98 protein-coding genes, 3 tRNA genes, 3 rRNA genes and 2 riboswitches (2 of these 106 cut by a window edge) are annotated in these 115,343 nt (G+C 56.7%); of the genes, 31 read left to right on the forward strand and 73 right to left on the reverse strand.

The features are described from left to right. Both MTP40_RS12595 and rlmB read right to left on the reverse strand, forming a co-directional pair. A protein-coding gene (locus MTP40_RS12595; protein WP_249259483.1) for a cell envelope biogenesis protein OmpA crosses the window boundary here: on the reverse strand, positions 1-1,944 show its 5' portion. It extends 672 nt beyond the left edge of the window; 1,944 of the gene's 2,616 nt are visible here — the first part of the coding sequence; the start codon lies at positions 1,942-1,944; its stop codon lies beyond the left edge, outside the window. Between the two features lie 45 nt (positions 1,945-1,989). Further along, positions 1,990-2,793 carry a 23S rRNA (guanosine(2251)-2'-O)-methyltransferase RlmB gene (gene rlmB / locus MTP40_RS12600; RefSeq protein WP_005935208.1) on the reverse strand — a complete coding sequence of 268 codons (804 nt, stop codon included), beginning with the start codon at positions 2,791-2,793 and terminating at the stop codon, positions 1,990-1,992. Between the two features lie 565 nt (positions 2,794-3,358). On the opposite strand from rlmB, the gene fba reads away from it, so the two are divergent. Beyond that, positions 3,359-4,222 (forward strand): class II fructose-1,6-bisphosphate aldolase, encoded by an 864-nt coding sequence (fba, locus tag MTP40_RS12605; RefSeq protein ID WP_097771599.1) that lies wholly within the window; start codon positions 3,359-3,361, stop codon positions 4,220-4,222. 154 nt (positions 4,223-4,376) lie between these two features. Here the strand turns inward: fba and MTP40_RS12610 are convergent, their stop codons facing one another. The 3 genes from MTP40_RS12610 to MTP40_RS12620 all read right to left on the reverse strand — a co-directional run bounded on the left by MTP40_RS12610 (position 4,377) and on the right by MTP40_RS12620 (position 8,113). Further along, positions 4,377-5,648: a bifunctional folylpolyglutamate synthase/dihydrofolate synthase gene (locus MTP40_RS12610; protein WP_249259484.1), complete on the reverse strand. Its 1,272-nt coding sequence runs from the start codon at positions 5,646-5,648 to the stop codon at positions 4,377-4,379. Then, a complete protein-coding gene (locus MTP40_RS12615) occupies positions 5,645-6,154 on the reverse strand; it encodes a folate family ECF transporter S component (RefSeq protein ID WP_005935200.1) in 510 nt (169 codons plus the stop codon). Before MTP40_RS12615 ends, MTP40_RS12610 begins: the two co-directional genes overlap by 4 nt. A gap of 147 nt (positions 6,155-6,301) precedes the next feature. Continuing rightward, positions 6,302-6,398: riboswitch (THF riboswitch) on the reverse strand. A gap of 167 nt (positions 6,399-6,565) precedes the next feature. After that, positions 6,566-8,113: an alkaline phosphatase gene (locus MTP40_RS12620; protein ID WP_156060176.1), complete on the reverse strand. Its 1,548-nt coding sequence runs from the start codon at positions 8,111-8,113 to the stop codon at positions 6,566-6,568. 294 nt (positions 8,114-8,407) lie between these two features. Between MTP40_RS12620 and MTP40_RS12625 the strand changes: the two genes are divergently transcribed. Beyond that, positions 8,408-9,226: a PfkB family carbohydrate kinase gene (locus MTP40_RS12625; RefSeq protein ID WP_249259485.1), complete on the forward strand. Its 819-nt coding sequence runs from the start codon at positions 8,408-8,410 to the stop codon at positions 9,224-9,226. A 393-nt stretch (positions 9,227-9,619) separates the two neighbouring features. Here the strand turns inward: MTP40_RS12625 and MTP40_RS12630 are convergent, their stop codons facing one another. The 3 genes from MTP40_RS12630 to MTP40_RS12640 are packed head-to-tail and all read right to left on the reverse strand — an operon-like array spanning position 9,620 to position 13,804. Further along, positions 9,620-11,542 (reverse strand): ABC transporter ATP-binding protein, encoded by a 1,923-nt coding sequence (locus MTP40_RS12630; protein WP_249259486.1) that lies wholly within the window; start codon positions 11,540-11,542, stop codon positions 9,620-9,622. Continuing rightward, positions 11,542-13,293, reverse strand: coding sequence for an ABC transporter ATP-binding protein (locus MTP40_RS12635; protein ID WP_249259487.1), 1,752 nt, complete (start codon positions 13,291-13,293; stop codon positions 11,542-11,544). The genes MTP40_RS12630 and MTP40_RS12635 overlap by 1 nt, the downstream gene beginning before the upstream one ends. Before the next feature lie 34 nt (positions 13,294-13,327). Beyond that, on the reverse strand, positions 13,328-13,804 hold the full coding sequence (locus tag MTP40_RS12640) for a MarR family winged helix-turn-helix transcriptional regulator (RefSeq protein ID WP_156076360.1): 477 nt from the start codon (positions 13,802-13,804) through the stop codon (positions 13,328-13,330). A gap of 264 nt (positions 13,805-14,068) precedes the next feature. On the opposite strand from MTP40_RS12640, the gene MTP40_RS12645 reads away from it, so the two are divergent. After that, a complete protein-coding gene (locus MTP40_RS12645; RefSeq protein WP_097771590.1) occupies positions 14,069-15,199 on the forward strand; it encodes an MFS transporter in 1,131 nt (376 codons plus the stop codon). A gap of 70 nt (positions 15,200-15,269) precedes the next feature. Here MTP40_RS12645 and MTP40_RS12650 read toward each other — a convergent pair whose 3' ends face one another. Next, positions 15,270-15,890 carry an epoxyqueuosine reductase QueH gene (locus MTP40_RS12650; RefSeq protein ID WP_097773305.1) on the reverse strand — a complete coding sequence of 207 codons (621 nt, stop codon included), beginning with the start codon at positions 15,888-15,890 and terminating at the stop codon, positions 15,270-15,272. A gap of 122 nt (positions 15,891-16,012) precedes the next feature. On the opposite strand from MTP40_RS12650, the gene MTP40_RS12655 reads away from it, so the two are divergent. The 3 genes from MTP40_RS12655 to MTP40_RS12665 all read left to right on the forward strand — a co-directional run bounded on the left by MTP40_RS12655 (position 16,013) and on the right by MTP40_RS12665 (position 18,659). After that, positions 16,013-16,216, forward strand: a complete 204-nt coding sequence (locus MTP40_RS12655) for a DUF896 domain-containing protein (RefSeq protein WP_005935179.1) — start codon at positions 16,013-16,015, stop codon at positions 16,214-16,216. 205 nt (positions 16,217-16,421) lie between these two features. Continuing rightward, positions 16,422-17,717, forward strand: coding sequence for an adenylosuccinate synthase (locus MTP40_RS12660; RefSeq protein WP_249259488.1), 1,296 nt, complete (start codon positions 16,422-16,424; stop codon positions 17,715-17,717). 42 nt (positions 17,718-17,759) lie between these two features. Continuing rightward, complete coding sequence (locus tag MTP40_RS12665; protein WP_097771586.1) at positions 17,760-18,659, forward strand: DegV family protein; 900 nt, start codon at positions 17,760-17,762, stop codon at positions 18,657-18,659. 175 nt (positions 18,660-18,834) lie between these two features. Here MTP40_RS12665 and MTP40_RS12670 read toward each other — a convergent pair whose 3' ends face one another. The 7 genes from MTP40_RS12670 to rsxC all read right to left on the reverse strand — a co-directional run bounded on the left by MTP40_RS12670 (position 18,835) and on the right by rsxC (position 25,139). Beyond that, positions 18,835-19,422, reverse strand: a complete 588-nt coding sequence (locus tag MTP40_RS12670; RefSeq protein ID WP_097771585.1) for a sortase — start codon at positions 19,420-19,422, stop codon at positions 18,835-18,837. A 641-nt stretch (positions 19,423-20,063) separates the two neighbouring features. Next, on the reverse strand, positions 20,064-20,981 hold the full coding sequence (locus MTP40_RS12675; RefSeq protein ID WP_005935155.1) for an RnfABCDGE type electron transport complex subunit B: 918 nt from the start codon (positions 20,979-20,981) through the stop codon (positions 20,064-20,066). Between the two features lie 15 nt (positions 20,982-20,996). Next, positions 20,997-21,629 (reverse strand): electron transport complex protein RnfA, encoded by a 633-nt coding sequence (locus tag MTP40_RS12680; protein ID WP_005935153.1) that lies wholly within the window; start codon positions 21,627-21,629, stop codon positions 20,997-20,999. A 1-nt stretch (position 21,630) separates the two neighbouring features. Then, the gene (rsxE, locus tag MTP40_RS12685; RefSeq protein WP_005935151.1) at positions 21,631-22,296 is read right to left on the reverse strand and encodes an electron transport complex subunit RsxE; all 666 of its coding nucleotides are present in this window, start codon (positions 22,294-22,296) and stop codon (positions 21,631-21,633) included. A gap of 16 nt (positions 22,297-22,312) precedes the next feature. After that, positions 22,313-22,861, reverse strand: a complete 549-nt coding sequence (locus tag MTP40_RS12690; protein WP_005935149.1) for an FMN-binding protein — start codon at positions 22,859-22,861, stop codon at positions 22,313-22,315. Further along, positions 22,858-23,817, reverse strand: coding sequence for an RnfABCDGE type electron transport complex subunit D (locus tag MTP40_RS12695; RefSeq protein ID WP_249257462.1), 960 nt, complete (start codon positions 23,815-23,817; stop codon positions 22,858-22,860). Before MTP40_RS12695 ends, MTP40_RS12690 begins: the two co-directional genes overlap by 4 nt. Continuing rightward, positions 23,817-25,139 (reverse strand): electron transport complex subunit RsxC, encoded by a 1,323-nt coding sequence (gene rsxC / locus MTP40_RS12700; protein WP_242699417.1) that lies wholly within the window; start codon positions 25,137-25,139, stop codon positions 23,817-23,819. The genes MTP40_RS12695 and rsxC overlap by 1 nt, the downstream gene beginning before the upstream one ends. Before the next feature lie 345 nt (positions 25,140-25,484). On the opposite strand from rsxC, the gene MTP40_RS14445 reads away from it, so the two are divergent. Then, a complete protein-coding gene (locus MTP40_RS14445) occupies positions 25,485-25,610 on the forward strand; it encodes a hypothetical protein (protein ID WP_005935143.1) in 126 nt (41 codons plus the stop codon). 92 nt (positions 25,611-25,702) lie between these two features. Here the strand turns inward: MTP40_RS14445 and MTP40_RS12705 are convergent, their stop codons facing one another. The 21 genes from MTP40_RS12705 to MTP40_RS12805 all read right to left on the reverse strand — a co-directional run bounded on the left by MTP40_RS12705 (position 25,703) and on the right by MTP40_RS12805 (position 45,835). Continuing rightward, positions 25,703-26,209 carry a hypothetical protein gene (locus MTP40_RS12705; RefSeq protein WP_249259489.1) on the reverse strand — a complete coding sequence of 169 codons (507 nt, stop codon included), beginning with the start codon at positions 26,207-26,209 and terminating at the stop codon, positions 25,703-25,705. Between the two features lie 22 nt (positions 26,210-26,231). Then, on the reverse strand, positions 26,232-26,768 hold the full coding sequence (locus tag MTP40_RS12710) for a DUF5662 family protein (protein ID WP_097773294.1): 537 nt from the start codon (positions 26,766-26,768) through the stop codon (positions 26,232-26,234). After that, positions 26,765-28,654, reverse strand: a complete 1,890-nt coding sequence (locus MTP40_RS12715) for a glycosyltransferase family 2 protein (RefSeq protein WP_249259490.1) — start codon at positions 28,652-28,654, stop codon at positions 26,765-26,767. Before MTP40_RS12715 ends, MTP40_RS12710 begins: the two co-directional genes overlap by 4 nt. Before the next feature lie 3 nt (positions 28,655-28,657). Next, complete coding sequence (locus MTP40_RS12720; protein WP_005935135.1) at positions 28,658-29,401, reverse strand: ABC transporter ATP-binding protein; 744 nt, start codon at positions 29,399-29,401, stop codon at positions 28,658-28,660. Positions 29,402-29,414: 13 nt separating this feature from the next. Then, positions 29,415-30,224, reverse strand: a complete 810-nt coding sequence (locus MTP40_RS12725) for an ABC transporter permease (protein ID WP_223384331.1) — start codon at positions 30,222-30,224, stop codon at positions 29,415-29,417. A gap of 6 nt (positions 30,225-30,230) precedes the next feature. Continuing rightward, the gene (rfbC, locus tag MTP40_RS12730) at positions 30,231-30,797 is read right to left on the reverse strand and encodes a dTDP-4-dehydrorhamnose 3,5-epimerase (protein ID WP_005935131.1); all 567 of its coding nucleotides are present in this window, start codon (positions 30,795-30,797) and stop codon (positions 30,231-30,233) included. A gap of 256 nt (positions 30,798-31,053) precedes the next feature. Next, complete coding sequence (locus tag MTP40_RS12735) at positions 31,054-32,370, reverse strand: D-alanyl-D-alanine carboxypeptidase family protein (protein ID WP_249259491.1); 1,317 nt, start codon at positions 32,368-32,370, stop codon at positions 31,054-31,056. A 70-nt stretch (positions 32,371-32,440) separates the two neighbouring features. Beyond that, entirely contained in the window at positions 32,441-33,031 is a 591-nt protein-coding gene (locus MTP40_RS12740; protein WP_098924298.1) for a dipicolinate synthase subunit B, read from the reverse strand. After that, on the reverse strand, positions 33,028-33,822 hold the full coding sequence (locus MTP40_RS12745) for an NAD(P)-binding domain-containing protein (RefSeq protein ID WP_249259492.1): 795 nt from the start codon (positions 33,820-33,822) through the stop codon (positions 33,028-33,030). Before MTP40_RS12745 ends, MTP40_RS12740 begins: the two co-directional genes overlap by 4 nt. 104 nt (positions 33,823-33,926) lie before the next feature. Further along, a complete protein-coding gene (locus MTP40_RS12750) occupies positions 33,927-34,838 on the reverse strand; it encodes a hypothetical protein (RefSeq protein WP_249259493.1) in 912 nt (303 codons plus the stop codon). A gap of 185 nt (positions 34,839-35,023) precedes the next feature. Next, positions 35,024-35,965, reverse strand: coding sequence for a histidine kinase dimerization/phospho-acceptor domain-containing protein (locus MTP40_RS12755; protein ID WP_249259494.1), 942 nt, complete (start codon positions 35,963-35,965; stop codon positions 35,024-35,026). Next, on the reverse strand, positions 35,947-36,627 hold the full coding sequence (locus tag MTP40_RS12760; RefSeq protein WP_173016470.1) for a response regulator transcription factor: 681 nt from the start codon (positions 36,625-36,627) through the stop codon (positions 35,947-35,949). Before MTP40_RS12760 ends, MTP40_RS12755 begins: the two co-directional genes overlap by 19 nt. Before the next feature lie 4 nt (positions 36,628-36,631). Beyond that, on the reverse strand, positions 36,632-37,495 hold the full coding sequence (locus tag MTP40_RS12765; protein WP_249259495.1) for a TraX family protein: 864 nt from the start codon (positions 37,493-37,495) through the stop codon (positions 36,632-36,634). 66 nt (positions 37,496-37,561) lie between these two features. After that, positions 37,562-38,080: a GNAT family N-acetyltransferase gene (locus MTP40_RS12770; RefSeq protein WP_215696637.1), complete on the reverse strand. Its 519-nt coding sequence runs from the start codon at positions 38,078-38,080 to the stop codon at positions 37,562-37,564. Positions 38,081-38,199: 119 nt separating this feature from the next. Further along, on the reverse strand, positions 38,200-38,670 hold the full coding sequence (locus MTP40_RS12775; protein WP_005935115.1) for an LURP-one-related/scramblase family protein: 471 nt from the start codon (positions 38,668-38,670) through the stop codon (positions 38,200-38,202). Positions 38,671-38,875: 205 nt separating this feature from the next. Then, entirely contained in the window at positions 38,876-40,657 is a 1,782-nt protein-coding gene (locus tag MTP40_RS12780) for a GmrSD restriction endonuclease domain-containing protein (protein WP_156069742.1), read from the reverse strand. 95 nt (positions 40,658-40,752) lie between these two features. Continuing rightward, positions 40,753-40,869, reverse strand: a 5S ribosomal RNA gene (rrf, locus tag MTP40_RS12785). Positions 40,870-40,994: 125 nt separating this feature from the next. Then, positions 40,995-43,829: ribosomal RNA gene (locus tag MTP40_RS12790) — 23S ribosomal RNA — on the reverse strand. 212 nt (positions 43,830-44,041) lie between these two features. Continuing rightward, positions 44,042-44,118, reverse strand: a tRNA-Ile gene (locus MTP40_RS12795). Positions 44,119-44,121: 3 nt separating this feature from the next. Continuing rightward, positions 44,122-44,197 (reverse strand) — tRNA-Ala (locus MTP40_RS12800). A 127-nt stretch (positions 44,198-44,324) separates the two neighbouring features. Then, a 16S ribosomal RNA gene (locus tag MTP40_RS12805) occupies positions 44,325-45,835 on the reverse strand. The 16S, 23S and 5S rRNA genes sit together here with 2 tRNA genes alongside, the layout of an rRNA operon. A gap of 818 nt (positions 45,836-46,653) precedes the next feature. Here MTP40_RS12805 and nrdD point away from each other — a divergent pair. Then, positions 46,654-48,825, forward strand: a complete 2,172-nt coding sequence (nrdD, locus tag MTP40_RS12810; RefSeq protein WP_005934848.1) for an anaerobic ribonucleoside-triphosphate reductase — start codon at positions 46,654-46,656, stop codon at positions 48,823-48,825. A gap of 69 nt (positions 48,826-48,894) precedes the next feature. Continuing rightward, a complete protein-coding gene (nrdG, locus tag MTP40_RS12815) occupies positions 48,895-49,446 on the forward strand; it encodes an anaerobic ribonucleoside-triphosphate reductase activating protein (RefSeq protein WP_207685047.1) in 552 nt (183 codons plus the stop codon). Between the two features lie 311 nt (positions 49,447-49,757). Here nrdG and MTP40_RS12820 read toward each other — a convergent pair whose 3' ends face one another. Next, positions 49,758-51,956 carry an InlB B-repeat-containing protein gene (locus MTP40_RS12820; RefSeq protein WP_249259496.1) on the reverse strand — a complete coding sequence of 733 codons (2,199 nt, stop codon included), beginning with the start codon at positions 51,954-51,956 and terminating at the stop codon, positions 49,758-49,760. A 114-nt stretch (positions 51,957-52,070) separates the two neighbouring features. Beyond that, a riboswitch (cyclic di-GMP riboswitch) is annotated at positions 52,071-52,145 on the reverse strand. 297 nt (positions 52,146-52,442) lie between these two features. Then, positions 52,443-54,023 carry a RecQ family ATP-dependent DNA helicase gene (locus MTP40_RS12825; protein ID WP_249259497.1) on the reverse strand — a complete coding sequence of 527 codons (1,581 nt, stop codon included), beginning with the start codon at positions 54,021-54,023 and terminating at the stop codon, positions 52,443-52,445. A gap of 288 nt (positions 54,024-54,311) precedes the next feature. On the opposite strand from MTP40_RS12825, the gene MTP40_RS12830 reads away from it, so the two are divergent. After that, the gene (locus tag MTP40_RS12830) at positions 54,312-55,340 is read left to right on the forward strand and encodes a glycosyltransferase family 2 protein (protein ID WP_249259498.1); all 1,029 of its coding nucleotides are present in this window, start codon (positions 54,312-54,314) and stop codon (positions 55,338-55,340) included. Positions 55,341-55,413: 73 nt separating this feature from the next. Further along, on the forward strand, positions 55,414-56,709 hold the full coding sequence (locus MTP40_RS12835) for a cation:proton antiporter (RefSeq protein WP_249259499.1): 1,296 nt from the start codon (positions 55,414-55,416) through the stop codon (positions 56,707-56,709). 123 nt (positions 56,710-56,832) lie between these two features. Here MTP40_RS12835 and MTP40_RS12840 read toward each other — a convergent pair whose 3' ends face one another. From MTP40_RS12840 to ruvC, 11 genes are all read right to left on the reverse strand, one after another. Next, a complete protein-coding gene (locus MTP40_RS12840) occupies positions 56,833-59,136 on the reverse strand; it encodes an ATP-dependent Clp protease ATP-binding subunit (RefSeq protein WP_005934858.1) in 2,304 nt (767 codons plus the stop codon). Positions 59,137-59,159: 23 nt separating this feature from the next. Continuing rightward, positions 59,160-59,855 carry a hypothetical protein gene (locus tag MTP40_RS12845; RefSeq protein WP_249259500.1) on the reverse strand — a complete coding sequence of 232 codons (696 nt, stop codon included), beginning with the start codon at positions 59,853-59,855 and terminating at the stop codon, positions 59,160-59,162. A gap of 187 nt (positions 59,856-60,042) precedes the next feature. Next, on the reverse strand, positions 60,043-61,245 hold the full coding sequence (locus tag MTP40_RS12850) for a DUF5711 family protein (RefSeq protein WP_249259501.1): 1,203 nt from the start codon (positions 61,243-61,245) through the stop codon (positions 60,043-60,045). Continuing rightward, positions 61,242-61,991, reverse strand: a complete 750-nt coding sequence (gene truA, locus MTP40_RS12855; protein WP_005934861.1) for a tRNA pseudouridine(38-40) synthase TruA — start codon at positions 61,989-61,991, stop codon at positions 61,242-61,244. The genes MTP40_RS12850 and truA overlap by 4 nt, the downstream gene beginning before the upstream one ends. A gap of 104 nt (positions 61,992-62,095) precedes the next feature. After that, entirely contained in the window at positions 62,096-62,911 is an 816-nt protein-coding gene (locus MTP40_RS12860; RefSeq protein WP_005934862.1) for an energy-coupling factor transporter transmembrane component T family protein, read from the reverse strand. Next, positions 62,905-63,825: an energy-coupling factor transporter ATPase gene (locus MTP40_RS12865; protein ID WP_005934863.1), complete on the reverse strand. Its 921-nt coding sequence runs from the start codon at positions 63,823-63,825 to the stop codon at positions 62,905-62,907. Before MTP40_RS12865 ends, MTP40_RS12860 begins: the two co-directional genes overlap by 7 nt. Before the next feature lie 15 nt (positions 63,826-63,840). Beyond that, on the reverse strand, positions 63,841-64,680 hold the full coding sequence (locus MTP40_RS12870; RefSeq protein WP_005934864.1) for an energy-coupling factor transporter ATPase: 840 nt from the start codon (positions 64,678-64,680) through the stop codon (positions 63,841-63,843). A 220-nt stretch (positions 64,681-64,900) separates the two neighbouring features. After that, entirely contained in the window at positions 64,901-65,776 is an 876-nt protein-coding gene (locus MTP40_RS12875; protein ID WP_249259502.1) for a class I SAM-dependent methyltransferase, read from the reverse strand. A 29-nt stretch (positions 65,777-65,805) separates the two neighbouring features. After that, the gene (gene ruvB / locus MTP40_RS12880; protein ID WP_249259503.1) at positions 65,806-66,861 is read right to left on the reverse strand and encodes a Holliday junction branch migration DNA helicase RuvB; all 1,056 of its coding nucleotides are present in this window, start codon (positions 66,859-66,861) and stop codon (positions 65,806-65,808) included. A 3-nt stretch (positions 66,862-66,864) separates the two neighbouring features. Beyond that, entirely contained in the window at positions 66,865-67,473 is a 609-nt protein-coding gene (ruvA, locus tag MTP40_RS12885) for a Holliday junction branch migration protein RuvA (RefSeq protein WP_156067035.1), read from the reverse strand. A gap of 176 nt (positions 67,474-67,649) precedes the next feature. After that, positions 67,650-68,162 carry a crossover junction endodeoxyribonuclease RuvC gene (gene ruvC, locus MTP40_RS12890; protein WP_005934868.1) on the reverse strand — a complete coding sequence of 171 codons (513 nt, stop codon included), beginning with the start codon at positions 68,160-68,162 and terminating at the stop codon, positions 67,650-67,652. A 223-nt stretch (positions 68,163-68,385) separates the two neighbouring features. Here ruvC and MTP40_RS12895 point away from each other — a divergent pair. From MTP40_RS12895 to MTP40_RS12910, 4 genes are all read left to right on the forward strand, one after another. After that, positions 68,386-68,461, forward strand: a tRNA-Val gene (locus MTP40_RS12895). Between the two features lie 442 nt (positions 68,462-68,903). After that, positions 68,904-69,521, forward strand: coding sequence for a Type 1 glutamine amidotransferase-like domain-containing protein (locus MTP40_RS12900; RefSeq protein WP_005930833.1), 618 nt, complete (start codon positions 68,904-68,906; stop codon positions 69,519-69,521). Positions 69,522-69,880: 359 nt separating this feature from the next. Beyond that, positions 69,881-71,470 carry a recombinase family protein gene (locus MTP40_RS12905; RefSeq protein WP_249259504.1) on the forward strand — a complete coding sequence of 530 codons (1,590 nt, stop codon included), beginning with the start codon at positions 69,881-69,883 and terminating at the stop codon, positions 71,468-71,470. Positions 71,471-71,499: 29 nt separating this feature from the next. Beyond that, positions 71,500-71,751 (forward strand): DUF6061 family protein, encoded by a 252-nt coding sequence (locus MTP40_RS12910; protein WP_223474502.1) that lies wholly within the window; start codon positions 71,500-71,502, stop codon positions 71,749-71,751. Between the two features lie 404 nt (positions 71,752-72,155). Here the strand turns inward: MTP40_RS12910 and MTP40_RS12915 are convergent, their stop codons facing one another. The 14 genes from MTP40_RS12915 to MTP40_RS12980 form a co-directional block, all read right to left on the reverse strand. Further along, positions 72,156-73,118, reverse strand: a complete 963-nt coding sequence (locus MTP40_RS12915) for a hypothetical protein (RefSeq protein WP_207685043.1) — start codon at positions 73,116-73,118, stop codon at positions 72,156-72,158. A 12-nt stretch (positions 73,119-73,130) separates the two neighbouring features. Then, positions 73,131-74,678 (reverse strand): relaxase/mobilization nuclease domain-containing protein, encoded by a 1,548-nt coding sequence (locus MTP40_RS12920; protein ID WP_207685044.1) that lies wholly within the window; start codon positions 74,676-74,678, stop codon positions 73,131-73,133. Then, positions 74,650-75,084, reverse strand: coding sequence for a plasmid mobilization protein (locus MTP40_RS12925; protein ID WP_207685045.1), 435 nt, complete (start codon positions 75,082-75,084; stop codon positions 74,650-74,652). Before MTP40_RS12925 ends, MTP40_RS12920 begins: the two co-directional genes overlap by 29 nt. Before the next feature lie 837 nt (positions 75,085-75,921). Further along, on the reverse strand, positions 75,922-76,593 hold the full coding sequence (locus MTP40_RS12930; RefSeq protein WP_097777006.1) for a hypothetical protein: 672 nt from the start codon (positions 76,591-76,593) through the stop codon (positions 75,922-75,924). Positions 76,594-76,677: 84 nt separating this feature from the next. Next, positions 76,678-77,592, reverse strand: a complete 915-nt coding sequence (locus tag MTP40_RS12935; protein ID WP_179859622.1) for a type I phosphomannose isomerase catalytic subunit — start codon at positions 77,590-77,592, stop codon at positions 76,678-76,680. 130 nt (positions 77,593-77,722) lie between these two features. Continuing rightward, the gene (locus MTP40_RS12940; protein ID WP_097777008.1) at positions 77,723-79,408 is read right to left on the reverse strand and encodes a phospho-sugar mutase; all 1,686 of its coding nucleotides are present in this window, start codon (positions 79,406-79,408) and stop codon (positions 77,723-77,725) included. A 71-nt stretch (positions 79,409-79,479) separates the two neighbouring features. Continuing rightward, on the reverse strand, positions 79,480-81,645 hold the full coding sequence (locus MTP40_RS12945; RefSeq protein WP_249259505.1) for an alpha-galactosidase: 2,166 nt from the start codon (positions 81,643-81,645) through the stop codon (positions 79,480-79,482). Beyond that, positions 81,642-82,322, reverse strand: a complete 681-nt coding sequence (locus MTP40_RS12950) for a YesL family protein (protein ID WP_249259506.1) — start codon at positions 82,320-82,322, stop codon at positions 81,642-81,644. Before MTP40_RS12950 ends, MTP40_RS12945 begins: the two co-directional genes overlap by 4 nt. Before the next feature lie 31 nt (positions 82,323-82,353). Then, positions 82,354-83,544 (reverse strand): glycoside hydrolase family 130 protein, encoded by a 1,191-nt coding sequence (locus MTP40_RS12955; RefSeq protein ID WP_249259507.1) that lies wholly within the window; start codon positions 83,542-83,544, stop codon positions 82,354-82,356. Next, positions 83,531-84,712, reverse strand: coding sequence for an AGE family epimerase/isomerase (locus MTP40_RS12960; protein ID WP_005922715.1), 1,182 nt, complete (start codon positions 84,710-84,712; stop codon positions 83,531-83,533). The genes MTP40_RS12955 and MTP40_RS12960 overlap by 14 nt, the downstream gene beginning before the upstream one ends. A 140-nt stretch (positions 84,713-84,852) precedes the next feature. Beyond that, the gene (locus MTP40_RS12965; RefSeq protein ID WP_005922713.1) at positions 84,853-85,872 is read right to left on the reverse strand and encodes a glycoside hydrolase family 130 protein; all 1,020 of its coding nucleotides are present in this window, start codon (positions 85,870-85,872) and stop codon (positions 84,853-84,855) included. Positions 85,873-86,124: 252 nt separating this feature from the next. Continuing rightward, positions 86,125-86,970 carry a carbohydrate ABC transporter permease gene (locus tag MTP40_RS12970; RefSeq protein WP_005922709.1) on the reverse strand — a complete coding sequence of 282 codons (846 nt, stop codon included), beginning with the start codon at positions 86,968-86,970 and terminating at the stop codon, positions 86,125-86,127. A gap of 16 nt (positions 86,971-86,986) precedes the next feature. Further along, positions 86,987-87,934, reverse strand: coding sequence for a carbohydrate ABC transporter permease (locus tag MTP40_RS12975; RefSeq protein WP_005922707.1), 948 nt, complete (start codon positions 87,932-87,934; stop codon positions 86,987-86,989). Positions 87,935-88,005: 71 nt separating this feature from the next. Beyond that, positions 88,006-89,418, reverse strand: coding sequence for an ABC transporter substrate-binding protein (locus tag MTP40_RS12980; RefSeq protein WP_249259508.1), 1,413 nt, complete (start codon positions 89,416-89,418; stop codon positions 88,006-88,008). A 410-nt stretch (positions 89,419-89,828) separates the two neighbouring features. On the opposite strand from MTP40_RS12980, the gene MTP40_RS12985 reads away from it, so the two are divergent. Then, positions 89,829-90,815, forward strand: a complete 987-nt coding sequence (locus MTP40_RS12985; RefSeq protein WP_097777015.1) for a LacI family DNA-binding transcriptional regulator — start codon at positions 89,829-89,831, stop codon at positions 90,813-90,815. Between the two features lie 161 nt (positions 90,816-90,976). Here the strand turns inward: MTP40_RS12985 and MTP40_RS12990 are convergent, their stop codons facing one another. Further along, positions 90,977-92,089 (reverse strand): SGNH/GDSL hydrolase family protein, encoded by a 1,113-nt coding sequence (locus tag MTP40_RS12990; RefSeq protein ID WP_097777016.1) that lies wholly within the window; start codon positions 92,087-92,089, stop codon positions 90,977-90,979. Between the two features lie 273 nt (positions 92,090-92,362). Here MTP40_RS12990 and MTP40_RS12995 point away from each other — a divergent pair, with 273 nt between their 5' ends. The 13 genes from MTP40_RS12995 (at position 92,363) to MTP40_RS13055 (ending at position 103,074) form a co-directional block, all read left to right on the forward strand. After that, complete coding sequence (locus tag MTP40_RS12995) at positions 92,363-93,292, forward strand: glycoside hydrolase family 113 (protein WP_249259509.1); 930 nt, start codon at positions 92,363-92,365, stop codon at positions 93,290-93,292. Next, on the forward strand, positions 93,289-94,371 hold the full coding sequence (locus MTP40_RS13000; RefSeq protein ID WP_249259510.1) for an SGNH/GDSL hydrolase family protein: 1,083 nt from the start codon (positions 93,289-93,291) through the stop codon (positions 94,369-94,371). The genes MTP40_RS12995 and MTP40_RS13000 overlap by 4 nt, the downstream gene beginning before the upstream one ends. A 193-nt stretch (positions 94,372-94,564) precedes the next feature. After that, positions 94,565-96,139, forward strand: coding sequence for a recombinase family protein (locus tag MTP40_RS13005; protein WP_249259511.1), 1,575 nt, complete (start codon positions 94,565-94,567; stop codon positions 96,137-96,139). Positions 96,140-96,480: 341 nt separating this feature from the next. Continuing rightward, the gene (locus tag MTP40_RS13010) at positions 96,481-97,062 is read left to right on the forward strand and encodes a helix-turn-helix domain-containing protein (protein WP_117505945.1); all 582 of its coding nucleotides are present in this window, start codon (positions 96,481-96,483) and stop codon (positions 97,060-97,062) included. Positions 97,063-97,105: 43 nt separating this feature from the next. Next, positions 97,106-97,315 (forward strand): AtpZ/AtpI family protein, encoded by a 210-nt coding sequence (locus tag MTP40_RS13015; RefSeq protein ID WP_117477165.1) that lies wholly within the window; start codon positions 97,106-97,108, stop codon positions 97,313-97,315. Between the two features lie 193 nt (positions 97,316-97,508). Then, positions 97,509-97,754, forward strand: a complete 246-nt coding sequence (locus MTP40_RS13020; RefSeq protein WP_154277454.1) for a hypothetical protein — start codon at positions 97,509-97,511, stop codon at positions 97,752-97,754. 148 nt (positions 97,755-97,902) lie between these two features. Further along, entirely contained in the window at positions 97,903-98,385 is a 483-nt protein-coding gene (locus MTP40_RS13025; RefSeq protein ID WP_005935263.1) for a GNAT family N-acetyltransferase, read from the forward strand. A gap of 242 nt (positions 98,386-98,627) precedes the next feature. Further along, positions 98,628-99,230, forward strand: a complete 603-nt coding sequence (locus MTP40_RS13030; RefSeq protein ID WP_055271744.1) for a Type 1 glutamine amidotransferase-like domain-containing protein — start codon at positions 98,628-98,630, stop codon at positions 99,228-99,230. A 332-nt stretch (positions 99,231-99,562) separates the two neighbouring features. Further along, on the forward strand, positions 99,563-99,733 hold the full coding sequence (locus MTP40_RS13035) for a hypothetical protein (RefSeq protein ID WP_181966877.1): 171 nt from the start codon (positions 99,563-99,565) through the stop codon (positions 99,731-99,733). A 25-nt stretch (positions 99,734-99,758) separates the two neighbouring features. Then, positions 99,759-100,202 (forward strand): GNAT family N-acetyltransferase, encoded by a 444-nt coding sequence (locus MTP40_RS13040; protein WP_207684669.1) that lies wholly within the window; start codon positions 99,759-99,761, stop codon positions 100,200-100,202. Between the two features lie 283 nt (positions 100,203-100,485). After that, entirely contained in the window at positions 100,486-100,731 is a 246-nt protein-coding gene (locus MTP40_RS13045; RefSeq protein WP_097771280.1) for a hypothetical protein, read from the forward strand. Positions 100,732-100,875: 144 nt separating this feature from the next. Continuing rightward, positions 100,876-102,198 carry an MATE family efflux transporter gene (locus MTP40_RS13050; RefSeq protein WP_097771281.1) on the forward strand — a complete coding sequence of 441 codons (1,323 nt, stop codon included), beginning with the start codon at positions 100,876-100,878 and terminating at the stop codon, positions 102,196-102,198. A gap of 384 nt (positions 102,199-102,582) precedes the next feature. Beyond that, complete coding sequence (locus tag MTP40_RS13055) at positions 102,583-103,074, forward strand: GNAT family N-acetyltransferase (protein WP_117533665.1); 492 nt, start codon at positions 102,583-102,585, stop codon at positions 103,072-103,074. An 81-nt stretch (positions 103,075-103,155) separates the two neighbouring features. On the opposite strand, the gene MTP40_RS13060 is transcribed toward MTP40_RS13055, so the two are convergent. The 7 genes from MTP40_RS13060 to MTP40_RS13090 form a co-directional block, all read right to left on the reverse strand. Then, positions 103,156-104,088 carry an ABC transporter ATP-binding protein gene (locus tag MTP40_RS13060; protein WP_156076335.1) on the reverse strand — a complete coding sequence of 311 codons (933 nt, stop codon included), beginning with the start codon at positions 104,086-104,088 and terminating at the stop codon, positions 103,156-103,158. After that, positions 104,089-105,186: an ABC transporter ATP-binding protein gene (locus MTP40_RS13065; RefSeq protein ID WP_097771285.1), complete on the reverse strand. Its 1,098-nt coding sequence runs from the start codon at positions 105,184-105,186 to the stop codon at positions 104,089-104,091. A gap of 13 nt (positions 105,187-105,199) precedes the next feature. Beyond that, on the reverse strand, positions 105,200-106,303 hold the full coding sequence (locus MTP40_RS13070) for an ABC transporter permease (protein WP_097771286.1): 1,104 nt from the start codon (positions 106,301-106,303) through the stop codon (positions 105,200-105,202). 1 nt (position 106,304) lies between these two features. Then, positions 106,305-107,240: an ABC transporter permease gene (locus MTP40_RS13075; protein WP_097771287.1), complete on the reverse strand. Its 936-nt coding sequence runs from the start codon at positions 107,238-107,240 to the stop codon at positions 106,305-106,307. A 133-nt stretch (positions 107,241-107,373) separates the two neighbouring features. Beyond that, complete coding sequence (locus tag MTP40_RS13080; RefSeq protein ID WP_249259512.1) at positions 107,374-109,080, reverse strand: ABC transporter substrate-binding protein; 1,707 nt, start codon at positions 109,078-109,080, stop codon at positions 107,374-107,376. Positions 109,081-109,612: 532 nt separating this feature from the next. Beyond that, positions 109,613-111,184 (reverse strand): ribonuclease Y, encoded by a 1,572-nt coding sequence (rny, locus tag MTP40_RS13085; protein WP_156076332.1) that lies wholly within the window; start codon positions 111,182-111,184, stop codon positions 109,613-109,615. Between the two features lie 330 nt (positions 111,185-111,514). Beyond that, positions 111,515-113,275 (reverse strand): tyrosine-protein phosphatase, encoded by a 1,761-nt coding sequence (locus MTP40_RS13090; RefSeq protein ID WP_249259513.1) that lies wholly within the window; start codon positions 113,273-113,275, stop codon positions 111,515-111,517. Positions 113,276-113,465: 190 nt separating this feature from the next. On the opposite strand from MTP40_RS13090, the gene MTP40_RS13095 reads away from it, so the two are divergent. Together MTP40_RS13095 and asnA are read left to right on the forward strand one after the other, a co-directional pair. Continuing rightward, complete coding sequence (locus MTP40_RS13095) at positions 113,466-113,834, forward strand: RidA family protein (protein ID WP_097773256.1); 369 nt, start codon at positions 113,466-113,468, stop codon at positions 113,832-113,834. A gap of 137 nt (positions 113,835-113,971) precedes the next feature. Further along, positions 113,972-114,985, forward strand: a complete 1,014-nt coding sequence (gene asnA / locus MTP40_RS13100) for an aspartate--ammonia ligase (RefSeq protein WP_207684666.1) — start codon at positions 113,972-113,974, stop codon at positions 114,983-114,985. A gap of 55 nt (positions 114,986-115,040) precedes the next feature. On the opposite strand, the gene MTP40_RS13105 is transcribed toward asnA, so the two are convergent. After that, on the reverse strand, positions 115,041-115,343 hold the final stretch of the coding sequence (locus MTP40_RS13105) for a hypothetical protein (protein WP_207684665.1). The gene runs 360 nt beyond the window's last position; 303 of the gene's 663 nt are visible here — the last part of the coding sequence; the start codon falls outside the window, past its right edge; the stop codon is at positions 115,041-115,043.

The following is a 115,343-nucleotide window of genomic DNA, read 5'->3' on the forward strand; positions in this document are numbered from 1 at the left end:
GGTGCGGTCCTCGATGATCTGGCGGAACAGGCCCCGCAGGGTCTCGCAGCTGTGGTTGAGGATGCTGGCCGCATAGAGGATGGCACGGTCGATGCGGCCGCCCTTGAAGATGCGGATGTCCTCCAGATTCACGCTGTCGGCGGTAAAGAGCTCGTCGGCATCCACCTGCACGGTGTCCACGCCGCCCAGCTCCTCAATGGCGGCCCAGCCGGGCACCACGGCACCGGCGGCGGCAGCGGTCTTTTGCAGGCGCAGAGACGCGATGCCCGCAACCAGGGTGGAGGACAGCGGTGCACCCATGCAGAGCATGGAGGTCAGGGCTGCGGCCATGCCGTTGGGCCCGCCGCCAAACAGCAGGAACACCAGCCCGCTGAGCACGGCAGCACCCAGCAGGATCAGGGCTGTCTTGCGGGCGCGGCGCTCACTGGCGCGCTCCCCGAAGCTCTGCTCCACCAGCGCCTCGTCCCACTGGACAGGGCGGCTGAGCAGCACCCAGGGGTCTTTCTGATCCAGGCTCCGGGCCAGCACCCGGATCAGGTCCTTATCCCGGACACGGAACGCGCCCTGCAGCCCCTCAGGGGATCGGGCGGCAAGGTCATAGCCGTTTCTGACGGCAGTCAGCAGGACACGGCTGCCCAGCAGGGCCAGGAACAGGCCCAGTGCGGCCACGCCGGAAAGCAGCGTCCAGCTGGAGTTCTGATAGCTCTGGGCGTTGAGCAGGGCGACCGCAGCCTGCGCCAGCGCACCGCAGGCGGCCAGCGCCGGCATGGTGTCTGCACTGGGGCGGCCCTTGAGGCCCTGCAGGCCATCCCGCAGGACAGGCCAGCCCACAGCCAGCGCACCGGCCAGAAAGAGCAGGTTGGCGGCATAGAACGCCGCCGGGGCGATCACGGGGTCAAGGGAGGCCACGGGGGCCAGCAGCCCCTCGGCAACAAGGCCAAAGTGGAGCAGTACCACGGCAAGGATGCCCTCCAGCACACACCGCAGCGTCAGCTCCGCGCCCATCCGGCGGAGCTTCTCCCCCACCTGCTCGGGCGTTTCCGGCTCGGCTTCTTCTTCAGGCTTCTCCTCAGCCTCCGGGGCGGCAGGGGCCGCTTTCTCAGCAGGCTGGGCCGGGGCCTCCTCTGCCGGGGCGGCAGGCCGGGCGGGTGCTTCGTCCTCTTCCAGTCCCATCAGCGGCAGGCTCATGCTGTCGTCCTTGCTGGGGGCCTCGGTGCGGGTAGGGGCCTGCGGCTCGTTCTCGTCCGCGCCCTTGCCAAAGAACTGGAAAGCCGTTTCCGGTTCCGGCTCAACCTCTGGCGCGGCTTCCGGGGCAGACTTTGCCTGCTTTACCGACTGATCCTCGGCAAACACCATGGGGATTGCCGGGCCCTCAGGCGCTGCGGGAGCTTCCGGCTCCACGGCCAGCACCTCTTCGGGGGCATCCTGCATTTCCTCCACCGGGGCGGGCTTGGGGGTGCCATAGAGCATGGCCTTGAGTTCGGCCATCTCTGCATCCTCCTGCTGCTCCTGCGGGGTCAGGGGTTCCTGGCGGCGGGGCGGCTCCGGCTTTTTCTCGGGCTGGGGTGCGGGCCGGGGTTCCGGCTTCGGCGCTGCGGGGGCTTCCGGCGCGGTGGGCAGAGCCACAGGCTCTGCTTCCTCCAGCTCTCCGGGCTCCAATGCCAGCTCCAAGTCGGCCTCGGCTTCTTCCTCATGGCCCAGCACGATCTCACCCGTGGGCGGCAGCTCATTCTGCACGGCCGGGGCGGCGGCTGGCTCCTCTTTGTCCTTTTCGCGGTGGAAGAGTTTGCCCAGCAGGCTGCCGGTATTCTCCTTTTCCTCATCGCGGCGCTTCATCTCTTCGGGCACCTGTGCCACGCTGGTGCTGAAAAACGTGCGGAACTTCTCGTTCTGCGCATCGATCTCTTCCTGTGTCAGCTCTTTGCGCTTATCATCCTTTGGCATCCTAGTCCCTCCCTGTTCTGGTCACGGCGGTCTGTCCGCTGTTTCTTACTCTGCGGCGCGCTGGCTCTGGATCTCGTACAGGATGATGCCAGCTGCCACCGAAACATTGAAGCTGTCCACACCGGTGCCCTGAGCGGCCATATCCAGCCGCACCACACCATCGCAGAGCTTTTTCACCAGCTGGGATACACCACTGCCCTCGCTGCCCAGCACCAGTGCGATAGGGCCGGTCAGGTTGTTCTTGCGCAGGGGCACACCGTCCATATCGGCACAGTAGACGAACACCCCCTGATCCTTCAGGCGGCGGATGGTCTCGCCGATGTTGGCCACGCGGGCCACAGGCAGGCGCTCGGCCGCACCGGCGCTGGACTTGATAACGGTGGGGGTCACGGACGCGCCGCCCCGCTTGGGGATGACGATGCCGTGGGCTCCGCACAGCAGAGCAGAGCGCATCACCGCGCCCAGATTATGGGGGTCCTCGATGCCGTCACTCAGCACCAGGAAAGGGGGCTCTCCCTTCTCTCTGGCAACGTTCAGCAGGTCCTCCACGGTCACATATTCGATCTCGCTGGCAAAGGCGGCCACGCCCTGGTGGCTCTCGGTGCCGGTCATCAGGCGCAGCTTGTTGGGATGCACCCGCTTGACCGTGGCCCCGGCCTCCTTGGCCATGGCGGTATAGTAAGCTGCCACGGCGGGGGCCATGCCCTCCGCGATCAGCACGGTATCCACGCCGGAACCGCTCTTGAGCAGCTCGGTCACGGGGTTTTTGCCGTAGACCAGGCTCTCATTCTTGGGCTGCTCCTCCGTGCTGCTGCGGCGGGGGCGGCGCGGCATTTTCTGTTCGTCCATTGATGTGTTCTCCTTCCATTCTATGGCAAGGCGGGCCGTTTGAGCCGCGCCATGGTTTCGTTCTGTTTCAGTTTTACTATATTTTGACACTGATACATTCTAAAGTATAGCATACCCCGGCATTCTTCGCAATGTTTGCCGAAGGCAAAAGTTTTCCACATTCAGCAGGCTATACAATCGGTAATTCGGCTCAAATTTTTCCACATGTTGAAAACCCGGTGGAAAATGTTCAAAAATCAAGTTTGTACGCCCACTTTCCGGGTGGAATTCCACAGTTTCCACCGAGTTTTCAACCTCTCAGGTTCGACACGCAAACTTCTCGCCGTACTTTTTGTAAAATTCAAGTCGGAATTATGACAATTTTTTGAAGGGAGATCCAGTGGTTTTTGCCAGAATCTCCAACATCAAAATGCCCAATGTGAATTTGTGTTGAAAACGCCGCGGGAACCGCCTTGATTTTATCCTGTAATTGGGGTATACTACCCTTAGGTTCGTTAAAGGATGCGCAATCTTGTATCCAAAACGGCTTTTTCACCCCAAAATGATTTTGCGGAGGTAATGAATAATGTTGGTAAATGCAACCGAAATGCTGATCAAGGCACGCGATGGCCACTACGGTGTGCCTCAGTTCAACATCAACAATCTGGAGTGGACCAAGGCAGTCCTGACCGCCTGCGAGGAAATGAAGAGCCCCGTTATCCTGGGTGTCTCTGAGGGCGCAGGCAAATACATGACCGGTTTCAAGACCGTTGCCGCCATGGTCAGCTCCATGGTGGAGACCATGGGCATCACCGTTCCCGTTGCCCTGCACCTGGACCACGGCACCTACGAGGGCTGCAAGGCCTGCGTTGAGGCCGGCTTCTCCTCCATCATGTTCGACGGCAGCCACTACTCCATCGAGGAGAACGTGGAAAAGACCAAGGAGCTGGTCGCTCTGGCACACTCCAAGGGCCTGAGCATCGAGGCCGAGGTCGGCTCCATCGGCGGCGTTGAGGACGGCGTTGTGGGCGCTGGCGAGATCGCAGACCCCGCTGAGTGCGCAAAGATCACCGATCTGGGCATCGACTTCCTGGCTGCCGGCATCGGCAACATCCACGGCGTTTACCCCGCCAACTGGAAGGGCCTGGACTTTGAGGCTCTGGACCGCATCCACAAGGCTACCAACAACATTCCTCTGGTCCTGCACGGCGGCACCGGCATCCCCGACGAGATGATCCAGAAGGCCATCAGCCTGGGCGTTTCCAAGATCAACATCAACACCGAGTGCCAGCTGGTCTTTGCTGAGGCCACCCGCAAGTACATCGAGGCTGGCAAGGATCAGCAGGGCAAGGGCTTCGACCCCCGCAAGCTGCTGGCTCCCGGCGCTCAGGCCATCGTTGACAAGTGCAAGGAAAAGATCGAGCTGTTCGGCTGCGCAGGCAAGGCCTGAGCAGAAGCGCATCTCCTGAGCACATTCCTGCCCCATAAATGATATTGCCCCGCTGTTCTGTGCATCACAAAACAGCGGGGCATTTTTTTGTAAGCCAGTCCGCAAAAAGGGGGCTGCTGCACCGGTTTTTCCCGTGTGCCGCAGCCCCTCTTCTTTACTGGTTCAATTTTGCAAACGCTTCCCGCACATCGCCGGAAAAGTAGAGCGTGCCCAGTGCGCACACGGGGCCGGTGCCCCCAAGGGCGACCGCCCGGGCCACACCGGCTTCAATGGTGGGAGCAGGCTCGGCCCTGCCGCCCCGGGCGCGGATCTGTTCGGCCAGCGTCTCAGCGGGCATGGCGCGGGGGGTATGGGCCGCTACGGTGACGAACTGCCCGGCCAGCGGCAGGAGCAGTGCCAGCATCTCGTCCACATCCTTGTCCGCCATGATGCTGAGCAGGAACACGAACTTCTGCCCCGGAAAGCGGTCCCGCAGGCTCTGCACAGTGGCCCGCATTCCGTGGGCGTTGTGGCTGCCATCCAGCAAAAAGGCGGGCGAATGCCGCAGCAGCTCGAACCGACCCGGCCAGCGCACCTGTTCCAGACCGGCGCGGATGGCGCTGTCCGGGATGTTCCAGCCCCGGCTGCGCAGCACCCGCAGGGCCGTAATGGCCGTGGCGGCGTTCCGGGGCTGATAGCTGCCGATCAGGGGCAGGCGGATGCCATTCAGGCCGTCAAAATCAAAGGTGACAGCATCCAGATCCCCGTCCTCAATGGTCAGCCTGCTGAGGTCCACCACGGTCAGCGGCGCGTGCCGCTCTGCCGCCGTACGGGCGATGACGGCATCGGCCTCGGGCACACCGCCATAGCTCACCACCGGACTGCCCGGCTTGATGATGCCCGCCTTGGCCGATGCGATATCGGCCAGGGTGGGGCCCAGCTCCTTTACATGATCCATGCCCAGCGCCGTGATGACCGCGCACTCCGGCGGGTCGATGACGTTGGTGGAATCCAGCGTGCCGCCCAGGCCCACCTCCAGCACCACGATGTCGCATTTCGTCTCAGCGAACCAGAGCATCCCCAATGCCGTGATGATCTCGAATTCGGTGGGGATATCGGTCATGGCATCGGCAGCGGGCTTCACACGCTCCACCAGCCGCACCAGCGCCTCGTCCGGGATCTGTTGGCCGTTTACCTGAATGCGCTCGTTGAACCGGTTGATAAAGGGCGAGGTATACAGGCCCACCCGGTAACCCGCCGCCTGCAGGCAGGAGGCCAGCATGGCCGCCGTGCTGCCCTTGCCGTTGGTGCCCGCCACATGGATGAATTTCAGCTGCTTGTGCGGATCTTCCAGTGCGGCCAGCAGGGTCCGGGTGCGGGTCAGGCCCGGCTTGTGCCCCGCCCACTGGACGGCGTGGATATAGTTCAGCGCTTCTTCATAGTTCATTGTGCAATGCCTCGGATCGTTTTGTTTTCCAGCAGCAGGCGCACCAGCACGGTGTTCACCGCCGCCAGGACCAGCGCGTTGGGAATGCGGGTCACCAGCACGCTCCACGGATAGTTATAGAAGAGATGGAGTGCCAGCGAGTTGATGACAATGGAGCCCACCGCATGGCCGGCAAACACGCTGATCTGGGTGCGTAGGCCCAGCCGCAGGTTGGGCAGGGCGCGCCAGAGAAGGCCCGCCGTCAGGCCGATGGAGCCTGCTCCCAGCGTGATCAGCGGATTGATGGCGTAGCCGGAAAGGGTGCCGCCGATCATATCGGCCACTGCACCCACGGCAAAGCCCTCCACCGGCCCGAACAGCACAGCGGCCAGCAGGGTGGGCAGACTGCCCAGGTTGAACCGGACAAAGCCGGTGGAAATGCTCAGCACCCGGGCAAACACGATGCTCATGGCAGTGAGCAAGGCCAGCATGGTGAGCTTGCGGACGGAATTTCTGGAATGGTTCATATCAATTGTCCTCCCCTGTTTCGGGAACTGCGGGGCGGGCAATGCAAAACGCCCTCCCCTGTGACAAACCGCACAAAGGAGGGCGTGATTCAACGGTTCACATCCAGACGGGGCCGCAGACGGCCCCATCTGCACCCAAGTCCATGCAGCAGCGGGATGCAGGCCATGCACCGCGGGTCTTACCTTCGTCCGCAGCACAACTCCCCGTTGATGCGGCACTTAACGCGCATAACCTTACTCTGTTGATGGTCTTATTATATGCCTTTTTCCGGCCCATTGCAACCACAACTCCCATCATCTTTCCCAATTCGCGGGGCAGATTTTTGGCGGGGTGCACAATTCCGGCCTACACAAAAAGCCCTCCGGTGCGTCTCGTCCCGGAGGGCTTTGGGGTACAAATGGGCTGGTTATTTACTGCACATCGGTCAGCTCAGCCAGCTTGTGGAAGATCTCGGTGTTGTCATACACGCCGCGGAACTTGTCTGCACCCTGACCACGGGCGTAGAGGTTCACCATGGCACCGGTGTGGGCGTAGGTGGTGTGATCCACACCGGACTTGTGGTTGATGGTGTGGCAGATGGCCATGCTGAAGGGGATGTAGGTGCCATACAGCTCGTAATCCTGCTGGCTCATCTTGCTCTGGCTGGAAGAGCCGACCTTGAGGGTGCGCTCGTAAGCGGTGCGCAGGTTCTCCACCTCGTAGTCGGTCAGCAGCAGCTTGCCTGCGTTGGCGGCATCGGGGTCGGTGGGCAGGGTCAGGCCGAAGTTTGCCTTCACATCCTGCATGGCAGTCTCAAAAGGAGTCTGATTCTTCACGTAGTTGTTCACATAGGTGGAATCGAACTTTGCGTAGGACATCTTCTGGTGGGCCAGGTTGGTCAGGAAGGTGTCGTAGTTAGTGGTCTTGTAGCCAATGCCCAGGCCGCCGGTCTCGTGGTCAGCGGTCACCAGGATCAGGGTATCATCGGGATGCTGGGCGTAGAACTCCACAGCGGCCTGCACGGCGTTGTGCATCTCGATCACATCATGGATGGAGGCAGCGGCATCGTTGGCGTGGCAGGCCCAGTCGATCTTGCCGGACTCCACCATCATAAAGAAGCCGTTGCTGTTGTCCAGCAGCTCAATGCCCTTGCGGACATAGTCGGTCAGCTGCCACTCTCCCGGAGCGGCATCCATGGCGTAGTTCATGGCCTTGCCGTCGGCCAGGTTCTCGGCAATGATCAGGGTCTTGCCTGCCCCGGCCTTCAGGGCAGCAGCACCGGCCTGGGTGGTGACAACATTGTAACCAGCCTGTGCAGCCACCTCGTGGTTGTTGGGGCCGGTGCCATCGCCGTTCACCTTCTGGAACTCGCCGCCTGCGAAATACTCAAAGCCGGAGTTTGCCAGCTCCACGCCGATCTGATAGTAGTTCTTGCGGGTCTTCTGGTGTGCATAGAAGGCAGCAGGGGTGGCGTGGTCAATATTCACCGTGGAAACAATGCCAACCTTGTAGCCCTTCTGCTTATGGAGCTTCTCCGCAATGGTCTCATAGGGCACATCACGGGTCCAGGGGCACATATTGATGACACCGCTCTCGGTCTTTTTGCCGGAGGCGATGGAGGTGGCGGTGGAAGCGGAGTCCGGGCAGAAGGAGGTGCTGTCGTAGGTGGTCACGCTGCCCACCTCCGGGAACTGGGTAAAGCTCAGCTCTGCCTCGGTGATGGCACCGTTGTTGGTGACAGTGCCCTGATAGAACCGGGCAGACTGGATCTGGGCGGTGCCCATGCCATCGCCGATGAACAGGAAGATGTACTTGGGCTTCTTCTGGAACAGGCCAAAGCAATTCTCCTCGTCAGCTGCGGTGGAAGCAGCCGGAGCGGCAGCGTTTGCAGCCACAGGGGCAGCAGTCATCAGACCGGCGGCAGATGCCACAGCACCCACTTTCAGGAAGTTGCGGCGGGACATTTTATGTTCTTTCATACGATAATTCCTCTCTTATCCTGAGCCCTCCCGGGCCCTGTTGCAATGTATCCTGGGAACGGTTCTATTGTACCCATTCAGAGAAAGAGGGGAAACCATGGTAAGGCAAATCTTAGGTAAACCTTGGGCAATGAAAAACAGGCATTGGTAAAAAACAGGTGGTCTTTGTAAAATCGAGCCTTTCCCGCCCGCGGGCACTTTTATTCCGTCTGGATTCGCCCCGGATCGGTTGCATCCGGTGGGCAAATCGTGTATACTGTAACCCGATTTTTATTTGCGGAGGGAGGGGTGCACATGTCCGTTTTGTGTCTGGGCGAAGTCTGGCTGGAGCTGAACGCCGCCACGGCTCCGGAGCTGACGGAGACATTCCGGGCGCAGACCGGCGGCTGGGGCGCAGGCTTCTGCCGCCAGTACGCCGCATTGGGCGGGCAGGCGGCTCTGCTGGCCCAGCTGGGAGCCGACCCCTTTGGCCGTAAGCTGGCGGCCCGGCTTGCCGGGGATGGTGTGGATTGCTCCCTGCTCTGCTTCACGGATGCCTTCCCCACACCGGTGGTGTTCACCGGAGAGGACACCGCTCTGCCCTACCGTGCCCACACCGCCGGGCTGGCCCTTGGGCCGGAACAGCTGGAGGCCGCCCCGTTCCGGGGCTCCTCTGCCTTCTGCTTTTCCTCCGCCGGGCTGGTGGACAGCCCCCTGCGGCTGGCTCACCTCGAGGCCCTTGCCGCCGCCCGGGATGCCGGGGCGCTCTGCTGCTATCTTCCCCGGCTGGCGCAGGCCGCGCCCTACTGGCCGCAGCGGGAGGCCCTGTGCCAGACCGCCCTGCAGTTTCTTGACCGGGCAGACGTTCTCTTTTTAGAGGAGAGTGACCTGCTCCTCCTCTTCGGCTCCCGGGAACTGCGCACAGCCCTGTTTGCTCTGTTCACCGGCCATGTGCAGCTGATCTTTTTCTACAAAAAGGACAGGATTCTCGCCTTTACACGCAGTGTTATGGCTTCTGCCGCAAAAAAAGACCAGAGCCCCGCTCTGGTCTTGTATCGGATGGAGAAAATGATGCTCCCTGTCTCCTCTCTGCCCAGATTAAAGGAATCTGAGCTGAACGTGCTGATCGGATAGCCCCCTGCCGCTGAGATGGCGGCGGGAACCAAACAAAAACAGCCAGCGCCGTAGAAAGGAGGAGAAAGCGGCGCTGGCTGTGTATGAGAACTCCCAAACATTTGCGGCTGTCAGGAGATGGTTGGTAGTCTGTCCGCTGCCTTGGCTATTGCCTCGCATCAGCAGGGGACAGTGTTTTTTAAAGGGGCCGCGCCGCCCGGCTTCTGCCGGAGATGCGCGGTTTTCATTGCCTGCATGGCATCTTGGGAGGATGTTTTTTTGTTCCTCCCTGACTGCACCCTTATTGTACAGGATAAAAATGGAGTTTCTTTGTGAGGAATTTGAACAAATTGAAAATAAACGGAGCCGCTGCACATCATTTTGTACAGCGGCTCCGTTTTTTACGATTTTTCTTTAATTTTCAGCCAGATTACCGGTGTAGAGCTGGTAATACTTGCCCTTCTTGGCGATCAGCTCGTCGTGGCTGCCGCGCTCGATGATGCGGCCCTGCTCCAGAACCACGATGCAGTCTGCATTGCGGACGGTAGACAGACGGTGGGCAATGACAAAGCTGGTGCGGCCATACATCAGGCCGTCCATGCCCCGCTGGACCAGCGCCTCGGTGCGGGTATCAATGGAGGAGGTCGCCTCGTCCAGGATCAGCACCGGGGGATCGGCAACCGCGGCGCGGGCAATGGCCAGCAGCTGGCGCTGCCCCTGCGACAGGTTTGCGCCGTCGTTGGTCAGCATGGTGTTGTAGCCATCGGGCAGACGCTTGACAAAGCCATCGGCATTGGCCAGCTTTGCGGCGGCAATGCACTCCTCATCGGTGGCATCCAGGCGGCCGTAGCGAATGTTCTCCATGACCGTGCCGGTGAACAGGTGGGTATCCTGCAGAACGATGCCCAGAGAGCGGCGCAGATCGTCCTTTTTGATCTTGCGGATATTGATGCCATCATACCGGATCTTGCCGTCTGCGATATCGTAGAAGCGGTTGATCAGGTTGGTGATGGTCGTTTTGCCGGCACCGGTGGAGCCGACAAAGGCGATTTTCTGGCCCGGGCGGCCATAGAGGTTGATCCCGTGCAGAACGGTCTTTTCAGGCACATAGCCAAAATCGACATCGGTAAAGGTGATGTCGCCCGCCAGCTTGTGGTAGGTGGTGGTGCCGTCGTGGTGGGGATGCTTCCAGGCCCAGATGCCGGTGCGCTCGGTGGTCTCCACCAGCTCGTCATCCTTGCCATACTTGACGTTGACCAGGGTGACATAACCCTCGTCGGTCTCGCTGGTCTCGTCCATCATCTTGAAGATACGCTCCGCACCGGCCAGTGCCATGATCACGCTGTTGGCCTGCATGGACACCTGGCTGATGGGCATATTGAAGCCCTTGTTCAGGCTCAGGAAGGCCATCACGGTACCCAGGGTCATGCCGCCGACATTGCCAACGGCCATGGCTGCGCCTGCCAGAGCACAGACTGCATAGCTGATATTGCCCAGCTGTGCGGTAACGGGCATGATGATGTTGGCGTAGTTGTTGGCCTGCTTGGCGCTTTCCTTCAGCTTATCGTTCAGCTGCCGGAAGCCATCCAGAGCCTTCTGCTCGTGGGTGAACACCTTGACGACCTTCTGGCCCTCCATCATCTCTTCGATGTAGCCGTTCACCTTGCCCAGATCCTTCTGCTGGGCCACAAAGTACTTGCCGCTCATGGAAGTGATCTTCTTGGAGCAGAACAGCATCAGGGCCACCATCAGCATGGTGACAACGGTGAGCTGCCAGCTCATCAGGCACATGCTGATGAACACGGACACGATGGTGATGGCGCTGGACACCAGCTGGGGGATGCTCTGGCTGATCATCTGGCGCAGGGTGTCCACATCGTTGGTGTACACCGACATGATGTCGCCGTGGGGGTGGGAGTCAAAATACCGGATGGGCAGGCTTTCCATGTGGGTGAAAAGCTGGACGCGCAGGTTGCGCAGGGTACCCTGGGTCACGTTGACCATGATACGGGCGTTGAGCCATGCGGCCAGCACGCCGATGGCGTAGATGCAGCCGATGCGCACCAGTGCGCCTGCCAGCGGGCCGAAGTCCGGCGTGGCCTGCTTGGTCATGGGGACGATGTAATCATCGATCAGGGTCTTGAGGAAGAGGCTTGCCTGCACGTTTGCCAGCGCGCTGACGATGATGCAGACCAGCACAAGGATGCAGTGGGGCAGATAGTGCTTGAACACCTCATCCATGATCCGCTTGAGCAGCTTGCCCGGGTTCTCGACCTTCGGCTTGGGGCCGCCCATCCTACGGGGGCCGGGGCCCTTTACTTCTTTCACCTGTGCCATTACTGCTCACCTCCCTGCTTGTCAAAATCGCCGCCGCCCTGGGTCTGGCTGTTGTAAACTTCCTGATAGATCTTGTTTGTCTTGAGCAGCTCCTCGTGGGTGCCCAGGCCGTTGATCTGGCCGTTGTCCAGCACCAGGATGCGGTCTGCATCCTGCACGGAGGAGATGCGCTGTGCAATGATGATCTTGGTGGTACCGGGGATCTCCTCCCGGAAGGCCTTGCGGATCTTGGCATCGGTGGCGGTATCCACGGCGCTGGTGCTGTCGTCCAGGATCAGCACCTTGGGCTTGCGCAGCAGCGCGCGGGCAATGGTCAGGCGCTGCTTCTGGCCGCCGGACACGTTGGAGCCGCCCTGCTCGATCCAGGTATTGTACTTGTCGGGGAAGCGCTCGATGAACTCATCGGCGCAGGCCAGCTTGGCCACCCGGATGCACTCTTCCTCGCTGGCGTTCTCATCGCCCCAGCGCAGGTTGTCGAGGATGGTGCCGCTGAACAGAACGTTCTTCTGCAGCACCATGGAGACCTCCCGGCGGAGGACATCCAGGCTGTAATCCTTAACGTCCACGCCGCCCACCTTGACAGAGCCGGTCTCGGCATCATACAGGCGGGGGATCAGCTGCACCAGGCTGGATTTTGCACTGCCGGTGCCGCCGATGATGCCCAGCGTCTCGCCCGGCCGGATGCTGAAGGTGACATCGTTCAGGACAGGCTGGCCGGAGCCGTGCTTATACTTAAAGGTAACGTGCTCGAACTCGATGCCGCCATCCCTGACCTGCTGCACCGGTGCCTTGGGGGCGGGCAGGTCGGTGGTCTCGTCCAGCACTTCCACGATACGGCGGGCAGAAGCGGCGGACATGGCGATCATCACAAAGGCCATGCTCAGCATCATCAGGGCCATCAGGATGTTCATAATGTAACCGAACAGGGCGTTCAGCTGGCCGGTGGTGATCGCACCGTTCAGGATGTAATGTGCGCCGAACCAGCTCAGGGCGATGTTGCAGCCGTACACAGAGACCAGCATGGCGGGATTGTTGAAGCTCAGGCGGCTCTCGGCGTGGACGAACTGCTTGTACAGGCTCTCGCAGGCCTTGGTGTACTTCTCGTTCTCAAAGTGCTCCCGGACAAAGCTCTTGACCACGCGGATGGCCGAGACATTCTCCTGCACGGAGGCGTTCAGGTTATCGTAGTTCTTGAACACCTTATCAAAGATGCCGAAGGTGGGGACCATAATGCCTGCCAGCACTGCCACCAGGAACACGATCGCCACCAGAAACACCATGGTCAGCGAGCGGCTGATCATGGAGGCCATGATCAGCGCGAAAACCAGATGGACGGGGGCACGCACGCACATCCGCTCGATCATCTGGAACGCGTTCTGCAGGTTGGTCACGTCGGTGGTCATACGGGTGACCAGACCGGCCGTGGAATACTTGTCGATGTTGGAGAACGAGAAATGCTGGATGTTCTCATACATCGCATCGCGCAGGTTGCCTGCAAAGCCGGTGGATGCCGTGGCAGCAAACCTGCCGGCCAGCACGCCCAGCAGCAGGGCAATGGCCGCCACCAGAAAGGTGAGCAGGCCGTACTTGACAACGGCGTTCATATCGCCCTTTTCAATGCCCTGGTCAATGATAAAGGCCATGATGGTGGGCAGCAGCACATCCATGATGGCTTCCAGAGCAGATAGGATCGGTGTCAGGATCGCGGCGCGCTTGTACTCGCCCAGATGTGACACAAGTTTTTTGATCATCTGTTGTAATCCTCCTGAAGTTTATTTGCAGGGGTCATTCCAGCCCCTTGCGCAGCTTGTTCAATAACCGCAGAAGCTCTGCGTTTTCCTCTTCCGTCAGCAATCCGGCCACAAACTCATCGGTCTGGTGCAGGGAGAGTATCGTCTTTTCATGGACGCGGCCCCCCTCTTCCGTCAGGATCAGCCGTTTGAGCCGGGCATCCTGCGGCACGCTCTGGCGCTCGATGTAGCCCTTGCGCTCCATCAGCTGCAGGATGTTCGTCACGGTCGAGCGTGTGATGGAGAACTCCCGTTCGATATCGCGCTGGTACACGGGCTCGTTCTTGTGCCAGTAGAGGTAGCTCATGATCCAGTCGTGCATGGGGGTCACGTTGTCCACGTTGTTCTCCCGGTGGAACTGGTTGATCTTGCGGAAGATCAGGTTGTTCACCCGGCGCACCTGTGCCGGGATGACCTGCGGCGGCTCCCATGGGGGGTTGCAGCAGGGTTGTTTGTTGCTTTCATCGTGCATAATGGTTTCCCTTTTGAATTGTTTGTGGCAGGATTGTTTTCTTTAGAACTGTTTGATGCCGTACAATATCATAACGCACGATTCGATCATTGTCAATAGGAGACGCAAAATAAAATCCAGAAGCGCCCCACCGAACGGCAGGGCGCTTCCACTGGGCGCTGATTTTGCTTCTGCTGGCTCAACAGCCCTTGCTTTCTGACCAGAATATGCTTTAATAAAAGCAACTATGGGCGCTGCGCCCCCGAATACTGCAAGGAGAATCCTATGGAACAACGGAACACCCGCCTGCGGAACGCGGGCTTCGTTACCTTCTTTTTCAGCGGCATCTGCACCATTTCCAGCGGTGTGGTGGTCAGCCTGCTACAGGAGGAATACGGCTTTGCCTACGGCATGACCGGCACCCTGCTCAGCCTGCTGAGCATCGGCAACCTGCTGGCGGGCCTGCTGGCCGGTGCGCTGGTGGGAAAAATGGGCATGAAGCCCAGCGTCCTGCTTCTGACCATCGGCTATGCGGTGGGCTACGGCCTGATGAGCCTGACCGGCCTGCCCATTCTGCTGGCGCTGGCCTTCTTCATTGTGGGCATTGCCAAGGGCAGTGTCCTGAACACCTGCACCATTCTTGTCAGCGGCAACTCTGCAGACCGCACCCGGGGCATGAACACCATGCACGCCTGCTACGCCTGCGGTGCCCTGCTCTGCCCCTTTCTGATCTCTGCCGCTGCCAGGGTCAGCACCACGCTGGCCGTGCTGGCGCTGGCAGCGCTGGGTCTGGTGCTCTGGCTGGTATACCTGTTCACCCCCATGGCAGGCCGCGCCAAGGCCAAAGAAACTGTCACCGATTGGAGCTTTTTGCGCTCCTCCCGCTTCTGGCTGCTCACCGGCCTGCTGTTCTGCCAGAACGCCGCCGAGCAGAGCGTTGTGGGCTGGATGGTCACCTACTTCAAGGACAGCGGCATCATTGCAGGCACGCTGGCGGCCTATACCGTCACCGTGATGTGGGGTGCCACCCTGATCGGCCGCCTGCTCATCGCCTTTGTGTTCCCACTCAAACAGCCCCGCAAGGCCATGGTGTTTATGGCGGTTTTCTGCACTGCCTTCTACTTTGCCATGATGCAGACCCACAGCCAGCTGCCTGCCATCCTGCTGCTGTTCGCCTTTGCCTTTTCCATGGCCGGTATGAACCCCACCGCCGTGGCCAGCGCCGGTAAAATGACCACCGTGACCAGCATGGGCATCATGCTGCCGGTGGCATCCAGCGGCGCGATCCTGATGCCCTGGGTCATCGGCAAGGTAGCTGAAAGCGCCGGTCTTGCTGTTGGTATGGCAACCAACATCGTGCCCTGCGTGGGGCTGATCGTCTTTGCAATTCTGGTGTCCAGAATGCGTGAGGAGTAAATCTCACCGTCATTGCTTTGCAATGCCGCCGCTCCTGGCAGAAGAGGCAGGCAGCAGGCGACTGAGCGGTTCATCCCCTCGCCTTTGCGCTGAACTCACACCCACAGTAATCCTGACGGTAAAGCCCGTACTCCTCCGAGAGCTGGAGAGAGCGCAGGTAGCCGTTCTGCTTTTTGAAATCCGAGGGCAGGTGCCTGATGCCGAATTCGGCTTCAAGCTCCTGCCCGATTTGATTGATGCGGGCAGCATCTTTGTGGGGGCTGATGGAGAGCGTGGTGGTGAACCAATCAAAGCCGTGCTCCTTTGCGTACTGTGCCGCCCGGCGCATCCGCAAACGGTAGCAGACGGTGCACCGCCCGCCCCGCTCCGGCTCGTTTTCCAGCCCCTGCACAGCCGTGTAGAACTCCTGCGGATCGTAGTGGTCCTCGATGACCGTGACCCCCAGCGGGTGCGCCTGCGCCACAAACTTTTTCAGCTCCTCGCCCCGGCGGTAGTATTCTTCGGCAGGCCAGGTGTTGGGGTTATAGTAAAGCACCGTGATCTCAAAATACCGGCACAGCTTTTCCAGCACGGCGCTGGAACAGGGCCCGCAGCAGGCGTGGAGCAGCAGCTTTGGCCGCTGCGGCCCCAGCGTTTTCAACACTTCGTCCATCTGCTGTGCAAAATTCAACTGTTTTGACATCGGTTTCATCCTTTGTTATACTTGCTTTGATTCAAATAGCTCCCTCCTGCTGCCTCGCCAAAAGAGCCGCAGCTGCCGGAAGGGGCATCCCGGTCATATTATATCACATTTTATCTAATAGGAGAACTGCGATGACAAACGAGAAGATTGCCCGTATCAACGAGCTGGCAAAAAAGAGCAAGACCACCGGCCTGACCGATGCCGAAAAGGCAGAGCAGCAGGCCCTGCGGCAGGAGTATGTTGCGGACGTAAAGGCCAGCCTGCGCGCCCAGCTGAACAACACCTCGATCAAAGAGCCGGATGGCACTGTGCACAAGCTGGGGAAGAAGAACTAAAGCAGCATCACGAAGAGGAGCGCCCTGTGGATAATTGAGAGAAAAGTATTTCTTCCCTCTTTTTTTGTTCTGCGTTTCGTGCTATACTATAATTGTATTGTTGCGGACATTTCCGCGGGCGGTACAGATTCCCAAGGTGGCGTATCCCGGGCAAGGTGCACGGAAAAGGCTGTCTTTTGAAAAAATGATAAAGAGGTCATTTATTATGCTTACTGCAATTACGGGTATCAACTGGGGCGATGAGGGCAAGGGCCGCATGGTCGATCTGATCAGCCAGGAGTATGACATCGTTGCACGGTATCAGGGCGGCAACAACGCAGGCCACACCGTGAAGAACGAGCGCGGCAAGTTCGTGCTGAACCTGCTGCCCTCCGGCATCCTGCGCCCCAACGTTGTCTGCGTGATGGGCAACGGTATGGTCATCGACCCGCACCATCTGGACGGCGAGATCAACAAGCTGCGGGAGCAGGGCATCACCATCACCCCCGATAACCTGAAGATCTCCGACCGGGCCACCATCACCATGCCCTACCATGTGGATCAGGACGGCCTGGAAGAGGCCCGCCTGGCCAAGACCGGCGCACAGTTCGGCTCCACCAAGCGCGGCATCGCCTACACTTACGGTGACAAGTACATGAAGAAGACCCTGCGCATGGGCGACCTGCTCCACCTGGACGACAGCGTGAAGAAGCGCCTGGTGACCATGGTGGATTCCAAGAACCTGGTGATGGAGGGCAGCTACCACTCCGCCCCCATCAGCGTGGACGAGATGTGGGCATGGCTGGAGAAGTATGCCGCCATCTTCAAGGATTACATCTGCGACGTGGGCCAGTATCTGGCTGACGCAGATGCCGCCGGCAAGAAGGTGCTGTTCGAGGCCCAGCTGGGCGCTCTGCGCGACATCGACTTCGGCATCTACCCCTACACCACCTCCTCCAACGTCATCGGCGCTTACGCCCCCATCGGCGCAGGCATCCCGGGCCATAAGCTGACCAACAGCATCGGCGTGATGAAGGCTTACTCCTCCTGCGTGGGCGACGGCCCCTTTGTCACTGAGCTGGCCATGACCGAGGAAGAGAAGCACGCCCTGCGTGAGGCTGGCCACGAGTACGGTGCAGCCACCGGCCGTCCCCGCCGCGTTGGCCCCATCGACCTGGTGGCAAGCCACTACGGCGTGTTCTGCCAGGGCTGCGATGAGGTTGCCCTGACCCTGCTGGACGTGCTGGACTACATGGAGAAGATCCCCGTGGTCACCGGCTACAAGCTGACCGACGGCACCATCACCAAGCGCTTCCCCATGGGCATGGCTCTGGACACCGCACAGCCCGTGGTGGAGTATCTGCCCGGCTGGCACTGCGATATCACCGCTGCCCGCAAGTGGGAGGATCTGCCCCAGGAAGCCCGCGATTACGTTGAGTATCTGGAAAAGGCTATTGGCTGCAAGATCACCTACATCTCCGTTGGTGCCGAGCGTGAGGCCTACATCCATCACAACGTCTGATCCGCGCCACAGAACCCGCCGCATTGAAAAGGAAGCGTGACTATGTTTGATATCATCACGGACAGCGCCTGTGACCTGACCCCTGAGACGGCCGCAACACTGAATATTGAGATCATCCCCTTCTATGTCTCGCTGGACGGTGAGCACTACCGCAAGGAAGGCAAGGAGATCGCCGTGCGCGATTTCTACCAGTTCATGGTAGATAACCCCGCGGCCTACCCCAAGACCAGCCTGCCTTCGCTGGAGGATTTTGAGACCGCCTTCCGGGCCCATGCCGAGGCGGGCCGCCCGGTGCTCTGTATCTGCTTCACCAGCAAGATGAGCGGCTGCGTAGGCAGTGCCCGCAACGCCCGGGAGCTGGTGCTGGAGGATTTCCCCGACGCAAAGATCGAGGTCATTGACAGCACCGCCGCCACCGTGACCGAATCCATCGTGGTGGAAAACGCGGTGGCCATGCGGGATGCAGGCTGTACGCTGGACGAAGCCGTGACCTGGCTGGAAGCGGAAAAGATCACCAACCAGATCTTCTTCACGGTGGGTAATCTGGACTATCTCATCAAGGGCGGGCGCATCGGCAAAGTCACAGGCCGTGCCGCCAACATTCTGGGCATCAAGCCCATGATCCTGTTCAAGGAGGGCGAGATTTTCTCCGCCGGCGTGGCCCGCGGCCGCCAGAAGAGCTTTGAGAAGGCCCTCGACCTGCTGATGACCTATCTGGCCGAACACAACGGCACACCCGATGACTACTGCATCACGGTGGGCTACGGCTACGATGCCGACGAGGGCAAGCGGCTCTGGATGCAGACCCGCGCCGCCCTGCGCGCCAAGTACCCCACCTGCGAGTGCAATGTGGTCCTGCTGCAGATCGGCTGCACCATTGCCGTGCACACCGGCCCCTATGCGCTGGGTATGGGCGTGATGCGGCGGTGGAAAAAACAGTAACTCCCTCAGTCGCCTCCGGCGACAGCTCCCTCTAGGAGGGAGCCTTACGGCAGCGAAAAGCCTCTCTCTGAGAGGGAGGTGGCATTGCGTCAGCAATGACGGAGGGAGTTCCCACATAGTAAAAAAGAAGCCCCGACGAATGTCGGGGCTTCTTTTTGTTTTTCAGCCTTGATTTTTACGATGCACGATCACAGAAGACGGTGACACGGGTCTTGCCGCCGTAGGTGCAGGTGTACAGCACCAGGGCGTAGCCGCTGTGTTCCACTTCCTCCACACTGTGGGGGTCAAGCACTTCGACCTTGTTCACGACGTACTCATTCACGATGCCGTCCATATCGGTGAAGGTGACGCTGTCCCCCGCTGTGAGGGAGGTCAGCTTGCCGAAATGGCTCTCGTAGTTGTGCGCCGCAATGACCAGATCATCGGTGCGGGAAGAGCCGAACTGGCGGCAGGGGGCGATCTTCAGGCGGGGGTAGCTCCACTCGCTCATCACCGGCAGGTCAATGCCGATGGCGGGGATGGAGATCTCGCCCACATATTCGTTGCCATCGACCTCCACCACCGGGAGCTCGGGGTCCAGGGGGCCGCTCTCTGCCTCCGGTTCCGGGGTCTCCACCTTCTGCTGAAGGTCGGCCACCACGGTCTGGGCCTCGGCACCGGCGTGGGCATCCTCGTAGCGGTTGTAGGCGTACAGGCCGCCCGCCGCCAGCAGGAGCACCACACCCAGCACGATGCAGACAAGCCCGGGGGATACTTTACGCATTCTTTTCACGTTAGCCTATCTTTTTTTCCGTGATGATTTTTCCGCACAGTGGAGCCCTCCCTGCATCATAGTATTTTTGGCAAAGCCGAGGAAAAAGATATCCAACCTTTGTCGGCTTTCTTTCTCTCGGCAGGTTATTTTTACCAGACAAACCCATTATCGTAATTATAGCATGTATATCCAGTATTTTCAATAGTGAAATTTTATTTTTCCTTCCCCTTTTCAGACAAAATATTCTGCGATATACAGCACGTTATGAACCGCCGTAATATATTGCGGGGAGTAGCGCAGTCTAACTTATCCGCACCGCCCGCCGCATTGATATCTCACGCAGTTTTGTGTTATACATTCGCAGTTTCACTCTCTATAATACATGAAACGCAGATTCCTTTCACTTTTTTTCAAGATTTTTTGAAAAAAGTTTTCGGGGGAGAGGAAGAACCCCACCGTCATTGCTTCGCAATGCCACCGCCCCTAATAAGGGCGGCCTTGGCAAAGAGGTCGGGCTTTACGAAATGCCAAGGGCCCCCCTACTAGCGGGGGCTGTCGCCGCAGGCGACTGGGGGGTTGAGCCACCAAAAAGCGCCCCCATCACTCAAAGGAGCAATGGGGGCGCTTTACCATATTACAATGGGTTCCGCTTATTCAGCCTTGGGGGCTTCGGGAGCCTTTGCCTCCTCAGCCTTTGCGGCGGGCTCTGCCGGAGCGGCAGGAGCGGCAGCGGGCTTCGGAGCCTGCTTCACCACGGGCTTGGGGGGATTCGGATCGTCCTTCAGCGGGAAGAGGATGATGTGCTTGGGGCACTTCTGGGCGCACATGCCGCAGCCCTTGCACTTGTCGTAGTCCACACGGGCCACACCGTCCACAACGTGGATGGCATCAAACTTACAGGTGCGCTCGCACATGCCGCAGGCAATGCAGGAGGTGGTGCACAGCTTGTTTGCCACAGCACCCTTATCCTGATTGGAACACATGACCACGGGCTTGCGGGGGCCGCCTGCGTCGATCATAATGACGTGCTTGGGGCAGATGTTGGCGCAGGCACCACAGCCGGTGCACTTGTCCTTGTCCACCTTGGCCACGCCGTCCACAATGTGGATGGCATCGAACTTACACACCTTGGTGCAGTCGCCCAGGCCGATGCAGGCAAAGGTACAGGTCTTGGGGCCGCCGTACAGGGTGGCAGCAGCGGCACAGGTCTGGATGCCCTTGTACTCGTAGCTGGGCTTGCAGTGCTCAGAGTTGCCCTGGCACTGGACCACAGCCTTCTTCTCCACAGCGCTTGCCTCGCCGCCCATGATCTTGGCAATGGCGGCAGCAGCCTTGGGGCCGCCGGGGGCGCACTTGTCGCAGGGAACGCCGTCCATAACAACGGCCTTTGCGTAGTCGGCACAGCCGGCGTAGCCGCAGCCGCCGCAGTTTGCACCGGCCAGGCAGGCAGAAACTTCTTCAATACGGGGATCTTCCTCAACCGCCATGAACTTTGCGGCCAGCACCAGAACAACGGCACCGATCGCGCCCACGATGGTACAGAGGATCACAGCAGATACAATATTCATAATCCTGTTCCTCCCTTACAGCGTCACGTTGAACAGGTTTTCGACGAGACCGCCGAAGCCCATAAAGGACAGGCTGGTGATGGCTGCTGCGATCAGGGTGATGGGCAGGCCCTTGAAGGGTGCCGGGGGATCGCAGGCTTCCACACGCTTGCGCACGCCGCTGAACATGACCATGGCCAGCATAAAGCCGACACCTGCACCCACGGCACAGACCAGAGCCTCAATGTAGGCAGCGGCAAAGCCAAGGGTAGCAACGTCTGCGCCGTAGTCGTCCACGACCAGAATGGTCACGGCCAGCACGCAGCAGTTGGTGGTGATCAGGGGCAGGTAAACGCCCAGAGAATTGTACAGTGCAACAACATACTTCTTCAGGAAGATCTCGATGAACTGCACCAGCACTGCAATGACCAGGATGAACACGATGGTCTGCAGGTAGCCCAGGTCAGCGGGGTTCAAAATGAAGATCTGGATGGGGAAGGTGACTGCCGTTGCCACCAGCATAACAAAGATAACAGCGCCGGACATACCAATGGAGGAATCCAGCTTCTTGGAAACGCCCAGGAACGGGCAGATACCGTAGAACTTCACCAGCACGTAGTTGTTCACCAGGATCATGCTGAAGAAGATCGCAGCAAGTTTGACTAACATCTTATTCTGCCTCCTTCTTCAGGTTGTCGAGGTCGCAGCAGCTCTTGCGCTCGATGCGGGCATCCAGCTTGCCTTCCAGCCAGACACAGCCGGCCATCAGCACGCCGTAGCAGAAGAATGCGCCGGGAGCCTGGGTCATAATGCTCATCTTGGCCATGCTCTCGGGCAGGACCTGGAAGCCCAGCCAGGTGCCGCTGCCCAGGATCTCACGGATGGAGGCCATCAGCACCACGGTGAGGGTGTAGCCGATGCCCATGCCGATGCCGTCCAGTGCGGAATCCACCACATTGTTCTTGCAGGCAAACATCTCGGCACGGCCCAGAATGATGCAGTTGACAACGATCAGGGGCAGGAACACGCCCAGTGCAGTGTACAGGCTGTCCATGTAGGCGTGCATCACCATCTGAACGATGGTCACGAAGCCTGCAATGATGACGATGTAGCAGGGCAGATGGACTTTAGCGGGGATCACGTTGCGCAGCAGCGAGATCAGGATGTTGGAGCACACCAGCACGAAGGTGAAGGCTGCGCCCATGCCCAGCGCGCTGGAAACTGCCGTGGTAACAGCCAGGCAGGAGCAGGTGCCCAGAACCAGACGCAGAACGGGGTTTTCTTTGATGATGCCGTTGGTAAGGATGCTTACCTTGGACTTGTTTTCGCTTGCCATTTCTTACCAACCTCCTTTATGCCAACTCGTTGTAGCAGTTGATGCAATCGTTGATGGCGGCAAACAGAGCCTTAGAGGAAATGGTTGCGCCGCTGTATGCGTCGTAGCCCTGGCCCAGGGTGATGTTCTGGGTGCCATCCATGCCATCGAACTGAGCAAGGAAGCTGTCGGTGGCAACGTTGCTGCCGATGCCCTTGGTCTGGGTAGAAGCGTCCACCCAGATGCCGGTGACAGTGCCGTTGGTGTCGAAGCCGATGATGACGGACAGGATGCCGCCGTCAAAGCCCTTTTCCTCAGCCTTGATGGCCAGGGAGCCGTCGGTGGCCTTTACAGCACCGGTGATGTTCTCGGTGGTGTAGTCGGTCACTTCCTCCAGATCGGAGGCGCTGGAAACGGTGGGCATCACGTCCACATAGGCAGCCAGCGTTGCGGCCTTCTGGTTATCCTCAATAATGGGAGCCGTAAAGGAGTTGACCATGGCCAGCAGCAGGCTGACGATCAGTGCGATCACGCTCAGCACAACAACAGGCTTTACACTGGTCTCCCAGGAAGAATTCTTATTCATTTGCCAGCACCCTCCTTTGCTTTCTTTGCAGGCTTAACATAGCCGTAAGGAGTCTGACGGGTCCAATCGTTGATAAAGGGGACCCACAGGTTCATAAACAGCAGCGCGAAGGAAACGCCCTCGGCGTAGCTGCCCCACTGACGGATGGCGAAGGTGACGATGCCCAGGCACAGGCCGTAGATCAGCTTGCCCTTCAGGGTAAAGGGGCTGGTAACGTAGTCCGTTGCCATGAACACAGCACCGAACATCAGGCCGCCGGACAGGATGCCGACCAGTGCGCCGTGCAGGCTGCCGGTGGAGATCAGGTAGAAGATAAACATGCTGCCGATGTAAGAAGCGGGGATGGCGATGCTGATGGTCTTGGTGGCCACCAGATAAATCAGGCCCAGCAGGATGGCCAGAGCGCAGGTCTCGCCCAGAACACCGCCGTGCACGCCCATGAACAGATCCAGCAGGCTCAGCTTGCTGGTGTCAGCCACAGCCAGCGGGGTAGCGCTGGACAGCTGGTCAACCGCTGCATCGGGGAACACCCAATTGTTCATGGAACCGGCAAAGCTGATGAACAGCACGATACGGCCGACCAGTGCAGGGTTTGCAAAGTTCATGCCGATGCCGCCGAACAGCTGCTTGACCACGATGATGGCAACCAGGTCGCCGATGATGAGCTGGCCGATGGGCATACCCACGGGCACATTCATGGCCAGAATGATGCCGGTGACCACAGCGGACAGGTCGCTGATGGGGTTTGCCTTCTTCAGCAGCTTGCAGTACAGCCACTCAAAGGCCACGCATGCCACAACGGACACTGCAGTGACCAGCAGGGCACGCGCACCAAAGATGATTGCAGAGGCCACCACACAGGGGCACAGGGCAACGATCACGTTGGCCATCAGGCTCTGGGTCGTTTCCTCACTGCGCAGGTGCGGGGAGGCCGAAACAATAAGCTTCGTATCCATTACTTATTGCCTCCTTTTTTGATTTCACCAAGGTAGAACGCCTTTGCCAGGCCCATCATCTGGGTGCAGGGGCGCTTTGCCGGGCAGACAAAGGTGCAGGAGCCGCAGTTGAAGCAGTAATCAACATGCAGCTTGCCCAGCTCCTGAACGTCGCGGGCTGCATAAGCCTGGTTGACCTCCACGGGCTCCAGACCCATGGGGCAGTACTCCACGCAGCGGCCGCAGCGGATGCAGGGGTTGACCTGCGGGGGCTCTGCAGCAGCGGCGCTGAGCATGATCAGGCCGGAAGTGGTCTTGGTGGTGGGGTAGCTCAGGTTCTCCACAGCGGGGCCCATCATGGCACCGCCGGCAACCACCTTGCCCAGCTCCACGCCGCCCTTGAGGCCGGCAGCGTTCAGAACATCCTCGTAGGCAGTGCCCACGGGAACGATCAGGTTCTGGGGCTTTGCGCAGGCATCGCCGTCCACGGTGATGGTGCGCTCGACCACCGGCATACCGGTAGCCAGGTACTTGCCCAGGGTAGAAACAGAGGTCACGTTCATCACGATGGCACCTGCATCTGCGGGCAGACCGCCATGCGGCACCTCGCGGCCCAGGCACTTCTCGATCAGGATCAGCTCTGCGCCGGTGCCGTAAACACTGGGCAGTGCCTTGACCTCGATGGCGGGCTTGTCTTTGGTCTTCTGGTTCAACAGCTCGATGCACTCGGGCTTGTTGTTCTCAATGCCAATGATGCACTTCGGGATGCCGGTGTACTTCAGCACGGCCTCGATGCCGCGGACGATATCATCGCTGCAGTTCAGCATCTCCTGCGTGTCGCTGGTCAGCCAGACTTCACACTCGGAAGCGTTGATGAGCAGGGTGTCCACGGTCTGCTTGGGCTGCAGCTTGACATCGGTCGGGAAGCCTGCGCCGCCCAGACCCACCAGGCCGCACTCACGCACGGCTGCCAGGAAGCTGGCCTTGTCGGTGACCTCAGGTGCCTTCACGGCAGGATCCACGGTCTGCTTGCCATCGGTCTTGATGACAACAGAGTCGCACATCCGGCCATTGGAGAGACGGAAGGGTTCCACAGCGGCCACAGTACCAGAAACACTGGAGTGGATATTTGCAGAGACAAAACCGCCTGCTTCACCGATCTTAGTGCCAACAAACACTTCGTCGCCCTTTTTGACCAGGGCTTTCGCCGGAGCGCCGATGTGCTGGCTCATCAGGATGCGTACCTGCGCGGGCAGAGGCATCGGAACTGGTTTGCTTGCAGCGGTTGCCTTGTCATGCGGCGTATGCGCGCCAAGCGCCGCACGTTTCAGCTTGTTCAACATGGAATAAATCCCCCATTCTGCTTGAATTGCCACCCCTGCCCTCATGCGGGCGCACTACGGCAGGGACAGCAGCTGCTTAACACAGTTATTGTATCATTTTACAGCCGGAAGTTCAACGACAACAGCACCAAAATGATGCAATTTCCTCATTTTTCTTTGCCATTTTTAACGATTAGTCGCATCTAACTAATTGTTTTTTTATTAACAACCACCAACTTCACGCAACTTTACTGCCGTTTGCCTTTCTGCCGGGATTATGGTATACTGTTGCTAATAACCCTGCGGAACGTCCCCTGCTCCGCATTTGAACGACCGGGCCATGCCCGCCAAGGAGGATCGGATACCATGAAAGTTCTCAAAGCTCTGCTTGCCATCTTCACGTTCTTAGCCGCCGCACTCACCTGCACGCTTCTCTTTGTGCAGGACAGAAACGCCCCCCACTATATTAAGATCTACGAGAACGAGCAGTAAGCAGTTTCTCTGACACAAAAGCCCCCGGAAAGCGGTTCGCGCCGCTTCCGGGGGCTTTTTATGCGTTATGCTGTTTTGGCGTTGTGTGATGCTCAGTTCACGTCGAACAGGCAGACCGCCTGATAGACAGTGCCGTTAGAAGTGGGAACGTATGCAACGCCGATCTTTTCAGCCAGATTGAATGCGCTCTCGTCCTTGAACAGAGAATCATATTTGAAGCTGGTTCTGGTAGCCGGATTATAGTTGGCCTGCGCTGCAAGCGGAGTTGTATCCTTGGTCAGACCAACCACGATCTTGACATTGCCCAGCTCTGCCGTGATCTTATCATAATTCTCACGATACTTTGTATTGCTGCCGTCATTACGCCATTCCAGCCAGTTTTCCAGCAATGCCTTGGTCACAGCACTGTATTTTGCACTGTATTCGACCTGACCCAGGCCCTTATTAGCTGCGGTATTATTGATCGTCATAACCACTTCGACCGTGCCATCGTCCGGCATGATCTTATCCGAGTCGGTGGTGCCGTCGCAGGCGGTCAGCATTGCCAGTGCCAGAACACCGGCCAGAACAAGTGCCAGAACTTTTTTGAAACGTTTCATTGCAATGCCTCCTTGATGTTATTTAATCGTTATCTTCACACCCGAGCAGAAATCTTATGTAGGCAAAGGTGCGCTCCTGCCCCAGATCCCGGACCATCAGCAGCAGCTTTTCCAGCAGCGCCCTTGTTTCGGGATGGAGCAGATAGTGATCCTTGCTCTTTTCATAATACTGCCACGGGGATGCGTCGGTGTACTTGTCGCCCAGATAGATCTGGCTGGCCGCCACGCGGTCGCAGACCATCTCGCAGACATAGCGCAGGGGCATTTTCATGCCGCCCAGGCCGGATTTGTTGGTTGTGTAGTCGATCCAGTATTCCAGATGGTGCTTGTTGCGGCCCTTATGGTGGAGCCATGCCGAGGAATAGCCCCGGGCGGCCCGCTCTGCCTCGTTGGGGCTGTGGTCGCCCTGATAGTAGATGCAGCCCGGGATGAACTCGGTGGGGCTGTACTTGCTCAGGTCATGGGTCAGGCCCTGCTGATAAAGGCCGCATTCAAAGCAATACTTCATCACCAGCAGTTTATGCCGGGTGATGGTCTCAAAGTGTCCCTTGATGTTCATTGGAGGGTACCTCCCCGGAATCTTACCGTTACCCTGCCCTCTTTCAACCTGCGCAGATCGTCGCTCTCCGAAAAATCCTCCCGGTCGCGGGTCAGGTTGGGGTTGTAGTAGGGGTCATCCAGAATGTTTTCCTTGCCGTGGATGGTGTAGAGCCGCTGCTGCTCCGCCGCAAAGCGGGCCGCCTTGACGGGGTCTTTTTCATCCCCGCCCCGGCTCTTGCTCTCATAGTGGATGAGCTCAGCGTAGGGGGTCCAGGCAATGCGGTAGCCCGCATCCCGCACCCGCAGGCAGAAGTCCACATCGTTGAAGGCCACGGCGAACTGCTCGTCCAGCCCGTGCATCTCGTCATAGACGGCGGTCTTTACCAGCAGGCAGGCACCGGTCACACCGGAGAAGTCCTGCACGGTAGAGGTGCGGAACAGATAGCCGCTGCCGCCCTTCTTCTTATACTTGTGGCTGTGGCCCGCGTAGCCGCCCAGACCCGTCACGATCCCTGCGTGCTGGATGGTCTCATCCGGGTACCAGAGCATGGCACCGCAGATCGCCGCACCGCCGGGGTGGGCGCACTGCCGGAGCAGCTCCGTGAGCCAGTCGCCGTTTGCCACTTCCACATCGTTGTTGAGCAGCAGCAGGTAGTCGCCCTCTGCCGCTTTCCGGCCAAAGTTGTTGATGGCCGAGAAGTTGAAGCCCTTGTCCGGGTAGGTGACCACCTTCAGGCCATCGTACCGCTGCCGGGCCTTCTCGTAATAGGCAAAGGTGGCCGTGTCTGTGGAGTTGTTCTCGATGACGATGACCTCGAACCGGTCCCAGGTGGTCTTTTTCCAGATGCTCTGCAGGCACTTTTCCAGATCCTCGGTGTGATCCTTGTTGGGGATGAGGATGCTCACCTTCGGCTTCCCCACAATGTCCCACCTGACCCGATAGGTACTGGGGTACAGGCCATCCTCTATGGTACCGGTGCGGCCGGTGCGCTCCAGATGGTCGGCCAGCGCCTTTTTTGCCGCTTTGGCAACGTAAGGCTTGGCATCGGTGCCGCCGGAGGTCGAGCCTTCGTGCACCCGCCAGTAGTAGAGCACCTGCGGCACATGGGCCGCGCCGCCCACCTGCTCAATGAGCCGGAGGAAAAGGTCGTGGTCCTGACTGCCATCACATTCGGGGCGTTCCCCGCCTACCTGCTCGAACAGCTCCCGCCGGAACACGGCCAGATGGCAGATGTAGTTGCAGCAGAGCAGGTAATCCGGGGCGTAATCGGGCTTAAAGTGGGCCACCAGCGGCTTTTCGATCTTTTTGGTGAAGAGGGCCTCGTCGCTGTACAGGAAGCCGTCCGGCTCCCCTGCCTCACGCAGCTGCCGGATCGCCTGACCCATGGTATACATGGCGTGGGGCGCAAGGATGTCATCGTGGTCGGCCAGCGCCAGATATTCCCCCGATGCCAGTTCAGCGGCGGCGTTGGTGTTGGCCGCAATGCCCTTGTTTTCGATCTTTTTGTATACGATGTGTTGATATTTTGCCTGATAGTCCCTTACAATATCTTTCACACTGCTGTGGGCGGCATCGGAGGCATCCGCCAGGCAGAGCTCACCATTGGGGGCGGTCTGGTTCACGAAGGAATCCAGAAACTGCCGCAGAAACACCTCAGGAGTATTATACAACGGTGTCAACACGGAAATCGTCGAAAGTTGGCAGTTTTCAAAATTTTTTCCTGCCATTTCGGCTCTCTGGGCTTCCAGCACCTTTTTGGCGGGCAGGTAGCGGGCCTTTTTGCCAAAGCACCGCCGCCTGACAAAGCCCGCGCCCCGGGCCAGCATAGTGCCCAGACCCTCGTCCTTTGTCAGCTGCACCGCATAGCCTGCCAGCTCTCTGGCACGTTTCAATCGCACATTCATGGCTCAGGCCTCGCCGCGCTGGGTGGCCTTGTAGGCCGCGCAGACTGTCTCGGTATCGCCGTTCATTTTCAGGTGGCCGTGGCTCAGCCATGCCACCTTGCTGCACATCCGCTCGATCTGCTCGATGGAGTGGGATACCAGAATGACGGTGGTGCCGCCTGCCATCAGCTCCTTCATCCGCTTTTCGCATTTCTGCTGGAACAGGAAGTCGCCCACCGAGAGCACCTCGTCCGCGATCAGGATATCGGGCTTGGTGATGGTGGCAATGGCAAAGCCGATGCGGGCCACCATGCCGGAGGAGTAGTTTTTCAGCGGCACATCCAGAAAGTTCTGCAGCTCGCTGAACTCCACGATCTCGTCGAACTTCTCGTCCAGATACTTGGGCGAGAACCCCAGCACCGTGCCGTTGAGGTAGATGTTCTCCCGGGCGGTCAGGTCCATATCAAAGCCCGCACCCAGCTCGATGAGCGGGGCGATGGTGCCGTTGACGGTGACCTTGCCCTTGGTGGGCTTGTACACGCCCGCAATGGTCTTGAGCAGGGTGGATTTGCCCGAGCCGTTCAGGCCCACCAGACCGTAAAAATCGCCGGGCATGATGTCCAGGCTCACGTCCTTCAGGGCGTAAAACTCGTCGTACTGCAGGCGGCCCTGCACCATGGCCAGCAGATATTCCTTCAGGCTCTCGTGCTTTTCGGTGGAGAGGTTGAAGCACATGGACACGTTGTCCACTTTGATGATCGGTTCCATTCTTCTCCCCTCCTTAAATATGCAGCACAAAACGATCCTGCGTTTTGCGGAACATGTGCACGCCCACCCACATGGAGACCACTGCGCAGATGCCGCAGACCGCAAACATGTTGAGATCCAGCGGGATGCCCCACATCAGGGTGCGGCGGAAGCCGGTGATATACCAGTACATGGGGTTCAGCTTGATGATCTGCTGCATGTTGAACCCGCCGATGGAAAAGGTCATCTGGGTGGGGTCATAGAAGATGGCGGAGAAGTAGAGCAGCGCCGTGATGAACACGCTCCAGATGTGCATGATGTCCCGGAAGAACACCGTTGCCGCCGCCAGGAACAGACCCACCCCCAGGCTGAAGAAGAAGAGGGTGATGAGCGGGTAGAGCGCTTCCAGAAGGGTCAGGTGGAAAGGCGCACCGGTAAAGATCATCACCAGCAGCAGGGCCACAAAGCTGAACACGCAGTTCACCATGGCAAAGCAGCACTTTTCCAGCGGGAAGATATACTTGGGGATATACACCTTTTTCAGCAGGGGGGCGGCGCTGAGCACGCTGCTCATGCTGGAGGAGGTGGCCTCGTTGAAGAAGTTGAAGAGCAGCTGACCGCACATCAGGAACACCGGGAAGTTGTCGATGCCGCTGCCCCGCATATCCATCAGGCTGCTGAACACAGCCCAGTAGACCAGGCACATCAGCAGGGGGTTCAGCACGCTCCACAGCACACCCAGCACGCTGCGGCGGTATTTCAGCTTGAAATCACGGCTGACCAGATTCCACAGCAGATAGCGGTAGCGCCAGAAGCCGTTGAACATTCCTTTCAGTTTCGCCACGGGCTATCACCACTTTTCAAAGAATTCAAACTTCTGGGCTGCAAAGGGCTCATGCAGCTTGTCCTTTGCGCTGGTCTTGTGCTCACAGCCGCAGTCGGGCCACTGCACGTTCACGGTGGGGTCATCGTAGGGGATGCCGCCCTCGCTGGTGGGGTCATAGACATCGGTGCACTTGTAGCAGAACTCGGCCACATCGCTCAGCACCAGGAAGCCGTGGGCAAAGCCCTCGGGGATATAGAACATCTTCTTGTTCTCCTCGCTCAGGGTCACGCCCACCCACTTGCCAAAGGTGGCGCTGTGGGGGCGGCAGTCCACGGCAACATCATAGACCTCGCCCTTGGTCACACGCACCAGCTTGCCCTGGGTGTGGTTCTTCTGGAAATGCAGGCCGCGCAGCACGCCGCGGGTGGAGCGGCTCTGGTTGTCCTGCACGAACTCCTTGTCGATGCCGGCAGCAGCAAACTGATCCTTCTGGTAGGTCTCCATAAAATAACCGCGGTCATCACCGAACACCTGCGGCTCAATGACCACAACACCAGGGATCTCGGTCTCAGTAAACGTAAACTTGCCCATATTTCTTTTTCCTCTCTGTTTTCTTTCAGAAAATTTTGTCTGTTTGTAGTATATGGAAAAGTCCTTGCGGGCTTTTGCGCGATTTTCAGACGGCTCGTTGCCTGTCAAGCCCACCCTCTCCGTCAGCGCTGCGCGCTGCCACCTCTCCCAAAGGGAGAGGCAACGCATCTCCTGGATCCAGCTGCTGCTGACCATGAGCTGCTATCGGCTCTCCCTTCGGGAGAGCTGGCGCAAAGCGCCTGAGAGGGCGAGGCCGTCAATGTCTCGCCTTCCGTTTCCTGCGGAGCTTCGCCCTCAGCCGCACCACGCCGAACGCCGCAAGGGCGGCCAGCACGGTGGCACCGACCGAGATGGCCAGCAGGCCGCCTGCGATCCTCTTCGGCCCCACATCCCGGGAGGCGGGCAGGGTGGCGTTGGCGCTCTTGGCCAGCAGCTCCTCCAGCCCGGTCACAGCGGCAGGCACCCGGACGCTGGCCGTTTCCTGTACGTCCCGCCCATGAATGGTATACACCGCATACACCGCCGGGTCAACCCCCAAGAGGTATCGTTCAGGCAGTTCCAGCGTGACCGACACATCCGCAGCGGTCAGGCCGTCGGCCAGCAGCAGCTTCACGCCCGGGTCAGAAACCGTCACCGTGCCCAGCGTGCTGCCGCCGCCCGCCACTTCCAGCTCCCCGGTCACGCCCTGGGCAGGGATCTCGGTGTAGCCGGTATAGCGGGCAAAGGCATCGTCCAGCAGGGTGCGGACATCGTTGTATTTGTCGGTCTTGATCTGGCTCTGCATGGTCACGCAGATCAGCCGCACGCCGTTCTGCTCCGCCAGGCAGACGTAGCTGTACCGGGCAATGTTGGTGTAGCCGATCTTGGAGCCCAGGATGGCCGGGATATAGTACCGGCTGGAGCCCACCCGCATTTTATCCTGCTGGTGGAAGTACCGGGTCACGGGCTGGACATTGGTCGGGCCCATGGTGTACATCTCGTTCCGGGTAAACAGGGTCTCGAACCCGGGCTGGGTCAGCGCCCAGCGCAGGATCTGCGCCATGTCATAGCAGCTGGTGTAGTGGTCCTCATCGCTGATGCCGTGGGGGTTGGCAAAGTGGGTGTGTTCCAGCCCCATCTCCTTTGCCTGCGCGTTCATGGCGGCCACACCGCCCTCAATGGAGCCGCCGCCGAAGTATTCGGCCAGCAGGTTGGCCCCATCGTTGGCACTGGCCATCATGGTGGCATACAGGGCATCGGTCAGGGGCACTTCCTCCCCTTCCTGCAGGGCGATATGGCTGGAATCGGTGCCCGCCAGCGAGTAGACATCCTCGTGGCTGACCGTCAGCTTGACATTGTCCCACTTGCCCTGGGCCTTTTCACAGGCAAGGCCCAGCGTCATCACCTTGGTGATGGATGCCGGGTGCAGTTCCTCGTTCATGTTCTGCTGGGCCAGCACCAGACCGGTGTCGGCATCGATGATGCAGTACGCTTCCGTAGCCGTCAGTGCAGGCCCGGCAGCTGCCGCGCCCGGCGCAAACGCCGCCAGTGCGGTCAAAAGCACCGCACACAGCATGGCGATGTGTTTTTTCATTCCAGTTCCTCTATCTCAAGATATTATAATATAGTATACCACATTTTTATCCCTCTGAAAAGAGAAACCCTCAGTTCCACTCCCGGAGCACCGGCTGCAGCTGCTGACCGTGCAGGGCAGCCTCCAGTGCAGCGGGCAGCAGGGTGAGATCCGCCTTCAGGCTCTGGGGTTTCTGCGCTGCATCGTCCTGTCCGTAGGGCACAAAGTAATAGTGCTTGCGCTGCATCAGCCGGGCGATGTTCTCCCCGGAAGCCCCCAGCCCATCGTTGGTGGAGACGGCCAGCAGCACCGGGCACCCGACCCGCAGCAGGCTTTTTGCTGCCAGCGTGACCGGCGTGTCGGAAAGGCCCGCCGCCAGCCGGGCCAGTGTGGTGCCGGTGCAGGGGGCCACCACCAGTGCCCGGGCCAGCTGCCGCGGCCCCAGCGGCTCCACATCCTGCAGGGTATCCAGCACCCTGTGGCCGGTCAGGGTCTCCAGCCGCGCCTTCCACTCATCCGCCCGGCCAAAGCGGGTGTTCAGGCCGGAGGCCGCATAGCTCATCACCGGCAACAGCTCCCAGCCCTGCCGCACCAGCTGTTCAGCCTGAGCCACCGCCGCGCCCAGCGTGCAGAAGCTCCCGCAGACCGCAAACGCCACTGTCCCGCGCAATTGCCTTTTCATGGTGTTCCCTCCCTTTCCGCCAGGATCTCACAGACCGTCCAGGCCAGAGCCTCGCCCGCCGTTTCGGGGGCGCAGGCCGTGGGCAGGCTCAGGGCATGGATGGCCCGGTGCCCCAGCCGCCGGGCTGCGGCAAAGTCAGTGCCGCCCGGCTTGGATGCCAGATCCACGATCAGGCTCCCGGGCCGCAGGGCTGCCAGCACGGCTTCTGTCAGAACAGGGGCCGGGATGGTATTCACCACCGTGTCAAAGGCCGGAGCGGCCTGTTCCAGCCGGGCCAGATCTACGGCCCGCAGGCTGAAACTCTCCGCCAGTGCCCGCTGGGCCGGCCGCCGCGCGGCCACCGTCACCTGTGCGCCCAGTGCCGCCAGCCGTACCCCAAGCGCCTGCCCCACCGGCCCAAAACCGGCCAGCAGAATGGCGCTGTTCCAGAGCGTCCGCGTCCGCTCCGCCATCAGGATGCCGATGCAGCCCTCTGCTGTCGGGATGGCGTTGCAGAGGATCAGTTCCTCCCGGGCAAAGTAGTCCATCAGCTCCACGCCCGCCTCCGCCGCGATCTGCCTTGCCTGCGCCGAGAGCTTTCCACCCAGCGCCAGCGCCCCCGGTTTTGCGGCCCGCAGCAGCTCCGCCAGCGGGGTGCGGCTCTCGTCCAGCGGCAGCGGCAGTAAGATGTAATCGGCCAGCGCCGTCTGCTCCGGCCCGCCCACTGCAAACCCGGCACGGGCTAGCGCCCGGCCTGCCGCCGCCAGCCGCGGGTCCGTTCCGATCACCGCAAATCGTCTTTGTCCGTCCATTCCCGGCCCCTCCTCCCCATGGTCTGCGTCATCCTATGCCCATGGAGCGCCGGGTGTGAAAAAGCCGCCGCTCTCCGTCAGGAAAGCAGCGGCGATCTGTTTTTTTATGATATCGGCTTTTCGGTCAGAGCGGCGGCAGAAATTGCCTCCGGCTCCTCCATGTTTCGCGTCCGCTCCACGGCCTCACGCATCCGCGGCAGCTGGACGGCTTCATCAAAATCCGCATATCCCTTTGCGTAGGCAGGCACCATCTCCAACCGGTATTCTGCACTTGCAACGCTCCATTCCCGGATAGAAAAGTGCTCCGGCGGAAAATTCAGCCAGTTTCCACTCTCTCCAAACTGCGAGACCGTGTCCACCTGAATGCGGAACAGATTCTTCGCATAGTAAGCGGTCGTTGCGATATTTTTCCGGTAGAGCTTCTGCAGATCCTTTTCCCGGCTCGTCGCCTTGCAATACGTCACAAATCGGGTGTCTGCCATCCGCTCTCTGGCTTCCAGCAGGCTCAGGATCGTGCCCTGCTCATCTACCAGATACCCGTTGGTCGTTGGGTCCAGCATATACCACTTTTCCTGCGACCGGTCGTAGATCTCCGTGACAACGTGACAATCAAAATCGAAGGGAGAATAGGGCAGGAAGCGCACACGCCGTGCGTAGATTCCCAGTGCCAGACAGACCTCCTCCAGAATTTTAGCCTTATTCAGGCAGTTGATGCCCTGTTCCGGTTTATCCAGACTGTAATCCAAAAGCGCCAGGGCGTTGCAGTCCACATGGCCGTCGTACCACGGGCTGTGCGTCAGCTTAGGCGAGAGGTATTTCAGCACCCGAATTGCCCGCTGCAGGTCCGTGCCTTTTCCTGCAATTTTCTCAATGGGATACTTTTTCAGGAGGTCGGCATACTCCGGGCAGTCCATGCGATATTCCACCGCCGTGCTCTTTCCCGGTTGAAAGCTCCGATTGTTCCGCAGGATTCCACGGTAAACATTGTAAAGGACTTCTGTCTCTTCAAAATTCATTGTTTTTCCCCTCTCTTTTTTGGATAGACGAACGAATGGCCGTAAGTGTTCATTTTTCCCTCTATTTTCAGACCCTATCGTTTTTTATGATACCACGGTTTCCCTGCTCATGCAATGCAAAATGCCCGGCCATGCGGGCGTTCCCACACAGCCGGGCGGCTTCCTTTTTCATCATTCAGGTCTGCTCAGGGCCGCTTATACTTCAGCGGTGTCTGCACCTGAGCGCGGATCTTGAGCAGATAGGTCCGGGTCTGCTCGGTGCCCCGCAGGATGGCCTCCACCTGTTCCCGCTGCTCCGGGGTCAGGGCCTCGTCCTCGGCCAGCAGGTCGGCGTTGCCCTCAATGACGGCCAGCGGCGTTTTGAGCTCATGGGAAAGCTGGATGATCTGCTCCCGCTGCTGCTGCTCCATTTTCCATTGGGCCTGCAGGCTGGCCGTCAGCTCCTGCCCCATGGTCTGCAGGGCAGCCAGTGTCTCGGCGTATTCCCGCACCTGCGCCCCGGAAAAATCGATCTCTTCCACGCCCTTTTTCTCAGCCACCTGCCGGGAGACCTCGGTCAGGCGGGCCGTCTCCCGGGCCAGAAACCTTCTGGAGCGGTGGGTGCTCCATACCACCGCTCCCACCAGCAGCAGAATGCCCAGAATGCAGTGCACCGTCTGCACATCTGGCAGCTTTCCCCGCAGCGCAGGGGCGGCGTAGGGCACGGCATAGTCAAATTGCAGCAGACAGACCGTTCCGTCCTGCAATTTTGATGTCATATAATACTGTGTGTATCCAAAATGCCAGCGGGTTTTCCCCTGCCGGTTCTCCATTGCCCGCTGCAAGTGCCCGGCATCCATGTTGGTGGCCAGCACCTCGCTGCTGTCCGGCGCGGCAAACAGGGCGTAACGGCACAAGGAGTCCAGCTGGGTCTCATCAAAGGTGGCGGCAGTCATGCCCGGCAAAACGTCCTGTGCAGCCTTCTGGCAGGCCTGCGCGGCCTGATTGGCCGGGAGCGCCAGCCCGCTGTTGATGACGCACATCAGCGCCGCAAACCACAACAGCAGCACCAGCACACAGCAAAAGACGGTCTGCACCAGATATCGCAGCAGTACGCCTCGCAGGGAAATCAGCCCTCGTTTTTCCATTGATATCCCACTCCCCAGATGGTTTTCAGCAGTGTTTCCGGCTCTGCTACCCCCGCCGCCCGGAGCTTTGCCCGGATATTTTTGATGTGCTGTGTCACGGCGGTGTCGTCCGCAGTGCCGTCAATACCAAAAACCGCTTCGTAAATTTGCTCCTTGGTAAAGGTCTGCCCGGCGTGCAGCGCCAGATACTCGCAGATGGCATACTCCGAGCGGGTCAGCGGCAGAGGAGTTTCTCCCACCGCCGCCTCCCGCGCGGACAGGTCAAAACTGACCCCGCCGCGCACCAGCCGATGCACCGGGGTGCGGTTCTGCCGCCGCAGATGCGCCGCCACCCGGGCGCGCAGCTCTGCCACCCGGAAGGGCTTGGACAAAAAGTCGTCTGCCCCAATGCCCAGCCCCTCCAGAACAGACGCTTCGTCTGTCCGGGCCGTCAGAAACAGAATGGGGGCATCGGTCAGGCCCCGGATGCGGCGGCAGACGGCAAAGCCATCCTCCCCGGGCATCATCACATCCAGCAGGATGCAGTCCGCCCAATGACAGAGTTGTTCGGTAAGCTCCGCGCCGGAGAGCCGCGTTTCCACCCGGTGGCCGTCCCGCTCCAAGGCAGTGCGGATCAGCTTGCAGAGTTCTATATTGTCATCCACTGCCAGAATATTTGCCACAAGATCACCTCAAAGCGTTATAAACAAGGCAGGATGCCCCATACAGCAAATACACATGGGCCGGGTAGAACCAGTAGAACAGCTGCTTGTGTCCGCTGCCACGCTGCCCGTTGTACAGCAGCATCAGCAGCACCGCCGCCACCCCGAACCACTCATAATTGTTGGTGAACATCTGGGTCCAGACAAAGCCCTCCTGCCGGCAAGCCATCCCGAAGGTCAGCACAAAATCACACAGGAAGATCACCAGTGCCCATACCGTCAGCTGCACTTTGCGCCGTCCACGCAATGCATACAGCAGCGCACCGCCCAGCAGAAAGCTCCAGCTGCCGTCTGTGATGCTGGTCCACAGGGGCAGCGGGCTGGTGATGACAAACGCCACCACCGTGGAAGCCCACGGCATCTGCTGGATCTGGGGGAAAGCGCTCAGGAACGCCACCATCACAAACGGCCAGCCAGCCACCGCCGCGATGGCCGCCACGCCCCTGACCCATTTCTTTTCCCGGAGCCAGTCGATGCCCTGCCAGACGATGCACAGCAGCATCAGATCCTGAAAAATAGCGTTCAGCGGGTAGAAGCCATCCCCGCGCCGGAAGGCTTTGGCGTAGATCATAAAAAATTCCAGCGCTGCCATGGCCGTTCCGATACCCCAGATGCGGATAAAATACCGCCTGCGGTCATGGGTGTGGGCAAAGCCCTCCACCGTGCAGAACAAAAACAGCGGCGCACTGAGCCGCCCCAGCATACTGAACACCGTTGGGATGCAGCCGGTGAACTCGAAGAAATAATGAATGTGATCCAGCACCATCAGCGCCAGTGCAATGGTCTTGAGCTGGGTACCGTCCAGCCCGTTTTTCAATTTTGTCAGCATACAAATTCCCCTTTCGATGATGCTATCATTGTAACAGGGAAATCTGTAGGAATTCTAAGGGAGAACTTATTTTTCCAGATAATAGCACACCAGATCCGTGGGGCCGCGCTCTGCATGGCGCATGGCCTTGTGTTCGATGCCCTCATAGGTGAAGCCCAGCATTTTCAGCAGCTCCCCGGAGATGGTGTTATAGGCATAATGCCCACCCGTGAAAAGCACCGTATCCGTTTTCTCGAAGAACGCCTGAATCACAGCCGCCAGCGCTTCCCGGGCATAGCCCTGCCGCCGGACATCCGGGGCCATCTCAATGCCCAGCTCCCAGCCGGGCACGGCACGCTCGGCATCCATCAGCGAGATCACGCCGATCACACGCCCATCTGCCTTGCGGACAACGCTGTAACGGGTCTGTCCCGCAAATTTCTGCATCAGACGGTCATATTCCTCATCCATTGCATCAAAGGCATGATAACCGCCGCAATCCAGCGTGGTCTGCTCATCCGAGAAAATCGCAAATACGTCCTGCGCGTCCTCCACCCGGAACTGCCGCAGCTGCAGACGCTCTGTCTCGATTTCAAACACTTCCATTTGTACCTCGTTATTTTCAGGTTCTATCGTACTTTTTAATGATACCACTGTTTTCCGACCTGCGCAATGTAAAAAGCCCGGCCATGCGGGCACTCCCACACAGCCGGGCCAATTCAATTTCATTTTGCAGAACACTTTTCAGCATCGATGGCCAGCACGAACATCAGCACATGGAGCGCGTCTGCCGGGTCAACGATATCCAGCACATAGGTGTCTGTCCATTGCAGCAGCTCTTTGGAAACCGTTGCGACTGTCTCTCCCACCGGCTTTGTAATGGTGTAATCCCACCCAGGGAAATCTCCCTCCACATGCCAGCCGTTGAAATCGATGTTATACTTGGGCTTGAACCAGCCCAGTTCCTTTTCGAGGCAGCCGATATAATTTTCACCCTCATAGAGTTCAAACTTGGGCAGCCAAGTCAGCACCTCCTGCTTGACAGTACCAAGCTCGTTCTCTTCCGTGTCGAAGATTTTCAGGCAGTGCCCCCACGAGAGCTGCCCCTTTACCACATAGACCGTGTTCTCGTTTTCATCATAGATATCGTAGCTGTCGAACCACGAAAACATCCGTTGTTTGAATAAAAGCTTCATCCTGCCCCTCCTCTTTTGCGATTTCACCGCAGACGGAATACATACTTATCCCATATACGATTCAGGGACGGGTTTTAAGGCGCCCTCCCGACAGAAAATTCGATTTTCTCCTAACAGAAGGACTTATCTCAGATTCTAGTTCGTCGAAATCACACAGCCCGCCACGTGAAATGCTCGTGCAGCAGGGTCGCTTTTTGTTCTTTGGTCATTCGCAGAGTTTCTTGTACGCTTTCTGCACGATTTGTGCCATCCGCAGTCTGCGCTCTTTCAAAAACTCTATATATTCCATCTTTTCAAAATCCGGTGGAAGGGCATGATCCTCGCAGGTTTTGTGGTATTCTGTTTCCCCCATCCGGTTCCGATAACGTTCCACATACTCCACCGGCGGGTCATCAGAGATATCAATGTTGGTCACATAATCCAAATAAGTAAAATTTGCAATCTGATTGCGTTCTCGGTCGGTCATATAGCCAATCTGTGTCAGGTAATTTTTAGGGAAAATGTGATGCTTGTCGACCGCATTCTTGGTTCCGCTTGCTCCAAGAATGAAATACTTTGACACCGGCGTCGCACTGAACAGCATCGGTGTATTTAATACGACCTGCGCTGCAATATAGCCGTTCCAGGCCGGAGAGATTGCCGCAGCGCTGTTCAGTTCGTTCGGCAGCGTCAGTCGGAAGTAATCTTCCGTAAACCGCGTTGTAATCGTCCGCTCAATGTACGCGATAAACTGCTCCGCATCATGAACATTTCTCAGGTCAGCAAACTGCTTTTCTACTTCGCTTTCGGTCGATCCGGTGTAAAAGTAGGTAATAGCACCCATAAAAAACCATTTGGCAATCGTCTTTTTGAGCCTGACCGCATCCAGTTTATAGTCATATTTTGCAATCAGGTAAAGTACATAGCTAAAAACCACCGCATTGGATGATGCAATCTGTGTTTTGCTGATGTATCCTGCCTCTCCAATGCAGTTCAAAAATGCATGCCAGTTGTTCAGATCCATCACCTTGAGCAGGGCTTCTTTGAACTTCGCAAGATTCTCCTGTCGCTCCTCGGCAGAATACTTTCCGGTTTCCAGATTTTTCCCTCGTAGCAGCATATATGCATAGCGCAGTCTTGCCCTGCGGAAACCAACACCGACAGCCATTCGGATCAGATGGGATGGCTCGATTGCAATGATGTTATTATAGGACGTTCCACTTGCCGGGATGCGGGATTGCTCGCAGAACAGGTTCATCTGGTCACTGGTCTCATTTTCATAAACCGAGATCAGGGTCTGGATAAAATTATTCTCTGTCAGGCTTTGTCCACCAGAGTTGACCCGCACAAAAATATCTGCTACATCTTCCTCTCTGGCATTGTAGCTGATTTCCAATGTCGGAAGTGAATACTCTGAAAGGTTAAGCAAATCATTTATATTATTTTCGATCAGATCTTCTTCCGCATCTGTCAGCGCTTTCTCTTCACGCTTGTTCCTTGCTTCGTTTACTGCCCGGATATACTTACGTCGAAAAGCACTAATCGTATTATTTTCTTTTGCCAAAAAGACATCCGACACCTTGGGAATCCATTCCGGCGTCCGCTCAAACGCAGACGTCCACACCGCAAATTCTCGCGTCAACGGATTGAAAGAGATTTTAATTTCACGCTCCACAAAGTTTTTATCTTTTACTTTCACGCCATACATCGACGCTACAAGCGCCGTCAGGCGTTGCTGCCCATCAATAACCAGTTCTTTTGGCTCTGTATAGATTTTACCGTTAATGCCTATGCCGCTTTTCTTCTCATCATAATCCGCTGGTGACTCCCACAGCATAATGTATCCGATTGGATAGCCTTTCAGCATCGAATCGTAGAGCTCACGTATCTTATTATCTTTCCAGACAAACGGCCTTTGCAAATCAGGCAGTCCGATTTTTCCGATTCGGACATCTCGTACCAGATCGCCGACTTTGCTTGGAATATTTTTAAACAGTTCCGTTGCCATTTTTTCTGCCTCCTTTTCTTTATTATAATAAACCGATGTACAAAACACAACAACAAAAACCGCCCTGAGAAATCCCTCAGAGCGGTTTTACATTAAGTCGGCGACTACCTATTTTCACGCGCCGTTTCCAGCGAACTATCTTGGGCACGAGTGAGCTTAACTTCTGTGTTCGGAATGGGAACAGGTGGAACCTCACCGTCATCGTCACCGACCAATATGACTGGTTCAGTATAACATTTCTGTTCTACTTTGTCCAGTGTTTCTTAGAAGGACGTGCCTTCAAAACTGAATAATCACTGCTCACATTTTGTCATTGACTTGAGAATTCAAGCGAATTGTGGTCAAGCCCTCGATCTATTAGTACACACTTGCTGAATGGATCGCTCCACTTACACATCGTGCCTATCAACCTCGTAGTCTACAAGGGATCTTACCTGATTCAATCAGTGGGATATCTTATCTTTGGGTCGGCTTCACGCTTAGATGCTTTCAGCGTTTATCCGATCCGTACGTAGTTGCCCAGCTATGCTCCTGGCGGAACAACTGGTGCGCCAGAGGTACGTCCGTCCCGGTCCTCTCGTACTAGGGACAGCTCCCATCAAATATCCTGCGCCCACGACAGATAGGGACCGAACTGTCTCACGACGTTCTGAACCCAGCTCGCGTACCGCTTTAATTGGCGAACAGCCAAACCCTTGGGACCGAATACAGCCCCAGGATGCGATGAGCCGACATCGAGGTGCCAAACCTCCCCGTCGATGTGGACTCTTGGGGGAGATCAGCCTGTTATCCCCAGGGTAACTTTTATCCGTTGAGCGATGGCATTTCCACTCACATACCACCGGATCACTAACTCCAACTTTCGTTACTGCTCGACCCGTCAGTCTCGCAGTTAGGCTCGCTTCTGCGTTTGCACTCTTTTGCTTGATTTCCGTTCAAGCTGAGCGAACCTTTGAACGCCTCCGTTACTCTTTAGGAGGCGACCGCCCCAGTCAAACTGCCCACCTAACAATGTCCCCCGACTCGATTCAGAGCCGCAGGTTAGAATTCCAATATCGCAAGGATGGTATCCCAACGGCCTCTCCGCCAAAGCCAAAGCCTTGGTTTCCAAGAGTCCCATCTATCCTGTGCATGCAACATCGAAACCCAATATTAGGCTACAGTAAAGCTCCATGGGGTCTTTCCGTCTTGTCGCGGGTAACCGGCATCTTCACCGGTACTACAATTTCGCCGGGCGGGCTGTTGAGACAGTGCCCAAATCATTACGCCTTTCATGCGGGTCAGAACTTACCTGACAAGGAATTTCGCTACCTTAGGACCGTTATAGTTACGGCCGCCGTTCACTGGGGCTTCGATTCAATGCTTGCACATCTCCTCTTAACCTTCCAGCACCGGGCAGGCGTCAGCTCGTATACGTCATCTTTCGATTTAGCACAAACCTGTGTTTTTGGTAAACAGTTGCTTGGGCCGATTCTCTGCGGCTCCATCTCTGGAGCACCCCTTCTCCCGAAGTTACGGGGTCAATTTGCCGAGTTCCTTAACAACCCTTCTCCCGTTGGCCTTAGAATCTTCTTCCTACCTACCTGTGTCGGTTTGCGGTACGGGCACCTCAGAAATACACACAGCTTTTCTCGCCATCTTCCATCTCAGACTTCGGTACTAATTTCCCTCGATCTCTACCGGAACCAACACCCGGCTCTGAGACTTCATATGTGTCCCTGTGCTTAACTCTTTTGGTGGTGACGGAATCTCTACCGTCTGTGCATCGGCTACGCCTTCCGGCCTCACCTTAGCTCCCGACTAACCTGGAGCGGACGAACCTTCCTCCAGAAACCTGAGGCTTTCGGCCATGCAGATTCTCACTGCATTCGCGCTACTCATTCCGGCATTCTCACTTCTATACACTCCACAGCCGCTTGCGCTACTGTTTCTCCGCGTATACAACGCTCCCCTACCCAATACATTTCTGTATTGCCTAAGCTTCGGTGTCAGGTTTAGCCCCGTTAAATTCTCCGCGCAAAGACGCTCGACCAGTGAGCTATTACGCACTCTTTGAATGAGTGGCTGCTTCTGAGCCAACATCCTGGTTGTCTGCGTATCTTCACATCGTTTTCCACTTAACCTGACTTTGGGACCTTAGCTGTAGATCTGGGCTGTTTCCCTTTTGACAATGACATTTATCTGACACTGTCTGACTCCCAAGCATCAATACTCTGGCATTCTGAGTTTGATAAGCTTCGCTAACCTCTCGGCCGCTAGGCTATTCAGTGCTTTACCTCCAGGTATCTAACTTGAGGCTAGTCCTAAAACTATTTCGGGGAGAACCAGCTATCTCCGGGTTCGATTGGAATTTCTCCGCTACCCACAGTTCATCCGCCGCCTTTTCAACGGAGGTCGGTTCGGTCCTCCATGGAATTTTACTTCCACTTCAACCTGACCATGGGTAGGTCACCCGGTTTCGGGCCCATTATATGCAACTTAACGCCCTTTTCAAACTCGCTTTCGCTTCGGCTCCAGACCTTAAGTCCTTAACCTTGCTGCATACAATCGCTCGCCGGACCGTTCTACAAAAAGTACCCTATCACGCTTTGACGCGCTCTAGGTGCTTGTAGGCACAGGGTTTCAGGTTCTTTTTCACTCCCCTCCCGGGGTGCTTTTCACCTTTCCTTCACAGTACTATACGCTATCGGTCACTGGGTAGTATTTAGGGTTGGAGGGTGGTCCCCCCGTATTCCGACCAGGTTTCACGTGTCTGGCCGTACTCTGGATCCTGCGCAGCTCTCTCCGTTTTCACCTACGTGGTTCTCACACTCTCTGACCGGCCTTCCCATGCCGTTCGGTTAACAGATTAAGTCTTAAAAGCAGTCCGTACCCCGAAAGTATTTCTACTCTCGGTTTGCCCTCTTCCGCGTTCGCTCGCCACTACTTACGGAATCTCGTTTGATGTCTCTTCCTCGCCCTACTTAGATGTTTCAGTTCAGGCGGTTCCCTCAATGCACCTATTTTGAATTTCAGTGTATTGTACCTGAGTATGAACCCAGGTGAGTTTCCTCATTCAGAGATCTCCGGATCAATGCTTATTTGCAGCTCCCCGAAGCTTATCGCAGCTTATCACGTCTTTCATCGGCTCCCAGTGCCAAGGCATTCGCCCTGCGCCCTTGTTCGCTTGACCATTCAAACTATTCTCTTTCGAGAATGGCTTGTATTTCCTCTTGATTCTCTCTTTTGCCAACGAAGATTATTGTTACCCTTCCTTTTGAAATTGCAATATTTCTTAAAAGAACTTACTATAATCTTTGTTTCGCAGTTATTATTCAGTTTTCAAGGTACGTCTTGGTGATGTTCTTCAAAGCCCGGTCTCCCGAAACTCTGATTTTCATCACATGGTGGGCCAAAATGGACTCGAACCATCGACCTCACGATTATCAGTCGTGTGCTCTAGCCAGCTGAGCTATTGGCCCATGTGGTGGAGATTAAGGGAATCGAACCCTTGACCCCCTGCTTGCAAAGCAGGTGCTCTCCCAGCTGAGCTAAACCCCCACATAAGGTTTTGAGTAACCCCTTTTCAGGGCCCTCAAAATCGAACAATATCTACTCTGCTTGTATCTTTCACCTGTTCCAGATGGCCGACCATCTTCGATGTTCTTCCATCTGCCTGACTCCTTAGAAAGGAGGTGATCCAGCCGCAGGTTCTCCTACGGCTACCTTGTTACGACTTCACCCCAATCACCAGTTTTACCTTCGGCGGCGTCCTCCTTGCGGTTAGACTACCGACTTCGGGTCCCCCCGGCTCTCATGGTGTGACGGGCGGTGTGTACAAGGCCCGGGAACGTATTCACCGTGGCATGCTGATCCACGATTACTAGCAATTCCGACTTCGTGCAGGCGAGTTGCAGCCTGCAGTCCGAACTGGGACGTTGTTTCTGAGTTTTGCTCCACCTCGCGGTCTTGCTTCTCTTTGTTTAACGCCATTGTAGTACGTGTGTAGCCCAAGTCATAAAGGGCATGATGATTTGACGTCATCCCCACCTTCCTCCGTTTTGTCAACGGCAGTCCTGCCAGAGTCCTCTTGCGTAGTAACTGACAGTAAGGGTTGCGCTCGTTGCGGGACTTAACCCAACATCTCACGACACGAGCTGACGACAACCATGCACCACCTGTCTCTGCGTCCCGAAGGAAACACATATTTCTATGTGCGTCGCAGGATGTCAAGACTTGGTAAGGTTCTTCGCGTTGCGTCGAATTAAACCACATACTCCACTGCTTGTGCGGGCCCCCGTCAATTCCTTTGAGTTTCAACCTTGCGGTCGTACTCCCCAGGTGGATTACTTATTGTGTTAACTGCGGCACTGAAGGGGTCAATCCTCCAACACCTAGTAATCATCGTTTACGGTGTGGACTACCAGGGTATCTAATCCTGTTTGCTACCCACACTTTCGAGCCTCAGCGTCAGTTGGTGCCCAGTAGGCCGCCTTCGCCACTGGTGTTCCTCCCGATATCTACGCATTCCACCGCTACACCGGGAATTCCGCCTACCTCTGCACTACTCAAGAAAAACAGTTTTGAAAGCAGTTTATGGGTTGAGCCCATAGATTTCACTTCCAACTTGTCTTCCCGCCTGCGCTCCCTTTACACCCAGTAATTCCGGACAACGCTTGTGACCTACGTTTTACCGCGGCTGCTGGCACGTAGTTAGCCGTCACTTCCTTGTTGAGTACCGTCATTATCTTCCTCAACAACAGGAGTTTACAATCCGAAGACCTTCTTCCTCCACGCGGCGTCGCTGCATCAGGGTTTCCCCCATTGTGCAATATTCCCCACTGCTGCCTCCCGTAGGAGTCTGGGCCGTGTCTCAGTCCCAATGTGGCCGTTCAACCTCTCAGTCCGGCTACCGATCGTTGCCTTGGTGGGCCGTTACCTCACCAACTAGCTAATCGGACGCGAGGCCATCTCAAAGCGGATTGCTCCTTTTCCCTCCGGTCGATGCCGACCTGTGGGCTTATGCGGTATTAGCAGTCGTTTCCAACTGTTGTCCCCCTCTTTGAGGCAGGTTCCTCACGCGTTACTCACCCGTTCGCCACTCGCTTGAGAAAGCAAGCTCTCTCTCGCTCGTTCGACTTGCATGTGTTAGGCGCGCCGCCAGCGTTCGTCCTGAGCCAGGATCAAACTCTTTATAAATGATATTTATCACTTAAAAAGTGTTAAATCTCTTTTCGCTCAGCACGCAATCGCTTGCGTCCTGTGTGAATTACTTTGTTTGGAATTGTTTAACGTGTTTTTCCAACACGAAAATAGGTTCCGTTACAAGTTTTTCGATATTGTTCAATTTTCAAGGTCCTGTGCGCCTCAGCCTTAGCGGCTGACGACTTGATTATTTTACCACAGATGTGATTTTTTGTCAAGCACTTTTTTCAGAAGCTTTTCGATCTTTTCGAACTTGTGGCTCGTTTTTCAACGTATCCATATTGGTTCTTTCGCTTTGCTTCTGCCGTCTTCAGAAGTCATTCTTTCCGGCGGCCCTTGGCGCTCAAGTATAATACCATATCCCGACACGTTTGGCAACCCCTTTTTTCACTTTTTTCGTTTCTTTTTGCGTCTTTGACTTTTTGACTAGTTTTTCAACTGCAATTTACACGTTCCTTGACGTGGAAGCTGCGGCGACCTCAGAGACCATTTTCTCTATATAATATGGTATTGTTCCATCCAAACTTCCAGAGAAGTATACACCGCCGTGGATATTACGCCCCGGAATGCAAACACTTTCCTTGCACAGTTTGTCAAGAGCTTTGGCCCCAAATTTTGCTCCAAGATTCTCGGCTCAATTTTGGCGAAACCGCCAAAACACAAAATGTAGTGGTTTCTCCATTGACATATCACTAAATAGTGATATCATAGAATCACATCAATTGAACGCATCCCAAGACTGCTTTGCGGGTGCCTCTTGCGAAAGAGGCACCCGTTTGAACTGCACACAGATAGAACGACGGAGGAACACTATGAAGATCATCAAGCGCAACGGTTCGGAAGTTCCATTTGATATCACCAAGATCATCACTGCGGTCACCAAGGCCAGCGATTCGGTCAGCCGCAAGAGCAGCCTGACCCAGGAGCAGATCCTGTCCATCGCCAACGATGTCACGGAGCAGTGCCAGGCGCTGAACCGTGCCGTGAGCGTGGAAGAGATCCAGGACATGGTGGAAAACAAGTTGATGGACATTCAGGCCCACGATGTAGCCCGCCATTATATCACCTATCGTTATGTGCAGAGCCTGAAGCGCCAGACCAACACCACCGACGAGCGCATCCTCAGCCTGATCGAGTGCCAGAACGAGGAAGTCAAGCAGGAGAACGCCAACAAGAATCCCACCGTGAACAGCGTCCAGCGTGACTATATGGCTGGTGAGATCTCCAAAGACCTGACCGCCCGCCTGCTGCTGGACCCGGAGATCGTCAAGGCACACAATGAGGGCCTGATCCACTTCCACGATTCCGACTACTTTGCGCAGCACATGCACAACTGCGATCTGGTCAACCTGGAGGATATGCTGCAGAACGGCACCGTGATCTCCGGCACCTATATTGAAAAGCCCCACAGCTTTTCCACCGCCTGCAACATTGCCACCCAGATCATTGCGCAGGTGGCATCCAACCAGTACGGCGGCCAGAGCATCAGCCTGACCCATCTGGCTCCCTTTGTGGATGTCTCCCGCAAGAAGATCGCCGCTGAAGTCGAAGCGGAGATGGAAGGGCTGGACGTTACCCCGGAGCGCAAGAAGGAGATCGTGGAGCGCCGCCTGCGCAACGAGATCAACCGCGGTGTCCAGACCATCCAGTATCAGGTCGTGACCCTGATGACCACCAACGGTCAGGCCCCCTTCATCACCGTGTTCATGTATCTGGGAGAAGCCCGCAACGCACAGGAAAAGGCCGACCTTGCCATCATCATCGAGGAGACCATCCGTCAGCGCTATCAGGGCGTGAAGAACGAGGCCGGTGTCTGGATCACCCCCGCCTTCCCCAAGCTGATCTATGTGCTGGAAGAGGACAACATCCGCCCCGGCACTCCTTATTATTACCTGACCGAATTGGCTGCCAAGTGCACTGCCAAGCGGATGGTGCCCGACTACATCTCTGAGAAGAAGATGCTCGAGCTCAAGGTGGACAAAAATGGCGAAGGCCACTGCTACACCTGCATGGGCTGCCGCAGCTTCCTGACTCCCTATGTGGACCCCGAGACCGGCAAGCCCAAATACTACGGCCGCTTCAATCAAGGTGTTGTCACCATCAATCTGGTGGATGTAGCCCTTTCTTCCGGCGGCAACTTCGAGAAGTTCTGGAAGATCTTTGACGAACGTCTGGCTCTCTGCCACAAGGCACTGCAGGCCCGCCATCAGCGCCTGATGGGCACCCCCAGCGATGCCGCCCCCATTCTGTGGCAGTACGGCGCACTGGCCCGCCTGAAGAAGGGCGAGAAGATCGACAAGCTGCTCTTTGGCGGCTATTCCACCATCAGCCTGGGCTACGCTGGTCTGTATGAGTGCGTGAAGTATATGACCGGCAAGAGCCACACCGATGCCGGTGCCAAGCCTTTTGCCCTGAGCGTGATGCAGCACATGAACGACAAGTGCACCGAGTGGAAGAAGGCCGAGAATATGGATTACTCTCTCTACGGCACCCCGCTGGAATCCACCACCTACAAGTTTGCCAAGTGCCTGCAGAAGCGGTTCGGCATCGTGCCCGGCATCACCGATAAGAACTATATCACCAACAGCTACCACGTCCATGTTTCGGAGCCCATTGATGCCTTCACCAAGCTCAAGTTTGAGAGCGAGTTCCAGAAGCTGTCCCCGGGCGGTGCCATCAGCTATGTGGAAGTGCCCAACATGCAGGACAATCTGGAGGCCGTGATAAGCGTGCTGCAGTTCATCTACGACAACATCATGTATGCCGAGTTGAACACCAAGTCCGATTACTGCCAGTGCTGCGGCTACGATGGAGAGATCAAGATCGTTGAGGATGACGGCAAGTTGGTGTGGGAGTGCCCCAAGTGCGGCAACCGTGACCAGAACAAGCTGAACGTTGCCCGCCGCACCTGCGGTTATATCGGCACCCAGTTCTGGAACCAGGGCCGGACACAGGAGATCAAGGATCGGGTGCTGCATCTGTAACCCTCTCAGTCAACGCTTCGCATTGACAGCTCCCCCGAGAGGGGGAGCTTTTTATATGGAGTTTTATCTATGAATTACGCAACAATTAAGTATTACGACATTGCCAACGGGCCGGGGGTGCGCACCAGCATCTTTGTTTCGGGCTGCAGGCACCACTGCCCGGGCTGCTTCAACGAGGTGGCATGGGATTTCGGGTACGGTCAGCCTTTCGACAAGGCTGTGCGCAACGAGATCTTTGCATCCTGCCAGCCCGACTATATTGCAGGCATCTCCCTGCTGGGTGGTGAGCCTTTTGAGCCGGAGAATCAGCGGGAGCTGCTGCCCTTTGTCCGCAGCTTCAGGGCGCTGTACCCGGATAAGAGCGTCTGGTGCTATTCCGGTTACACCTGGGAGCAGCTGACCGGCAGTGTTCCCTGCCCGGCCCGCTGTGAGGTCACCGATGAGCTGCTGAGTCTGCTGGATGTTCTGGTGGATGGCCGCTTTGTGGAAGCCCTGCACGATATCTCCCTGCGCTTCCGGGGCAGCTCCAACCAGCGGCTTCTGGATGTGCCCAAAAGCCTTGCCGCAAAGGCCCCCGTCTGGTGGGAGGACGAAAAAGTCTTTGCGACACACACCATGTAAAGAAAACCGCAAATAACCAGAAATGCCGCCCTGAGCTTTTTACGGCTCAGGGCGGCATTTCCGGTTTTGGGAATATAATCAGTGAATGGCTTGATTGGTTAGCATCCTCACCCTCTCCGTCATTGCTTGCGCAATGCCACCTCCCCTAGTAAGGCAACGACGACGACCGCCGCCAGTGGCGGAAGCAGGGAGGAGTTGTTGGGGCAGCGGCCAGCAGGACGCAAGTGCAAAACCTTGCACGATGCGGACGCTGGGAGCCGCAACCCGTACGCTGTCGCCGCAGGCGACTGAGAGGTTGTACGAAGGATATCTTACCCCTTCATCTCCTGCGCCTTATTCCAAGTCTGGATAACTTCCCAGCGGCTCACAGAAGCGTCTGCGGCCTTATCGGCGGAGATGAGCTGGTTCTCGATGGCCCAAGTCAGAGCCTTCTGTTCATCGGTGGCATCGGGAGCCATCACAGCGGCAGGGGCAGGCTTTCCGGCTTCAGTCCAGACCAGCTTTGCCAGTTCGGCGGTGTTCTGCGGGATGGCCACACCATCGGGCAGGACAGTGTTCAGATACAGCTCGGTGCCGATCATGTAGCCGGTATAACCAACCACAGCAGCGCCCACACCGGCGGTTGCCACCATGGCAACGGTGCCCAGAACGTTGGGTTCCTCGGGCTGGTCGGCCATCCGGTACATCGCACGGATGCTCAAAGTCTGTGCAGGCATCTTGAAGCTTGCAGTGGCGGCATGGGAATCAAAACCGCCCTCTTCCAGCGTCAGAGCCACATCCGCAGGGGAAATCTCCCAGCGGTCGAACACCATGCCCTCCGGGGCATCGGCAGCGGTCAGCTTGACGGTATCGCCTGCCTTGGCAGAGGTGATCTCTGTGCCGTCGGCATTGGTGGCGGTGCCATCGGTCAGGCTCATCCGGTAGTAGCCTTCCTTGACCTGTGCGGTCAGGGTAACGCTCCACTCGTCGTCGCCGTTCAAGGTCAGGTCAAATGCAGTGGTATTGCCCACCTGCTTGGTGATTGCTTCTTCATAGCTCGGGTCGGCAGTGACTTCCCAGCCGGTCCAGGAGGTTGCATCTGCTTCCACGTTCAGGGTCTGGTTGCCCACAACGCCCACCAAGCCGGAGATGCCGTTGGCGGTGCAGTTGTTCAGAGTGACCCAGCTGAGTTTAATGTCGGGCTGATTGTCGAAGCTTGCATATCGTGAAAAAATACCGCCATTAGTAAATCCGTAATTTTTAGTAACAGTATTATCTGGATTTGTTTTGGATACAGAGGCATTTGAATAGCGATCGGTAAATGTACCATTATTTACTGTGCCATAATTGCTTACGCTGAAATTAAATATACCGTCATCGATAGTTCCGAAGTTTCTTACAGAAGTATTAAATTTCCCACCCTCAATCTTGCCGGTTTCTTCGTTTCTAAGAGTGCCCTCAGACGGATTTTCAGAGATAAAAATACCCCCATTGATGATGCCGAAATTTTTGATATTCCAATCGACCTCTGTATTTCCTAAATCAACGATACTATCAGTACCATCATCACACTTCTCTTTAATGGTTAAAGTGTTTGTATTAGAATCATAAATCCACCCATCATGTTCGCTACCAGAGTAAAGTTCGCCGTCTTTATCCACGGGAACTATTTTGCCATCAACAAGACCAATCGTATTCTCCGAAAGCGGAACCTTATCAACAGCGGCCTCAATATAGATATTTCCTGTATCAGGCACTGTAACCTGAAGCGTCTTATCATCAATTTTAATAATATAAGGAGAAAGGCTTTCGTCATAATTCCAATTACGGAATGTCTTGGAAGTAGCGATAACTTTGAAAGTATGGGGCTGATTCTTACCTACCATATAAACACTTTCATTAAAGACAACATCCTCCGGAAGGTTAGGAATCACCGGAATAATCGAGCATCCGGGTGCTTTCAGATACTGATATGTCGTCGATGTAAAATTATCCGGAAGCTGGCAAATCAGACCACCGGTAAGCGTTCCCTTTGTCATTTCAAAGCTTCCGTAGACAATTCCATTCTCGAACTCTGTGTTATCAGATACAGTAGAAGTGTAATTCTTGATATATCCACCTTTCACTATTCCAGATGAACGTGCATCGATCGATTCGAATTGTCCATTCTCAATCGTTGAAAAGTTATAAACACATTTCTGAAAGATGCCATCTTTGATTATTCCAGCTTGGTTGCGAACCTCACATGGGATAGTATTTGGCACTTCAGCATTGACTTCATTAGGATCAAAAGTAGCAGTGAAATTTAATTTATATGATGACGCATCACTACCTGACCATGACCAATTATAGGCATGATCAACAATGATCATACCATTAACCGCATTTTTCCCTTTGGTATCCGGCTGGTCACCAATAAAACTAAGATGATTCACATACGTAGGTTTATCTGCCGCAAACGCCGCCGTGGGCAGCATTGTCAAAGCCATGCCAACGGCCAGAATGGCGCTGACAAGTCGTTTGAGTTTCATTGTGATTCCTCCTTTAGAGTCTACCCCAAATGTGTATTGCACCCACCGCAAACGTAAAAAAGCGCCGCACCTGCCCCGAAAGGCTGGTGTGGCGCTGTGGATGTACTTCTTGGGAAGTGCAGCTGGTTGCCCGGTCTGGGCCCTTTAGCTTTGCGTCGCAGCCTTCCGGCTGGTTTGCCAATTCTTCTGTTTTGCGGGGGTGCTCTTGCACATCCTATTATACCCCCCCCCCCCTACATATAAATCAAGTGTTTTTGTCATGTTCGGAATATGTTACAAATATAGTCTATTTTTTAGTGTAGTTTGACTGGGATGGGGGGTGGCCCTCTCCGTCATTGCTGCGCAATGCCACCTCTCCCTTCGGGAGAGCTGTCGAGCGATAGCGAGACTGAGAGGGTGAGGCCGTCAAAGAGTGACGAAACCAGAAATGCCGCCCGAGCTTTTCAGCCCAGAGCGGCATTTCCGGTTTTTCCTTTCTGTTTTATGTTACCTTGAACTTACCATATCCTCAATGACACTCAGGAACTCCTGCCCATAGCGGGCGGCCTTTTTCTCGCCCACACCCGGGATATTGAGCAGTTCCTCCACGCTCAGGGGCTTTTTCAGCGCCATCTGGCGGAGGGTGGAATCATTGAACACCATATAGGCAGGGAGCTTCTGCTTTGCGGCCAGCCGCTTACGCAGGGCATAGAGGGCAGCCAGCAGCTTCTCGTCTGCTTCGCTGAGGGCATCTTCGTCGGCACGGCGGCGGGAGGCCGAGGCCAACCGCTTTGCACTGGCCGCGGCGCGCTGGCGGGCTTGTGCCGCCTGCTCCTCCACCTGTTCGGCAGCCTGTGCTGCCAGCAGACAGTTGGAACAGTTCTCGCACTTCTGGGGCGCGGCCTCGCCGAAGTAGCTCAGCAGATACCCCCGCAGGCAGCGCGGTGTGGTGGAGTAGAAGGTCATGTACTTGAGCCGTTCCTCTGCCTTGCGTGCCGCTTCGGCCTTGACATCCGCAGGCAGGCCGTTGTCAGCCTCCATCTCCTTGTCGATGAAGAACCGGATGGTGCGCACATCGGTGCCGGAATAGAGCAGGGTGCAGCGGGCTGGCTCCCCGTCACGGCCCGCGCGGCCCGCCTCCTGATAATAGCTCTCCAGATCCTTGGGCATATTATAATGGATGACGAACCGGACGTTTGGCTTATCGATGCCCATGCCGAAGGCATTGGTCGCCACCATGATCTGCACCCGGTCATAGAGGAAATCGTCCTGATTCTGCCGCCGGGTATCCGCATCCAGTTTGGCGTGGTAGGCTGCCGCACGGATTCCCCGGCTCTGCAGCAGGCGGGTGGTCTCGTCCACCTGCCGGGTGGTGCTGCAATAGATGATGCCCGCATTGTCCCGCTCCCTGAGCACAAGGTCGAGCAGAACTTTGGGCTTCTCGCTGGGCAGAGCCCTGCGGGTGGCAAAATAGAGGTTGGGCCGGTCGAAGCTGGTGGTCACCTCGTAGGGGGTGTGGAGTTCCAGATGGGTGCGGATGTCCTCCCGCACATGGGCCGTGGCGGTGGCCGTAAAGGCTCCCACCACCGGGCGCTTGGGCAGGCTGTCCACAAACGCCTTGATGCGCAGGTAGCTGGGGCGGAAGTCCTGCCCCCACTGACTGATGCAGTGGGCCTCGTCCACCGTGACCATGCTGATCTCCCGCTCCTGCGCAAACCGCTGGAAACCCGGCATCTCCAGCCGCTCCGGAGCCACATAGATGATCTTATACCACCCCTCCCGGGCGCGGCGGAGCATCAGGGCCTTCTGGTTGTCCGTCAGGCTGTTGTTCAGGAAAGCTGCCGCCACACCTGCCTGTACCAGCGCCCCCACCTGATCCTTCATCAGGCTCACCAGCGGCGAGACCACGATGGTGACGCCCGGCAGCAGCAGGGCCGGCACCTGATAGCAGATGGACTTGCCCGCACCTGTGGGCATCACGGCCAGCACATCCTGCCCGGCCAGCAGGCGGGAGACGATCTCCTCCTGACCCGGGCGGAAGCTGTCGTAGCCAAAGACTTTTTTCAGAATACTATGCGGACTTTCCATGGTTCCTCCTATCCATACAAAACCGCTCCGTCATTGCTTCGCAATGCCACCTCTCCTAGTAGGAGAGGCAAGTCTTGGCTCCCCTACCAGGGGAGCTGGACACAAAGCGGCCTGAGAGGTTTATAACCCAATCAGTATACCACAACTTCCCGGATAATTGTAAAACATCTCTGACATTTCCCACGTTCGATAGCATTTCCTGCACAAAAATGCTATAATATGGGTACATATCTCCATCCCGGCCCCTGCCTTGCGCATCTGCCGGAAAAGAGCAAAGGAGTATTTTGTATGGCTCAGAAATTGATCACTTTCGCCGTCCCGTGCTACAACTCGGCGGCATATATGCGCCACTGCATCGAGACCCTGCTCTCCGCCGGGGAGCAGGCCGAGATCATCCTGGTGGACGATGGTTCCACCAGGGATGACACCCCCGCCATCTGCGATGAGTACGCTGCCAAATGTCCCACCATCGTCAAGGCCATCCATCAGGAGAACGGCGGCCACGGCGAGGGCGTGAATCAGGGCATCCGCAACGCCACCGGCCTGTATTACAAGGTAGTGGACAGCGACGACTGGCTGGACGAAGCAGCCCTCAGGACCGTGCTGGCCAAGCTGAACACGCTGACTGCCCGGGGCACCGCGCCTGACCTGATGATCTGCAACTATGTCTACGAGCATGTGGAGGACAACACCAGCCACACCGTGCGCTACACCAACGTGTTCCCCCAGAACCGACTGTTCAACTGGACGCATGTCGGCCACTTCCGGCCCGACCAGAACCTGCTGATGCACTCGGTGATGTACCGCACACAGGTGCTGCGGGACTGCGGCATGGTGCTGCCCAAGCACACCTTCTATGTGGACAACATCTTTGTCTACCAGCCCCTGCCCTTTGTCAAGAGCATGTACTATATGGATCTGGACCTGTACCGCTACTTCATCGGCCGGGCCGACCAGAGCGTGAACGAGAGTGTGATGGTCAAGCGGGTGGACCAGCAGCTGCGGGTGACCCGCCACATGATCGACTGCCAGGACCTGGATGCCCTCAAGGGCCAGAAGAAGCTGCGCAGCTATATGCTGCACTACCTCTCCATGATGATGGCCATCAGCGACATCTTCCTGTTGCTGGACGGCAGTGCCGCCGCAAAGCAGAAGGAGAACGAACTGTGGGCCTACCTCAAGGCACACACCAGTGCCGGAGTCTACCGCTCCATCCGCTACGGCTTTGGCGGCGTGACCAACCTGAAGATCCCCAAGGGCGACAAGCTCGTGCTGGGCGGTTACCGCCTTGCACAGAAGATTTTTAAATTCAATTAACAAATGTTGCTTTTCCTCCTCAGATAAGATATACTTTTTAACGTATCTTAATTTCTCAGGAGGATCTTATTTTATGGAGCAATTGCTCATCTGCATGTCTCTTTCACTCATTGCAGGCCTGTTGGCATCCCGTGCAGCGAAAGCGGTCCGTCTGCCGGCTGTCACCTCTTATCTGGTGGCGGGGCTTCTGCTGGGCCCCTTCTTTCTGGGTCGGCTGGGCCTGAGCGGCTGGGGCTTCGGCTTCGGGAGCCTTGCACAGGTCGAGAGCTACGGCATCATCACACAGGTGGCACTGGGCTTCATCGCCTTTGTCATCGGCAACGAGTTCCGGCTCAGCGTGTTGGAGAACATGGGCAGGCAGGCGGTTACTGTGGGCATCCTGCAGGCCGTTATCACCACCGTGCTGGTGGATATCGCTCTGGTGGCCCTGCACTTTGCCCGGCCGGATGTCATCTCAATGGCATCGGCCATCACGCTGGGTGCCATCGCCTCTGCCACAGCCCCTGCCGCCACCCTGATGGTGGTCAAGCAGTACAAGGCAAGCGGTCCCCTGACCCGCCTGCTGCTGATGGTGGTCGCCATTGACGATGCCGTGGGTCTGGTGCTCTTCTCAGCCTCTTTCGGCATCGCAACCGCGCTGGAACAGGGCCGCATCGACCCCATCAGCATCCTTCTGGAGCCTCTGGTGGAGATCGTACTCAGCCTGGGCCTGGGCGCGCTGGCCGGTCTGCTGCTCAACCAGCTGGAGATCTACTTCCACTCCCGCTCCAAGCGCATGAGCCTTTCGGTGGCCTTTGTGCTGCTGACGGTGGGCCTTTCCATGGTCAGCTTTGAGGTCGGCCCCATCCACTGCAGCTTCTCGCTGCTGCTGGTCTGCATGATGACCGGCACCGTGTTCTGCAACATCTGCCCCACTTCCGATGAGCTGATGGACCGCCTGGACCGCTGGGTAAGCCCGGTGAACATCCTGTTCTTCGTGCTGTCCGGCGCGGAGCTGGATCTGAACATCCTTGCAAACCCCATGGTCCTGCTCATTGGTGCCGTCTATATTGCTTCCCGCTCTCTGGGCAAGATCTCCGGCTCCTATGTCAGCTGCAAGGCCACCTGCTGCAGTGAGAAGATCCAGAAGTATCTGGGCATCACCCTGCTGCCGCAGGCCGGTGTGGCGCTGGGCATGGCCGCCGAGGCTGCCGAGCTTTCCGACGGCCACATGGTGCGCAACGTGGTGCTCTTCTCGGTGCTGGTGTACGAGCTGGTGGGCCCGACCCTGGCCAAGCTCAGCCTGACCGCCGCAGGCGAGATCATTCCCGAGGGCCGCACGAGCGCCCGTACCGCCAACAAGCCGGAGGTGCCGGTCAGCGTGGAGTAACCTCTCCCACAGGGCTTGGCTCCCCTATCAGGGGAGCTGCCGCCGCAGACGGCTGAGAGGTTTTATACACTACAAAAGCCGCTGCACAGTTGTTACGCTGTGCAGCGGCTTTCTGTTTGCTCTTTATTTCAGCACGATCTCATCGTTCTCAGCATCCACGGTCAGGGTGGAGCCGGAAACAAGGGTGCCGTCGATGATCTTTTCAGCGGCGGGGTCCTCCACAGCCTTGCGGATGGTCCGGCGCAGGTCGCGGGCACCAAACTTGCCGCCCTGGCTCTTGTGCACCAGCGCTGCCAGTGCTGCCGGGGTATAGCTGTAGGCAATGCCCTTGGCCTCCATACTGGGCTTGTACTCGTCCAGCATCAGGGCGGCAATGCCCTGCAGGGTCTCCTCGCTCAGCGGCTTGAAGGTGATGACCTCATCCACGCGGCCCAAAAACTCAGGGCGGAGGAACTGGCTCAGTGCCTTGCGGCTCTTCTCCTCGTTCCGTTCCTCCTCGCTACGGTTGAAGCCCAGACTTGCGGTGGTCTGGTCGCTGCTGCCCGCATTGGAGGTCATGCAGATGACGGTGTTGGAGAAATCCACGGTGCGGCCCTGGGCATCGTTGATCTTGCCCTCGTCCAGGATCTGCAACAGGATATTCATCACATCGGGGTGGGCCTTTTCGATCTCATCGAACAGCACCACGCTGTACGGGCGGCGGCGGACCTTTTCAGTCAGCTGACCCGCCTCCTCGTAGCCCACATAGCCCGGAGGGGAACCGATCATGCGGGACACCGCGTACTTCTCCATATACTCGCTCATATCCAGCCGGATCAGGGGGTCTGGGCCGTCAAAGAGCTGGTTTGCCAGCTGCTTCACCAGCTCCGTCTTGCCCACGCCGGTGGGGCCCACAAAGATGAAGCTGGCCGGACGGCGGCGGCCCGACAGGTCGGCGCGGCTGCGCTTGACCGCCTGCGCCACCAGATGCACGGCATCGTCCTGACCGATGATTTTCTTTTTCAGCTCGGTCTCAAGGCTGGCGAGCTTTGCATACTCGGTCTCCCGGATCTTCACCGCCGGGATGCCCGTCCACAGCTCAATGACCTTGGCCACATCGTCCATGGTCACCTGGATCTCCCCGGCTGCAGCCTGCTTGGCGGGCAATTCCCGCTCCAGCTGTGCCATCCGGGTCTTGCGCTCTGCCACACGCTCGTAATCGATGGGTTCGTTCACATCGGCGTTTTCCATGTCGGCCTCTTCCTGCTTGAGGGCCTCCAGTTCCTTCTGCATGGTCAGGTACTCGGAGATGACCGGGTGGGCCAGATTGCAGCAGGCACATGCCTCGTCCAGCAGGTCGATGGCCTTATCGGGCAGGTAGCGGTCGGTGATATACCGCTCGCTCAGGGTCACGGTGGCGTTCAGCACATCGGCGGGCACCTGCACATGGTGGTGCTCCTCGTAGTAGTGCTTGATGCCGCCCATCACGGCCAGCGTATCAGCGACGCTGGGCTCCTCCACCCGCACGGGCTGGAACCGGCGCTCCAGCGCCTGGTCCTTCTCGATATACTTGCGGTACTCGTTGAAGGTGGTGGCACCGATGACCTGGATCTCGCCGCGGGAGAGGGCGGGCTTCAGGATGTTGCCCGCATTCATGGCACCCTCGCTCTCACCGGCAGAGGTAATGGTGTGGATCTCGTCAATGAACAGGATGACATTGCCCGCCGCCTTGACCTCGCTCAGCAGGCCCTTGACCCGCTGCTCGAACTGGCCGCGGAACTGGGTGCCTGCCACAAGGCTGGTCAGGTCGAGCAGGAAGATCTCCTTATCCTGCAGCCCTGCCGGCACCTGCCCCTTGGCAATGCGCTCAGCAATGCCCTCGGCAATGGCGGTCTTGCCAACGCCCGCTTCACCAATGAGGCAGGGGTTGTTCTTCTGGCGGCGGCTCAGGATCTGGATGGTGCGGTAGATCTCCCGATCGCGGCCGATGATATCATCCAGCTTCCCCTCCCGGGCTTTGCGGGTCAGGTTCTCGCAGTAGGTATCCAGAAACTTGCGGCGGGGCGGCTTTTTGTCGTTTTTGCCCGCCTTCTTTTCGTTTTTACCGTTCTGGGCACCGCCGTTCACCCCCAGCGGGAAGGTGGCGCTGGAGCCGGGCACAAGGTCGCCGTCCTCTTCGCTCTGGTCCGGCTGGCCCATGCCCATCATCATGGAGAAGGGATTCATGTTGCTCATGTCCCCCATCTCCTGCATCATGTTTTCCATCCGGTCTTCCATGGCATCCATGTCCTCATCAGACATGCCAAACTGCTTCATCAGATCATCGACCGGTTTGATGTGCATCTCCCGGGCACAGTGCAGGCAGTACCCCTCGTTTTTCATCTGGCCATTTTCCATCCGCTGGACAAAAATAATGGCAGGCCGCTTCTGGCATCGAATGCAGACCATTGTTCCTCCTTTTCCCTCCCCGCTCAGACAAACGGGTTGAACACATTGAATACTTTATAGTAAAGGCTGCCGCTCATCACCGTGTCGTTGAGCATGGTGAGGTTGCCGCCGGTGATCACAATGAGCGCCCAGACCACGCAGAGCACCAGATAGATGTCCACAAGGCTGGCAATGCCGCCCACGCCCCAGCCCAGCCAGTGGTTCACTGCACCGATCACGGGCAGCTTGTTCACCAGCCCCAGCACTGTGGCCAGCAGGCTGACCAGCATCCGCAGCAGGGCGAACGCCACAAAGAACAGCACCAGCGAGATCACCGGAGTCAGCAGCGGAGCCAGCACCTTCTGGACGATGGTATCCGCCAGCACAACGGCGTTGTCATTGAGGACGGCAGAGATGGAGCGCTCGCAGGCATCCACGATGGATGCCCGGAACGCCTCGGGCAGAAAGCCCGCGTACCGCTGGGCAATGCCATCCAAACTGACGGCTCCCCCGGCGGCGATATTGGCAGCGATCTGGTCCCGGAAGCTTCCGGCGAGGAAGCGCTCGAACACCTGCCCGGCTGCCCAGCCTGAAAAGGCTCTGGCACCGAACAGGCTGATGAGGCTGCCCATCAGCTGCACCACCGAGGCCAGAAAGCCTTTGCGGGCATACCGGACGGCCAGCACCAGCCAGACCACCGTACATAGGATATCAAAAATAAATGACGGATTCTTGAACATACGTTTAACCTTATTCCGAACTGGCTTACCCTCTCAGTCACGACTGCTGTCGTGCCAGCTCCCCCAAAGGGGGAGCCAACGCTTCTGACAGGGGAAGCCACAAAATAAATTGCACTCTTTTTCCTCAAAGCCGCAATTGCCTCTCCCTTTGGGAGAGGTGGCAATGCGCAAGCATTGACGGAGAGGGCTATTCAGCGGGTGTTTCCAACTTCTGCACCGTGTTGCCGCTGAACAGCAGCAGATCCTTGCTGTTGGCCAGCAATGCCTGCGGGCTGGTGTCAAGGTTCTGGCTCCACTGCTGGGTGCCAGATGCATCAAAGCACTCCACGGCGTTATCGGCCAGCAGATAGAACAGGTTCCCCGCCCGGACAATGGAATTTGCCGCCGAGACAGCGGCGCTGAACTGGACGTTCAGGTTTTTGTCCAGCGTCACAGCCTGAGAGACCTGCCCCGATGCCAGCAGCAGGGCCACATTGCCTGCCGCGTCCACCGAAACATCTTTCAGCTCCGTGCCCGCAAAATCATAGACCGCACGCTCGCCGCCGCCCGCATTGTAGAGCACAGCCCTGGTATCGTAGACAGCCAGGATCGTGGAAGCGGAGGTCCACCCCAGCCACTGGGGCACACCGCCCTGATTCACCAGACTGACGGGATCGCCCGATGCCAGATTGATGAGGTAGAGGTTGGTCATCACCTGTCCCCCGCTGACGGTGACGGCTGCCGCCGCCAGCTTCCGGCTGTCGGGGGAAAAGGCCATCCGCAGGGGGGTGCCGTCGTTGGAGGTCATGCTCCAGCTGAGCTGCTGCTCCATGGAGGGGCTGTATACCAGCAGCTTTGCCATGCTGGTCTGGTCCTCCGTGACCACGGCCAGCGTGCCGTTGTCCGACATGGCGCAGAGGAAAATGCTGTTTTCCAGCTGCTTGGTGTAAAGGTTCTGGGTGCGGCTCTCCACCCGCAGCTCGTTTCCGGAGCGGTTGTAGAGGACAAAGCGGGTCTTGCCCGCGGCCAGCGCCGGGCGGGCATAGCCGCTCTGGATGCTGTTCAGCTTTTTGCCGGTGCGCGACCAGACCACACAGCCCTCGTCCCCCAGCTCCACAAAGCTGCCGGTCAGGGGGGCCATCTGTTCCAGCTCGGCCACACCGGTCTGCTGGGGCCAGCCGGAGCCGGGCAGCAGGGCAATGCGGGCCGTATCGGTCAGGTCCTTCAGGGCCGCCACCGAGCTGCCCGCGATGCCGGTGGCAAACAGCACCACCGCCGTCAGCAGCACCAGCAGCACCGCCGTGCGGCGGATGCGCCGGTTCCGCACACGCTGGCGGGCAGCTTCCAGATATTCGACCCGCCCTTCCGAAAGCGGCTCGTCACTCTCCGGACGGTTGCGATTTTTTCTCATAGGTCGTAGTCCACCTTCTCCAAAAATAGCCCTTTCGCGGGCAGCGTCGGCCCGGCCTGGCTGCGGTCCCGGCTGGCAAGGATGCCGGGGATGGCATCGGGCTGCATCCGGCCCGCGCCCACCTCACACAGGGTGCCTGCCAGAATGCGCACCATGTTATAGAGGTAGCCGTCCGCTGTCACCTCAATGTCCACCTCGTCGCCCTTCCGGGTCACATGGCAGTCAGTGATGGTGCGCACGGTATCTCCGTGGGCAGCAGCAGAGGAGCCCGCCGCGCACAGGGCCAGAAAATCGTGCTTTCCCACAAACTGTTCCGCCGCCCTCTGCATGGCATCCACATCCAGCCGCCGGGGCACCCGGGTGTAATATTTTTCATCAAAAGGCGAATCGATGGGGTGGTTGTGGATGCGGTACAGGTAGGTCTTGGTATGGGCGGCATAGCGGGCGTGGAACTCCTCCGGCACCACCCGGGCGCACAGCACCCGGATATCCGGGGGCAGGTGCTGGTTGATGGCCAGCGGCAGCTTTTCGGGGGGGATGCGGGTCTCCGCGTGGAAGTTCAGCGCAAAGCCCAGCGCGTGGACCCCGGCATCGGTGCGGCTGCACCCCTTGATATCGGGGCGGCTGTGGAGCACCGCTTCCAGCCCATCCTGAAAGGTCTGGGCCACGCTCCGCCCGTTGGGCTGCACCTGAAAGCCGCAGTAATTGGTGCCGTCGTAGGCAAGGGTCAGTAAATAGTTCTGCATGGAACTCCTTCCGTCACGGCTTTGCCGTGCCACCTCCCTCAAAGAGGGAGGCTATAAGGCCCCCTCCTCGAGGGGGCTGTCGCCGCAGGCAACTGGGGGAGTTTTTAAAAATTCGGGAACACCAGTCTCGAGCTCAGGATCACCATAAAGCAGACGATGCACACCGCCAGGTCGATATAATCCTGCCGGGTGCAGCGCAGCACCTTCAGGCGGGTGCGGCCATCACCGCCGCGGTAGCAGCGGCACTCCATGGCCATGGCCAGCTCATCGGCGCGGCGGAAGGCCGAGATGAACAGCGGGATGAGCACCGGCACCAGCGCCTTGACGCGCTCCATCATGGAGCCGTTGTCCAGCATGGCACCACGGGCTTTCTGGGCGTTCATGATCTTGTCGGTCTCTTCGATCAGGGTCGGGATAAAGCGCAGGGCAATGCTCATCATCATAGCCAGCTCATGCACCGGGAAGTGCAGCCTGCCCAAAGGCTTGAGCAGCTGCTCGATGGCATCCGTCAGCACAATGGGGCTGGTGGTATAGGTCAGCAGGCTGGTGCCCGCAATCAGTGCCATCACGCGCACCGCCATCAGGATGGCATAGCGCAGGCCCTCGGCGTAGATGTTCAGCACCCAGAAGTGCACCAGCGGCTCGCCCTCGCCCGAAACAAAGAAGAGGTTGAGCACCGCGGTAAAGAGGATGATGGGCAAAATGGGCTTCAGGCTCTTGGTGATCAGCTTGAAGGGGATCTTTGCCACGCCGTACATGGCCACAAGGAATACAAGGGACAGCGTCAGGCCCAGCGGGTTGGACGCTGCAAACAGCAGGATGATGTAGACGATGGTCAGCACCAGCTTCATGCGGGGGTCGAACTTATGCACAAGGCTGTCGCCCGGGAAGTGCTGACCGATGGTGATATCTCTCAGCATGTGGCAGCGCCCCCCTTCTTTGCATCCACACGGGGCAGCACAAGGCTTTCGCCTGCGTCCCGGCGCTTCTTGGCTTCCAAAATCATCTTGACGGCATAGGGCACAGTGTAAACATCCGCCGGGACATCCACCCCCATCTCCCGCAGCTTGAGGAAGATCTTTGTGACCTGCGGCACGCTCAGGCCCAGCGCCAGCAGCTCGGGCGCACGGGCAAACACGTTCTCCACGGTGTCATACATGGCGATCTTCTTGTTGCTCATCACCAGCACACGGTCCGCGTACTTGGCAATATCCTCCATGCTGTGGGAGACCAGCAGCACGGTGGTGCCGGTCTTTTTGTGGTATTCCTTGACCTCAGACAGGATCTCGTCCCGGCCCTCGGGGTCCAGACCGGCGGCAGGCTCATCCAGCACCAGAATGCGGGGCTTCATGGCCATCACACCCGCCACGGCCACCCGGCGCTTCTGGCCGCCGGACAGCTCAAAGGGGCTGCGCTGCAGCAACGCCTCATCCAGGCCGACAAAATCCGCTGCTTCATGCACCCGTCTGTCGATCTCGGCCTCGTCCAGCCCCATGTTTCTGGGGCCAAAGGCGATATCCTTATAGCATGTTTCCTCAAACAGCTGGTACTCCGGGTACTGGAACACCAGACCGGTGAGGAAACGGAATTCCCGGATCTTTTCCGGCTCGGCCCACAGGTCGCGGCCATCGATGATGATGTGGCCGCTGGTGGGCTTGTTCAGGCCGTTCATGTGGGTGATCAGGGTACTCTTTCCGGAGCCGGTGGCACCGATGATGCCCACAAAGTCTCCCTCTTCCACCTCAAAGCTCACGTCATCCAGTGCGGTGACGGCATTGGGCATTCCCGGGTTATAGACATAACTCAGGTGATCTACTTTGATAATGCTTCCCATCTTCCGTCCCCTCCCTTACTTCAAAAGCTCATACAGAGCCTGTGCGCACGCGCCGGTGTCGATGATGCCCTCGGGCATGGGGATGCCGGCCTTGACCAGCTCATCCCGCAGCTCGGCAGCCTGCGGCACATCCAGCCGCAGGGCGCGCACCTTTTCGGTCTGGCTGAATACCTCTTTCGGGGTGCCCTCCATGACCACATTGCCCTTGCTCATCACCAGCACGCGGTCGGCCTGAGCAGCTTCTTCCATATAGTGGGTGATGGACACCACCGTGATGCCCATGTTCTTGTTCAGATGGTGGATGGTCTGCATCACCTGCTCCCGGCCCCGGGGATCAAGCATGGCGGTGGCCTCGTCCAGGATCAGGCAGTCGGGCCGCATGGCGACCACGCCCGCAATGGCAACGCGCTGCTTCTGGCCGCCGGACAGGTTGTGGGGCGCACGCTCCCGGTACTCGTAGATGCCCGCCATCTTCATCGCTTCATCCACACGGCGGCGCATCTCCTCCGGCGGCACGCCCAGATTTTCCAGCGCAAAGGCAACATCTTCCTCCACCACGGTGGCAACGATCTGGTTGTCCGGGCTCTGGAACACCATGCCCACGGTCTGGCGGATATCGTAGATCTTGTCCTCGTCTTTGGTGTCCATCCCTTCCACCAGCACAGTGCCGCTCTCCGGCAGAAGGATGGCATTGAAGTGCTTGGCCAGCGTGGATTTTCCACAGCCGTTGGCCCCCAGCACTGCCACAAATTCGCCCCGCTTCACCTCAGCCGACACGCCGTTCAGGGCGTAGTCCGGCTGTTCCGGGTCATAGCGGAACTTCAGATCTTTCGCAGTTAAAATCGTTTCTTCCATAGGTTTTCTCTTTCCGGTGGTGCGCCCTTCTCAAAAGGGCTGTACCCCATTCTAAATGACCAACCCTCTCAGACTCGCTTCGCTCGCCAGCTCCCCCAAGGGGGGAGCCATCGCATCTAAAAGGGCAGCATCTTCTGAATTCTATTTTCCCTTCCCTGAAGCCGCAATTGCCTCTCCCTCTGGGAGAGGTGGCAATGCGTCAGCATTGACGGAGAGGGCTTCATTCTTCCCAAATGGCCGTTGCGCCGCAGGGCACAACGCCGCCGGTGGCGGAAACGGGCAGGCCGATCTCATCACAGCTGGTCTTGCCGCCAAAGCGGGGCACCAGCGTGGTCTTGAGCATATACTCCATGACCGCGGGGGACAGGCCGGTGGTGTAGCTGTTGACCGCAAAGAAGAGGGGCGTATCGCTCAGCACTTCCTCGCACTGGCTGATGAGCTCGTAGATGCAGTCCTCCAGCTTCCAGATCTCGCCGCCGGGGCCGCGGCCGTAGCTGGGCGGGTCCATGATGATGCCATCGTAGGTGTTGCCCCGGCGCTTTTCCCGGGCCACGAACTTGGCGCAGTCGTCCACCAGCCAGCGGATGGGCCGGTCCGCCAGACCACTGGCCACGGCGTTGTCCTTGCCCCACGCTACGATGCCCTTGGACGCATCCACATGGCAGACGGCAGCACCCGCAGCGGCACAGGCCAGCGTTGCGCCGCCGGTGTAGCCAAACAGGTTCAGCACCTTGACAGGGCGGCCTGCCGCACGGATCTTTTGGGCGTACCAGGCCCAGTTAACGGCCTGCTCCGGGAACACGCCGGTGTGCTTGAAGCCGGTGGGGCTGACGATAAGGGTCAGCTTGTCCTCGCCCTCACCGCAGGAGATCTTCCACTTCTCAGGCAGACGGCGGCGGTACTCCCACTCTCCGCCCCCCTGATTGGAGCGGTGGTAGATGGCATCGGCCTTGGCCCAGAGCGGGCTCTGCTTCTCGGTTTTCCACACCACCTGCGGGTCGGGCCGGATGAGGATGGTCTCTCCCCAGCGCTCCAGGCGGTTGCCGCCGGTGGCATCCAGCAGCTCGTAATCTTTCCAACTATCTGCAGGGCGCATAAGCGTCCTCCTTTCTCTCTTCAAACGGCTCAGAACAGGCTCTGCTGGCCGTTGTCCTCCGGGCTTCCGTTCTCGGGGGCTTTCAGGCCCAGGTGCTCATAGGCAAGGCGGGTGGCACAGCGGCCCCGGGGAGTGCGGGTCAGAAAGCCCATCTGCATCAGGTAGGGCTCACACAGGTCCTCCAGCGTCACGGCCTCCTCGCCCAGCGCCGCCGCCAGCGTTTCCAGGCCCACAGGGCCGCCGTTGTACATCTCAATGATGGCGCGGAGCAGGCTGCGGTCCAGCTCGTCCAGACCCAGCGCGTCCACATCCATCCGCTTCAGGCTCATCAGGGAAACGTCCCGGTCGATGATGCCATCCCCCAGCACGGTGGCAAAGTCGCGGACACGCTTCAAGAAGCGGTTTGCCACGCGGGGGGTGCCCCGGCTGCATTTGGCCAGCTCGTAAGCGCCCTCCGGGGTGATGGGCTGGTCGAGGATGCCCGCCGAGCGCTGGATGATCCGGCTCAGCTCATCGGGGCTGTACAGCTCCAGCTTGAGCAGCACACCGAAGCGGTCCCGCAGGGGGCCGGTGATCTGGCCCGCACGGGTGGTAGCGCCCACCAGCGTGAAGCGGGGCAGGTTGATCCGGATGCTCTGGGCGCTGGGGCCCTTGCCGATCATAATATCCAGCGCGTAATCCTCCAGCGCCGGGTAGAGCACCTCCTCCACCTGCCGGGACAGGCGGTGGATCTCATCAATGAAGAGCACATCGCCCTCCTGCAGATTGGTCAGCAGGGCGGCAAGGTCGCCGGGCTTCTCAATGGCAGGGCCGCTGGTGATGCGGATCTGCACCCCCATCTCGTTGGCGATGATGCCCGCCAGCGTAGTCTTGCCCAGGCCCGGGGGGCCGTAGAGCAGGATGTGATCCATGGGCTCGCCGCGCCGCTTGGCGGCTTCCAGATAAATTTTCAGGTTCTGTTTGACCTTGTCCTGTCCGATGTAGTCCTCCAGATGCTGCGGGCGAAGGCTGTTTTCCTCGTTGTCCGCCGCCGTTAAGCTGGGCTGCATCATTTTTGCGCCATAGAGCGCGGTTTCGTCCTGCATGGATTACCTCCTGCCTGCCATGCCCCGCAGGGCCAGCTTGATGATCTCTTCCACGGGAAGGCTTGCGTCGATCTTGGAAACGGCCAGGGCTGCTTCGCTCTGGCTGTACCCCAGCGAGACCAGCGCCGCAATGGCCTGCCCGGCTCCCTGTGCGGCGGGGGCGGCAGTGGCCGCGCCCACATCCTCAAGGTTGATGCCATCTACAAAGCCCTTTGCTACCTTATCCTTCAGCTCCAGCACGATGCGCTGGGCCAGCTTGGGGCCTACGCCGGATGCCGCCTTGAAGGCCTTGTGGTCGCCTGCCGAGATCGCCAGCGCCACCCGGTCAGGCTCCATGACACTGAGAATGGCAAGGCCCACCTTGGGGCCCACACCGGAAACGGCGGTCAGCAGCTCAAAGCAGCTCTGCTGCTCCTCAGTGGCAAAGCCATACAGGCTGATGTCATTTTCGGTCACGCTCATCACGGTGTAAAGGGTGGCTTCCCTGCCCACCCCGGGCAGTGCGCCCGCAACGCTGGTCGGGCACTGCACATAGTAGCCCACCCCGCCGCAGCTCACCACAACAGCGTTCAGGGTCTTTTTGATGATTTTTCCGGATAGACTGTAAATCATAGTTTTCCTCCAGCAGCCTTCCCCTCTCAGTCTCGCATTCGCTCGCCAGCTCCCCCAAAGGGGGAGCCAAAGCATCGAATCAGGCAGCTGCTACTGTACTCATCCACTGATACCAAAAGCCGCGATTGCCTCTCCCTTCGGGAGAGGTGGCAATGCGCAGCATTGACGGAGAGGGCTCAAATCGGCCCAACGCCCCTTCTTGCAAAGCGGTTCAGCTGGTTGCCGTTGGTATGGCAAAAGGTGATAGCCATGGCCAGTGCATCGGCGGTATCATCAGGCTTTGGCACAGCGGGCAGATGCAGCAGGATGCGGGTCATCTCCTGCACCTGCTTTTTCACGGCCTTGCCGTAGCCGGTAACGGCCTGTTTCACCTGCATGGGGGTGTACTCGTAGATAGGGATGCCCGCCTGCGCCGCCGCCAGCAGGATGACCCCGCGGGCCTCGGCCACGCCGATCACAGTGGTCTGGTTGTGCTGGTAGAACAGCTTTTCGATGGCAAGCACCTCAGGCTGTGTCCGTTCGATGACCTCCCGGATGCCGGTGTAGACCTCGTCCAGCCGCTGCTCAAACGGCACCCCGGCATCGGTGCACACGGCCCCGAAATCCACCGGTGCAAACCGGTTGCCCGCATAGTCCAAAACGCCCCAGCCCACAATGGCGTAACCCGGGTCGATGCCCAAAACTCTCATTCTGCGATACCTTTCCTATTATAATCAATGTATTATACCACAAACCGGCGTTCAGGGCAACGGAAACGCCTTGGGGCGGTTTACAAAATGTGCGCTGGGCGGCTGATTTTCTATCCACAGTAAACCGGACATCAAAAAGTTTGCAGAATTTTCAAAAAAGGGCTTGCTTTTTGCCCGGCGGTATGATATCATAATCAAGCTGATTGCGGCACAAACAGAATATGGACGGTTAGCTCAGCTGGTAGAGCATCTGCTTGACGTGCAGGAGGTCACAGGTTCGAGTCCTGTACCGTCCACCATACAGTTCGTACTCGAACCCGATTCTTTACGAAAAAGGGTTCGGGTACGTTTTTTGTTTATCGGAGGTTTTGCGGAAGGACTACTCGGAACGGTAAACGAGCAAAGGCAGGGTATCACTATGATAGTGGTATCCTGCCTTTTGCTTTGCGGAATCAAGTTCGCTTTGTGCGAACTTGGTCGTCCCCCTATATGGCGCGTTTGGGAGTAGTCGCTGCGTACGTGCGTACCGGGAGCCTGTACACCTCTGACAAGGTGTAACACACTAGACTTTGTGCCAAAGTCTGTGTGCCAAGGGGTCAAGCCCCTTAGAATCCCTGCGGAGCGTGTACGCACGTACGCAGAAAAATGGCAAAATTTCACTATATCGGGGTGTTCTTTCATGGTGGAGTGTGGTATACTCGGCTTAGCCCAGTAAATCGGAGTTTGACGAGGTAAAAGAATATGAATGGAAAACATCTATTTCTTACATCTGCAGGGTTGACCGATAAGATGAAAGAGAAATTCTTTGATATTATTGGAAAGTGTCCGAAGGATGTGAAAGTGCTTTATATTCCAACAGCTGGCATTGAAACAGATGGTGCAAGAGAGTCGCTTGCAATATGTTTTCATGAACTCTTTCTAATGGGAATTCAGTACGAAAATATATTAGTGTACAATCTGGAATTAATTCTTTCAAAAGACTATCAAAGAACCTATTCTTCGTATGTTACAACCCCGTTTATGCTTACAAGGCTATTAACTTTTGAAGAATTAAACCAATTTGATGCTGTTTTTGTCAGTGGTGGTGATGTATCTGTGCTTTGTCGTGAAATGTCTAGAACTGGTTTTGATAGAATACTTAATAATGCAATTAAAAACGGACTTATATATGTCGGAATCAGTGCAGGAAGTATGTATGCGGCGGGAAATTTAACAGATGGATTACATATTATTGACAATCCTATTATCCCCCATTGGAATGGTTCTGAAACAACAGTATTACCGAACGGCAAAGATGAGATTAAGCTTGCTGATGGAAAAGCTGTTTATGTAGAGGATAATTACATGAGTGTAATATGATGCACATGTAGGATTAGTCAAATTCCAGTTTGCCGTACTCGTTCCAGCAGGGTTTGGGGCAGGCACGCCCCAACAAGAAGCTGTCCCAAAGGGGCAAGAATTTTCAAGAATTGAAAATTTGTGGCCACGGGACGATTCTTGCTCTCAGCTAATAAGCTCAAATTCGATTTTCCGTAATTGTTTCCAAATTGTTAAAACGCATAAGCGGGCAAAGAACTTTTTTCTTCTGAAGTGGTGGTGTTCACGATGAGCACCACCACTTTTCCGTTTTGTTTTTCTTGCAAACAGGTGGGAAATATGGTATATAGGTTATACGAAACATTGCGTTGATTCAATGATGTGCAAAGAGAGGTGCTACCATGACCGCCGTAATCTACGCCCGCTATTCATCCGACAGTCAGCGCGAAGCGTCCATTGAGGGACAACTGCGCGACTGCAAGGACTACGCCGAGAAGAACGGCATCACTGTGGTCGGCACTTACATTGACCGTGCCTATTCTGCCAAGACGGATGACCGCCCGGAGTTCCAGCACATGATAAAGGACAGCGCGAAGAAAATCTTCGATGTGGTTCTGGTCTGGAAGCTCGACCGCTTTGCCCGAAATCGCTACGATGCCGTGAACTACAAGCACCAGTTGGAAAAGAACGGTGTCCATCTGGTGTCTGCCATGGAACCCATTTCGCAGGGGCCTGAAGGCATTATGGTGGAGAGTATGCTTATCGGCATGGCGGAATACTATTCCGCCGAACTCGCCCTGAAAGTGGCGCGCGGTGAGCGCGAAAATGCACTCCAATGCAAATACAACGGCGGTGTAGTGCCGCTGGGTTTCACCATTGGCAAGGAGGACAGGCTGTACCATATCGACCCGGAAACGGCTCCCATTGTACAGGAGATATTCACCCGGTACGCCGATGGAGAACCAGCCGAGAAAATCGCGGCATCTCTGAACGAGCGCGGCCTGCGCACCCGAACCGGAAAGCCGTTTGTGAAGAACAGCTTCTTCCAGATTTTCCGGAACCGCCGCTACATCGGCGAATACCGTTACAAGGACATTGTGACACCGGGCGGCATCCCGGCCATTATTGACCAAGACTTGTTTGACCGGGTGCAGCAGCGTTTCGAACAAAACAAGATTGCCCATGGTCGGCCTGCAAAAGAGGATGTGAGCTATCTTCTGACTACCAAGCTGTTCTGCGGCAAGTGCGGCACCCTGATGGGCGGCGAAAGCGGTACAAGCCACATGGGAACCACCTACTATTACTACAAGTGCGGCAATGCCAAACGCCACGGCAAGGCGCACTGTGACCTGAAAGCCATCCGCAAAGAGCCGCTGGAACGGTTCGTGGTAGATACTGCCATTAAGGTGATTTTCAGCGATGAAATTATCGAACGGCTGATAGATTTAGTCATGGAAGCCCAGCAGCAGGAGAACGCCCGGCTGCCTGTCCTGAAAGAGCAGCTCCGGGACACGGAGAAGCGGCTGGCAAACCTTCTGGAAGCTATTGAACAGGGCATCCTGACCCCGACCACCAAGCAGCGGTTGGACGAGCTGGAAGCCCGGAAAGAAGCTCTGAACACCAGTATTCTGGAGGAAGAACTGAAAAAGCCCGTCCTGACCCGTGAATGGATTCGGTTCTGGCTTGAGAAATTCCGCAAGGGTGACGTGGGCAGCACGGAACACCAGCGGCAGATCATTGATACCTTTGTCAACTCGGTCTACGTCTTTGATGACCGGGTCGTACTCAACTTCAACTTCACGGACGATGCCAAGACGGTCACCCGTGAGGAAGTGTTGGGTTCGAGTGCTGTGGACAATGCTCCACCAAACAAGAAAAATCCGAACCTATTTCCGATTGGAGAAGGGTTCGGATTTTTCGTTTTCTTCGGGTTTGAGAATGAAGGCTCCCGTGGACGGCGCAAAACTCCGATACCTTGTCATAGACCGTAAGACAATCACAAGATTTGGAGGGTATGATTATGAAGTACGATGAAAGAGCCTGCAAGTTTAATATAGACACTGGCTGCGTGGAACTGCTGCTCCGGGACGGGAGAAAAATTTCCATTGACTGCACTGGGGTCGAGGATGCGCTGGATGTTACCATGGCGCAGAGGTCTGAACTGGACTACCTCATCTATAACGACCCGCTGGCGTATGCCGAACTGATCCTGAACGGTGAGCCGGAGGAGTATCTGAGAAATGCGGCTGCAAGTCACGGATTAGAGGACTGAACACAAAAACAGGGTGCGCCCTGCCGGACGCACCCTGCCAAAATCCACACACGATAAGTAAGGCAGGGAGTTCCCCCACGGGAACTTCCTGTTTCTCTTTGCCGGAGAGATGAGCCTGCTCCGCCTGCCACGCAGCAAACTCCCGTTGACCTTCCTCGCTGTTCCAGCAGGCAAGGATGGCCGGGTAGAATGCCCGTGCCAGACGGTCAATGACTTCATCGGGGTAGGGGGAAGTGTTTGTGGACTTTTTCTTTTTGTTCAAACGCACGCTCCTTTGATCGTCCCACCATGGCAAAGCCGGGCAAGAAAATCAAAGCTCCATTTTTATCAGGCGCAAGGGCGCGGAAGTTTTCTGCCTTGCACTTGCGGCTGGTGGCTCGTTGATGGCTTACAAGTGCCTGTCGTTATGCGGTCTTTTCAGCTTCTTCGATGGTTTCAGAAAGAATCTGCTCCATGCAGGCTTCTAGCTCGTTCAGATAGTGGGCTGGCCGCTGCATGGCGTAGCGGAGAACCTTCTGCTTTTCCGGGTCAGAAAGATAACTCTGATTATTTTTGAGCACTCGCTTCCATGTGTTTCGCATCATTTCCGTGGCCATGCTCAGCGTCTTGTAGACCTTCATGCACTCGTCCGGGACTTGGTATCCCTTGAACTGCTCGGGGTCGGATGTGGGCATCGGAACCGGCACGTCTGCTTTGGGGTCTGCATTTGCAGCCTCCATTCCTTTCGTGATTTCCGGGTGCATGATCTCGGCAAATACGTCTTGCCGTTTGGCAGGACTGCTCTGCACGAGCTTGGACATTTCTTCATTCGTGAACTTCACTTCACCGGAAAAGACTTTCTGCTTGATGCCGGGAGAGAGATTATCTGCGATGTCGATGCCTCGCGTGTAGTGGCTGGCACGGAGAACAGAGGCACGGCTGACACCGTTTTCCTCTGCGATCCGGTCGCAGGTTTTCTTCCCGGAGTGGTGGTTATCATCGTGAGCACCACCACTTTTCTTTGCTAAAGTGTACTGGTTGCCCCGAAAGATTTTTGCGGCTTTCTTCTCGGCTTCATACTGTTTGCCAATCAGATAACGCTTCTGTTCGGGGCTCAGGTTGCGCCGCCCCAACTGGTTTCTGCAAATCCACGCAAGGGCTTCTTCGCGATTCTCGAATCGGAGCGGCATGGTGGAGAAATAAATCTCCGGGTGTTTCTGGAGAATGGCATAACGATTGTGGCCGTCAACAAGGATGTTATTCCAAACGATCAAAGGAGAAAGCAGTTTGCCTTCTTTGAGGATGTTTTCTTCAAGCTGCTTATACTCATCGTCCGTCAGCGGCGGAATCTGATTCTGGAACTCCGGGTCGATTTTCAAGTTGATCATACGCACACTCCTTTATCTCTCCTGCTGCGCCGGTTCTTCCTCCCGGAAAAAGGACGCAACATTCTGCTTTGCGGTTTTCAGTTTGAGCAGTTCTTCCTTGGTTTCCTTGTACTGCTCGTAGAACTTTGCCTTTTCGGATGCCAGCTGCGCATACTCGGCTTCCAACTTGTTCGGGCTGGGCAGCTTGGTGATGTTGTTTGCCTTGAGATAGGCTGCTGCCGTCCGGTACGCTGTCAGTTCTGCACGGTGCTGTTCTTCAAAGGCTGCGGGGGATTTGACAGTTTTCAGTTTCTGCGCAAGCGGTCGGTACTGCTTGTAGGCAGCAGCGTGGCTGCGCAGCTTCTTGTTTTCTGCCATGCGGGTTTCGAGGTCTTTCACTACGGCCAGCGATTCATGGAACTTGGTGTCAAGCTCTGCGATTCTCTGGTCGAGTGCATCCTCGTTGAGCAGACCTTTTTCCTGCAAGAGGATCAAGGTCTGTGCCATGGCTTTGAGGTTGTGCTTTTTCGCCCAACGCTCGTAGCCGATGCCCTTGCCCTGCTTCAGCTTTGCCTGAATGTCCACCAGTTTCTGAATCTTATCGGGCTTGTCTGCTGCGATGGGCTGGACGGTCGGAGCAAGCCGGATGTTCTGAGCGAGTGCGGCAAGCACCTGCTCTTTCTCAAACTTCTTGCTCAGCTTCCGGGCGGTGATGAATTTTACCCGATTGGACGGGCAGTAGCTCAATCGCCCTCGGCTCTCTTTCACGGCAATGCCATGTTCCTGCAAGAGCAATGCAGAAAATTCATCGAAGGTGGTGGCTTTCTTCAGCACGGAGTCGATTTGCCTGCGCAGAGTTTCCAGTTCCGTCTGGTAAACAGTCTGCTTGGGAGCCTTCCCTTCTGCAAGCAATCTGGCGTTGGCATGGTCGAGACATTGCTGCCAGCGCCGCCGTGCCCAGTATTCCCGTTCAGAAATACGGTCGCCTTGTGCTTCCAGTAGATTGATCTGATGCAGGTCAGCGTGTTCGCACATTTCCATGACTGCGACACGCAGGTGCCGCATGGTCTGGGCTGTGCTGGAGTGCTTCATGCCCTCACGCCAGTCACGAGGCTTCTGCATATAGGGCTTGCGTTCCACTTCTCGTGTGCGGATGCTGCCGATCACGATGTGGACGTGGATATTTCCCGAATGGTTATGCCCATCCGGGTGGGTGCAGACGATGGCAGGATGACCGGGAAAGTTTTCTTTACAGAAGTTCAGGCCGAGAGCCTGTGCTTTTTCCATGGTCAAGCCGTTGTCGGCTGCATCTCTGGGGTCAAAGCTGATGATATACTGGTGGCTCTTAATATCATCGGGGTGGTTGTTCTTGTTGTACTTTCGGTTTGCCAGCAGGCAGGCCGTTGCAAACGAGAAATCGCCGCATTCAAGCGTATCCAGAATGTACGAATCCCGCAGCATGGGCCTGCCTTGTTCATCAAGAAGCTGCTTCCCGGTGAACGCATCGTGCTGGTAAATCAGGTACGCTTCGATGGCGGAGTAGTCCGAATTCTTAGAGGCGATATGCTTGAGCGTTGCCATACAGTTCACCAAGAATTTTCTCGGCGTTGAGCCGGAAGGCAGTCAGGTCTGTAAGTTCGTCAAGAAGTTTCGCCCGGAGTTGTTCGGTATCTGCTCCACCGGAGTTGAAGTGTCGTGCGAGTTGATTCAGGTTTCCGCCCACCTTGCCGCACTGGGCAAGCAGAGTGGAAACGGCGTTCAGGGTTTCTTCTCCGCCGCCGGCAACGACAACCGTGCGCTCGATCTTCGCACTGTGCAGCGCACGGCGGATGAGGGTGGACAGGGAGAGATGAAGGAGTTTTGCTGTGCATTGGAGTTCCATCTTTTCAGTTTCCGTCACACGGAACTTGATGATGTGCGTTTTGTTGTTCGGCGTGTCGTGGCGGTGGGTCGTGCTGGGATTCGCTTTGACATTCGTTTTGTTCATTGAACCTCCTGTCGTTTCGCTAGCTCCTCGGTGGAACTATGTAAGCACGACACGCCGTTCTTTCGCACCAACGGTGCGAAATATGAGCAGGGTTTGGGGCAGGCACGCCCCAACAAGATCACATCAAAACTCGCAAGAGTTGCAGATGTGAAGTCCCGGTGGAACACAAGATTTTCAAGAATTGAAAATTTGTGGCCACGGGACGGTTCTTGCCCTCTACCGCTGCGCTCAAAACGCATTTTCAACAAATGTTTCCGAATTGTTAAGGCGCAAAAATAAGTAGAGATTTCCACTGCTCGTGTATGTTGATCGCCGTTTGACCCGAACGAAGTTCCTGCCCCTGTTTTGCAGCGGCGTTTTCCGGCTCGCCCACAGAAAGTGTGAGGTCATGGCACGATATCACGTTCAGACGGCTTATGAAGGATTCAAGGTTCGGTATGAAGAAAGCCGGGCGCAGTGTGGACACTACAACCTGCTTCTTTCAAACACAAGAATAACACTTTGAGGTTGTGTAGTCAACAACCGAAAATGAATTTTGGAAATTTGTACAACCACATAAGATTTTATTTGTGAAAAAGAAAAATACCGCCCACGCAGTACAGGCGAAGGATTTTGTCGGGTGAAACAGACGGCAAAATGATCGGGTGTGTTGCGGGGCGGCATGTTCTTTCTGGATAATCACTCGCTGAAAGTGGTGGTTATCACGGTGAGAACCACCACTTTTGTCAGCAGGATTTGGAATAAAGGGTATCATGGAAGTGCAGGTGCGTCAATATGGTTTTGCAAAATTTATCGTGGTAAAGTGGCAGAAGTAAGACTTTCTACGAATTCAGAAAATCAAATGAGCTTCTCCCACAGCGCATCTCCTGTGGTGAGGGATTCTTCCTCCACGCCTTCACTCAGACGCCTTGCCACATACCATTCTGCGCCGCTTTTGCTTTGCACTCCGGCAAGGGCGGTGTCGTCCAGCAGCACGGCAAAATCGGAAACGCTCAGGCTGTCGCCCTCCTGCGGGTCAGTACCGTCCAGCAGACGGAAACAGCCGTACCGCTGCTCCATTGCCGCCGGGTCGTCCACGATGAAGATCATGCTCTCGCAGAGATAAAAATCAGAATTGAGCTTGTCCTCACTGGATTCCATCAGCTTGCGCAGGGAGGAATCCTGTCCATCGTAATCCAGCGCAAGCCAGATGCTCTTCACGTTGACTTTTACTTTCCCGTCCCCGTTCACATCATCGGCCGCAGCTTCCAATTTGGTTTCCACCTCGGACAGGAACGCCGCGTCCGGGTCAATACGCCCCACGACCGCTACCGTATAGTCCGGCTTCACCTCGGTGACACGGCTCCACACAAAATACCCGACCGCCAGCACCGCCGCGGCAATGAGCACCACATAATACCAGTGATAATGCCACCAGTTGGCGCGGGCTTCGGCAGGCGTCAGCTCCCGGGTTTTTTCCGGCACAAGATCCTCGGGGGAAATGTTGCGTTCGTAGCGGTAGGATGCCATGGCAGTGTCCTCTTTTCGTTTCAGTCTTGATAGCTATATCATAGCATAAACTCCCGGACTGTGTATACGATCCGGGAGTTTTGTTTACACGCGGGTGCGCAGGCACTTGAGATCCGTGCCGCTCACCGTATATTCCCCGGTGCCTGCCGGGATAAAGAAGCTCTCGCCCTTTTGGATGGGCAGGCTCTCGCCGGTGGCGGTCTCGGTCAGGGTCCCCTCTCCTTCCAGGATCAGCAGAGAAGTAAAGGAAACATCATCGCAGATATCCTTGAAGCTGCCCTCCACGGCATCCACCGTAAAGTAATCGCACTGTGCCAGATGGCCGTGGAAGTCGTGAGCAACAGGCGGCTTGCGTTCGGTCACATCCAGAGCCTGCGGGATGTGGAGCTGGCGGGGCTTGCCGTCTGCACCCTTGCGGCCATAATCGTAAATGCGGTAGGTGACGTTGGAATTCTGCTGAATCTCAGCCACCACGATGCCCTTGCGGATGGCGTGGAGCGTGCCGGAGGGGATGAATAAGCAGTCGCCTTTTTTCACCGGGACGGCGTTCAGCACCTCGGTCAGGGTGTTGTCCTTGATGCGGTGCTCAAACTCCTCTTTGCTGATCTCATGGGTGAAGCCATAGTAGAGGGTCGCACCCGGTTCTGCCTCCAGCACATACCACATTTCGGTCTTGCCGTACTGGTGTTCGTGCTCCAGGGCGTAGGCGTTAGAGGGGTGCACCTGAATGGACAGGTCCTTCTTGGCGTCGATGAGCTTTGCCAGAATGGGGAACTCCTCGAACTTTACGCAGTCGGTGCCAAGGCAGCCGGGGTGCGCGTCAATGTACTGCTGCAAAGTCGTGCCGTCCGGCAGGTAGCTGGGGCCGTCCGGGTGGCAGGAGAGCATCCACGCCTCACTCAAGGGGTGCATCTCGCTCTGGATGCCGTACTCGGTACGCAGTTTTTCGCCGCCCCAGAGGTAGTCCTTGCAGCTTGGTTTCAGTTGAATCGTTTTCATCTTGCATACCTCCAATATGCCTAAAATTGCACATAAAATGACACCTTTTCCGAAAAAAGGGTGCAAAAAAGCTGCCCCGTCCATTTTTATGGCAGGAACGAGGCAGCCGTTTGTAGAAATATTTGAGAATTTATGCCTTCAGCAGCTCGGCAGCGGCGTCACCCAGCTTCGCATTGATGGCATCTGCTTCGGCTTCCGTAGGAGCAACGGCGGACAGATACACCTTGATCTTCGGCTCAGTGCCGGAAGGACGAACCATCAGCTTTGCCTTTCCACCCAGACGGAACTCCAAGACATTTGCCTTCGGCAGGCCGGTGCCCTCGGCGTTGTAGTCCAGCACGCTTTCCACGGCGATTCCGGCAATGCTCTGCGGCGGGGTCTCGCGCAGCTGTTTCATGATGGCGTCCATGGTGTGCATTCCGCTTTCGCCCTCAAAGGCGAAGCTGTGCAGGGCATTGCGGTAGCAGCCAAACTCGGCGTACAGCTGGTTGATGGCATCCAGCAGGGTCATGCCCTGCTTTGCGTACCATGCGGCGGCTTCGCACACCAGCAGCGTGGCGTTGACGGCATCTTTGTCCCGGACGTGTGCGCCGGACAGGTAGCCGTAGCTCTCCTCAAAGCCGAAGATGTAGCGGTCGGCTTCTCCGGCGGCTTCCAGCAGGCCGATCTGCTCACCGATGAACTTGAAGCCGGTCAGGGTACGGCGCAGCTCCACGCCGTACTTCTCGGCCACCGGAGTTGCCATATCGGTGGACACGATGGTGGTCACAGCCACGGGGTGCTCCGGCAGGGTGCCCAGCGCCTTGCGGGTGCGGCAGATGTAGTCCAGCAGGATGATGCCCATCTCGTTGCCGGTAATGAGCCGGTAGCCGCCCTTTCCGTCCGGCACTGCCGTGCCGCAGCGGTCGCAGTCCGGGTCGGTGCCCAGCAAAAGGTCCGGGTGGACTTGATCGCACAGCTCCAGACCCTTCTGCATGGCCTCCCGAATTTCCGGGTTCGGGTAGGGGCAGGTGGGGAAGTTGCCGTCCGGCTTTTCCTGCTCCGGCACCACCGTCACATGGGTGACGCCCAGCTTTGCCAGCAGCTTTTTCACGCATTCCAGACCGGAGCCGTTCAGCGGAGTGTACACCAGCTTCAGGTCGGCGGTGCCTGCCCCATCGCCCACACGCTGGGCATAGACGGCATCCACAAAGTCGTCCAGACATTTCTCGCTGCTGTACTCGATCTTGCCCTCGGCAAGGGCGACATCAAAGTCCGCAGGCTGTACGGCAAAGCAGTCCACCGCTTCAATGGCGGCAAGAATTTTTGCTGCCACCTCAAGGGTGATCTGGCAGCCGTCTGCACCGTAGACCTTGTAGCCGTTGTACTTGGCAGGGTTGTGGCTGGCGGTGACGCAGACGCCCGCGCCGCAGCCGTAGTACCGCACCGCCCAGCTCAGCGCCGGAGTAGGTTCCAGACGGGGATAAATATAGGCCTTGATGCCGTTTGCCGCAAGGACAGCTGCGGTTTCGCGGGCAAACACATCGCTCTTGATACGGCTGTCGTAGCCGATGGCAACTTTCTTCGGCAAGTCGGAGGCATTCAGGTAGTTGGCAAGGCCTTGCGTAGCTTTGCGGATGTTGTAGACATTCATCCGGTTGGTGCCAGCACCGATGACGCCCCGCAGACCGCCGGTGCCGAATTCCAGCTCCCGGTAGAACCGGTCGGTGATGGCATCCTCGTCGCCTGCGATTGCTTTCAGCTCTTCGGCAAGGTCGGCGGGCATTTCCGGCTGTGCCAGCCATTTTTCATAAGCCGATTTAATTTCTTCTGTCATGAAGGTTTTCTCCTCTCGTCAGCATCCTCGCCCATCTCCTGCTCCCTGCTATGCCAGAGAGGGCGAAGCAGTTAAACTTTCTTCAGATACCAGATTTTTGCGGGCGTCTGGCCCCAGCCGCCGGGCAGTTCCAGACCGGTGGTCAGCAGCTGGACGCCGCTGTAGGTGTTTGCGTCTTCGTCGGTGTACTGTGCTGCCGGGTCCAGCCCTTCCAGCATAAGGCGGGGGCGGCTGTTGGCGCTTGCCACGCCGTGGCTGCCGGTCAGGGCATCGCCCACGGCGAAGACGGCGGCTTCGCTGCCGTCCTTTGCGGTTATCATCCACGCAGCACCCAGGCCGTTGGGTTCCGGGTCCACCAGACGGTGCAGGTCGCCGCCGCGCAGCAATGCACCGTGCTGGCGATACCACGCCACATAGGGGCGGAGCTCGGCCAGTTCTTCCTCGCTGTATTTCGTCAGATCCAGCTCAAAGCCGAAGGTGCCAGTAAGTGCTGCCGCCATCCGTGCTTCCACCGTGGAGATGTGGCCGGTGCAGTGGTTGGGCACGGTGGAAAAGTGCGCCCCCATCACGCAGCCGGGGTAGAACAGGCTGGTGCCGTACTGGACGACCAGACGGGAACGGGCATCGGTGTTGTCGCTGCACCAGATCTGCGGGCTGTAATAGAGCATTCCGCAGTCGAAGCGGGCACCGCCGCCTGCACAGTTTTCCAGCAGCAGGCCGGGGTACTTTTCGGTCAGGCGGCGCTGCAATTCGTACACACCCATCACATAGCGGTGGTACACTTCACCCTGCTGTTTTGCAGGCAGTTTGGCGTTGTAGACGTGTGCCAGCGAGCGGTTCATATCCCACTTGAGGTATTTCAGCGGGCAGCTCCTTAAAATTTCATCCAGTTGCTGCCAGATACCGTCCACCACTTCGGGGCGGCTGAAATCCAGCGTATACTGCTGGCGGATCTCCAGCGGCTCGCGCCCGGGGATGGTAAATGCCCAGTCGGGGTGTGTGCGATAGAGGTCTGAGTCCGGACTGATGGCTTCTGGCTCGACCCACAGTCCCATCTCCAGTCCCAGTAGATTGATTTTCTTGCACAGGCCGGGCAGATCGTCCGGCAGCTTGGCTTTGTCCGCTGCCCAGTCGCCCAAGCTGGACGAGGTATCGTTGCGTCCTTTGAACCAGCCATCGTCCAGCACGAACAGGTCGATGTCCGCCTTTTTGGAGGCAGCAGCCAGTTCCAGCAGCTTTTTCTCGTCGAAGTCAAAGTAGCAGGCTTCCCAGCTATTGATGAGCACCGGGCGGGGCGCGGTCATATCCTGCCAGCGGGGCGGCAGTAGCCGGGTGCGGATGGCGCCATGGAAACGGCGGCTCATCTCGCCTAGCCCCTTATCCGAATAGACCATCGCGGCTTCCGGTGCGGTAAAGCTCTCGCCGGGAGCCAGCGTCCAGTGGAAGTGGTAGGGATGGATGCCCATCACCAGCCGTTCCCCTGCGTCGGCACGCTCGGCTTCGATGAGGTAGTTGCCGCTGTACACAAAGGCAAATCCCCATGCGTCGCCGGTCGTTTCGGTGGTATCGGCATGGCAGAGGGCGACTGCCGGGTTGTGGGCGTGGCCGGGGATGCCCCGCATACTGCCAACGCTCTGGATGCCGCAGCGCAGCGCCGCACGTTCCGGGGTGCGCTCCGCTGCCCATGTACCGTTCAAGGTGATCAGTTCGAGAGCATCCGGCGCAAAGTCGAGAGTCAGAGAAGCCGCCTTGTTCAGGGTCAGCTCCTCGGACGAGGTGTTGGTATAAACTGCCGTGCGGGTGATGAAGTCCTCGGCTTCGTAGACGCTGTACCGCAGTTCCACGGCCAGACCGCACGCATCTTTCAGGAAAACGGAAAGCGTCTCCACACCCTTTCCATCCCGGAACATCGGCAGGTCGGGCAATTGGGGTTTGCCGATATGCACTTCAGCACGGTCGAACACGAACGCCGCCGCTTCCGTGCCGTCGGCGTATTCCGGGATGACGGCGGGAGTGCGGTTATCAGCGGTGCCGCAGCCGGAAAGCTCCTGCGGCAAAAGATCCGGCCAGCAGCCGGGGTCGCTGTGGGGCATCCGGGCATCCGCAAGGCTGGGCACATCCTCCGGCAGACGGGTGCCGTAATAAGTGTGCAGCACCATGCCATTAGGGGCAACTGCCAGCTGGTAGCTGGTGTGGGTGGTATGCAGGGTAAAGACGTTTTCGGTGCAGACGATCATTGGGTACTGTCCTCCGTGTCGGTTTCTTCTTCCGGTTCCTCTTCTTTGCGCCCGGCCTTTTCCAGTTGGGCAAAGGCGGGGCGCATCAGGCTTGCCATGCCAAGGGCAGAACCTGCGCCGCCGATGAGCAGCCACAGGGGCAGCAGATAGACGAACCACGCCGGGGCGGCCTTTGCCAGCAGGGGAAACCACGCCAGAAAGGCAAGATTTCCCACGGTGGGCAGCAGATTGGCAAGGGTCATGCGGCCGCTGTCTGCCAGTACCGGCAGAACGCCGGGATAGGTGAACCGTGCCAGCAGGGCAAAGCCCCAGCTGCCACAGCAGCCTGCCAGCACCAGCAGCAGAAAGGACGCTGCCGCCAGAATGCCATTGCCGGCGGTGTCCTGTGCGGTGGCGGTGCGCAGCCCGGTGAGGGCGGCAAAGCCTGCCAGCAAAAGCACCAGCCACAGGGCGGTGGATTGCTTAAAATCCCGCTTGAACGCCTTGAAAAAGTCCGTCCGCACGGTATAGTCCTCTTTGGCTGCCATCTTGTTCACCACCGTGAACAGCCCCAGCGTAGAGGCCCCGGCGGTGAGGATGGGCAGACAGCACACGAGCCACAGGACGTTGGCAAGCACGAGATCTCCGATCCTTCCCATGGTGCGGTAGAATGGACTGTCGATGTTGGCCTTTTTCATAACGTTTCCTTTCGGGGGAGCGGGGCGGGAATTACTCCCCGATGCTCCGGAGATATTCGAGATTTTTGTCGATCAGGTCGCAGCGCTGCTTCACGCAATCCACACTGCGCAGGGGGTCGGCAGGCGTGTTGAACGCAAAGTCCAGCAGCTTGTCGATGGTGGTAGAAGCCACATGCAGGCGGGTGTCACTGGCTGCATAATAAATATATACGCTACCGTCATCGTCCGCAATAGCACCGTTGGTGAACACGACGTTGGAAACGTCGCCCACCCGCTCCCAGTCACGGGGTGCGATGAGGAAGCCGGACGGCTCTGCGATCACCTTGCTGGGGTCATCCAGTGCGGTAACGAACACATAGATGACGTACCGCAGCCCGGCGGCGGTATTCCGCACGCCGTGGGCGATGTGCAGCCAGCCCTTTTCGGTCTTGATGGGGGTGGCACCCTCGCCGTTCTTTGCCTCGGTGATGGTATGGTAGCGGCGGGGGCTGGTGATGATTTCCTCGTCAATGACGGCGTGGGTGATGTCCTCGCACAGACCAAAGCCTACGCCGCCGCCGGAACCGGTGTCGATGAAGTCATCCATGGGGCGGGTGTAGAAGGCGTACTTGCCGTTGACAAACTCCGGCAGCAGATCCACATTGCGCTGCTGGGGGCTGCGCTTGGTGACAAGGTTCGGCAGACGCTCCCAAGTCTTGAGGTCTTTGGTGCGGACGATGCCCGCAGCAGCCACGGCAGCGGACAGGTCATTCACGCTGTTGTCCTTGCTCTCGGAGCAGAACACGCCGTAGATCCAGCCGTCCTCGTGCTGGGTCAGGCGCATATCGTAGACGTTGGTCTCCTCCGGGCAGGTGTCCGGCAGCAGGATGGGCTTTTCCCAGAAGTGGAAGCCCTCCACCGGGCTGTCACTTTCTGCCACGCCGAAGAAGCTCTTGCGGTCGTTGCCCTCGATGCGCGCCACAAGGTAATACTTGCCGTTCAGCTTGATGGCACCGGAGTTGAACACGGCGTTCACGCCCAGACGCTCCATAAAGTGGGGGTTCGTCTCCGGGTTCAGGTCGAACCGCCAGCTCAGCGGGATGGATTCGCGGGTCAGCACCGGGTTTTCCCACCGGTCGTAGATGCCGTTGTAGAAATCGGTCTTTTTGTTTTTGCGGGCCAGGTAGGCATCCTGCAAAGCCTTCTGGCGCAGGTATTCGGGGTGGAGTTTAGACTGTGACATCGGGGTTCCTCCTTATCAGTTCCATGCACATTCTGCCGTTGTGGTAGGGGCACTTCCACGGCTCAAGGATGGGCTTGCGGCTGGACGGTTTTCCGTCTGCGTCCACCTCCCAGAACCATTCACTGCCGGGGCGTTTGTCCACCATCACGTTGCAGATGTAGTGGTAAATATCGGCGGCGGCATCGCGGTATTTTGCATCGCCGCTCTTGTTGTATTCGTTCACGAAGCCCAGTACGCTTTCGGCCTGCACCCACCACACACGGGTGGTGTTCACCTTGCCCCGGTCGCACTCGTTGACCACCGAGTGGTCAATGTAAGCTTCCTTGTAGATGTGGGCGGCAAGGTCGGAGTTGATGGCGTGGATGCGCTTGGAAAGCGCTGCATCTCCCAGTAAATCGCAGCCCCAGTCGATGAGCCAGCTGGACTCGATATCGTGGCCATAGCTGTACAAATCGATGATAGAGTTGTAGTGCTGGTCAAAGAACACCAGCTGCCGGTGCAGCTCCGGGCTGTAAATCTTGTGCTCGTAGATATCAAGGATGCGGCGCAGAGCCTTTTCCACCTCCGGGTCACGGCTGGCCTGATAAAGCCCGGCGTAACCCTCGAACACATGGAGCAGGGTATTCATGGTCTTTGCCGCCATGACACCGTTTTCCGAGAGCTTTTCGTTGCTCTCCGGCTTCCAGTCGATGGTAAAGGCCTCCAGATAGCCCTCGCTGTCGGTGCAGTGCTGCTCGATGAGATGAAAGATCTTTTTTGCGTAGTCCAGCGCAACGGGGTCTTTGGTCAGCCGGTAGTAAGCGGAAAGGGCATAGATGGCAAAGCCCTGATTGTAGGTGTGCTTGGTGGTGTCCTGCGGCTTGCCGGTATAATCGCAGCTCCAGTACACACCGCCGTTTGCCTCATCGTAGCAGTTTTTCAGGAAGAACTGGTAGGCGTGGCGGGCATCCTCGGCAAGGTCTGCCCGGCCGGTCAGCATGGCAGCCTCGGAGAAGAACCACAGAATGCGGCTGTTCAGGATGCAGCCCTTTTCGGCTTTTTTATCCAGCTTCAGGTCAAAATCCATGTAGCCGTAAAAGCCGCCGTTTTCCTCGTCCCGCAGCCCTTTCCAGAAGGGAATGATGGTTTGCAGCAGCATTTCTTCTGCTGCCTGTTTGATGGAAGACATAATACAGAACTTCCTTTCTGTACAAAGTAAAACCCTCTCGGTCACGGCTTGCGCCGTGCCAGCGCCCGGTAGGGGACGTAAAATCTCTTTTTGCAGAGATGGCGATGCGAAGCATTGACAGAGAGGGTTGCGCTTGACGCTTAGCGGATGCCCACCTCGTGGTCGGTGGGGCCTGCGTTATCGTGGGTCTTGATGTAATCCACCACCTCGTCTACGGTGGTGAAGGCCAAACCGACATAGCTGTCGGCGCAGCCATAGTACAGAGCGATGCGGCCGGTGTCGGCATCCTGCAAGGTGGCGCAGGGGAAGCAGACGTTGGGCACGAAGCCACGCTCCTCATACCACTTTTCCGGGGTCAGCAGGAAGTTGCCGCAGCGGTACAGCACCTTGCTGGGCTCGTCCTTATCCAGAATGGCACCGCCGATGGAGTAGACGAAGCCATTGCAGGTGCCGGTAACGCCGTGGTAGAACAGCAGCCAGCCCTCGCTGGTCTCAATGGGGGCAGCACCGCCGCCGATCTTCACGCTCTCCCACCAGTTGGAGCCCTTGCTCATCACATGGCGGTGACGGCCCCAGAACTCCATATCCGGGCTCTGGCTCAGGAAGATGTCACCAAAGGGGGTATGGCCGCTGTCAGACGGGCGGCTCAGCAGGGTGTACATGCCGTTGATCTTGCGGGGGAACAGCACGGCGTTGCGGTTGAAGGGGATAAAGGGGTTCTCGATGCGGACAAAGGTCTTGAAGTCGGTGGTCTTGGCGATGCCGATGGACGCACCGTAGAAGTCCTGACACCAGATGATGTAGTAGGTGTCCTCCACCTTCACAAGACGGGGATCGTAGGCGTACACCGGCATAAACGGCTCGCCCTTTTCGTTGACGAAGGGGATCTTGTCCTTGTCAAAGTTCCAGTGGATGCCGTCCTCGCTGCGTCCCAGATAGATGTAGGGGATGCCATCGACCTGCTCGCCACGGAACACGCCGATGAACTTGCCCTCGTAGGGCACCACGGCACTGTTGAAGATGCGTGCCACCCCTTCCACAGGGTTGCGGTCGATGATGGGGTTCTCGCTGTACCGCCACACCGGGGCGGTAACGTCAGCGGGCTTTTCCTGCCAAGGGATGTTGGGCAGTGCGTCGCAGAACATTTTTACGTTGCTCATAAGATAAACTCCTGTAATAGAAGATTGTTTGTTTTCCTTCTGCTGTATTCTCCCGGCTCCTGCACAGAAACCGGGAGAAGCAGCAGATGATGAAGGAAAAATGTGGATGTCTTGAAAAGACTGTACTGGCCGAAAACGGCTTTCCTCTTGCGGTGCCCAGCGTCCACTTCGGCCCTTGGGCGGGCCTCGTGTCCTGCTGACCGCGGCGCCAAAAATTGCTCCCTGTTTCCGCCGCAGGCGGCGGTCGCAATTTTAGCCCTTCACAGCACCGGCAGCCATGCCGCTGTAGATCTGATCCTGACACAGCAGGAACACGATAAGGGCGGGGATGATGGTGATGATGACACCGGCGCAAATGTAGTTGTACTGGTTGCCCATGGGGCCGGAGAACACATACAGGGAGGTAGCAACCACCTGATACTTGGTCTTATCCTGCAGATACAGGTTTGCCATGTAGTATTCGTTGTAGGTGGACACACCCTTCAGGATGGCGCTGGTGACGATGGCGGGCTTCAGCAGGGGCAGCAGGATCTTGAAGAACACACCAAAGTAGGTGCAGCCATCCAGAATGGCGCTTTCGTCCAGCGTGGGGGAAAGGTTCTCGAAGAACTGCAAAAAGATATAGATGGTGATAACGTCCGTGCCCATCATCAGGATGATGTAGCCGGGCATGGAGTTTACCAGATGCAGAGCGGTCATGATCTGGTACACCGTGACCTGGGAGGCGATGCCGGGGATCAGGGTGGCAATGGTGAACAGGTTGCGGATCAGCTTGTTGCCGGGGAACTTGAACCGGTTCAGCACATAAGCCAGCATGGCGCTGATCATAATGCTGCCTACCAGCACGCAGATCAGGATAATAAAGCTGTTGAGGAACGCCTTACCCATGTTGGCCTTGTTCCATGCGATGATGAAGTTATCGAAGTTCAAAAAGTTCTTGGGCAGGGTGATGACGTTGGTGCTGGCATACTCTTCCTCCGTCTTAAAGGCGGTGAAGATACAGGACACGATGGGCACCAGTGCCACGAAAGCGGCAAAGATCAGCAGCACATACTTGCAGATATTGATGAGGATGCGCTTCATTTTGATTGCGTTCATACGTTCTGCCTCACTTTCACTTGGTTACGCCGCTGCTGCGGTTTTCCAGCCATTTTTCCACAGCCTTCTGGGCGTAGGTGACGATCACGATGAGCAGCAGCAGAACCACAGCCATGGCGGATGCAAGACCCACCTTCTGGTCGGTATGGGCGATCTTGTCCATGACCACGAAGTAGGTGGAGGTGTTGAAGCCGCCGCCGGTGACAACATAGGGCATCTCGAAGGCGGACAGTGCGCCGGACACTGAGATGATGAGGTTCAGCACCACGATGGTGCTGATGGAGGGCAGGATGATGTCCTTGAAGCGGTGCCATGCGTTGGCACCGTCGATCTCAGCAGCCTCGTACAGCACGGGGTCCACAGAAGCGATAGCACCGATGAACATGACGATGTTCTGGCCGATGTATTTCCAGATAGAGCAGGCCACCAGCACGACGTTGTTGATGGACTCATCCCGGAGCCAGAAGGGCAGCTTATCCACGTTGAAGCCCACCCAGCTCAGCAGGGTATCCAGCACAAAGCCGTGGGTGAAGAAGAACTTGAAGATGAAGCCCACCGAGATGCCGCAGATGAGGCAGGGAAAGTACAGTGCACCACGGAAGAACTTGCTGCCCTTGCACTTGAAGCTCAGGATGGTGGCAAACAGCAGCGCCAGCGCCATCTGCACCACCGAACCTACCATGTAGTAAAGGCTCAGGCTCAAAGCATGGAAGCAGTCTTTGCGGGTAAAGACCGAGATGTAGTTCTGCAGACCCACAAAGGTACGTCTGCCGATGTACTTCATTTTGAAGAAGCTGAACTCTACCATTTTGAAGAAGGGCAGATAGGTGAACATGAACAGCAGCACCAGCGGAACGAACAGGAACACCAGCGTGACGATGAGCTGCTGCCCGCGCATACTGTGAAAGTATTCGCTGAAGCTCTTGCGCTTTTTAGGCGCGGATACGGTTGCGGAAGATGCCATGTAAAAGACCTCCTTTCACCAAAAGCAGGGCGGACACGGGCCCGCCCTGCTGATTTATAACGATAGATCGCTTACTGCGGTGCGCAGGCATCCACAGCCGCGTCCCATGCAGCGTTCCAGTCGGCCACGATGTCGTCCAGAGTCTCGTCGCCGTTGATGCCAGCCTCCACCACACGCATGACGTGGGTCTGGTCGGCATTCAGCATCAGCTCAGCCTCCTGCTGCACCTCGGTGGCAAGGTCTGCCAGCTCTGCGGGAGCGGGAGCATCCTCGACCAGGTCGATGCCGTCGAATACCTTCAGGGTATCGGGGTATTCCTGGCTCTTCAGCACCGGCACACCGCCCTGATCATAAGCAAAGTTGGAGCTTTCGGTCAGCCACTTGATGTAGAGCATGGCAGCCAGCTTTTTGTCATCGGTGGTGTTCTTGTTCACACCGTAGCAGTAGTCTGCACCTGCGCTGGCGTATTGGGTACCCTTGACGGTGATGGGGAACGGCATATAGCCAATGTCGTCGGCGTGGTCACCGGCGGCCTGCATCTGCACGATGGCCCAGCTGCCCAGAACCATGGCACCGATCTGGCCGTTATTGATGCGGGGCTTGGAGCCCTCCCAGTCGGTGGTGGTGGGGTCGGCCTCGGTCAAGCCGCGCTTCACTGCTTCGTACAGGATGTAGTACACAGCGTAGGGACCCATATCGTCCGCACCCAGAATGCCCTTCTGGAACGGATCTTTGGTCTGGGGCATGGTAATGTTCATCCAGTTCGGGTCGCCGGTTGCGCCGCCGCTGGTGTAAGCATCCCATGCGGTCATGGTCCAGCCGGCGGCGTAGTTGGTGTACAGGGGATCAATGGAAGGATCGTAGTCCTTGATCTTCTGCAGGTCATCCAGGAACTCGTCCGGGGTCTTGGGCAGGGTGGTGATGCCGGCAGCCTCAAAAACCTTCTTGTTGTAGATGATGCCCTGTGCATTGCCGGTGGAGGGGATGCCGTACACGCTGCCGTTATAAGCGCGGTTGGAAGCGAAGTTGTACTCGTTCTCAATGTCGCTCAGTGCGCACAGAGGCTCAAAGTAGTCGCCCAACTCGGTCAGGGGGATGTTGGTGGGGATCATGCACAAATCACCCCAGTCGTTGGAAGTCAGACGGGTGGTCATGTCGTTGGCATAGTCGGTGATGCCCTCGTACTTGATGGTGATGTTGGGATACAGCTTCTGGAATGCGGCAACGTAGCCGTCAAAGGTGCCGTCCTCGATGAGGTCGGTGCGGTGGCTGACGAACTTCAGATCGGCCTTCAGGTCGGTGTTGTCGGTGCCAACGGTCAGCTCATTGTAAGCCTTTGCACCGTCTGCGCTGGCAGCGGAACCGGCGGTGCTGCCGGTGGAGCCGGCGGTAGAAGTGCTGCTGCCGCCGCAGGCGGCAAGAGCGGAGGCTGCGGCCAACACACCAGTGACCTTCAGGAAATTGCGGCGATTGATCTTACGCATAGGGATGTCCTCCTTCTTTTTGTGGAACCCTTTTCCGTTTTGCGAAAGCTAAATTTAGCTTTGATTAGCTAACTGTTATCCTTCGCTTTCTGTGGTTTAAGTATATTCCTTTTGAGATTCACTGTCAATATTACCAAAAAGATTCGGTGTTTTGGTGGCAATTCGGCAATTTTCTTGTGAAAACTGACCTGTAAATCCGGGATACATCACGGATTTTGAACTTAAAATAATAATTTAATTAACTTTTTACAATAAAATTAACTTAAAGATCGCTTAGCCTAAGGCTGATTTTGCACTTTTTAACTGGCTTTTCATTGACGAAACGACTAAAAACTGCTATGCTAACCATAAAGTTAACCGGAACGTTATTTACCTCATTCTAAAATGAAAGAAGAAAGCTGGTCAGGAACATGGCAAAAGCAGTACGCATGGCCGATATCGCGCAGCGGCTGGGCATCAGCACCGTGTCCGTCTCCAAGGGTCTGGCAGGCAAAGAAGGCGTCAGCGCCGAGATGCGGGCAAAGATCCTTGCCGTTGCCGAGGAGATGGGCTATCAGCCCCCTGCCCGGGCGCATACACAGCCCGGCGGCGAGAGCATCGGTATTCTGGTGGCAGATCGTTTTTTCAACGAGAACGCCTTTTATTCCAATCTGTACCGGGCGGTGCTTAAATGCGCCGCCGAGCAGGACATCTCGGTGCTGATGGAGATCGTTCTGCCGCAGGCAGAAAAAAGCTGCAATATGCCCTCCTTCCTTGTAAACCGCAAGGTGGACGGCCTCATCTTTATGGGCGAGATCAGCCGCCGCTACCTTGCCACAGCGGTGCAGACGGGCGTGCCCTTTATGCTGCTGGATTTTTACGATGATGCCATTGCCGCCGACTGCGTGCTCAGCGATAACACCAGCGGCAGCTATATGATGACCGAGCATCTCATCTCCACCGGGCGGCGGAACATCGGTTTTGTGGGCAGTGTGCTGTCCACCAGCTCCATCATGGACCGCTATCTGGGTTATGTCAAAGCCCTGCTCCGCGCCGGGCTGCCCATCCGGGACGACTGGCGGCTGGAGGATCGGGACGACCGAGGGCTCTTTATTCCGTTCACCCTGCCTCACGAGATGCCGGAAGCCTTTGTCTGCAACTGCGACGAGGTGGCCTACAATCTGGTGGAGACCCTCAAGCGCAACGGCTACCGTGTGCCGCAGGATGTGGCAGTGACCGGCTACGATGACTACCGCTATTCCACCATCTGCAGCCCCCAGCTGACCAGCTACCGGGTGGACTTGGACGGCATGGCAAAAACGGTGGTGGCGCAGCTGCGCCGCAAAATGGCGCATAAGCCTGCCGTTGCCCCCACCGTCATCGTGCCCGGCGGCTTTGTAAGAAGAGAATCTACCTGATAAAAAAGGGGTTGCTGCACAAACCTTCGTGCAGCAACCCTTTTACTATGGTACTATTTTGAATGGCCGCCGCTTTGCTCTGGCCATCTTCAGTGGAAAATATAGTTTGTATTTTGGGATACCGGAGCGTCTGCGGACGCTCCGGTATCCCGTTTTCACTTTTAGAGGATCGTTTTCAAAAAGGCAGTCAGAACCTTTGCCGCCTGCCGGTGGCTTTCTGCGCCGGGGTGCTGCCGGGCACCTACCGTTTCCGGTGTGGTGTTGGGCAGCTCCAGCAGATAAACAGAGTTGTCTCCGGTAATGGCTTTGTACTGCTCCGCGCCCTGTCGCAGCACCGGCAGCAGCTCACTGCCCAGCATCCCGATGCACCACACCAGCTTTGCCCCGGGGTTCTTTGCCCGGAGCAGGGTCAGAAAATGCTGCACACCGTTTGCCACCTTTTGGGCGTCCGCAGGATGGAAGTCTCCGTTGGAGAGCCGCCGCAGCTGGTGGGGCTTGCCGGTGGCAGGGTCTGTCCATGGCGGGTTATCGAATGCGCCGGTGTCGTTGGTGCCTAGATTGACGATGACGGCATCCGGCTGCCATGCGGCAAAATCGTTTTCCTGCTGTGCACCAAGGGCGGCGTTACGCTGTCCCATGGCTACGCCGCACACCCGGGTGTAGTAGGGCGGCAGGATGTGGCGCACGTCGTTGTCCCATCCAGACACGATGCCCCAGCCGCTTTGCGAGATGCAGCGGTATTCGGCACCCAGCGCATCGGCAGTCAGGCGACCGTAGTGGTTTTCTGCCGAGAAAAAGGCTCCCACCCAGTCCTCCTCCGGTTTGGCTCCGATGGCACCCTCTCCGCTGGTGATGCTGTCCCCCACAAATTCCAGCCGATAAACCGGCTCCGGCAGGGGCAGAAATTCGCCGTCTGCATATTCCAGCCCGGTGATCTGCAGCAGGTGCGCCGGGTCATCGTGCATGGCCTGCACATCCTTCAGCAGCCGGACGTGCTTCGCCTTGCCCGGCGTCATGCCCCGGAACAGGCACACCCGGCTTTTGCCGGGGTTCACGGCAAACCGTGCCACCCATGCGCCATTCAGTTCCACGCTGACCCACGGCTCTACCACTTCATAATCGGCGAAAAGATCCACCCACAGCTCACTGCCGGTAAATTCCAGTTCTATGCCGCTGGCTGTCCAGAACAGGGTCAGCGGGTCACGCCCGGTGTGCCGCCCCAGTGCCCGCACCTGCGGCAGTTGGGTCAGCGCTGCGGTTGTAAGTTGCTCCATTTTCCGTTCCCTCCCGTTGGTTTTGCCCGAAGCATAGCAGATTCCACCCAAAATCGCAAGCTAAATCTGTAAGCTAAATAAAACCTAAAATTTAGTTTAGCCTTTGCACCTCCCGGTGTAGGGGCTTTTTTCGGGTCAGGTTGACCAGTGCTTTGCCCCTCTCCTTGTGCCATACGCTGAAAATGAAGCAGCATATTGACCGAATTGCCAAAACTGCACTATACTTATTGTGCAATCTGACGTTGATTTTTGAAAAAAGACGAGGAAAATGTCATGGAGCACGAACACAACTTTTACGGGGTGAACTTTGCACCCTTTCCCCACAGAGGCGTGTTGAGCAGCGAGAACGCCCACCGCAGTATGGCAACTATGGTGGAAGCTACCGCCGCCAACTGGGTCATTCTGTCGCCCTCTGGAATACAATCTGACCCTTATAGTGAGGAAATCAACTGGAACACTAATGCCACCCCCACAGACGAGGAGCTATGCGGTGCCATCCGCTTTGCCAAGCAGTTGGGCTTGCAGGTGGCGTTGAAGCCTACCGTCAACTGCGCCAACGGCGTGTGGCGGGCGCGCATCAGCTTTTTTGACCACGATGTGCCCTGCGAGACCCAGTGGGGCAGATGGTTTGCCAGCTACACCGCCTTCCAGACCCACTACGCTGCTCTTGCCGAAGCCGAAGGCTGTGGGCTGTTCCTGACCGGCTGCGAAATGACCATGACCGAGCACAGGGAAGCAGAGTGGCGCGCCCTCATTGCCGCCGTGCGCCAGCAGTACCACGGCCCGGTGAGCTATAACTGCGATAAATACGGCGAGGACCATGTAAATTGGTGGGATGCCGTGGATTGCATCGCCTCCAGCGGCTACTACCCCCTGAAGGACTGGGAAAACCAGCTGGACCGTATCGAGGCGGTGAGCCAAAAATACAAAAAGCCCGTCCTCTTCAGCGAGGCAGGCTGTATGAATATCACCGGCTCTTCTGCCGTGCCCAACAACTGGGAGCTGAAGGGAACACGGAATGATCTGGAGCAGGCAGATTGGTATGAGGCAATGTTTTCCGCCTGCGCCAAGCGTCCGTGGGTCATGGGCTTTGGCGTGTGGGACTGGCCTGCCGACACCAGAGCAGTCAGTGCCTACGCCGTGTCCGGCCGTCCGGCGGCAAAAATTATCCATAGCGCATATCAGGGAGGAGTTTTAGAATGAATACGTCCAATTTTGCTCGCTTGAAAGAACTGTTCCGCCGTGCCGCGGCAGGGCAGGAACTGACCATCGGCTTTCTGGGAGGTTCCATCACCCAGGGCAGCCTTTCCACCCAGCCCGGCAATGCCTACGCTTTCCGGGTGTATCAGTGGTTCGTGGATACCTTTCCGCAGTCGAAGTTCCACTACGTCAACGGCGGCATCGGCGGCACCAGCTCCCACTATGGCGTTGCCCGTGCCGTGACCGATGTGCTGATGTACCAGCCGGATTTCGTAGTGGTGGATTTCAGCGTCAACGATCTGGAAGTTCCCTTCCGGCAGGAGACTTACGAGGGTGTTGTCCGCAAGTTGCTTGCATGGCCCTCCCACCCGGCGGTGGTACTGTTGAATAACGTATACTACGATACCGGAGCCACCGCACAGGACGAGCACAACGCCGTGGGCGACCACTACGGCGTGCCACATGTCAGCATCCGGGACAGCATTTACAATGATCTGCGTGCCGGTAAGTATGCCAGCCGCACCCTGCTCAGCCCTGATGGACTGCACCCAAACGATTACGGTCACGGTCTGGTGGCGGGGGAGATCATCAAGCTGCTGGAGGCGGTCAACGCCCACCGGGAAGAACCGGAGCAGGAGCCTGCCTTCCCGGCACCGCTCACCGCCAACGCCTACGAAAACGCCCGGCGGCTGACCATCCGGGAACTCTCCCCCAAGTTGGAGGGCTTCCGGGCAGACCCGGAGGAAAAGCTGGGGCATCTGGACCACTGGAAAAACGGCTGGGTGGGCCAGAAGCCCGGCGACAAAATCACCTTTGAAGTGGATGCCTCCTGCATTGCAGTGCAGTACCGCAAGACCATCCGCCGCCCGGCGCTGCGGGCGCAGCTGGTTCTGGACGGCGACGCCGCCTACCCTGTTCTGCTGGACGGTAACTTTGACGAGGACTGGGGCGACTGCCTGTATTTGCAGCCTATCCTGCACCACGGGGAACATAGAACACACACCGTGGAGTTGACGATTCTGCCGACCGACACGCCCGATGCGACTGAGTTTTATCTGATGGCACTGATCGTTACGGGGTGATGGTGGTGGTTATCACCGTGATAACCACCACTATTCATATGTATCGACCTAAAAGCCTCTCTGGATATAGTGTCTCACTTTTTCATCTAAAATGTATTGCAAATTCTTATAGAATATGGTATATACATTATACGAAACAATGTTTTGAATGAACGCACTGCCGTTCTATGATGTGTAAAGTGAGGTGCCTGCCATGACCGCCGTAATTTACGCCCGCTATTCCAGCGACAACCAGCGTGAAGAATCCATCGAAGGCCAGATTCGTGAGTGCACGGCCTATGCAGAGAAGAACGGCATCACAGTCATCAAGCACTATATTGACCGTGCACTCTCTGCCAAAACGGACAATCGTCCGGAGTTCCAGCAGATGATTAAAGACAGCGAGAAACGGCTGTTTGACATTGTGCTGGTCTGGAAACTTGACCGCTTTGCCCGAAACCGTTATGATTCGGCACACTATGAGTACCAGTTGGAGCGAAACCATGTCAAGCTGGTGTCGGCTACTGAACCAATTTCGGAAGGCCCAGCAGGTATTATGGTCAAGAGTATGCTCACCGGCATGGCTGAATACTATTCCGCAGAGCTTTCTGAAAAAGTCGTGCGCGGCATGACCGAGAATGTTCTGAAGGGCAAGTACAACGGCGGCACGATTCCCATTGGCTATACGGTAGACGAGGAAAAGTTCTTCCAGATCGATCCTTTGAAAGCCCCCTTTGTGGTAGAAGCCTTTCAGCGGTACAACGATGGCGCGACCATGAAAGAACTGATGAACTGGCTGAACGACAGCGGCGTGACCACCAACCGCAACCAGAAGTTTACCTATAACAGTATTCAGACCTTGCTGACAAACCGCCGTTATATCGGCGAGAACCGTTTTAAGGACATTGTGATGCCGGACAGCATCCCGGTTATCATTGAGAAAGAACTGTTCGATAGTGTGCAGGATAAAATCGCCAAAAACCGCCGCGCTCCGGCTCGGCACAAAGCGGAGGACGATTATTTGCTGACGACCAAGCTGTTCTGTGGAATGTGTGGCGCGATGATGTTCGGCGAGTGCGGAACGAGTCGAAATAAGAACGTCCACCATTATTATAAATGTGCTAATGCCAAGCGCACCAAGACCTGCAAGAAAAAGACCGTCCGCAAAGAGTGGCTGGAAGATCTGGTAGTCTGCGAAACCATGAAGATGATTCATGACGATGACTGCATCCAGTCTATCGTGGATGCGGTGATGATTCTTCAAGAACAGGAGAACACGGTGCTGCCCCTGCTGGAAAAGCAGATGAAGGATATAGAGAACGGCATCGAGAATCTGTTAAATGCGATTCAGGCAGGTGTACTGACCAGCTCGACCAAAGGACGCTTGGAAAAGTTGGAGGCTCAGCAGAAAGAGTTGGAAATTCGCATCGCGGAAGAAAAGCTGGCGAAACCGAAAGTCAGCGCAGATTTTGTGAAATTTTGGCTCACCAACTTTCGCAAGCTCGACCCGAACGTGAAAAGCCACCGGGAAACGCTTATCAACACGTTCGTGAACGCTGTTTATCTCTATGATGAAAAAGTTTTGATTACATTCAACTACAAAGACGGCACAAAAACCATCACTTTCGATGAAATCGCCGCCAAAGATGCCCCAGAGGGCAATGGTTCGGATTTGGGTTGCTTCGCTCCACCAAACAGTTCGTACTCGAACCCGATTCTTTATGAGAAAGGGTTCGGGTACGTTTTTTGTTTATCGGAGGTTCTGCGGAAGGACTACTCGGAACGGTAAACGAGCAAAGGCAGGGTATCATCGTGGTGATGGTATCCTGCCTTTTGTTTTGCGGGATCAAGGTCGCTTTGTGCGAACTTGATCGTCCCCCTATATGGCGCGTTTGGGGGTAATCGCTGTGTACGTCCGTACATGGCCGGTACGCACGTACGCAGAAAAAAGGGAAAGTTCTGACATATAGGGGTGTTCTTTCAGCTGGTAGTATGGTATACTCGGCTCAACAAATCGGAAGTTAACGGTATGTAAAAGACCTTTGACACACGGAAAACACAGATGTCAATGTCCTTTGATTGCGAAAATACAATCTTTTGATTAGTATGAGTATGCAAGGAGGTGAAGAGATGGAACTCGGAAAGCAAATAAAAAAATATCGCCAAGAGTTACAACTGTCTCAAGAGGAGTTAGCCGATCATGTTTATGTTTCAAGGCAAACAATCTCAAATTGGGAAAATGACAAAAGCTATCCAGATGTAACCAGCTTGGTATTACTGAGTGAAATCTTTCAAATCTCACTTGATAAACTAATCAAAGGAGATATTGATACTATGAAAGAAGTAATCAAACAAGAGGAAATCAAAAAACTCAATCACTATGGCGCAATCTATACGGTTTTTCTCGTTATTGCTGTTATTTCGGCAGCTCCGTTATTTTACATTGGTAATAAATGGGCATTGATCCTTTGGTGTGTCATTGCTTTAGCTGCCATGTATTTTGCAGCAAAGGTTGAACGAATAAAAAAGGACAATGATGTTCAAACATATAAAGAAATCGTAGCATTTTGTGAAGGTAAAAGGCTGGATGAAATCCAGAGCGCCAGAGAATACGGCAAACGTCCTTATCAAAAGGTTTTATGGTTTATCGGAAGTGCTGCAGTAGGAGCAATCGTTAGTTATGTATTGAGTCTTTTGCTGCAATCATTTTGATAACGACACTCAATAAATCTTATAATTTGGAAAGGAATGTATAATGAAAAATAAAAAAGATGATAAGCCTCACTATTTACCGACTTTTATGAGCATAGGAATTTCTATCGGTGCGGCTATTGGTGTAGTAACCAACAATATTCCACTCTATATGCTTGTCGGTTTAGCGCTTGGTGTAGGCATAGGGTCTGCTCTCGATGGTCAAAATCGAAATAGGGAAAGTGATGAATCTCAAAAGGATAACGAAGAATAATCAACCAACTAAATTCCCGTTTGTCGTAACCTCAGAAGCAGGGTTTGGGGCAGGTACGCCCCAACAAGAACACTTCAAAAACGCGGGAGCGTCGCAGAAGTGCAGTCCCGGAAGGGCACAACATTTTCAAGAATTGAGAATTTGTGGCCACGGGACGATTCTTGCCCTCACGTTTTTGGGAAAAGGAGTTTTTATGGATATCGAAGTCAAACGAATGTCCCCTACTGCTGTTGAAATGCTTGACCAACTCAGTGCAGTCTGCAAACGGTTCGGCGTCGATTACTATGCAGCCTCCCAGAATCAGCGTGATCTGCTGGACAGCATTGCCCTGCAGGAATACCAACTGAAAAAAGCACACGAACAAGGGCTGAAGCGTTCCGAAGTGCCGCCGTTTCTTGGTTTGAAGCGCTCTGACCGCAGCAATGATATGCCCGCCTGAAGGTTCGACTGCCGTTGACAATGCTCCACTCGTGAAAAAGAACCATCGACTTCGGTCGGTGGTTCTTTTTGTTTTGCTGGCGCTTTGCGGGATGGCGTGGTATACTCAGCTTGGTTCAACAACTCGGGATTTAGCGAGGTAAAGATATATGCTTCATTTAGAAAAAGTAAATGGTAATAATGTCTGGGATATCCTGAAACTGACGGTATCGGAATCGCAGAAGAACTTCGTTGCCACCAATGAGATCAGCATCATTGAAGCGTATACTGCAATTACGGGAAACGGTCATGCATTCCCGTTTGGTATATATGATGAGGATAAGCCTGTAGGCTTCCTGATGATTGGTTTTGATGTTGATGATTATTGGACGGATGCACCTGAAATTGCAAAGGGAAACTATAATCTGTGGCGTCTTATGATCGATAAGGCATATCAAAACAGAGGGTACGGGAAAGAAGCGGTCAGCCTTGCATTAGAGTTCATAAAATCTATGCCTTGTGGAGAAGCGGAATACTGTTGGCTATCATATGAACCCGATAATGCAGTTGCCCGTCAGATGTATCGCTCTTTCGGTTTCGAAGAAACCGGTGAAATGGACGGCGAAGAACTGATTGCTGTTCTGAGACTGTAATTAACAACTTCCAGTTTTCCGTACTCGTTCCTGGCAGGGTTTGGTTCAGGCACGCCCCAACAAGAGCACTTCGGAAATTCGCAGGAGCTTGAGAAGTGAAGTCCCGGAAGGCCCCTGTTCCACCCGGGGACAAGAACCATCGACTTCGGTCGGTGGTTCTTTTTGTTTTGCTGGCGCTTTGCGGGATGGTGTGGTATACTCAGCTTGGTTCAACAAATCGGAATTTATAAAGGAGAATATTGATGAAACTATTTTTATGTTCGCACTTTTCAAGTGTAGGAAGTCTGATAAAGGAAGAAATTGAAAATAAGAAAGTCGCATTTATTCCAACAGCTTCACTGCGTGAAGGCTACACCGGTTATGTCGGCTCGGCTCGAAAATTATTCAAAAAGTTGGGAGCAATCGTAACTGAAATTGATATTTCAACGGAGGCTTATTCAACGATACAGTCTGTTTTTGAAGAAGCAGATGTGATATATTTTACCGGCGGAAATTCTTTCTTTCTTATGGACCAGCTCCGTAAAACGGGAACTGATGGACTGCTGAAAAAGGAATTGGCAAATGGAAAATTGATGATCGGCGAGTCGGCAGGCGCAATTATATGCGCTCCAAGCATCCAATATATCGAGCAAATGGATGAAAAGCCAGAGGACTACTCACAAGAAGATGATGCAGGGCTTGATTTGATTGATTTTTATGTTCTTCCGCATTATCTTACAGCACCATTTAAGAAAGTTACCGAGAAAATAATGACTGAGTTTTCGGATTTGAATCTATGCCCAATTAACAACCGTCAGGGAATTGTAATTGATGGTGAAGGTTCAAAGGTTATTTGCAAAGACTAATTTGAAAATTCGCGTTTGCGAAGCAATGAAAGCCCCAGTGGGGCTTTTAAGTGACCGAACGGTCTGCGAGAGCAGATGGAGGGGCCTTGCCCCGACAAGTTCCAGTTTATCGTACTCGTTCCCGGCAGGGGTTTAGGGCAAGCACGCCCAACAAGAGCACTTCGGAAACTCGCAGGAGCTTGAGAAGTGAAGTTCCGGATGGACCATCCTCCACCCGGGGACAAGAACCATCGACTTCAATCGGTGGTTCTTTTTGTTTTGCTGGCGCTCTGCGGGATGGTGTGGTATACTCGGCTTAGTTCAACAACTCGGAAGTTGTGGAGGAAACAAACATGGAAGATAATAAATCAACGAATGTCAAGAAAACGGTAAAATCGGGAATAACTTTTGGAAGTGCATTAGCTATGGTTATTAGTTATACAACGTGGAAGTCTGTCGGTTGGGCGATTTTTCATGGATTACTTAGTTGGGTGTATGTCATATATTTTCTTTTGCGTTACTAAATTCCAGTTTGACGGAGTAATGGATATGAAAATCCGAGAAGTGAATGAGAATAAAAAGCAGTTTATATCATTATTGTTATTAGCTGATGAACAGGAGAGCATGGTTGATCGGTATCTTGAAAAAGGTACTATGTATGTGCTTGAAGACAATGATGTAAAAGCTGAATGTGTTGTCACCGATGAAGGTAACGAAATACTTGAAATTAAGAATATCGCAGTCGATCCGGAAAATCAGGGAAAGGGCTATGGCAAAGCACTAATTGATTTTCTTGCCGGTAAATATGCAGATGAATATTCTGTTTTGCAAGTTGGAACAGGTGACAGTCCATTGACGATACCATTTTATGAAAAATGTGGATTTGTTCGTTCTCACAAGATTCCTAATTTCTTTACCGATAATTATGACCACCTAATTTATGAGGGCGGTGTACAACTAATAGATATGGTATATTTGCAAAGATGTTTATAACTTCCCGTTTACCGTACACGTTCCTGGCAGGGTTTGGGGTGGGACCGCGTTTGCGAAGCGCAGCGAAGCAATGAAAGCCCCAGTGGGGCTTTTAAGCGGCAGCGCGGTCTGCGACAGCAGATGGAGGGGCATTGCCCCGACAAGCACGCCCCAACAAGAGCACTTCGGAAACTCACAAGCGCTTGAGAAGCGAAGTTCCGGATGGGCAGAAAATTTTCAAGAATTGAAGATTTGTGGCCACGGGACGGTTCTTGCTCTCACGCCTTTGGGAAAAGGAGTTTTTATGGATATCGAGGTCAACCGAATGTCTCCTTCTACTATGGAACTGCTCGACCAGCTCAGCGTTGTTTGCAAACGTTTCAACGTAGATTATTCTGCCGCTTCCGAAAAGGACAGATTCTTTGTGGAAGCCGTTGCCTTGCACGAATACCAACTGAAAAAAGCACACGAGCAAGGGCTGAAGCGTTCCGAGGTGCCGCCGTTTCTCGGCTTGAAGCGCACCGACCGAAGCAACGATATGCCGGCTTAAAAATTCGCCCGCTGTGGCCCCTGCTCCACCCGCAGAAAAGAACCATCGACTTCGGTCGGTGGTTCTTTTTGTTTTGCTGGCGCTTTGCGGGATGGTGTGGTATACTCGGCTCAGTTCAACAACTCGGAATTTGTGGAGGAAAACATGCAAGGTGAAAGAAAAACGTTGACACAACTATCTGTGCCAATATGTCTGGAAACTTTATTTTATATGCTTTCAGGTATGGTTGATACACTGATGTTATCATCAGTAAGCGACCAGGCTGTTGGGGCTGTCGGAACAGCAAATACATATATAGGTGTTTTTATCATTATGTTCGGGGTAATATCATCTGGTATGGTAGCGGTGATGTCACAGAATATCGGGGCTGGAAGACCTGGAATTGCATATCAGGCGAGACAGCTTGGACTTGTATTTAATGCACTGACAGGTATCTTGATATCTGTTGTTCTTGCTGTCTTTTCAGGAGGGATACTGAGGGCAGTGAGTATTGCTCCTGCTTTGCTTGAATCAGCTGAAACATATCTTAAAATTGTTGGAGGCGCAAGCTTTTTAAATGCGCTTATTCCTATTTTTTCCAGCTATTTAAGAGTATTTGGATATACAAAACATTCCTTGATAGGGACAGTTGTCGGTAATGTAATTAATATTATACTGAATTCAGTATTCCTGTTTGTGTTTCACTGGGGAGTCATGGGAGTTGCTACTGCAACAGTTATTTCAAAAGCTGTGAATCTTATTATTGTAGCGGCAATGGGGGCTGTACTTATAAAAGCAAAGCAGAGTCCTGAACGTGAACAACCACGAAGGATACTTGCACAGATTGTTAAGATTGGGTTTCCTTCTGCATTTGAGACAGCACTTTATAATGTAGCAATGACATTTATAGTGCGTTTTATGAACCAGATGGATACGGATGGAATGAATGTTACAGCTCGTTCGTATGCTATGCAGATAGCCAATTTCTCATATTGTGTGGGGGCAGCACTTGCACAGGCAAATGCTATTATGACTGGCTGGAGAATCGGGGCAAAGAAGTATGAGGAATGCGACAGGGGTACACGGAAAGCTGTGATATATGGTCTTGTAACAGCAACGTGCTTTTCTGTGACATTTGCAATGACCGGACGTTTTATCGTTCATATATTTACGGATGATACACAGATGATTGAGCTTGTAGTAAAATTGTTGATAGTAGATATATTCCTTGAATTTGGAAGAGTGACAAATCTTGTATATGGACAGGCATTAAAAACAAGTGGAGATGCTATTTTTCCAGTTATAATTGGTGCAATATTTATGTATCTGTTTGCAGTTGGTGGAACATATTTTCTTGGAATACACATGGGACTTCTGGCGGTAGGAGCATATATTGCCATGGCGGGTGATGAGTGCGCTAGAGCAATTGGAATGGTGCTTAGATGGAAGAGTGGAAAATGGAAAAGTAAGAGCCTGATAGAATTGTAGATTTGATGTTAAATTCAAGAATACATGATATGGCAAAAGAACTTGGGAAAACATGTATTTACAACTTCCAGTTTGCCATACACGTTCCCGGCAGGGTTTGGGGTGGGACCGCGTTTGCGAAGCGCAGCGGAGCAATGAAAGCCCCAGTGGGGCTTTTAAGCGGCAGCGCGGTCTGCGACAGCAGATGGAGGGGCGCTGCCCCGACAAGCACGCCCCAACAGGAGCACTTCGGAAACTTGCAGGAGCTTGAGAAGCGAAGTCCCGGATGGCCCCTGTTCCACCCGGGGACAAGAACCATCGACTTCGGTCGGTGGTTCTTTTTGTTTTGCTGGCGCTTTGCGGGATGGTGTGGTATACTCAGCTCAACAAATCAAACTCTGGAGAATGACTATGCAAAAGATTCGCACTGCCACCTTTGAAGATCTGGATGCCATTGCTGCTGTGGAGGCGGCCTGCTTCCCGGCTGCGGAGGCGGCCACAAAAGAAGAATTTGCCGGGCGGCTGACCCATTATGCCGACCACTTCTGGCTGCTGTTCGAGGACGAAAAGCTCGTCTCCTTTGTGGACGGCTTTGTGACCGATACCCCCGACCTGACAGACGAGATGTACGCCGACGCTTCCCTGCACGATGCGCATGGGGCGTGGCAGATGATCTTTGGGGTGAACACCCTGCCCGAATACCGGAAGCAGGGCCTGGCCGGGCAGCTGCTCCGCCGGGCCATCGCCGATGCAAAGGCTCAGGGCCGCAGGGGGCTGGTGCTCACCTGCAAGGACAGGCTCGTGCACTATTACGCCGGCTTCGGCTTTGTCAGCGAAGGCGTTTCCGGCTCCACCCACGGCGGCGTGGTGTGGTACCAGATGCGGCTGACCTTCTGAACTTCCTACAAAAAGCAGCGCCCCCGCCTGCCGGAAACACCGGTGAGCGGGGGCGCTTTGCATTTGCTGGGAGGATATGGTCTACCTGCACCACTGGGCAAACTCTGCGTCTGTGCACTTGACGTAGTGGCTGCCCGCAACATGGTGGCTGGTACCCAGGCTGTAATCGATGCCGGAGGCGGCGTAATCGTAGGTCTCGGCCACGCGGCGCTTTTCCACAACAGGGTTGGGCAGCGGGATGGCTGACAGCAGGCTCCGGGTGTAGGGGTGGATGGGATGCTCAAAGATCTCCTCGGTGGTGCCGGTCTCCAGCAGGTGGCCCAGATGGAGCACCCCGATGCGGTCAGAGATATACTTGACCATGGAAAGGTCATGGGCAATGAAGAGGTAGGCCGTGCCGGTCTCCTGCTGGATATCCTTCATCAGGTTGACCACCTGCGCCTGAATGGACACATCCAGTGCCGAGATGCACTCATCGGCGATGATGAGCTTGGGGTTCATGATCAGGGCGCGGGCGATGCCCACGCGCTGGCGCTGGCCGCCCGAGAACTGATGGGGATAGCGCTCGGCGTGCTCCGGGGCAAGGCCCACCTTGGCCAGAATTTTTTCCACCTTCTCCCGGCGCTCCGCCGGGGTCTTGTACATGTGGTGGATGTCCAATCCCTCGCCGATGATGTCCTCCACCTTTTTGCGGGGGTTCAGGCTGGCCATGGGATCCTGGAAGATCATCTGCATCTGGGTGCGCAGGGTGTTGTTCTGTGCGTGGCTCAGGTGTCCGCTGATGTCCTGCCCGTCAAAGGTGATCCTGCCTGCGGTGGGGTCGTACAGCCGGATGATGCTCCGGCCGATGGTGGACTTGCCGGAGCCGGATTCGCCCACCAGACCATAGGTCTCGCCGGGGTAGATCTCAAAGCTCACGTCGTCCACAGCCTTAACGGTGAAGTTCTTGTTCACCTTGAAATACTGTTTCAGGCCCTCTACTTTCAGAAGCGGGGTCGCGCTCTGTGCAGCCATTTATTCCGCCTCCTTGATCTTTTCTGCATCCGCTTTCATGCGGCTGATGCGCTGGGCCAGCTCCGGCGGCATTTCCACCTTGGGGGCCCGGGGGTCCAGCAGCCAGGTGGCCGCATAGTGGGTCTCGCTGATCTTGAACATGGGAGGATCGACTTCATCATCGATGTGCAGGGCAAAGCGGTTGCGGGGTGCAAAGGCATCGCCCGGCTTCTCATGCAGCAGGTTCGGCGGAGAGCCCGGGATGGTGTACAGACGGTCATCGGCGGTGTCCAGATCGGGCATGGCCGACAGCAGACCCCAGGTGTAGGGATGCTTGGGGTCGTAGAAGATCTCGTCAATGGTGCCGGTCTCCACGATCTTGCCCGCGTACATGACATCCACATAGTCGGCCACCTTTGCCACAACGCCCAGGTCGTGGGTGATGTAGATGACCGAGATGCCGCGCTCCTTCTGGATGCTGCGGATCAGCTCCAGGATCTTGGCCTGGATCGTCACGTCCAGTGCCGTGGTGGGCTCATCGCAGATGAGCAGGTCGGGGTCGCAGGACAGGGCAATGGCAATGACCACGCGCTGACGCATACCGCCGGACAGCTGATGGGGGTAATTCTTCATCCGCTTTTCCGCATCGGTGATGCCCACCTCCTCCAGCAGCTCCAGTGCCTTTTTGTAGGCCTCGGCCTTTGGCATCTTGAAGTGCCAGAGCATTCCCTCCATGATCTGCTTGCCGATGGTCATGGTGGGGTCAAGGCTGGTCATGGGGTCCTGGAACACCATGGCGATGCGCTTGCCATTGATGTGGCGGCGGATCCACTTTTTGTCCTTCTGCAGCAGGTCCACCGTCTCGGGAGAGCCGTCTGCATGGTGGTAGCTGAACTGGATGGAGCCGCTGTTCACGGTGGCGTTCTTGGCCAGAATGCCCATGGCGGCCTTCATGGTCACGGACTTGCCGGAGCCGGATTCACCCACCAGCGCAACGGTCTCGCCCTTGTACAGGTCGATGTTCACACCCCGGATGGCGTGCACCGGGCCTGCGGTGGTCTTAAAAGTGATATCAAGGTCTCGCACCGACAAGACCTGTTCTTTTTTATTCTCAGGCATGGGGTGTTCCTCCTTACATACTCTTCATCTTGGGGTCCAGGGCCTCGCGCAGACCATCGGCCACCAGATTGAAGCTGAGCATCAGCAGGCTCATCACCACAATGGGCGGAATGATCTGATAGGGGTGGGTGGTGAAGCTGTTGTACAGCTCACTGATCAAAGAACCCAGCGAGCACTGGGGCACCGGGATGCCCAGACCCACAAAGGACAGGAATGCTTCGGTAAAGATGGCGGTGGGGATGCTGAACATGACCTGCGTGATGATGGGTCCGATGATGTTGGGCAGCACTTCCTTGAAGATGATGAAGAAGCTGCCTGCACCCAGCGTGCGGGAGGCCAGCACGAATTCCTGGTCCTTCAGCTTGAGCATCTCGGCGCGGGCAATGCGGCTCATGCCCACCCACTCGGTCAGCATCAGGGCAAAGATGATGGTGACCATACCGGGCTGCAGCACCAGCAGCAGCAGCGTAACGATGACCAGGCGGGGAATGCCGTTGGCCACCTCGAGGAAGCGCTGCATCACCATATCCACCCTGCCGCCAAAGTAGCCGGAAATCAGGCCATAGCTCATGCCGATGACCATATCGATGACAGCAGCGGCCACCGCGATGATCAGGGAGACACGGGCACCCTCCCAGGTGCGGGTCCAGATATCGCGGCCGTACAGGTCACTGCCGAACCAGTAGTAGACATCGTCCTTGCCCTTTTCCACATAGGCGTTGACGCTCTTGCTGCCGGTGGTGGTGCTCATCTTCTCGCTGCCGTCCAGGATGCCGAGGCGCTCGATGCCCGGCACACGGGGAGCAAAGTTCTTCTGGCTCAGATCCTGGCCGGAGTAGGTATAGCTGTTCATGCCCGGGCCAAAAACGGCCAGCAGCACGATGACGACGATCAGGATCAGGCCCAGCACGGCGCTCCTCTTGCCGAAGAAGCGGAGGATGGCATCCTTCCAGAAGCTCTGGGCCGCAAAGTTGGTATCCACGGCGATCTCATCGTCGTTGTGCTTGAGGGCAAACTCCTTGTCCTCAAAGGTGTGCTCGGGATACAGGGAATCCACCGCGCTGACGATGGCATCCGCTGTGGATTCGCCGCCCAGGCGGATCGCTTTTTCTGCCATATCAGTCATCCCCCTTTGCCAGACGAATGCGCGGATCGATGATGCCGTAGAGCAGGTCAACGACCAGCATGATGCCAATGTACATGGCGCTGTAAATAAAGCTCAGGCCAATGACCACGTTGTAATCGTTGGACTGGATGGCCGTGACCAGCAGGCTGCCCACGCCGGGAATGGCGAAGATCTTTTCCACCACCAGCGAGCCGGTCATCAGATCCACGATCAGGGGTGCCAGCACCGTAATGATGGGGATGAGGGCATTGCGCAGGGCATGGCGGAAGATCAGCGCCGGGCCGGAGATGCCCTTGCTCTCGGCCAGCAGCATGTAATCGGAATCAAGGACTTCGATCATCTCACTGCGGGTAAAGCGGGCAATGGAGGCCATGGTGAACATGGAAAGCGAGATGCTGGGCAGGACGCTGGAGCCAAAGACATCCTTGGCGGAGAACAGCATTGGGAACCAGCGGAGCTTGAAGCCAAAGGCATAGCTCAGGGCCAGTGCGAACACATAGGAAGGCACCGACACGCCGATGACCGAGATGATGGTGGCGATGGTATCAAAAATGGTATCCCGCTTGAGTGCGGCAATGATGCCCAGCACCAGGCCCACAGCGGCACCCAGCGTCACGGCCATGCCGCCCACCTGAATGGAGATGGGCAGGCGGCTCTGGATGAGCTGGGAGATGGGCGTATTCTTGGAGATGTTATAGCTCACGCCAAGATCTCCGCGGAGCATATTGCCCACATAGCGGAAGAACTGGATGTAGATGGGCTGATCCAGGCCGTACTTTGCGTACAGGGCAGCCCGCATATCGGGCGTCAGCTTTTCATCATTGAAGGGCGAACCGGGCATCAGCTGCATCAGGATAAACAGCACCAGCAAAATTGCCAGCAGTGTGAACAGCGAGGTCAGGATTCGCTTGAGCGTATATTTTTTCACGTCGGGTGGACCCCCTTTTCCTTCCGGGATCTCGCGGTCAGTCGTTCGTCTGCCGCGGACAGGCACAATGCCAAAAAGGCGCACAGTGGCTCTTTGCGGGCCACTGTGCGGCCTTGTTCAGCGATTCTGTTGTTTACTCGCTCTTGGTGGTGTTCTTGTACACACGATTCAGAGCGCATGGGTGATGCTCGACACCCTTGACGGCAGAGGAAATCATCTCAGCGTTGCACTGGCCGTACAGGGGGAAGATGACCGCCTGCTCCAGAACGATCTGCTCTGCCTCGTACAGGGCAGCCCAGCGGCCCTCGGGGTCGGTGCACAGATCACCGGTGGTGCACTCGTCAATGACGGCATCGTAGTCAGCATCGCTCCACAGACCGTAGTTGTTGGAGTTGCCGGTCACCCACATACCCAGATAGGTCATGGGGTCGGCGTAGTCGGGGCCCCAGCGGGTCAGGCCTAGCTCAAAGGTGCCGTCCTGCATATCCTGCACGCGCTGCTTCTTGGGCTCCACGGTCAGGTTGATGGTCAGGCCCTCCAGCGTGGTCTCCAGCTGCTCCTTGACGACCTGAGCCACCTTCTGGGGTGCATCGTCAGCATCCACCACCATATCAAAGGAGAAGGTATCCTTGCCCAGCTCAGCCTTGGCGGTCTCAAAGAACTCCTTGGCCTTCTCGGGGTCATAAGCGCAGTCATCTGCAAACTTGGTCTGGTCGGCGCTGAAATCGCTGCCATCGGGGCCGGTTGCAAACTGTGCGGGAACAGCGGTGTATGCGGGGGTGGAGCCATCCTTCAGCACATCGCCGGTAATAGCATCACGATCCAGTGCAAAGGTCATGGCCTTGCGCAGGTTCAGGTTTGCCAGATCGGGCACAGCATCGATGTTGGGGCTGATGTACCACAGGTAACCGGCACCCACGCTGGTAAACTCGGGATCATCCTTGACCTGATCGACCTGCTCACCGTTCAGCAGGGTGATATCCAGCGTGCCGGTCTGATAGCTCATCAGAGCCTGCTGGCTGTCCTTGATGACCTGATAGGCCAGACCGTCCAGAGCGATCTTATCCGCATCATAGTAATCAGGGTTCTTTTCCATCGCAAAGGCGGTGGCGGCGGGCTGATAATCGGTCAGCACGAACGCGCCGTTGGACAGCACCGTTTCGGGGCTGGTGCCAAAGGTGTCAGCGCAGGTGTTGTAGAAGGCCTCGTTCACCGGGTAGAAGGTGGGGAAGTACATCAGGCTCAGGAAGTAGCTGACAGGAACGTTCAGCTGCACCTCCAGGGTCTTGTCATCCACTGCGGTCACGCCCAGGTCGGTAACGGGCTTTTCACCGGCAATAATCTCAGCGGCGTTGACCACCTGACCAATGTCGGACAGCATGTAGGAATACTCGGAAGCGGTGGCGGGGTCTACGGCGCGCTGCCAGCCGAACACAAAGTCAGCGGCGGTCACGGCCTCACCGTTGGACCACTTTGCATCGCGCAGGTGGAAGGTGTAGGTCTTGCCGTCCTCGCTGATGTCATAAGTCTCCGCCATGGCGGGAACTGCTGCACCGTCAGCATCCATCTGCATCAGGCCATCGGTGTAATCCGCGATGACCTCAAAGGAGGTGCCGTCGGTGGCCACCTGGGGGTCCAGAGACTGGACCTCGGTCTCCAGCATGATGTTCAGGGTGCCGCCCTGTGCGGTGCCAGCCGCAGCAGAGGAAGCGCCGCTGGCTGCAGAAGATGCAGCCGTGGAGCTGGAAGAGCCGCCGCAGGCTGTCAGAGCCAGCGCGGCAGAGGTGACACCGGCAGCTGCCAGGAAGCTGCGGCGCGAAATACGACGATCGAATTTCATATATGTTTTCCCCTCTCTTTAATGCTCTACACTGATAAAGCATCAATTTCTGAAAATGCACAAGGGGCTCTGCTCCCCCTCTGGAGCTTCTGCACACCCTTGTGCCATGGCCGCATTATACATCCATCCGTCGGCAAAGAAAAGACTTTTTGCCGAATTTGTTCTCCCAAAAGGCCCATTTCTCCCCTTTGTCCAACATCCCGCCGAAAATGGAAACTAATTTTTGTATAGTTTTTCTCCTGTGCTGTATTTTGTGCAAAGACAGTTCTTGCATTAAAGTCACAACTTGTATTCCCACAGAGTACATTTAACTTCGTTCACTTCATTTTATTAAGAGTTGAAATTGCTTCAGTCTATCGCAGTCCTCTTTGTCATTGCTTCGCAATGACACCTCTCCCAGCAGGAAAAGCAGGATAGGCGGTCTCATAAACCTGCACCCCTGCCCGGAGATCTGACACGACGCGCCCGAGAGGTTCACAGACAAAAAAGGAGCCCGCTGTGCGAACACAACGGGCTCCTCTTGGTTCTGATCTTACTTCGCGTACTCGATGGCGCGGCTCTCGCGGATGACGTTGACCTTGATCTGGCCGGGATAATCGAGGGTATCCTCGATCTTCTTGGCGATCTGGCGGGCCAGCAGGATGACCTGATCATCGCTGATGACATCGGGCTTGACCATGATGCGGACTTCGCGGCCGGCCTGAACGGCAAAGGCCTGCTCCACGCCCTCAAAGCTGGAAGAGATCTCCTCCAGATTTTCCAGACGCTTGACATAGCTCTCCACGTTCTCGCGGCGGGCACCGGGACGTGCGGCACTGATGGCATCGCAGGCCTGAATGATAAAGGCCAGCGGGGTCTTGGGCTCCACATCGCCGTGGTGGGCCTCAATGGCATGGATGACCTGGGTGTTTTCCTTGTACTTGCGGCAGATATCCACACCGATCTGGACATGGCTGCCCTCGATCTCGTGGTCAAGGGCCTTGCCGATATCATGCAGCAGACCGGCACGGCGGGCCAGCGTGACGTTCACGCCCATCTCGCCTGCCAGCAGACCGGCCAGCCAGGCCACCTCCATGCTGTGGGTCAGAGCGTTCTGGCCAAAGCTGGTGCGGTACTTCAGGCGGCCGATGAGCTTGATGAGGTCGGGGTGCAGGCCGTGGATGCCAAGCTCCATCACGGCGCGCTCGCCCTCCCGCTTCATCTGCAGCTCAAGGTCGTGGCGGCACTTCTCCACCGTCTCCTCAATGCGGGCGGGGTGGATGCGGCCATCACCGATCAGGCGCTCCAGCGTCATGCGGGCAACCTCGCGGCGGGTCTGGTCAAAGGAGGACAGGGTAATGGCCTCCGGGGTATCGTCGATGATAAGATCCACGCCGGTGGCAGTTTCCAGCGCGCGGATGTTGCGGCCCTCACGGCCGATGATACGGCCCTTCATCTCGTCGCTGGGCAGGGGCACCACGCTGACGGTGGTCTCGCTGCAGTGGTCAGCGGCGCAGCGGCTGATGGCCTGACCGATCATGTTGCGGGCGATGTTATCGCAGTTTTCCTTCAGGTCGGTCTCGTAGGCAGCCACACGGACAGCCTTCTCGTGGGTGAGCTCCTCGTCCACCTTGTGCAGCAGCACTTCGCGGGCATCTTCCTGGCTCAGGCCTGCCAGAGTCTCCAGGCGCTCCATCTCTTTGGCACGGATGGCATCCACCTCAGCCAGGCGGCTGTCGGCCTCCTCGTGCTTTTTCTTGAGCTCTTCTTCCTTCTTTTCCAGGGCTTCGGTCTTGCGGTCCAGCGCATTTTCCTTCTGGTCAATGCGGTTCTCCTGGCGGCTGATCTCAGCACGGCGCTGCTTGATCTCCTTGTCGGCCTCAGCCTTCTGGGCATCGACCTCGGCTTTCAGGCGGAAAGCCTCGTCCTTGGCTTCCAGAACAGCTTCTTTTCGTTTTTGGTCAGCGGTCTTGATTGCTTCGTTCACCAGGCGGGTAGCCTCGGCTTCTGCGCTGCCGATCTGTGCCTCGGCGGTCTTTTTACGGTTGTTGTAACCAATAAAATAACCCGCGCCGGCAGCAACAGCAGCAACCACGACCACGATCAACAGAATGATCGGGGACATCGTGTTCACTCTCCTTACAATTAAAGTTCAAAATTAACTAAAATCTGGAGACGCTGCCGCGCAAGGCGTGGGTCAACAATACAAAATCAAGCTCTCAACAACAAAACAGACAACAGCACCGCACAAAAAGGGCATGTTTGCCCCTGCGGCCTGATGCAGCTTTTTTATCTACAAGGTTTTCATATAAAAACGGGCAGATGAAGCCCCATTGAACTTTGGTTGTGGAAGATCCCTGCACGCAGCGTCATGGATTCCATACTACTTCTTATATTACGAAACATTTGGTACAATGTCAAGTAAAGTGAAAGGAATTTTCTAAAAAAACAGCCATTATTCCAGATACATCCGCCGCAGCCGCATCAGACGGGCGGGGGTCAGGCCGTATTCGGCTTCAAGATAGGCATCGGTGGTGCCATACTCTTTGCGGATGGTGTCCAACACAAAGGGGGCAGACTCCGGGTGGACACCGGCAATGCCCTGATAGAACTGCTTCTGTTCGGGATGCGCCTCGATCTCTTCGGCATGGGCGGCCCAGATCTTTTCCAGCTCCGGGCGGCGGCAGACATTGGTGCGGACAAAATCCTGACAGATCGTTTCATCGGAAGCCCCCAGCGCCAGCAGGATGAGGATGGCCGCCACGCCGGTGCGGTCTTTCCCGCCGGAGCAGTGGAACAGGATCGGCGTTTCGCCCGCCTCCAGCGCCCGGAACAGCTCCTTGTAGGCCTTATTGCGGAAGAGCATCTGCTCATACATGGCATCGGCGAGGTTATGTTCCTCATCCTTCTTGCCTTTGAGCAGCTTTTCAATGTCCCCGGGAGAAAAGGAGATCTCGCTTCCGTCCGGGTGGCAAAGCCCGCAGATGCGCACCAGCCGCGCGCCATCGGGCACATAGTCAGGCTGCTCCGCTGCCTCGGACTCGCTGCGCAGATCGAGGATGAGCCGCAGGCCCAGGCTGTCCAGCAGCTTACGGTCAGCCGCCCCGGTCAGCAGTCCGGTGGGAATGCCGCGGTAGATCTGCCCCCACTTGACATGCTTACCCTCGTCGGCCTCGTAGCCGCCCAGCTCCCGGAAGTTGTTCCCACCCGCAAAGGGCAGCTGGGTGCCCGGAGCCGGGTGCTGCGGTGCCGCCTTGGGGGCGGCGCTGGACAGCACCGGGAAGTTGTAGAAGGGCTTTGCCGGGCGGCCCCGCCGGGGCGGCAGGGATGCCGCTCCCCCGATGACCTCCATCAGGTAGCCCCGCAGCAGGTCAAGATAGGCCGAGTTGTGGTCTCGCCGCTGCACCATCGAGACACAGAGGGGCGGCAGATCTTCCAGCAGCACGTCACGCACCCGGTCCAGCTCCCGCCGTGCCCCCGGCTCGTAGCGGGTCAGGCAGGTGCAGAGCTGCTCCTGAACCAGATAATACGCCTGATAGAAGCTGGGGCCGATCTCCGCGTTGGGCGCAAAGCCCTCCCGGGCGCAGGCATCCCACAGGGGGCTGAACAGATCCTGCCGCAGGCTGGGCAGCAGCACCCGCTGGCCCCGCAGGGCCGAAAGCGGCACCCGCTCTTTCTCCCAGAAGGGATGGCCGCGCGGCACCAGCAGGCAGGCCGGGTCGGCCCGCAGGGTGGTGCGGGCCAGCACCGGAGCCGCCGTGCCCAGATCCATCACAAGGCCCGCGTCCAGCTCGCCCTGCTCCACACCATCGGCCACGGCATCGTTTTCCAGCAGGCGGAACCGCATCTCAATGTGGGGGTACTGCTGGCGGAACTTGTCCAGCTGGGTCTCCAGCCCGGGCAGGTAGTCCGGCACCAGCGAGACACTGATGCCGATGCGCACCGGCTGGGCCGACTGGATCTCCGCATGGAGGGCCGCCTGCATCTGCTGGAACTGCTCCACCACCGGGGCCGCATGGCGCTGCAGACTCAGCCCCCGCTCGGTGAGCGAAAGCTTGTGGTGGGCGCTGACGAACAGCGGGCCGCAGAGCTCGGCTTCCAGCGCCGTGATGCTCTGCCGCAGGGCCTGCCGCGACAGAAACAGCCGCTGTGACGCGCGGGTGTAGTTCATTTCTTCGCACAAAACCAGAAAATAGTGCAGCTGGCGGATATCCATGGGTTCCTCCTGAAGGGTGGTGTATCAATAGATTAAGGATACCGCCTTTTTGCCTGCTTGTAAAGGCCGCGCGGGCAAAAAATCCCTCCCGGATTGACACATCCCGCCCCATGGTGTAGACTTCAAGCAGCAGAATTTTTCTCCCTAAGGAGAAAAGCTCCATCAAACACACAGAAGGAAGGTATTTTCCATGAAAGTCATCGCTACTGAAAAGGCTCCCGGCGCGATCGGCCCCTACTCCCAGGGCTTCATCGCAGGCGGTTTCGTCTACACCTCCGGCCAGATCCCTGTGAACCCTGCGGACGGCACTGTGCCCGAGGGCATCGCCGCCCAGACCGAGCAGAGCTGCAAGAACGTGGGTGCGATCCTGGAAGCCGCCGGTTCCGGCTACGACAAGGTCATCAAGACCACCTGCTTCCTGGCCGATATTGCCGATTTTGCCGCCTTCAACGAGGTCTACGCAAAGTACTTCACCTCCAAGCCCGCCCGCAGCTGCGTTGCTGTCAAGGATCTGCCCAAGGGTGTCCTGTGCGAGATTGAGGCCGTGGCAGAGGCGTAAGCTCCCGAATTGCACCGGCTTTGCGTTCTCCCCTTTACAACGCTCTGAAATTGTGCCATAATTTACTGTATTAAAGGGAAAGCCGTTCCGGTGCCGCAATTCGGCGGCGGAGAACGGAAAGAGAGGGGTAAACTGTTATGAGCAAAACGATGATCCCGCAGAACTACACACCCGCGCTGAACCTGTACGACACCCAGCGTGCCATCGGCACCGTGAAGCGGCTGTTCGCTGACACCCTGTGTGCCACGCTGAACCTCTACCGCGTGTCGGCTCCGCTGTTTCTGGAGGCTTCCACCGGCCTGAACGACGACCTGAACGGCGTGGAACGCAAGGTCACCTTTGACATCCGGGACAGCGGCATTGAGGCACAGGTGGTGCAGTCACTGGCAAAGTGGAAGCGCAAGGCCCTGAAGGACTACGGCTTCCGCGTGGGCAAGGGCCTGTACTGCGACATGAACGCCATCCGCCGGGACGAGGAGCTGGACAACCTCCACTCCGTCTATGTGGACCAGTGGGACTGGGAGAAGGTCATCCGCGAGGAGGACCGCAGCGAGACCTACCTGAAGAATGTGGTGCGCTCCATCGTGTCGGCCGTCTGCGCCACCGAGATGAACCTGCACGCCATGTTCCCCCAGCTGCAGGATCTGCCCCTTCACACCCCCAACGTGACCTTTATCACCACCCAGGAGCTGGAGGACAAGTACCCTGACCTGACCCCGAAGGAGCGCGAGAACGCCTTTGTAAAGGAAAACGGCACCACCTTCCTGATGAAGATCGGTGCTCCCCTGAAGAGCGGCAAGCCCCACGACGGCCGCGCCCCCGACTACGACGACTGGGACCTGAACGGTGACCTGCTGTTCTGGAACGAGCCCCTGCAGTGCAGCTACGAGTTGAGCAGCATGGGTATCCGCGTCAGCCCCGAGAGCATGGACCGGCAGCTGACCATGGCAGGCTGTGACGACCGCCGCACCCTGCCTTTCCACAAGGCAGTGCTGAGCGGCGAGCTGCCCTACACCATCGGCGGCGGCATCGGCCAGAGCCGTCTGTGCATGCTGCTGCTGGGCAGCGCCCACATCGGCGAAGTACAGGCAAGCGTCTGGGACGAAGCCACCCGCACGGCCTGCGCAAAGGCTGGGATCCCCCTGCTGTAAGCAAAACACGAGAAAAGGCTCTCTGCCAAAACCGGCAGAGAGCCTTTTTTGCATCTCAGCTTCTGAAAAGCAAGCCCACATTTCTCTTTTTGCGGCGATTCCCGCCCAGCCACCAGACAAGCCAGGCGTAGAGCAGGTTCATGGCCAGGATGGCCGCGCACCACAGCACTGTCTGCCGGGTGGTCTGCTGATAGACCAGCAGGAACGGGTAAGGCCCGGTGATGAGCCGCTGGTAATTGGCCCAGAGGGCCACAGAGCCATAGAGCATGGTGGGAACCAGCGCCAGCGGAACGCACCGCGCAGGCAGCTTTGGCTCCCGTTCCAGCAGGACAAAGGAGACAAAGGCACACAGCGGGTT

Origin of the sequence: Faecalibacterium sp. IP-3-29 (genome assembly GCF_023347335.1) — a bacterium.
Taxonomy (GTDB): Bacteria; Bacillota; Clostridia; order Oscillospirales; family Ruminococcaceae; genus Faecalibacterium; species Faecalibacterium duncaniae.

Bases quoted from the DNA above. Each gene is read 5' to 3' on its own strand.
- rlmB (WP_005935208.1), bottom strand. From the start codon at position 2,793: ATGGACGAACAGAAAATGCCGCGCCGCCCCCGCCGCAGCAGCACGGAG.
- fba (WP_097771599.1), top strand. From the start codon at position 3,359: ATGTTGGTAAATGCAACCGAAATGCTGATCAAGGCACGCGATGGCCAC.
- MTP40_RS12610 (WP_249259484.1), bottom strand. From the start codon at position 5,648: ATGAACTATGAAGAAGCGCTGAACTATATCCACGCCGTCCAGTGGGCG.
- MTP40_RS12615 (WP_005935200.1), bottom strand. From the start codon at position 6,154: ATGAACCATTCCAGAAATTCCGTCCGCAAGCTCACCATGCTGGCCTTG.
- MTP40_RS12620 (WP_156060176.1), bottom strand. From the start codon at position 8,113: ATGAAAGAACATAAAATGTCCCGCCGCAACTTCCTGAAAGTGGGTGCT.
- MTP40_RS12625 (WP_249259485.1), top strand. From the start codon at position 8,408: ATGTCCGTTTTGTGTCTGGGCGAAGTCTGGCTGGAGCTGAACGCCGCC.
- MTP40_RS12630 (WP_249259486.1), bottom strand. From the start codon at position 11,542: ATGGCACAGGTGAAAGAAGTAAAGGGCCCCGGCCCCCGTAGGATGGGC.
- MTP40_RS12635 (WP_249259487.1), bottom strand. From the start codon at position 13,293: ATGATCAAAAAACTTGTGTCACATCTGGGCGAGTACAAGCGCGCCGCG.
- MTP40_RS12640 (WP_156076360.1), bottom strand. From the start codon at position 13,804: ATGCACGATGAAAGCAACAAACAACCCTGCTGCAACCCCCCATGGGAG.
- MTP40_RS12645 (WP_097771590.1), top strand. From the start codon at position 14,069: ATGGAACAACGGAACACCCGCCTGCGGAACGCGGGCTTCGTTACCTTC.
- MTP40_RS12650 (WP_097773305.1), bottom strand. From the start codon at position 15,890: ATGAAACCGATGTCAAAACAGTTGAATTTTGCACAGCAGATGGACGAA.
- MTP40_RS12655 (WP_005935179.1), top strand. From the start codon at position 16,013: ATGACAAACGAGAAGATTGCCCGTATCAACGAGCTGGCAAAAAAGAGC.
- MTP40_RS12660 (WP_249259488.1), top strand. From the start codon at position 16,422: ATGCTTACTGCAATTACGGGTATCAACTGGGGCGATGAGGGCAAGGGC.
- MTP40_RS12665 (WP_097771586.1), top strand. From the start codon at position 17,760: ATGTTTGATATCATCACGGACAGCGCCTGTGACCTGACCCCTGAGACG.
- MTP40_RS12670 (WP_097771585.1), bottom strand. From the start codon at position 19,422: ATGCGTAAAGTATCCCCCGGGCTTGTCTGCATCGTGCTGGGTGTGGTG.
- MTP40_RS12675 (WP_005935155.1), bottom strand. From the start codon at position 20,981: ATGAATATTGTATCTGCTGTGATCCTCTGTACCATCGTGGGCGCGATC.
- MTP40_RS12680 (WP_005935153.1), bottom strand. From the start codon at position 21,629: ATGTTAGTCAAACTTGCTGCGATCTTCTTCAGCATGATCCTGGTGAAC.
- rsxE (WP_005935151.1), bottom strand. From the start codon at position 22,296: ATGGCAAGCGAAAACAAGTCCAAGGTAAGCATCCTTACCAACGGCATC.
- MTP40_RS12690 (WP_005935149.1), bottom strand. From the start codon at position 22,861: ATGAATAAGAATTCTTCCTGGGAGACCAGTGTAAAGCCTGTTGTTGTG.
- MTP40_RS12695 (WP_249257462.1), bottom strand. From the start codon at position 23,817: ATGGATACGAAGCTTATTGTTTCGGCCTCCCCGCACCTGCGCAGTGAG.
- rsxC (WP_242699417.1), bottom strand. From the start codon at position 25,139: ATGTTGAACAAGCTGAAACGTGCGGCGCTTGGCGCGCATACGCCGCAT.
- MTP40_RS14445 (WP_005935143.1), top strand. From the start codon at position 25,485: ATGAAAGTTCTCAAAGCTCTGCTTGCCATCTTCACGTTCTTAGCCGCC.
- MTP40_RS12705 (WP_249259489.1), bottom strand. From the start codon at position 26,209: ATGAAACGTTTCAAAAAAGTTCTGGCACTTGTTCTGGCCGGTGTTCTG.
- MTP40_RS12710 (WP_097773294.1), bottom strand. From the start codon at position 26,768: ATGAACATCAAGGGACACTTTGAGACCATCACCCGGCATAAACTGCTG.
- MTP40_RS12715 (WP_249259490.1), bottom strand. From the start codon at position 28,654: ATGAATGTGCGATTGAAACGTGCCAGAGAGCTGGCAGGCTATGCGGTG.
- MTP40_RS12720 (WP_005935135.1), bottom strand. From the start codon at position 29,401: ATGGAACCGATCATCAAAGTGGACAACGTGTCCATGTGCTTCAACCTC.
- rfbC (WP_005935131.1), bottom strand. From the start codon at position 30,797: ATGGGCAAGTTTACGTTTACTGAGACCGAGATCCCTGGTGTTGTGGTC.
- MTP40_RS12735 (WP_249259491.1), bottom strand. From the start codon at position 32,370: ATGAAAAAACACATCGCCATGCTGTGTGCGGTGCTTTTGACCGCACTG.
- MTP40_RS12740 (WP_098924298.1), bottom strand. From the start codon at position 33,031: ATGAAAAGGCAATTGCGCGGGACAGTGGCGTTTGCGGTCTGCGGGAGC.
- MTP40_RS12745 (WP_249259492.1), bottom strand. From the start codon at position 33,822: ATGGACGGACAAAGACGATTTGCGGTGATCGGAACGGACCCGCGGCTG.
- MTP40_RS12750 (WP_249259493.1), bottom strand. From the start codon at position 34,838: ATGAATTTTGAAGAGACAGAAGTCCTTTACAATGTTTACCGTGGAATC.
- MTP40_RS12755 (WP_249259494.1), bottom strand. From the start codon at position 35,965: ATGGAAAAACGAGGGCTGATTTCCCTGCGAGGCGTACTGCTGCGATAT.
- MTP40_RS12765 (WP_249259495.1), bottom strand. From the start codon at position 37,495: ATGCTGACAAAATTGAAAAACGGGCTGGACGGTACCCAGCTCAAGACC.
- MTP40_RS12770 (WP_215696637.1), bottom strand. From the start codon at position 38,080: ATGGAAGTGTTTGAAATCGAGACAGAGCGTCTGCAGCTGCGGCAGTTC.
- MTP40_RS12775 (WP_005935115.1), bottom strand. From the start codon at position 38,670: ATGAAGCTTTTATTCAAACAACGGATGTTTTCGTGGTTCGACAGCTAC.
- MTP40_RS12780 (WP_156069742.1), bottom strand. From the start codon at position 40,657: ATGGCAACGGAACTGTTTAAAAATATTCCAAGCAAAGTCGGCGATCTG.
- nrdD (WP_005934848.1), top strand. From the start codon at position 46,654: ATGAAGATCATCAAGCGCAACGGTTCGGAAGTTCCATTTGATATCACC.
- nrdG (WP_207685047.1), top strand. From the start codon at position 48,895: ATGAATTACGCAACAATTAAGTATTACGACATTGCCAACGGGCCGGGG.
- MTP40_RS12820 (WP_249259496.1), bottom strand. From the start codon at position 51,956: ATGAAACTCAAACGACTTGTCAGCGCCATTCTGGCCGTTGGCATGGCT.
- MTP40_RS12825 (WP_249259497.1), bottom strand. From the start codon at position 54,023: ATGGAAAGTCCGCATAGTATTCTGAAAAAAGTCTTTGGCTACGACAGC.
- MTP40_RS12830 (WP_249259498.1), top strand. From the start codon at position 54,312: ATGGCTCAGAAATTGATCACTTTCGCCGTCCCGTGCTACAACTCGGCG.
- MTP40_RS12835 (WP_249259499.1), top strand. From the start codon at position 55,414: ATGGAGCAATTGCTCATCTGCATGTCTCTTTCACTCATTGCAGGCCTG.
- MTP40_RS12840 (WP_005934858.1), bottom strand. From the start codon at position 59,136: ATGGTCTGCATTCGATGCCAGAAGCGGCCTGCCATTATTTTTGTCCAG.
- MTP40_RS12845 (WP_249259500.1), bottom strand. From the start codon at position 59,855: ATGTTCAAGAATCCGTCATTTATTTTTGATATCCTATGTACGGTGGTC.
- MTP40_RS12850 (WP_249259501.1), bottom strand. From the start codon at position 61,245: ATGAGAAAAAATCGCAACCGTCCGGAGAGTGACGAGCCGCTTTCGGAA.
- truA (WP_005934861.1), bottom strand. From the start codon at position 61,991: ATGCAGAACTATTTACTGACCCTTGCCTACGACGGCACCAATTACTGC.
- MTP40_RS12860 (WP_005934862.1), bottom strand. From the start codon at position 62,911: ATGCTGAGAGATATCACCATCGGTCAGCACTTCCCGGGCGACAGCCTT.
- MTP40_RS12865 (WP_005934863.1), bottom strand. From the start codon at position 63,825: ATGGGAAGCATTATCAAAGTAGATCACCTGAGTTATGTCTATAACCCG.
- MTP40_RS12870 (WP_005934864.1), bottom strand. From the start codon at position 64,680: ATGGAAGAAACGATTTTAACTGCGAAAGATCTGAAGTTCCGCTATGAC.
- MTP40_RS12875 (WP_249259502.1), bottom strand. From the start codon at position 65,776: ATGCGCCCTGCAGATAGTTGGAAAGATTACGAGCTGCTGGATGCCACC.
- ruvB (WP_249259503.1), bottom strand. From the start codon at position 66,861: ATGCAGGACGAAACCGCGCTCTATGGCGCAAAAATGATGCAGCCCAGC.
- ruvA (WP_156067035.1), bottom strand. From the start codon at position 67,473: ATGATTTACAGTCTATCCGGAAAAATCATCAAAAAGACCCTGAACGCT.
- ruvC (WP_005934868.1), bottom strand. From the start codon at position 68,162: ATGAGAGTTTTGGGCATCGACCCGGGTTACGCCATTGTGGGCTGGGGC.
- MTP40_RS12900 (WP_005930833.1), top strand. From the start codon at position 68,904: ATGAATGGAAAACATCTATTTCTTACATCTGCAGGGTTGACCGATAAG.
- MTP40_RS12905 (WP_249259504.1), top strand. From the start codon at position 69,881: ATGACCGCCGTAATCTACGCCCGCTATTCATCCGACAGTCAGCGCGAA.
- MTP40_RS12910 (WP_223474502.1), top strand. From the start codon at position 71,500: ATGAAGTACGATGAAAGAGCCTGCAAGTTTAATATAGACACTGGCTGC.
- MTP40_RS12915 (WP_207685043.1), bottom strand. From the start codon at position 73,118: ATGATCAACTTGAAAATCGACCCGGAGTTCCAGAATCAGATTCCGCCG.
- MTP40_RS12920 (WP_207685044.1), bottom strand. From the start codon at position 74,678: ATGGCAACGCTCAAGCATATCGCCTCTAAGAATTCGGACTACTCCGCC.
- MTP40_RS12925 (WP_207685045.1), bottom strand. From the start codon at position 75,084: ATGAACAAAACGAATGTCAAAGCGAATCCCAGCACGACCCACCGCCAC.
- MTP40_RS12930 (WP_097777006.1), bottom strand. From the start codon at position 76,593: ATGGCATCCTACCGCTACGAACGCAACATTTCCCCCGAGGATCTTGTG.
- MTP40_RS12935 (WP_179859622.1), bottom strand. From the start codon at position 77,592: ATGAAAACGATTCAACTGAAACCAAGCTGCAAGGACTACCTCTGGGGC.
- MTP40_RS12940 (WP_097777008.1), bottom strand. From the start codon at position 79,408: ATGACAGAAGAAATTAAATCGGCTTATGAAAAATGGCTGGCACAGCCG.
- MTP40_RS12945 (WP_249259505.1), bottom strand. From the start codon at position 81,645: ATGATCGTCTGCACCGAAAACGTCTTTACCCTGCATACCACCCACACC.
- MTP40_RS12950 (WP_249259506.1), bottom strand. From the start codon at position 82,322: ATGAAAAAGGCCAACATCGACAGTCCATTCTACCGCACCATGGGAAGG.
- MTP40_RS12955 (WP_249259507.1), bottom strand. From the start codon at position 83,544: ATGTCACAGTCTAAACTCCACCCCGAATACCTGCGCCAGAAGGCTTTG.
- MTP40_RS12960 (WP_005922715.1), bottom strand. From the start codon at position 84,712: ATGTCTTCCATCAAACAGGCAGCAGAAGAAATGCTGCTGCAAACCATC.
- MTP40_RS12965 (WP_005922713.1), bottom strand. From the start codon at position 85,872: ATGAGCAACGTAAAAATGTTCTGCGACGCACTGCCCAACATCCCTTGG.
- MTP40_RS12970 (WP_005922709.1), bottom strand. From the start codon at position 86,970: ATGAACGCAATCAAAATGAAGCGCATCCTCATCAATATCTGCAAGTAT.
- MTP40_RS12975 (WP_005922707.1), bottom strand. From the start codon at position 87,934: ATGGCATCTTCCGCAACCGTATCCGCGCCTAAAAAGCGCAAGAGCTTC.
- MTP40_RS12980 (WP_249259508.1), bottom strand. From the start codon at position 89,418: ATGCGTAAGATCAATCGCCGCAATTTCCTGAAGGTCACTGGTGTGTTG.
- MTP40_RS12985 (WP_097777015.1), top strand. From the start codon at position 89,829: ATGGCAAAAGCAGTACGCATGGCCGATATCGCGCAGCGGCTGGGCATC.
- MTP40_RS12990 (WP_097777016.1), bottom strand. From the start codon at position 92,089: ATGGAGCAACTTACAACCGCAGCGCTGACCCAACTGCCGCAGGTGCGG.
- MTP40_RS12995 (WP_249259509.1), top strand. From the start codon at position 92,363: ATGGAGCACGAACACAACTTTTACGGGGTGAACTTTGCACCCTTTCCC.
- MTP40_RS13000 (WP_249259510.1), top strand. From the start codon at position 93,289: ATGAATACGTCCAATTTTGCTCGCTTGAAAGAACTGTTCCGCCGTGCC.
- MTP40_RS13005 (WP_249259511.1), top strand. From the start codon at position 94,565: ATGACCGCCGTAATTTACGCCCGCTATTCCAGCGACAACCAGCGTGAA.
- MTP40_RS13010 (WP_117505945.1), top strand. From the start codon at position 96,481: ATGGAACTCGGAAAGCAAATAAAAAAATATCGCCAAGAGTTACAACTG.
- MTP40_RS13015 (WP_117477165.1), top strand. From the start codon at position 97,106: ATGAAAAATAAAAAAGATGATAAGCCTCACTATTTACCGACTTTTATG.
- MTP40_RS13020 (WP_154277454.1), top strand. From the start codon at position 97,509: ATGGATATCGAAGTCAAACGAATGTCCCCTACTGCTGTTGAAATGCTT.
- MTP40_RS13025 (WP_005935263.1), top strand. From the start codon at position 97,903: ATGCTTCATTTAGAAAAAGTAAATGGTAATAATGTCTGGGATATCCTG.
- MTP40_RS13030 (WP_055271744.1), top strand. From the start codon at position 98,628: ATGAAACTATTTTTATGTTCGCACTTTTCAAGTGTAGGAAGTCTGATA.
- MTP40_RS13035 (WP_181966877.1), top strand. From the start codon at position 99,563: ATGGAAGATAATAAATCAACGAATGTCAAGAAAACGGTAAAATCGGGA.
- MTP40_RS13040 (WP_207684669.1), top strand. From the start codon at position 99,759: ATGAAAATCCGAGAAGTGAATGAGAATAAAAAGCAGTTTATATCATTA.
- MTP40_RS13045 (WP_097771280.1), top strand. From the start codon at position 100,486: ATGGATATCGAGGTCAACCGAATGTCTCCTTCTACTATGGAACTGCTC.
- MTP40_RS13050 (WP_097771281.1), top strand. From the start codon at position 100,876: ATGCAAGGTGAAAGAAAAACGTTGACACAACTATCTGTGCCAATATGT.
- MTP40_RS13055 (WP_117533665.1), top strand. From the start codon at position 102,583: ATGACTATGCAAAAGATTCGCACTGCCACCTTTGAAGATCTGGATGCC.
- MTP40_RS13060 (WP_156076335.1), bottom strand. From the start codon at position 104,088: ATGGCTGCACAGAGCGCGACCCCGCTTCTGAAAGTAGAGGGCCTGAAA.
- MTP40_RS13065 (WP_097771285.1), bottom strand. From the start codon at position 105,186: ATGCCTGAGAATAAAAAAGAACAGGTCTTGTCGGTGCGAGACCTTGAT.
- MTP40_RS13070 (WP_097771286.1), bottom strand. From the start codon at position 106,303: ATGGCAGAAAAAGCGATCCGCCTGGGCGGCGAATCCACAGCGGATGCC.
- MTP40_RS13080 (WP_249259512.1), bottom strand. From the start codon at position 109,080: ATGAAATTCGATCGTCGTATTTCGCGCCGCAGCTTCCTGGCAGCTGCC.
- rny (WP_156076332.1), bottom strand. From the start codon at position 111,184: ATGTCCCCGATCATTCTGTTGATCGTGGTCGTGGTTGCTGCTGTTGCT.
- MTP40_RS13090 (WP_249259513.1), bottom strand. From the start codon at position 113,275: ATGGATATCCGCCAGCTGCACTATTTTCTGGTTTTGTGCGAAGAAATG.
- MTP40_RS13095 (WP_097773256.1), top strand. From the start codon at position 113,466: ATGAAAGTCATCGCTACTGAAAAGGCTCCCGGCGCGATCGGCCCCTAC.
- asnA (WP_207684666.1), top strand. From the start codon at position 113,972: ATGAGCAAAACGATGATCCCGCAGAACTACACACCCGCGCTGAACCTG.